The 115,343-nt window shown below is 52.5% G+C and carries 108 protein-coding genes and 3 pseudogenes (2 of these 111 running past the window's edge); 58 read left to right on the top strand and 53 right to left on the bottom strand.

All coding sequences use genetic code 11. The features are described from left to right. Window positions 1-2,858, bottom strand: partial view of an FAD-dependent oxidoreductase gene (locus tag NWAT_RS07620; RefSeq protein ID WP_013220537.1) — the 5' portion only. It extends 655 nt beyond the left edge of the window; the window shows 2,858 of its 3,513 coding nt (coding positions 1-2,858); the start codon lies at window positions 2,856-2,858; its stop codon lies beyond the left edge, outside the window. 604 nt (window positions 2,859-3,462) lie between these two features. On the opposite strand from NWAT_RS07620, the gene NWAT_RS07625 reads away from it, so the two are divergent. From NWAT_RS07625 to NWAT_RS07655, 7 genes and pseudogenes are all read left to right on the top strand, one after another. Further along, complete coding sequence (locus NWAT_RS07625) at window positions 3,463-4,410, top strand: hypothetical protein (RefSeq protein ID WP_013220538.1); 948 nt, start codon at window positions 3,463-3,465, stop codon at window positions 4,408-4,410. Window positions 4,411-4,498: 88 nt separating this feature from the next. After that, a complete protein-coding gene (locus NWAT_RS07630) occupies window positions 4,499-4,690 on the top strand; it encodes a type II toxin-antitoxin system HicB family antitoxin (RefSeq protein ID WP_013220539.1) in 192 nt (63 codons plus the stop codon). Next, entirely contained in the window at window positions 4,687-4,872 is a 186-nt protein-coding gene (locus NWAT_RS07635; protein ID WP_041350583.1) for a type II toxin-antitoxin system HicA family toxin, read from the top strand. The genes NWAT_RS07630 and NWAT_RS07635 overlap by 4 nt, the downstream gene beginning before the upstream one ends. Window positions 4,873-5,352: 480 nt before the next feature. Further along, window positions 5,353-6,063, top strand: coding sequence for a hypothetical protein (locus NWAT_RS07640; RefSeq protein ID WP_013220540.1), 711 nt, complete (start codon window positions 5,353-5,355; stop codon window positions 6,061-6,063). Window positions 6,064-6,129: 66 nt separating this feature from the next. Beyond that, window positions 6,130-6,372 carry a type II toxin-antitoxin system Phd/YefM family antitoxin gene (locus NWAT_RS07645; protein ID WP_013220541.1) on the top strand — a complete coding sequence of 81 codons (243 nt, stop codon included), beginning with the start codon at window positions 6,130-6,132 and terminating at the stop codon, window positions 6,370-6,372. Continuing rightward, window positions 6,369-6,631: pseudogene (locus tag NWAT_RS07650) on the top strand (Txe/YoeB family addiction module toxin). The gene NWAT_RS07645 and the pseudogene NWAT_RS07650 overlap by 4 nt, the downstream one beginning before the upstream one ends. 439 nt (window positions 6,632-7,070) lie before the next feature. Continuing rightward, window positions 7,071-9,422, top strand: coding sequence for an NADP-dependent malic enzyme (locus tag NWAT_RS07655; RefSeq protein WP_013220543.1), 2,352 nt, complete (start codon window positions 7,071-7,073; stop codon window positions 9,420-9,422). A gap of 53 nt (window positions 9,423-9,475) precedes the next feature. On the opposite strand, the gene NWAT_RS17015 is transcribed toward NWAT_RS07655, so the two are convergent. The 7 genes and pseudogenes from NWAT_RS17015 to NWAT_RS17755 form a co-directional block, all read right to left on the bottom strand. Then, window positions 9,476-9,613 carry a hypothetical protein gene (locus tag NWAT_RS17015; protein ID WP_013220544.1) on the bottom strand — a complete coding sequence of 46 codons (138 nt, stop codon included), beginning with the start codon at window positions 9,611-9,613 and terminating at the stop codon, window positions 9,476-9,478. 165 nt (window positions 9,614-9,778) lie between these two features. Next, a complete protein-coding gene (locus NWAT_RS07660; protein WP_013220545.1) occupies window positions 9,779-10,357 on the bottom strand; it encodes a hypothetical protein in 579 nt (192 codons plus the stop codon). Continuing rightward, window positions 10,354-11,073, bottom strand: coding sequence for a PDDEXK-like family protein (locus NWAT_RS07665; protein WP_013220546.1), 720 nt, complete (start codon window positions 11,071-11,073; stop codon window positions 10,354-10,356). Before NWAT_RS07665 ends, NWAT_RS07660 begins: the two co-directional genes overlap by 4 nt. A 500-nt stretch (window positions 11,074-11,573) precedes the next feature. Continuing rightward, window positions 11,574-12,704 carry an ISAs1 family transposase gene (locus NWAT_RS07670; RefSeq protein WP_013220547.1) on the bottom strand — a complete coding sequence of 377 codons (1,131 nt, stop codon included), beginning with the start codon at window positions 12,702-12,704 and terminating at the stop codon, window positions 11,574-11,576. A 415-nt stretch (window positions 12,705-13,119) separates the two neighbouring features. Next, complete coding sequence (locus NWAT_RS07675) at window positions 13,120-14,589, bottom strand: L-lactate permease (protein ID WP_013220548.1); 1,470 nt, start codon at window positions 14,587-14,589, stop codon at window positions 13,120-13,122. Between the two features lie 471 nt (window positions 14,590-15,060). Further along, window positions 15,061-15,603 (bottom strand): DUF488 domain-containing protein, encoded by a 543-nt coding sequence (locus NWAT_RS07680; RefSeq protein WP_013220549.1) that lies wholly within the window; start codon window positions 15,601-15,603, stop codon window positions 15,061-15,063. An 8-nt stretch (window positions 15,604-15,611) separates the two neighbouring features. Further along, window positions 15,612-15,749 (bottom strand): annotated as a pseudogene (locus tag NWAT_RS17755) (DUF2945 domain-containing protein); the annotation flags it as partial. Window positions 15,750-15,843: 94 nt separating this feature from the next. Here NWAT_RS17755 and NWAT_RS07685 point away from each other — a divergent pair. Together NWAT_RS07685 and NWAT_RS07690 are read left to right on the top strand one after the other, a co-directional pair. After that, on the top strand, window positions 15,844-17,133 hold the full coding sequence (locus NWAT_RS07685; RefSeq protein ID WP_013220550.1) for a hypothetical protein: 1,290 nt from the start codon (window positions 15,844-15,846) through the stop codon (window positions 17,131-17,133). Next, window positions 17,123-17,896: a hypothetical protein gene (locus tag NWAT_RS07690; RefSeq protein ID WP_013220551.1), complete on the top strand. Its 774-nt coding sequence runs from the start codon at window positions 17,123-17,125 to the stop codon at window positions 17,894-17,896. The genes NWAT_RS07685 and NWAT_RS07690 overlap by 11 nt, the downstream gene beginning before the upstream one ends. A gap of 416 nt (window positions 17,897-18,312) precedes the next feature. On the opposite strand, the gene NWAT_RS07695 is transcribed toward NWAT_RS07690, so the two are convergent. Beyond that, window positions 18,313-18,540, bottom strand: a complete 228-nt coding sequence (locus NWAT_RS07695) for a restriction endonuclease subunit S (RefSeq protein WP_157679838.1) — start codon at window positions 18,538-18,540, stop codon at window positions 18,313-18,315. Window positions 18,541-18,937: 397 nt separating this feature from the next. Here NWAT_RS07695 and putP point away from each other — a divergent pair, with 397 nt between their 5' ends. After that, a complete protein-coding gene (gene putP / locus NWAT_RS07700) occupies window positions 18,938-20,425 on the top strand; it encodes a sodium/proline symporter PutP (protein WP_013220552.1) in 1,488 nt (495 codons plus the stop codon). A 44-nt stretch (window positions 20,426-20,469) separates the two neighbouring features. Here putP and NWAT_RS18020 read toward each other — a convergent pair whose 3' ends face one another. From NWAT_RS18020 to NWAT_RS07710, 3 genes are all read right to left on the bottom strand, one after another. Next, a complete protein-coding gene (locus tag NWAT_RS18020; RefSeq protein WP_408634617.1) occupies window positions 20,470-20,619 on the bottom strand; it encodes a hypothetical protein in 150 nt (49 codons plus the stop codon). Then, on the bottom strand, window positions 20,579-20,791 hold the full coding sequence (locus NWAT_RS18025; protein WP_408634618.1) for a hypothetical protein: 213 nt from the start codon (window positions 20,789-20,791) through the stop codon (window positions 20,579-20,581). Before NWAT_RS18025 ends, NWAT_RS18020 begins: the two co-directional genes overlap by 41 nt. A gap of 105 nt (window positions 20,792-20,896) precedes the next feature. Beyond that, on the bottom strand, window positions 20,897-21,415 hold the full coding sequence (locus NWAT_RS07710; RefSeq protein WP_013220554.1) for an Hsp20/alpha crystallin family protein: 519 nt from the start codon (window positions 21,413-21,415) through the stop codon (window positions 20,897-20,899). 227 nt (window positions 21,416-21,642) lie between these two features. On the opposite strand from NWAT_RS07710, the gene NWAT_RS17355 reads away from it, so the two are divergent. From NWAT_RS17355 to NWAT_RS07755, 11 genes are all read left to right on the top strand, one after another. Next, window positions 21,643-22,095, top strand: coding sequence for a M48 family metalloprotease (locus NWAT_RS17355; RefSeq protein ID WP_157679840.1), 453 nt, complete (start codon window positions 21,643-21,645; stop codon window positions 22,093-22,095). Continuing rightward, the gene (locus tag NWAT_RS17360) at window positions 22,035-22,553 is read left to right on the top strand and encodes a zinc metalloprotease HtpX (protein ID WP_157679842.1); all 519 of its coding nucleotides are present in this window, start codon (window positions 22,035-22,037) and stop codon (window positions 22,551-22,553) included. Before NWAT_RS17355 ends, NWAT_RS17360 begins: the two co-directional genes overlap by 61 nt. Before the next feature lie 700 nt (window positions 22,554-23,253). Beyond that, window positions 23,254-23,745: a diaminobutyrate acetyltransferase gene (ectA, locus tag NWAT_RS07720; RefSeq protein WP_013220555.1), complete on the top strand. Its 492-nt coding sequence runs from the start codon at window positions 23,254-23,256 to the stop codon at window positions 23,743-23,745. Between the two features lie 95 nt (window positions 23,746-23,840). Beyond that, entirely contained in the window at window positions 23,841-25,142 is a 1,302-nt protein-coding gene (ectB, locus tag NWAT_RS07725) for a diaminobutyrate--2-oxoglutarate transaminase (RefSeq protein ID WP_013220556.1), read from the top strand. A 228-nt stretch (window positions 25,143-25,370) separates the two neighbouring features. Further along, a complete protein-coding gene (thpD, locus tag NWAT_RS07730; RefSeq protein ID WP_013220557.1) occupies window positions 25,371-26,279 on the top strand; it encodes an ectoine hydroxylase in 909 nt (302 codons plus the stop codon). A gap of 160 nt (window positions 26,280-26,439) precedes the next feature. Beyond that, on the top strand, window positions 26,440-27,810 hold the full coding sequence (locus NWAT_RS07735; RefSeq protein ID WP_013220558.1) for an MFS transporter: 1,371 nt from the start codon (window positions 26,440-26,442) through the stop codon (window positions 27,808-27,810). 239 nt (window positions 27,811-28,049) lie between these two features. After that, complete coding sequence (locus tag NWAT_RS07740; RefSeq protein WP_013220559.1) at window positions 28,050-28,448, top strand: TraR/DksA family transcriptional regulator; 399 nt, start codon at window positions 28,050-28,052, stop codon at window positions 28,446-28,448. Window positions 28,449-28,753: 305 nt separating this feature from the next. Beyond that, window positions 28,754-29,050, top strand: coding sequence for an MBL fold metallo-hydrolase (locus NWAT_RS17365; RefSeq protein ID WP_041350587.1), 297 nt, complete (start codon window positions 28,754-28,756; stop codon window positions 29,048-29,050). A 321-nt stretch (window positions 29,051-29,371) separates the two neighbouring features. Next, entirely contained in the window at window positions 29,372-29,590 is a 219-nt protein-coding gene (locus NWAT_RS17370) for an acyl-CoA dehydrogenase family protein (protein WP_408634628.1), read from the top strand. A gap of 383 nt (window positions 29,591-29,973) precedes the next feature. Then, a complete protein-coding gene (locus NWAT_RS07750; RefSeq protein ID WP_013220560.1) occupies window positions 29,974-31,023 on the top strand; it encodes a glycosyltransferase family 4 protein in 1,050 nt (349 codons plus the stop codon). 207 nt (window positions 31,024-31,230) lie between these two features. Next, complete coding sequence (locus tag NWAT_RS07755) at window positions 31,231-33,402, top strand: amylo-alpha-1,6-glucosidase (RefSeq protein WP_013220561.1); 2,172 nt, start codon at window positions 31,231-31,233, stop codon at window positions 33,400-33,402. Window positions 33,403-33,459: 57 nt separating this feature from the next. Here NWAT_RS07755 and NWAT_RS07760 read toward each other — a convergent pair whose 3' ends face one another. Further along, window positions 33,460-35,046, bottom strand: coding sequence for a glucan biosynthesis protein (locus tag NWAT_RS07760; RefSeq protein ID WP_013220562.1), 1,587 nt, complete (start codon window positions 35,044-35,046; stop codon window positions 33,460-33,462). A 331-nt stretch (window positions 35,047-35,377) separates the two neighbouring features. Beyond that, complete coding sequence (locus NWAT_RS07765) at window positions 35,378-36,958, bottom strand: hypothetical protein (RefSeq protein ID WP_013220563.1); 1,581 nt, start codon at window positions 36,956-36,958, stop codon at window positions 35,378-35,380. Between the two features lie 675 nt (window positions 36,959-37,633). Here NWAT_RS07765 and NWAT_RS07770 point away from each other — a divergent pair. Further along, a complete protein-coding gene (locus NWAT_RS07770; protein WP_013220564.1) occupies window positions 37,634-38,371 on the top strand; it encodes a hypothetical protein in 738 nt (245 codons plus the stop codon). A 71-nt stretch (window positions 38,372-38,442) separates the two neighbouring features. On the opposite strand, the gene ptsP is transcribed toward NWAT_RS07770, so the two are convergent. Next, window positions 38,443-40,767, bottom strand: a complete 2,325-nt coding sequence (ptsP, locus tag NWAT_RS07775; RefSeq protein ID WP_049773060.1) for a phosphoenolpyruvate--protein phosphotransferase — start codon at window positions 40,765-40,767, stop codon at window positions 38,443-38,445. Window positions 40,768-41,153: 386 nt separating this feature from the next. Here ptsP and NWAT_RS16095 point away from each other — a divergent pair, with 386 nt between their 5' ends. Further along, on the top strand, window positions 41,154-41,327 hold the full coding sequence (locus NWAT_RS16095; RefSeq protein WP_083781433.1) for a helix-turn-helix domain-containing protein: 174 nt from the start codon (window positions 41,154-41,156) through the stop codon (window positions 41,325-41,327). Here the strand turns inward: NWAT_RS16095 and NWAT_RS17025 are convergent. Beyond that, on the bottom strand, window positions 41,282-41,470 hold the full coding sequence (locus NWAT_RS17025) for a hypothetical protein (RefSeq protein WP_198342222.1): 189 nt from the start codon (window positions 41,468-41,470) through the stop codon (window positions 41,282-41,284). The genes NWAT_RS16095 and NWAT_RS17025 overlap by 46 nt on opposite strands. A 116-nt stretch (window positions 41,471-41,586) precedes the next feature. On the opposite strand from NWAT_RS17025, the gene NWAT_RS07790 reads away from it, so the two are divergent. The 3 genes from NWAT_RS07790 to NWAT_RS07800 are packed head-to-tail and all read left to right on the top strand — an operon-like array spanning window position 41,587 to window position 44,056. Beyond that, window positions 41,587-42,081, top strand: coding sequence for an ATP-dependent zinc protease family protein (locus NWAT_RS07790; RefSeq protein ID WP_013220566.1), 495 nt, complete (start codon window positions 41,587-41,589; stop codon window positions 42,079-42,081). Window positions 42,082-42,097: 16 nt separating this feature from the next. Then, complete coding sequence (gene rimK / locus NWAT_RS07795) at window positions 42,098-43,003, top strand: 30S ribosomal protein S6--L-glutamate ligase (RefSeq protein ID WP_013220567.1); 906 nt, start codon at window positions 42,098-42,100, stop codon at window positions 43,001-43,003. Between the two features lie 3 nt (window positions 43,004-43,006). Continuing rightward, window positions 43,007-44,056 carry a succinylglutamate desuccinylase/aspartoacylase family protein gene (locus tag NWAT_RS07800; RefSeq protein ID WP_013220568.1) on the top strand — a complete coding sequence of 350 codons (1,050 nt, stop codon included), beginning with the start codon at window positions 43,007-43,009 and terminating at the stop codon, window positions 44,054-44,056. A 37-nt stretch (window positions 44,057-44,093) separates the two neighbouring features. Here the strand turns inward: NWAT_RS07800 and NWAT_RS07805 are convergent, their stop codons facing one another. The 3 genes from NWAT_RS07805 to hemH all read right to left on the bottom strand — a co-directional run bounded on the left by NWAT_RS07805 (window position 44,094) and on the right by hemH (window position 47,466). Next, window positions 44,094-45,431: an MFS transporter gene (locus NWAT_RS07805; protein WP_013220569.1), complete on the bottom strand. Its 1,338-nt coding sequence runs from the start codon at window positions 45,429-45,431 to the stop codon at window positions 44,094-44,096. Window positions 45,432-45,499: 68 nt separating this feature from the next. Next, complete coding sequence (locus NWAT_RS07810) at window positions 45,500-46,159, bottom strand: protein-L-isoaspartate(D-aspartate) O-methyltransferase (protein WP_013220570.1); 660 nt, start codon at window positions 46,157-46,159, stop codon at window positions 45,500-45,502. Between the two features lie 197 nt (window positions 46,160-46,356). Then, window positions 46,357-47,466 carry a ferrochelatase gene (gene hemH / locus NWAT_RS07815; RefSeq protein WP_013220571.1) on the bottom strand — a complete coding sequence of 370 codons (1,110 nt, stop codon included), beginning with the start codon at window positions 47,464-47,466 and terminating at the stop codon, window positions 46,357-46,359. 257 nt (window positions 47,467-47,723) lie between these two features. Between hemH and NWAT_RS07820 the strand changes: the two genes are divergently transcribed. The 3 genes from NWAT_RS07820 (at window position 47,724) to NWAT_RS07830 (ending at window position 49,810) form a co-directional block, all read left to right on the top strand. Next, a complete protein-coding gene (locus NWAT_RS07820) occupies window positions 47,724-48,215 on the top strand; it encodes a hypothetical protein (protein ID WP_013220572.1) in 492 nt (163 codons plus the stop codon). Between the two features lie 108 nt (window positions 48,216-48,323). Continuing rightward, entirely contained in the window at window positions 48,324-49,103 is a 780-nt protein-coding gene (locus tag NWAT_RS07825) for a CAP domain-containing protein (RefSeq protein ID WP_013220573.1), read from the top strand. A 59-nt stretch (window positions 49,104-49,162) separates the two neighbouring features. After that, window positions 49,163-49,810, top strand: coding sequence for an IS607 family transposase (locus NWAT_RS07830; protein ID WP_339367422.1), 648 nt, complete (start codon window positions 49,163-49,165; stop codon window positions 49,808-49,810). Here the strand turns inward: NWAT_RS07830 and NWAT_RS17380 are convergent, their stop codons facing one another. Then, complete coding sequence (locus NWAT_RS17380; protein ID WP_157679844.1) at window positions 49,811-50,236, bottom strand: hypothetical protein; 426 nt, start codon at window positions 50,234-50,236, stop codon at window positions 49,811-49,813. It abuts the gene before it with no gap. A gap of 15 nt (window positions 50,237-50,251) precedes the next feature. On the opposite strand from NWAT_RS17380, the gene NWAT_RS17385 reads away from it, so the two are divergent. Next, window positions 50,252-50,683 (top strand): RNA-guided endonuclease InsQ/TnpB family protein, encoded by a 432-nt coding sequence (locus tag NWAT_RS17385; RefSeq protein ID WP_157679847.1) that lies wholly within the window; start codon window positions 50,252-50,254, stop codon window positions 50,681-50,683. Window positions 50,684-50,814: 131 nt separating this feature from the next. Here the strand turns inward: NWAT_RS17385 and NWAT_RS07840 are convergent, their stop codons facing one another. Beyond that, window positions 50,815-52,233: a multicopper oxidase domain-containing protein gene (locus tag NWAT_RS07840; protein WP_013220574.1), complete on the bottom strand. Its 1,419-nt coding sequence runs from the start codon at window positions 52,231-52,233 to the stop codon at window positions 50,815-50,817. Between the two features lie 53 nt (window positions 52,234-52,286). After that, a complete protein-coding gene (locus NWAT_RS07845; RefSeq protein ID WP_232420057.1) occupies window positions 52,287-53,681 on the bottom strand; it encodes a TolC family protein in 1,395 nt (464 codons plus the stop codon). A 147-nt stretch (window positions 53,682-53,828) separates the two neighbouring features. Between NWAT_RS07845 and NWAT_RS07850 the strand changes: the two genes are divergently transcribed. The 6 genes from NWAT_RS07850 to NWAT_RS07875 all read left to right on the top strand — a co-directional run bounded on the left by NWAT_RS07850 (window position 53,829) and on the right by NWAT_RS07875 (window position 61,505). Further along, window positions 53,829-54,038, top strand: coding sequence for a hypothetical protein (locus NWAT_RS07850; RefSeq protein ID WP_013220576.1), 210 nt, complete (start codon window positions 53,829-53,831; stop codon window positions 54,036-54,038). A 36-nt stretch (window positions 54,039-54,074) separates the two neighbouring features. Continuing rightward, window positions 54,075-54,455: a hypothetical protein gene (locus NWAT_RS07855; protein WP_013220577.1), complete on the top strand. Its 381-nt coding sequence runs from the start codon at window positions 54,075-54,077 to the stop codon at window positions 54,453-54,455. Between the two features lie 91 nt (window positions 54,456-54,546). Continuing rightward, window positions 54,547-54,990: a hypothetical protein gene (locus NWAT_RS07860; protein WP_013220578.1), complete on the top strand. Its 444-nt coding sequence runs from the start codon at window positions 54,547-54,549 to the stop codon at window positions 54,988-54,990. Between the two features lie 88 nt (window positions 54,991-55,078). Beyond that, window positions 55,079-56,416, top strand: coding sequence for a TolC family protein (locus NWAT_RS07865; RefSeq protein WP_013220579.1), 1,338 nt, complete (start codon window positions 55,079-55,081; stop codon window positions 56,414-56,416). Continuing rightward, a complete protein-coding gene (locus NWAT_RS07870) occupies window positions 56,413-58,290 on the top strand; it encodes an efflux RND transporter periplasmic adaptor subunit (protein WP_013220580.1) in 1,878 nt (625 codons plus the stop codon). The genes NWAT_RS07865 and NWAT_RS07870 overlap by 4 nt, the downstream gene beginning before the upstream one ends. Then, window positions 58,284-61,505, top strand: a complete 3,222-nt coding sequence (locus NWAT_RS07875) for an efflux RND transporter permease subunit (RefSeq protein WP_013220581.1) — start codon at window positions 58,284-58,286, stop codon at window positions 61,503-61,505. The genes NWAT_RS07870 and NWAT_RS07875 overlap by 7 nt, the downstream gene beginning before the upstream one ends. A 14-nt stretch (window positions 61,506-61,519) precedes the next feature. Here the strand turns inward: NWAT_RS07875 and NWAT_RS07880 are convergent, their stop codons facing one another. The 6 genes from NWAT_RS07880 to NWAT_RS07905 all read right to left on the bottom strand — a co-directional run bounded on the left by NWAT_RS07880 (window position 61,520) and on the right by NWAT_RS07905 (window position 68,165). Continuing rightward, complete coding sequence (locus NWAT_RS07880; protein ID WP_013220582.1) at window positions 61,520-62,173, bottom strand: ABC-type transport auxiliary lipoprotein family protein; 654 nt, start codon at window positions 62,171-62,173, stop codon at window positions 61,520-61,522. Then, window positions 62,170-63,057 carry an MlaD family protein gene (locus NWAT_RS07885; protein WP_013220583.1) on the bottom strand — a complete coding sequence of 296 codons (888 nt, stop codon included), beginning with the start codon at window positions 63,055-63,057 and terminating at the stop codon, window positions 62,170-62,172. The genes NWAT_RS07880 and NWAT_RS07885 overlap by 4 nt, the downstream gene beginning before the upstream one ends. 1 nt (window position 63,058) lies before the next feature. Further along, window positions 63,059-63,847, bottom strand: coding sequence for an ABC transporter ATP-binding protein (locus NWAT_RS07890; protein WP_013220584.1), 789 nt, complete (start codon window positions 63,845-63,847; stop codon window positions 63,059-63,061). Then, window positions 63,844-64,974: an ABC transporter permease gene (locus NWAT_RS07895; protein ID WP_013220585.1), complete on the bottom strand. Its 1,131-nt coding sequence runs from the start codon at window positions 64,972-64,974 to the stop codon at window positions 63,844-63,846. The genes NWAT_RS07890 and NWAT_RS07895 overlap by 4 nt, the downstream gene beginning before the upstream one ends. 238 nt (window positions 64,975-65,212) lie before the next feature. Then, window positions 65,213-65,884 carry a cation diffusion facilitator family transporter gene (locus tag NWAT_RS07900; protein ID WP_013220586.1) on the bottom strand — a complete coding sequence of 224 codons (672 nt, stop codon included), beginning with the start codon at window positions 65,882-65,884 and terminating at the stop codon, window positions 65,213-65,215. Window positions 65,885-65,990: 106 nt separating this feature from the next. After that, entirely contained in the window at window positions 65,991-68,165 is a 2,175-nt protein-coding gene (locus NWAT_RS07905; RefSeq protein ID WP_013220587.1) for a copper-transporting P-type ATPase, read from the bottom strand. Between the two features lie 160 nt (window positions 68,166-68,325). Between NWAT_RS07905 and NWAT_RS16115 the strand changes: the two genes are divergently transcribed. The 3 genes from NWAT_RS16115 (at window position 68,326) to NWAT_RS07920 (ending at window position 70,066) form a co-directional block, all read left to right on the top strand. After that, window positions 68,326-68,556, top strand: a complete 231-nt coding sequence (locus NWAT_RS16115) for a GDCCVxC domain-containing (seleno)protein (RefSeq protein WP_013220588.1) — start codon at window positions 68,326-68,328, stop codon at window positions 68,554-68,556. A gap of 148 nt (window positions 68,557-68,704) precedes the next feature. Beyond that, window positions 68,705-69,457 carry an MBL fold metallo-hydrolase gene (locus NWAT_RS07915; protein ID WP_013220589.1) on the top strand — a complete coding sequence of 251 codons (753 nt, stop codon included), beginning with the start codon at window positions 68,705-68,707 and terminating at the stop codon, window positions 69,455-69,457. A gap of 165 nt (window positions 69,458-69,622) precedes the next feature. Then, window positions 69,623-70,066, top strand: coding sequence for a beta-lactamase hydrolase domain-containing protein (locus NWAT_RS07920; protein ID WP_013220590.1), 444 nt, complete (start codon window positions 69,623-69,625; stop codon window positions 70,064-70,066). 31 nt (window positions 70,067-70,097) lie between these two features. Here the strand turns inward: NWAT_RS07920 and NWAT_RS07925 are convergent, their stop codons facing one another. The 10 genes from NWAT_RS07925 to NWAT_RS07960 all read right to left on the bottom strand — a co-directional run bounded on the left by NWAT_RS07925 (window position 70,098) and on the right by NWAT_RS07960 (window position 82,439). Then, window positions 70,098-73,301: an efflux RND transporter permease subunit gene (locus NWAT_RS07925; protein WP_013220591.1), complete on the bottom strand. Its 3,204-nt coding sequence runs from the start codon at window positions 73,299-73,301 to the stop codon at window positions 70,098-70,100. Then, window positions 73,294-74,724 carry an efflux RND transporter periplasmic adaptor subunit gene (locus NWAT_RS07930; protein WP_013220592.1) on the bottom strand — a complete coding sequence of 477 codons (1,431 nt, stop codon included), beginning with the start codon at window positions 74,722-74,724 and terminating at the stop codon, window positions 73,294-73,296. Before NWAT_RS07930 ends, NWAT_RS07925 begins: the two co-directional genes overlap by 8 nt. Further along, window positions 74,717-76,222: a TolC family protein gene (locus tag NWAT_RS07935; RefSeq protein WP_013220593.1), complete on the bottom strand. Its 1,506-nt coding sequence runs from the start codon at window positions 76,220-76,222 to the stop codon at window positions 74,717-74,719. Before NWAT_RS07935 ends, NWAT_RS07930 begins: the two co-directional genes overlap by 8 nt. 745 nt (window positions 76,223-76,967) lie before the next feature. Then, window positions 76,968-77,186 carry a hypothetical protein gene (locus NWAT_RS17390; protein WP_232420058.1) on the bottom strand — a complete coding sequence of 73 codons (219 nt, stop codon included), beginning with the start codon at window positions 77,184-77,186 and terminating at the stop codon, window positions 76,968-76,970. After that, window positions 77,165-77,464 carry a hypothetical protein gene (locus NWAT_RS17395; RefSeq protein WP_232420059.1) on the bottom strand — a complete coding sequence of 100 codons (300 nt, stop codon included), beginning with the start codon at window positions 77,462-77,464 and terminating at the stop codon, window positions 77,165-77,167. Before NWAT_RS17395 ends, NWAT_RS17390 begins: the two co-directional genes overlap by 22 nt. 91 nt (window positions 77,465-77,555) lie before the next feature. Continuing rightward, complete coding sequence (locus tag NWAT_RS07950) at window positions 77,556-78,797, bottom strand: glycosyltransferase WbuB (RefSeq protein ID WP_013220594.1); 1,242 nt, start codon at window positions 78,795-78,797, stop codon at window positions 77,556-77,558. Between the two features lie 26 nt (window positions 78,798-78,823). Then, entirely contained in the window at window positions 78,824-79,948 is a 1,125-nt protein-coding gene (gmd, locus tag NWAT_RS07955) for a GDP-mannose 4,6-dehydratase (protein ID WP_198342202.1), read from the bottom strand. Between the two features lie 63 nt (window positions 79,949-80,011). Then, complete coding sequence (locus tag NWAT_RS17400) at window positions 80,012-80,176, bottom strand: PIN domain-containing protein (protein WP_232420060.1); 165 nt, start codon at window positions 80,174-80,176, stop codon at window positions 80,012-80,014. A 241-nt stretch (window positions 80,177-80,417) separates the two neighbouring features. Next, on the bottom strand, window positions 80,418-80,594 hold the full coding sequence (locus NWAT_RS16125; protein ID WP_083781437.1) for a type II toxin-antitoxin system VapB family antitoxin: 177 nt from the start codon (window positions 80,592-80,594) through the stop codon (window positions 80,418-80,420). 39 nt (window positions 80,595-80,633) lie between these two features. Then, complete coding sequence (locus NWAT_RS07960) at window positions 80,634-82,439, bottom strand: M61 family metallopeptidase (RefSeq protein WP_013220596.1); 1,806 nt, start codon at window positions 82,437-82,439, stop codon at window positions 80,634-80,636. A 188-nt stretch (window positions 82,440-82,627) separates the two neighbouring features. On the opposite strand from NWAT_RS07960, the gene nhaD reads away from it, so the two are divergent. Together nhaD and NWAT_RS07970 are read left to right on the top strand one after the other, a co-directional pair. Further along, window positions 82,628-84,088, top strand: coding sequence for a sodium:proton antiporter NhaD (gene nhaD / locus NWAT_RS07965; protein ID WP_013220597.1), 1,461 nt, complete (start codon window positions 82,628-82,630; stop codon window positions 84,086-84,088). A gap of 83 nt (window positions 84,089-84,171) precedes the next feature. Continuing rightward, complete coding sequence (locus NWAT_RS07970) at window positions 84,172-85,275, top strand: 3-deoxy-7-phosphoheptulonate synthase (protein ID WP_013220598.1); 1,104 nt, start codon at window positions 84,172-84,174, stop codon at window positions 85,273-85,275. Here NWAT_RS07970 and NWAT_RS07975 read toward each other — a convergent pair. Beyond that, on the bottom strand, window positions 85,272-87,263 hold the full coding sequence (locus NWAT_RS07975; protein WP_232420062.1) for a TonB-dependent receptor: 1,992 nt from the start codon (window positions 87,261-87,263) through the stop codon (window positions 85,272-85,274). The two genes, NWAT_RS07970 and NWAT_RS07975, sit on opposite strands and share 4 nt — an antisense overlap. 258 nt (window positions 87,264-87,521) lie before the next feature. On the opposite strand from NWAT_RS07975, the gene NWAT_RS07980 reads away from it, so the two are divergent. Together NWAT_RS07980 and NWAT_RS07985 are read left to right on the top strand one after the other, a co-directional pair. Beyond that, entirely contained in the window at window positions 87,522-87,884 is a 363-nt protein-coding gene (locus NWAT_RS07980; protein WP_013220600.1) for a roadblock/LC7 domain-containing protein, read from the top strand. Window positions 87,885-87,962: 78 nt separating this feature from the next. Beyond that, entirely contained in the window at window positions 87,963-88,238 is a 276-nt protein-coding gene (locus NWAT_RS07985; protein ID WP_269724281.1) for a PhnD/SsuA/transferrin family substrate-binding protein, read from the top strand. Here NWAT_RS07985 and NWAT_RS07990 read toward each other — a convergent pair. Genes NWAT_RS07990 through NWAT_RS08000 form a run of 3 tightly spaced genes read right to left on the bottom strand, consistent with a single transcriptional unit; the run spans window position 88,189 to window position 89,928 of the window. After that, window positions 88,189-89,337: an NnrS family protein gene (locus NWAT_RS07990; protein WP_013220601.1), complete on the bottom strand. Its 1,149-nt coding sequence runs from the start codon at window positions 89,335-89,337 to the stop codon at window positions 88,189-88,191. The two genes, NWAT_RS07985 and NWAT_RS07990, sit on opposite strands and share 50 nt — an antisense overlap. Continuing rightward, window positions 89,334-89,567: a hypothetical protein gene (locus NWAT_RS07995; protein ID WP_013220602.1), complete on the bottom strand. Its 234-nt coding sequence runs from the start codon at window positions 89,565-89,567 to the stop codon at window positions 89,334-89,336. The genes NWAT_RS07990 and NWAT_RS07995 overlap by 4 nt, the downstream gene beginning before the upstream one ends. 40 nt (window positions 89,568-89,607) lie before the next feature. Beyond that, the gene (locus NWAT_RS08000; RefSeq protein ID WP_013220603.1) at window positions 89,608-89,928 is read right to left on the bottom strand and encodes a metal-sulfur cluster assembly factor; all 321 of its coding nucleotides are present in this window, start codon (window positions 89,926-89,928) and stop codon (window positions 89,608-89,610) included. 426 nt (window positions 89,929-90,354) lie between these two features. Between NWAT_RS08000 and NWAT_RS08005 the strand changes: the two genes are divergently transcribed. Continuing rightward, a complete protein-coding gene (locus NWAT_RS08005; protein ID WP_232420063.1) occupies window positions 90,355-90,789 on the top strand; it encodes a hypothetical protein in 435 nt (144 codons plus the stop codon). Beyond that, window positions 90,786-90,992 (top strand): hypothetical protein, encoded by a 207-nt coding sequence (locus tag NWAT_RS17405; RefSeq protein WP_232420064.1) that lies wholly within the window; start codon window positions 90,786-90,788, stop codon window positions 90,990-90,992. The genes NWAT_RS08005 and NWAT_RS17405 overlap by 4 nt, the downstream gene beginning before the upstream one ends. 176 nt (window positions 90,993-91,168) lie before the next feature. Here the strand turns inward: NWAT_RS17405 and NWAT_RS08010 are convergent, their stop codons facing one another. After that, window positions 91,169-91,630, bottom strand: coding sequence for a hypothetical protein (locus NWAT_RS08010; RefSeq protein WP_013220604.1), 462 nt, complete (start codon window positions 91,628-91,630; stop codon window positions 91,169-91,171). A gap of 46 nt (window positions 91,631-91,676) precedes the next feature. Here NWAT_RS08010 and NWAT_RS18030 point away from each other — a divergent pair, with 46 nt between their 5' ends. From NWAT_RS18030 to NWAT_RS08025, 4 genes are all read left to right on the top strand, one after another. Then, window positions 91,677-91,820 carry a transposase gene (locus NWAT_RS18030; protein WP_083781473.1) on the top strand — a complete coding sequence of 48 codons (144 nt, stop codon included), beginning with the start codon at window positions 91,677-91,679 and terminating at the stop codon, window positions 91,818-91,820. Between the two features lie 136 nt (window positions 91,821-91,956). Beyond that, the gene (locus tag NWAT_RS08015; RefSeq protein ID WP_013220605.1) at window positions 91,957-92,181 is read left to right on the top strand and encodes a hypothetical protein; all 225 of its coding nucleotides are present in this window, start codon (window positions 91,957-91,959) and stop codon (window positions 92,179-92,181) included. A gap of 151 nt (window positions 92,182-92,332) precedes the next feature. Beyond that, entirely contained in the window at window positions 92,333-92,536 is a 204-nt protein-coding gene (locus NWAT_RS08020; protein WP_013220606.1) for a hypothetical protein, read from the top strand. Between the two features lie 53 nt (window positions 92,537-92,589). Beyond that, on the top strand, window positions 92,590-93,780 hold the full coding sequence (locus NWAT_RS08025; RefSeq protein ID WP_013220607.1) for a YncE family protein: 1,191 nt from the start codon (window positions 92,590-92,592) through the stop codon (window positions 93,778-93,780). Between the two features lie 42 nt (window positions 93,781-93,822). On the opposite strand, the gene NWAT_RS08030 is transcribed toward NWAT_RS08025, so the two are convergent. The 5 genes from NWAT_RS08030 to NWAT_RS16680 all read right to left on the bottom strand — a co-directional run bounded on the left by NWAT_RS08030 (window position 93,823) and on the right by NWAT_RS16680 (window position 96,852). After that, window positions 93,823-94,512 carry a hypothetical protein gene (locus tag NWAT_RS08030; RefSeq protein WP_013220608.1) on the bottom strand — a complete coding sequence of 230 codons (690 nt, stop codon included), beginning with the start codon at window positions 94,510-94,512 and terminating at the stop codon, window positions 93,823-93,825. Then, on the bottom strand, window positions 94,509-95,417 hold the full coding sequence (locus NWAT_RS08035) for a polysaccharide deacetylase family protein (RefSeq protein WP_013220609.1): 909 nt from the start codon (window positions 95,415-95,417) through the stop codon (window positions 94,509-94,511). The genes NWAT_RS08030 and NWAT_RS08035 overlap by 4 nt, the downstream gene beginning before the upstream one ends. A gap of 6 nt (window positions 95,418-95,423) precedes the next feature. Then, complete coding sequence (locus tag NWAT_RS08040; protein ID WP_013220610.1) at window positions 95,424-95,873, bottom strand: hypothetical protein; 450 nt, start codon at window positions 95,871-95,873, stop codon at window positions 95,424-95,426. A 269-nt stretch (window positions 95,874-96,142) separates the two neighbouring features. Further along, window positions 96,143-96,550, bottom strand: a complete 408-nt coding sequence (locus tag NWAT_RS08045) for a hypothetical protein (protein ID WP_041350601.1) — start codon at window positions 96,548-96,550, stop codon at window positions 96,143-96,145. Between the two features lie 137 nt (window positions 96,551-96,687). Next, complete coding sequence (locus NWAT_RS16680) at window positions 96,688-96,852, bottom strand: hypothetical protein (protein WP_013220612.1); 165 nt, start codon at window positions 96,850-96,852, stop codon at window positions 96,688-96,690. A 234-nt stretch (window positions 96,853-97,086) separates the two neighbouring features. Between NWAT_RS16680 and NWAT_RS17410 the strand changes: the two genes are divergently transcribed. Next, window positions 97,087-97,257, top strand: a complete 171-nt coding sequence (locus NWAT_RS17410; protein WP_013220613.1) for a hypothetical protein — start codon at window positions 97,087-97,089, stop codon at window positions 97,255-97,257. Window positions 97,258-97,396: 139 nt separating this feature from the next. On the opposite strand, the gene NWAT_RS08050 is transcribed toward NWAT_RS17410, so the two are convergent. The 3 genes from NWAT_RS08050 to NWAT_RS08060 are packed head-to-tail and all read right to left on the bottom strand — an operon-like array spanning window position 97,397 to window position 100,322. Further along, complete coding sequence (locus NWAT_RS08050) at window positions 97,397-98,353, bottom strand: DUF5996 family protein (protein WP_013220614.1); 957 nt, start codon at window positions 98,351-98,353, stop codon at window positions 97,397-97,399. A 36-nt stretch (window positions 98,354-98,389) separates the two neighbouring features. Beyond that, a complete protein-coding gene (locus NWAT_RS08055) occupies window positions 98,390-99,394 on the bottom strand; it encodes a glutathione S-transferase family protein (RefSeq protein ID WP_013220615.1) in 1,005 nt (334 codons plus the stop codon). Between the two features lie 49 nt (window positions 99,395-99,443). Next, window positions 99,444-100,322: a pirin family protein gene (locus NWAT_RS08060; protein ID WP_013220616.1), complete on the bottom strand. Its 879-nt coding sequence runs from the start codon at window positions 100,320-100,322 to the stop codon at window positions 99,444-99,446. Window positions 100,323-100,439: 117 nt separating this feature from the next. On the opposite strand from NWAT_RS08060, the gene NWAT_RS08065 reads away from it, so the two are divergent. From NWAT_RS08065 to NWAT_RS08090, 7 genes and pseudogenes are all read left to right on the top strand, one after another. Further along, complete coding sequence (locus NWAT_RS08065; protein ID WP_013220617.1) at window positions 100,440-101,345, top strand: LysR family transcriptional regulator; 906 nt, start codon at window positions 100,440-100,442, stop codon at window positions 101,343-101,345. A 202-nt stretch (window positions 101,346-101,547) separates the two neighbouring features. Then, window positions 101,548-103,837, top strand: a pseudogene (locus tag NWAT_RS18035) (restriction endonuclease). Between the two features lie 30 nt (window positions 103,838-103,867). Then, on the top strand, window positions 103,868-104,092 hold the full coding sequence (locus tag NWAT_RS08075) for a hypothetical protein (RefSeq protein ID WP_013220618.1): 225 nt from the start codon (window positions 103,868-103,870) through the stop codon (window positions 104,090-104,092). A 27-nt stretch (window positions 104,093-104,119) separates the two neighbouring features. Next, entirely contained in the window at window positions 104,120-104,296 is a 177-nt protein-coding gene (locus NWAT_RS16135; protein WP_232420068.1) for a hypothetical protein, read from the top strand. Between the two features lie 47 nt (window positions 104,297-104,343). Next, window positions 104,344-107,385 (top strand): site-specific DNA-methyltransferase, encoded by a 3,042-nt coding sequence (locus NWAT_RS18195; protein ID WP_013220619.1) that lies wholly within the window; start codon window positions 104,344-104,346, stop codon window positions 107,383-107,385. 96 nt (window positions 107,386-107,481) lie between these two features. Next, complete coding sequence (locus NWAT_RS08085; protein ID WP_013220620.1) at window positions 107,482-110,796, top strand: M20/M25/M40 family metallo-hydrolase; 3,315 nt, start codon at window positions 107,482-107,484, stop codon at window positions 110,794-110,796. 17 nt (window positions 110,797-110,813) lie between these two features. Beyond that, complete coding sequence (locus NWAT_RS08090) at window positions 110,814-111,893, top strand: TolB family protein (RefSeq protein ID WP_232420069.1); 1,080 nt, start codon at window positions 110,814-110,816, stop codon at window positions 111,891-111,893. A 414-nt stretch (window positions 111,894-112,307) separates the two neighbouring features. On the opposite strand, the gene NWAT_RS08095 is transcribed toward NWAT_RS08090, so the two are convergent. Beyond that, on the bottom strand, window positions 112,308-113,462 hold the full coding sequence (locus tag NWAT_RS08095; RefSeq protein WP_013220622.1) for a YncE family protein: 1,155 nt from the start codon (window positions 113,460-113,462) through the stop codon (window positions 112,308-112,310). Window positions 113,463-113,934: 472 nt separating this feature from the next. On the opposite strand from NWAT_RS08095, the gene NWAT_RS08100 reads away from it, so the two are divergent. Beyond that, a complete protein-coding gene (locus NWAT_RS08100; RefSeq protein ID WP_013220623.1) occupies window positions 113,935-115,164 on the top strand; it encodes a CynX/NimT family MFS transporter in 1,230 nt (409 codons plus the stop codon). Window positions 115,165-115,206: 42 nt separating this feature from the next. Here the strand turns inward: NWAT_RS08100 and NWAT_RS08105 are convergent, their stop codons facing one another. Continuing rightward, a protein-coding gene (locus NWAT_RS08105) for a diacylglycerol/lipid kinase family protein (protein ID WP_013220624.1) crosses the window boundary here: on the bottom strand, window positions 115,207-115,343 show its end. 844 nt of this gene lie beyond the right edge of the window; only the last 137 of its 981 coding nucleotides appear in the window; its start codon lies beyond the right edge, outside the window — the gene reads right to left on this strand; its stop codon occupies window positions 115,207-115,209.

Genomic DNA, 115,343 nt, shown 5'->3' on the forward strand with positions numbered 1-115,343 from the left:
ACCACTAGCACTGTCTCTCCCTGGGGAATATCGGTAGGCGCGCCCGTTGGTCCCATGAGCACCAGGGGATCACCGGGCTGCAAGCGCCCTACTAGCCGGGGTCCAACACCCCATTGCAACACCATTAAGCGAATCTGATCATCCTTCACCCCCGTGCCGCTAACGGTCAGCAACGGTATTTGCAAGCGGGTGCCCGCCACCTCGGGGCTAGTGGCCTCAAAGCTTTGCAGGCGGAAGAATTGGCCAGGGCGAAAATTGCGAGCGGCAAGGGGCGCCCGCACCCAGACCTCTGTTACCGCCGGATTACTGGTATTGACGTGGCTTACTCGGGGCGTGAGCAAATCGGCCATCCGTTCCTGAAAGACGCTATAGTTGTCCTTGTTCGCGGGTGGACGCAGCGCCAGCGCAGCCATGACTTGAGGATAGCTACGCTTGCTTGAGGCGATCGCCTTGACCACACTACCTTGAAATACTGGATGGGTATCGCCGACAAAAGTGACCATCCGCTGATCCTGCTGATAAGAAGTAAAGGGACCAAATTCCTCTGCTTTACAGTGCTCAGCCACCTGCACCGGCTGCAAACCCTCGGCGTGCTCCACATGGGGCAGAAAATGATCGGCTTCTAATTCGAGACTGCCGGAATGCTCATGCTCATAAATGGTATTGGGCTTGGTACCGGCGGCAATAAACACGGCGCGGGCAGGCAAAGTGATTTCCTCCCGAGTTCCCAGCCAACGGCCCTCCTCCTGTTTCATGCGCCGGCACACCAGCGCCGCCACATGATCATACTTATCCAGCTCCGCCCGCAAGGGTTCCACGCCCTCGGCGTAATACAGCCCCTCTTCCATGGCTTGGATCACTTCCTCATGGTTGCGCTGATAAGCGGGCGAGGCATTGAGTCCTTTGCGGTAAGCTAAGGTAACACCGCCCCAGGCATGCAGGAGCGGGATGAAATTCGGCGCTTCCCCCGCCTGGGCGGCTCGCTGGCGCTCGGCCCTGACCAAACGGCCATGGACCAGGAATTCCTCTAGAATTGCCTCATCTTCCTCACCCAGGCCCACCCGTACCTGTTCCTCGCCCCGAGCTGCCACCAGCTTCTCATGGCGCATGAGGATCTTCTCCACCTGCTTAATATAATAGGCTTGCACCTCCGTCGCCGTATCAATGGCCGTTAAACCGCCGCCAATCACCACCGCGGGCAGCCGGACTTGCAAATTGGCTAGGCTATTTTCCTTACCAGCGCCGGTGAGCTGCAACGCCATCAAGAAATCACTCGCCTGGCGCATCCCCCGAGCCAAGCTATTGCCCATGGGAATGACTCGCGGCAGCCCAGCGCCAGTGGCGATACAAGCATGATCAAACCCCAGTTCCCAAGCATCCTCCAGGGTCAGGGTTCCCCCCAGGCGCACCCCCCCAAAAGCCTGGAACAGGGGACGCCGAAGCAAGCTGAGATAGATGAGTTTCAAAAAATTCTTATCCCAGCGCACGGTGATGCCATACTCGGCAACCCCGCCAAACCCCAGCAAAATACGTTCATCCAAGGATTCCCTGAGGGTAGACCAGTCCCGAATAGGCTGCTTCAAAAGCGCTTCGGGCAAAGGTTCCATCTTGAGCCCATCAATACCCACTACAGCGCATCCTTCCATAGTCAAATGGTGGGCCATGGTAAAACCCGCGGGCCCCATTCCCACCACCAATACTTTATGGCCGTTGTAAGGTTGGGGCAAGAACTGCCGCTGGCGCAGGGGATTCCAACGGGTGAGCAGATCGTAGATCTCCACCCCCCAGGGTAAATCCAAAACATCCGTCAGCACTCGGGTTTCGATTTGGGGGATATCGACCGGGTCCTGTTTCTGATAGATACAGGACTTCATGCAATCATTACAGATCCGGTGTCCCGTGGCCGGCACCATGGGGTTATCCACCATGGTAGCGGCCAAAGCAGCGATGGTGCGCCCCTCCCGCTTCAAGGTATGCATCTCAGAGATCTTTTCCTCAACCGGGCAACCGGTCAGAATGACCCCTAGCGGATCGGTCTTAAACCCTAATTCAGGTTGATCCTTCTTTTCCGGAAAACCCTTGGAGCAGAAATCCCCATCGTGCTCATGGCAATAGATACAATAGTGGACCTCTCCCTGCACCGCCCGCGCCGACATGCGTGGATCGGTGAGCTTAAACCCATCGCGGCGTCGAAAGGTAGCCGGATCGGCCTGAAGCCGATGAAGGGAATCCCCTTCCTGGTGCTCCAAAGGAACAAGGCGAGCATGGTCCACTTTTCGTGGCAAATGAAAACTGGTCCAACCGGCTACCGCCTGCCGTCCCTCCGGATCAGCCAACGCCAAAGCACACCATTGGGTTAAAGTCTCGATAGACTCCCCATGAATCCCCTGGTCCTGCAACAAACCCTGCGCCCATTGGGCAACCGCTCCCTCCCGATCAAACTCCGCCAACCCCGCTTTCTGAAGCTGCCCGCTCAACCACCGATCCAGGGCAGGGAAAGGCTGCTCGATAGATTTCCGGTAGCGGCGCCCCCGGCGCAGCACCCATTCCTTTTTAAAAGCCATCACCGGATCATGGCTCAAGGCGGCATTGCGGCTAACGGCTAATGACTCTTCAATACCAAAAAAATCCCCTAAAAAATCCTCCAGATGGGGAGCCAAGGCCAAAAGCAATGTGCTTTCCGCCACTGGCGGCAAGGGCTCCGGGGCCTGGCGATAATGGGTAAGGCGCTGATAAAGCTCAGAATCCTCGCGCTTTAACACATCCAAAAACCGTTTGTCCAGAACTTCCAATCCAGCGACGTGAAACAATTCGGAGAAGGCAGTACCTTCCAGGATCGGTGCATTGTCTGCTGCCATTCTTCCTCTCATCCTAGCAAAAAACGATAAAAAAATTACTTCGTCCAAACACGCTTGGTTACTCAATAATTACTTTAAAACGACTAGTTTACCCTGCTGAGATATAAAATACCCACCATGATTATAAACCTGCGGGAAAGGATATAATTACAGGATAAGGATTAATTAGGCTTACACCAATACCAAACTAAACAGCAACAGGGAGAAATTCAGACAGCAAAGATCTCCGTTCGATAATTCTAGTGCGAAAGCGCTACCGTCCCATAAATTTTCATGGGAACTGGAGTTGCAATGGAACGCCTCTGAGCAGTGATAGAAGATTACGATGCGCAAACAGATTGAGCGGTAGCAGGCGGATCACTGATTAAAGGCTACGGTCGATGCGGCTGCTGAACTTGCTCCAGATCAGCAACAATAGGCCATATGGCTACCCAAATCTGCGCCAGCGCGCTTTATAGATGCTGGCAATGGTTTTAGCCACCAAGTGGAAGTGGTTGGTCAGAAAGACGTAGTACTTGCCGATTTAGAGATGCCTGTTCCATGCGATTAAGGTTTTGAAATACTCATGCGTATTTATGTTAGGGTTTGTGAAAGGAGCCAAGGAGTGACGGCAAACGCAAAAGACACAAAAGCAATGAGCACCCATCTAAGGCAGTGGCAAAAAATGAGTGAGCGGATTCAAAAACACGTAGAGTCTATTCTCAAACGGCAGGAGGAGCTAGAAAAAACCGTCCAGCCGCTTTTGGAATCGCGGGCGGCTCTTCAGAAATCCCTCGAACCTATTCTTGCTGACCAGGAGAAGTGGCGTAAAGTTATTGCATCATCCGAGCTTCCACAGTACGCGCTGCCTGCTGATTTATGGGCAATTGCGGAGCAGGCCGAAAAACTCAGAAAATCCCTCGAAGGAATTATTAGTCCTGCCTTTGAAGAGATTCAGCGAAGCTTTAAAGAACACCCACCCAAAACACAGACAGCCCTAATACTCCTCGCGACGCACGGATGGTACTTCGATCCAGAGATGCCTATCCCCTCTCTCTGGAAACTGGGGAATGCCTTAGAAAAAGGGAGTGTGCAAGAGGTAGAGGAAGCCCTTACGCAATATTTTGAAGATCGCTTGGATAAGATAGAAGCGTCGATTACAGGAAGATTCCCAACCCGCGAAAAGGTGATTAAAGCAGCTTTCTCGGCCCATAGGCGGTGTGAATACGAACTCTCGATACCGGTTTTTCTGTCGCAGACCGATGGGATATGCAAGGAAGTTGTCAACAAGTACTTCTTTATGAAGCAGAACGGAAAGCCATGTACAGCGATCTATGTTGAACAGATCATCGCCCCAGACACCTTTCGAGCAGCACTTCTAAGCCCGCTAGCGCGTAGTCTACCAATCGGTGCATCAGAGAAAGAACGGGGCGCTGATTTCAACGAATTGAATCGGCATATGGTGCTTCATGGGGAATCACTGGACTACGGTACAAAAACAAAGAGTCTAAAAGCAATCTCCCTAATCAATTACGTATCACATGTACTCAAATCCGATAATAACGAACCCTAAGAGGGGCTCGCTACGTCAGCGCATCCGCGCCCCTTATATAAAATGTTAGTCTCTGTTTCCCTCGCTACAGTCGATGAGTGGTGTTTAAATGATGAGAAAGAAGTACATTTATTGGAAAGATGATGATATGTGGCTCGGATATCTTGAAGAATTTCCGGACCACTGGACACAAGGTGAAACAGAGGAAGAATTAAAGGAACATTTAATCGATATCTACAAGGAATTGACAAGCGGCAATATTCCTAACGTTCGCAGGATCGCTGAGATTGAGATATCGTGAAAAGGCGGGATCTGATCAAGAAACTTGAAGAAATGGGTTGCGTCTTTATTCGCCATGGCGGAAAGCATGATTGGCATCAAAATCCCAAGACAAAAATATCTCAACCTGTCCCAAGACATCGTGAGATCAAGGATCGCCTTGCTCAGCACATTATCAAGATGCTGAGTAATAACAATGCCTAACGTCGCCCCTCAGTGGCCGCGAGCGGTCCGACTGCAAGGGCCTTGTTAGGCATCAAAGGAGGAAGACATGGGAAATATCCTCGAATTAATAAAAGAGATATCGCCACCGATAGAGCGTTGAGTTATACGCGCATTTTTTCTTGGCGGAATGACCGGCGCCATCCCCTGTGCCTTTACCTGTTCGATAATGACCCCGCTATCTTATCCCCAATCGGGCAGCAAATATTCTGCACTTATTCCCGCCATAAGCTCGATAGCCTATGTGCACTCTGCTATGACACTTTGTGTAACAATAACTCGGACAGGCAAACCATGCGCCCTTGCGCCCAGGTAGATGGGGCTCCAGCAGTGTCTAAACTTCATCCGAGATATCGTGGCGGCGATGGGCAGAATTCATGGCTTAGTCCTTTCAGAAAGTCAACTCAATGCGCCTATTCATATCACAATTTATCTCGTGACAACACTACCTAGATACAAACTATGACGAGCCAACACAAGACATTATCTGCAAAGGTTGGGCGAACAGTAACTAGTACGCCAGCTGAACATGTTTTAAACCTCTTAAAATCCGGATTAGCTACTACTCCCTTTTGCGGGGGTATTGCTTCGTTAATGTCTGACTACATACCCTCCGCTAAGCAGAGACGATTAGAAGAATTCACTATTAAGCTTGCAGAAGACTTAAGCGAATTACAGGATCGAGTAAAGGAAAGTCAGATATTAACGGATGAGTTTGCATTTCTTTTCGAAAAAAGTTTTAGAGGAGCAGCTGAAAATTATCAGACTGAAAAACTGGAGGCATTCAGAGCTATTCTTGTAAACGCCGCTTTAGGTATAGATTTATCGGAAGAGGAGAAGGAGTATTTTCTAAATTTAGTTAACACTCTTTCCGCACTACATATCCGAATTCTCCGGTTCATGGCAGAGCCAAAATCCTATTTGGAAGCAAACAAAATTCCACCAAAAGATATTCGAGGGGGATTCACACAGTTCTTTCCGGTCGCTGTCCCAGGTATTGAGCTCGAAGTTATAAAATCTGCTTTTAGTGATCTTTATCAATACGACCTTATAAACACCGATAAAATTATTTTTTCTACTATGACTTCCGGGCAAGGACTAGATTTGCTCGGTGATCGAATATCGAATTTAGGCCGAAGATTTATAAATTTTTGCACAAAGCCAAAGCTATAACGCTGCGCTCAGCACATTGACGTAACGTACGTAATAAACGTACGCTTAGTGGTTTGGAGGTAATTTATGACTACACTCAATGTAACAGAGGCCCGTTCAAAGCTTTACGCACTAATCGACGAGACTTCTACGAGCCATCAACCTATTGTTATTACTGAGAAAAGTGGGAGCGCGGTTCTATTGGCTGAAGAAGATTGGAACGCTATCAATGAGACCCTACACCTGCTATCTGTGCCTGGTATGCGTGAATCTATCCGGGAAGGAATGGAAACAAAGCTGGAGGAATGTGACCAAGAGCTAGATTGGTGAGGAGGACTCTTTACTACACTAAGCAATCTCAAAAAGATGCGCGTAAGTTGACTTCATCCGGCCTCAAAGATAAAGCAAAAGAGTTGCTGAATATCATCCAAAAGAATCCATACCAGAATTCACCACCCTACGAGAAGCTAATAGGTGATTTATCTGGAGCTTATTCCCGCAGAATTAACTTCAGTACCGGCTTGTGTATCAAGTTTTGGACGAAAAAAAGGTTATCGAAATTTTACGACTTCGGACTCACTATGAGTAAGGGCTATCATAAATCAAAGCGCTCGGCCCTGGTAAAGACTTCATTTTATTGTTCCAAAAGAGGCGCCAACTTTTCACCAAGCTGGTATTTGAAGCGTTAGACGAGTAATGAATCCATAAGCGTCTAACCTACGATACAGCGAACCAGCTCCGCGTGTCACGCCGTAACGGGGCTCCAATGGATATAAGTTTTTGGGTGCGCCGGTTCAAGGTTATTAAGAATGATCCTGAACGCTAGCAGGGTACGCCAAGCATGGCACTTTAATTGTGTGAAAGTCCCGATCACCAGATGTTCACAGTGCCGAAGGTTAACCTTGTACTCAGGTGGCATAAGAATACCTATTCCAACCCTATTCAGATTAAAGTAGAAGTAACTAGCTCTAACCGGCTATGCTTTAGAAAAGCATCTAAATCACTCCTAACCTGCGGAGGAGGTATTCATGATTTTCCGCGACGAAGCACTGGAATACCACCGGCGGGGCCGGGCGGGCAAGCTAGAAGTCATCCCCAGCAAGCCTTGCCTCACCCAGCATGACCTGGCTTTGGCCTATTCCCCCGGGGTAGCCGAGCCTTGCCGGGAAATTCACCGCTCTCCCGATGATGTCTATCTTTATACTGGTAAAGGCAATTTGGTAGCCGTCGTCACCAATGGCACCGCAATACTTGGTTTGGGGTCTCTGGGACCCCTGGCCAGCAAGCCAGTAATGGAAGGCAAAGGGGTGTTATTCAAGCGCTTTGCCGATATCGATGTGTTTGACATCGAGCTCAATGCCCCCACCGCCGAAGAGGTCATTCAAGCCTGTCAGTTACTTGAACCCACTTTCGGCGGCATCAATCTAGAAGATATTGCCGCTCCCGACTGCTTCCATATCGAAGAACGGTTAAGAGAGACTCTGACTATCCCGGTCTTCCACGATGATCAACACGGCACCGCCATTATCTCGGGCGCGGCTCTGCTCAATGCCTGCGAACTGGCAGGTAAAAGATTAGAAGACATCAAGTTGGTCATGAATGGCGCCGGCGCGGCCAGTATTGCCTGCGCCAAATTTTATCTTACCCTGGGCGTGGACCCGGATAACTTGCTCCTCTGCGATAGCAAGGGGGTGCTCTATGAGGGACGCGAGGATCTGATGCCAGGCCGCCCCCGCTATAACGAATACAAAGCCCAATTTATTCGACCTACCCGGCTCCGTACCTTGCCAGAAGCCCTGACGGGAGCAGATGCCTTCTGCGGATTGTCCGTGGCCAATGTGGTCACACCCGCCATGGTGCGCTCCATGAATGATAATCCCATTATCTTTGCCTTGGCCAATCCCGATCCGGAAATCACCTACCCCGATGCTCTGGCCGCCCGCCCCGATGTGATTATGGCTACCGGCCGCAGCGACTACCCGAATCAAGTCAACAATGTGCTTGGTTTTCCTTTCATTTTCCGGGGTGCGCTGGATGTCCGGGCCCGGGCCATCAACGAAGCCATGAAAATCGCCGCGGCCCAGGCCCTAGCCGCCCTGGCCAAGGAAGGGGTGCCAGAAAGCGTCTGCCGCGCTTACGGCATGGAAAAAATCGAATTTGGCCGGGAATACCTCATTCCCAAGCCCTTTGATCCCCAGGTGTTACTGGAGGTCACCACCGCGGTGGCAAAAGCGGCTGGCGAGTCAGGGGTGGCCCGCACCCCTATCAGTGATTTTAAAGTCTACCGGGAACAATTGGAACGCCGTCTGGGACGCTCCAAAGAGGTCATGCGGCAGGTCATCAACAAAGCCAAGCGCCGCTCTCAACTGTCTACTCAACACATTGAATCTAAAACCTCTCCCATGGAAAAACCGGCTTCCCCCGGCCCTCTCCGGATTGCTTTTCCAGAGGGAGATGATAAGCGCATCATGCGTGCCGCTGCCCGGATTGTTAAAGAAGGTATCGGCAAGCCAGTACTATTCGGCAAATCTGACGAGATCCAAGCCTTGGCAAAGCAACTCTCCGTTAACTTGGAGGGAATCGATCTACTCGACTCCCAGACCCATCCCCAGCGGGAGGATTTGGCCCAGCAGTTCTTTGCCATGCGAGCCCGCAAGGGCGTGACCTTAGCCGAAGCCCGGCGCTATATGCTACGCCGCCATTACTATGCCCCCATGCTATTACTGCGAGGGGAAGTGGAAGCGGTGGTCTGTGGCGAAACCTACCATTACCCTGACTCCATCCGCCCTGCCCTGCAAATTCTCCCCCTGGCTAAAGGAATTTCCCATGCCTCTGGACTCTACATGCTCTTGTTCAAAAACCGGCTTATTTTTTGCGCCGATACCACCGTCAATATTACCCCCGATGCGGAAACCCTCGCCGAAATTGCCCTGTCGGCGGCGGACACAGCGCACCGCTTCGACATTGAACCACGAGTTGCCCTGCTCTCCTTTTCCAATTTCGGTTCGGTAAAACATTCCCTGGTGGATTTAGTTCAAGCAGCGGTAAAAATTCTCCATCGCCGCCGCCCGGATTTGGTGGTGGATGGGGAAATGCAGGCCGACACCGCCACTAATGAAGACATTCTCTCTTCCACCTACCCTTTCAGTCGACTTAAGGAGGACGCTAACGTATTGATATTTCCTGATCTGACCTCAGGGAATATCGCCTATAAGCTGCTAGTAGAACTAGGTGGCGCTGAGGCTATCGGGCCTATCCTAACGGGATTATCAAAACCCTACCATGTATTGCAGCGGGATGCCTCCGTGGACGCTATCGTAAACATTGCTGCTATTGCCGCGGTGCAGGCCCAGGAAATCGAGCTTTCCCAGCAAGCCTGATACTTGATAAGCCATCCTCTAGGCGCTGACCACCATCATCACCGGCGTAAAATCTAGAAACGTATCCCCGCCTGATGGCGCATCTCCCAGATTTTACGCTTATTCACCACGCGTTCCTTGGCGCTGTCGTTGATCATGTCATAAATCGCCTGGGTAGGACTTTGAACCTCAAGAGTCGTATCTGGCGCCATTCGATAGCAATTCCGATGTTTGAAGAGGCTTATAGTGCTTTTTCGTCCAATTGAGGTTCAAAGACCGTGGACATCCAAGCTTTGCTGAGCCAATGGCGGGATTGGTGGTGAAGCTTTAAGAAGTAGAGGGCTTTTGATAATCACTAAGCTGCGGGGAGATCAGTGTCATGGACTAGATGCGCGGAGAGTCTGGCTCACAATAGGAGCGAATAATTCCCATGCTTGCTCAAATTCCTTGTCAAGCTGCGCTCTATAGGCATCCAAGTCTTTCCAAAATTCCTCATCACTAGGCGGGATGGATTTAAAGGCTGGCCACCAACGCTCAGAGCCAAAGCCATAACCTTGAGCACAATGTTGGCAGCTTTCCTGGAGTCTATCGTGGAGTATCCTGCTCCCTTGCAGGTTGGGATCAATCCGAACGCCGACATAAGGTGAACCGGTAGGAGACAGAAGATCCACGGAGGGCTTATACCATTCCAAACCAATGCTTACCCGGGGCAAAGTCCCTTCAGATTCACCCCATTCCGGTAGAAACCGCAAAATCCTTGGCCAAGAGTCGTTAAAATTCCGGTAAATCTTCCAGGAATCCGGGGCTGAATTTTGTTGATCTTTGGCAAAATATCCAAGCGTTTGAAGGAATTCATTGATAACTTTCCGAGCTTCCGACTCAATCTCGGCCCACTGGCGAATCAGCTTATGGTGGCGGAGAAAAAATTGGATGCGTTCATCTTCGATTCGTTTCATAATACCTCTTTTTGAAGAGTGGCTAAGTAGCTACGCGCGGAAACTCTGCCTGGAGCGTCCGGATTACCTTGTGGACTGCTTTCTAGAGCTGCCATTAGCAATCGCTGTATTTGGCGGTAACTTATGGGTCTAAAATGCGCCTGAACACAAGCGGGCGCTGATGAGGGCGTCCTACCATTGGAGGTCAAGAAGATAAACCAGGCATTTTCACGCCCGAATGCTTCGAACAGACGCTGGCATTGGTTATCCCCTTCCGGGGCATCTATCTTGTTCTCTATGATGATTAAACCGCTAGCGGTCGAAATGACGATATCCGCCCTCGCTTCCACACGGGCCACTTCGGTCTCAATAGAGAGGATATCCTCAGGTGCCAATTTAGTTATGAGCGGGGAGAGCTTCGCTGCTTGAAGAAATCCCCGGAGAAATTTAATCCCAAGCCCATGAGGCGATAGGGGATCGAGCAACCAGCGTAAAATAGCCGAATGATAAAGCTCTCTCCGGGCCTTGCCGATGACAGAAAGGATGTCTGCAGGCCCTCTCACCCACCGCCCCAAGTTGATAAGCCTCTTCTGCTCATCTTTTAGCTCAGAAAGGTGCGTTTCCCACTGAATCACTCTGGCATGAATGCGTTTATGGCGAGCCGCTTTATGCAGATCAAGCACATGGGACCATTCATCCTGGAGTGCTTCAAAAGTTTTTTCATCAAGGGGGCTCATTGGGTAAAGAAAAAAATTAAGCGTGCAGTGAATGTTTTCTCTTTTTCGGCGTCAAACGGAATTCCTTCAGAATTTCTTTATTCAGCGCGGAATTCTTTCAACTGGGACCAGCGAGCACATTTGAACAGAAACCTATGGTTTTGAATTCCCAAGAAGCGCAGGGATAACGCAATGAAATTGGTTTAAAGAAGTTGGCGCATGTAATCGTTGTCCCAGGCTGCTTTTCTGCATCTGCCACCGCCAGCACCGTATGCAATCGCGGCCAGTCGTTCAACGTCTCCAATAAGGCGGTCTGCGGGCTGGCAAACACCCGCCCGCGCACTAGTCGTCTATGGCTCCCCAGGCATCAAACACGGGTTTGACGGTGGCGCCTCGCCCAAAGCAGTGCTGTTCAAAATAACTCTACACGGCCGCATAATCATGGCCATGATTAGCCTTGAGCACGAGCATATTATCGTCAACGGCATCTACGATTTTTCGAGCACACGGCGCACCCAGGGCTAACGCATGAAATTGGCTTGGAGAAGTTGGCGCATGTAGTCGTTGTCCCAGGCTGCCTTTTTGCGTTTGCCACGCAGACTGGTTTTGGTGGAGCGGTCTTGACCCACCAGGTTAATGGCGATCTTGCGCAGCAGGGCGAAGTTGCGCACCGCTGTGGGATCGCGAACGCGGCTGTGGTCCTCTCGGAAGGTGACATCCAGCACCCAATGCACGTTATTCTCAATCGACCAATGCCGACGGATGGTCTGAGCCAGCACCTGTGGGTCACCGATGAAGCTAGACAGAAAGTAGCGAACCTCAGTTTGTACTTTGCCACTGCCGTTAACCCCTCGGATTGCCTCAACCGCCAGCACGGTATGCAACGCTGGCCAGTCGCTTAGGGTCTTCAACGAGGCGGCTTGAGGGTCAGCAAACACGCGCCGGCGCACCAGTTGGCCATGGCTCTCATCAAAGGCATCGAAAACGGGTTTAGCTGTGGCACCTCGCCCAAAACAATGTTGTTCGAAATGCTTCTGCACGGCCGCATAGTCATGGCCATGGTTGGCCTTGAGTACCCATAGATAGTCCGCCTGGCGATCGACAATCCGCTGGGCAATGTCCTTCTGGCAGCCCATGGCATCCATCGTCACCAGGGTATTCTCTAGCGCCAGACTCTCCAGCAGTTCGGGAATGGCAGCGGTCTCGTTGGACTTTTCATCTACACAACGCTGACCAAGCACTACCCCCTGCTCGCTGGCCCAGGCACTTACCAGGTGCAGCGGGGACTGTTCCCGGCCCCGGTCGAAGGATCGGCGCACCGTCTTACCGTCGATGGCGACCACCTCCCGCTCGCCGGGCGTGGCAACGGTACCGACCCAGGCCGTCAAGCAGGCCTCAAAGGCCTGCGGGTCGATCAGCATAAACACCCGACGAAACGTATCGTGAGAAGGAATGCCATTGGGGAGGGCGAGAAACTGACGTAGCCAGGACAATTTGCTGCGCCCATACAGCGCAATGTCCTCCCAACTCTCGGCGCAGGCGATCACAGCACAGATCGCAAGGACTAGAATATCAATCAGTCGGTGCTCGATCTTCCCTGCGCAGCGCGGGTCCTCAAGATCAGAAAATTGCTCGATCAGTTGCTCGATCATGGTGAGACCTCTTCACAGAAAAGTAAAAAGGCAGCTTACCTCAGCGGCGATTAGGCTTCAGATCACGACTCTGTAATTTCATGCGTTAACCCTGGCGGCGCACCAAAGTCAGCAGATAAATTAGGCATATAATACCTTAACGATCCGTAGCTATCTGGCGTATACCCTGAGAGGTACGCCGATCCCCTGTGCTTCATGGGTTATTCTAGCTCACCAGGCGGGCTTCGGGCTAATATGAGTTGAGTATAATGGCCACCACTCGAACCGAGTTAACCCAGGAGAAAGCCGCCATTGAGGGGCAATTTAAATAATGGCAGGGGTCCTTGTGAACGAGGGCAAAATCCACAAGCTGTTGCAACCCTTGCCCATCGGCGAGACCGGGGTAGTAAAGTACCGGTCAATAACTCATTGGCCATCACATCAGCCCCATCGACAGAGCCGAGAGCACCACTAATATCAAACCATTGAGCGCCAAGACGATCGGCCAGACGTGGGATCGGGAGACGACCGCCTCGTCCGCCGTAACACCCGTCACAAATATCGTCTGTTGGGGTGGCGGTGCATCTTGTGCAATACGACAGGCCATCATTACGCGTGGTACTGCGGCCATAGTCGCCAACGACGCCGCAACGTTCTGAAACGCCACCAACGTCAGCACCGGGTAGCCAATCGCCTGCGCCGCTTGCGCCTGGCTAGCGGCAAACATGGCACTTGCCCCGGTGTTCGAGCCGGTCAGAAAGCCGCCGAGCGCGCCAATCCAGGGCGCAAGGGCCGGATAGGCGGGTCCTAGTCGTGCGCCAGCCTGGGCCAACACCGTGCTCATCCCGGTGCTGCTCAACAACGTGCCTAACGCTAGGAACAGCACCGTGGCCAGGGCGATCGGCCACCAGCCACCAAGCGTCTGGCGCAGCGCTCTCGGCTGGGCGTGCATGGATTGGCCAAGCAGTACGGGTGTCAACGCAGCGGTTACCAGCAACCAAGTCGCGGGACTGTGCAGCACCCTCAACCAGGCGGGTGCCTTGCCAGGCCACAGGGCTATCCATGCCGAGGTCACGAGCAGTCCCGCAATCAGCATCGCGTAAGGTACCAGATCGCGGCGAACCGACGGTGGGATGACCAGCGACTGCCGCTCACGCAAACGCACCCGAATCAATAAGGCGCTGATACTGGCCAAACTACCCAATACCCCGGCCAGCGGCGTTCCGAGAACGACGTTGACGCCCCAGACCGCAGCCCAGAGTACGCCAGCGGTCAGTACCACATCAGGCCAGGCGGCCGCGGCACGCCGCCCGCCGACACCCAGCATCAGAGCCCCCGCACCCATCAATATAAAGACTGGCCCCGACAGCAGCGCGGAGACAATGCCCAATGCCTGAAAATCAACACCAGTCAAGCGGGCCGCGACCAGCGTACCGGGTCCCAATGAGCCCCACGGGACGATGATCAGTCCCAACAGCCCGAGTATGGCGGCGTGAACCCGAGAGAAGCCGAATTGGATCAGCAGCGGAATACCGACCACAACGCCGATCCCGAAACCCGTCATCGACTCCGCGAATGGCACCACGCCGAGTACGACCAGCAAGACCGCCCGAGCCGGATCGCGACACATACCCGTCAGCCAACCGGCCAGGCGTTGCTGCGCACCGGTCGCCGTCAATATCTGGCTCAGCCAAAGGCCACCGAACAAGATGGCTGCAACCTCGACAAACAGCGACGCCATCGCAGCCTGGGCGGATAAGATTGGGCCGATCTCGGCGGCAAACACTCCCATCGCTACACCCACGCCACAGGCCAGCGCGGTCGCGGCCGTCCCGATCGGTCCGACGCGGAACACGAGCATCCCAAGCGCGATCCCGATGGGCAACGCAGCCCAGACCGCCATCATGGCAGGCCCGCGCGATCAACCGCGCCTGGTCGCCCGAACCAAAATGCGCTATGTGCTCTCATGTTCACTCTGAAATCGAATAATTAATAGTGCGTAGCGGGTTAGTCAAAGCCGGGATAGTCGGGCGCAACGACATGATAGCCGTCATTCAACGGAGCGGACATAGAACACCTCAACAACACTAAAGTCACAAGTTTATCGCATTATACCGTTGGTTCGATATAACGCGATATCGCAGCAATTTCCGATAGCTTCGACGACTAAAACCGTTATGTGGTCCACGAGCGACTTAGCGTACGATGTTTCCCGTTTCGTGAACCGATCCCTATACGTATTGAGAGGCATTAAGAGTTTTCCCGGTCTGACTTATATATGTTCATTGATCTACGGTCAGATGGTGCTGATTCTAGAGCAACCGGAGGACAAGCAACGGTGGTGACAGCATCTAATTTCTGTGATCGCGGTTCCTATTTAACCCTCGATATTTCCCGCTGGGTAGGTCACCCTCCCATTTTTATGAACGCACGCGCCTGCGGTCAGCTTCGCCGGTTCAGCCCTATCCCTGCCCATTAAATGAATAACGCTCTCACCACGGGCAATGAGATGATCCGCGACAATCCGCCGATGGCAACGCCACCATACGGCTTCCGAGCACATCATCACGCATCGTCGTGCATGCCCCAGCGCGATTAGCTGATCCAGGCCAGTGCGGAATGAGACACTGAGAGCATAATCGGCATAATTGTGAAAGCTTCGGTTTTCCCAGAAGTTATTAACAGTCGGCTCTACAGACTTGGCCTTGCCACGCAATCCACCCAGCTCGGCGATGTGTTCGTAGCCAATTTGAAAGGCGGTCAGCGTATTTGGCAGTATATCCTTATTGTATTGCGGATTAGTTCTCGATTTTGGCACCGAGCGGATGTCGGCCACAACCGTCACCTGGGCTGCTCCCAGCAGATCGAGAAAGGCATCGAGCGTCCGCGCGGAATGGCCGATCGTGTAGAATGGAAGCACCCTCTCATCTATTTGCGTGCCGACTTCGTAAGCGCACTGCCTTTATGTGCTGCGATATGATCAGTCTTATCGCTTTTAATTTCATATTGCGGCTCGTCGACGGAAGCGCGATGCGTGTGGCCCTTGTAGTCAAAGTCGCTGGTATGGACCTTCTGGGCAGTAGATGTTGGTGCTCACGGTGATAATGATACGCTTCCCTTTGATATTGATAATCGCTTCGTAGCCAATAACCAAGAATCCTTGGCAGAAATCGCATTTAACTTCTTTTGTGAGCTAGAGGGTGGGAAGGCAGGGAAAGCTGCATCAGAAATCAATTCACTACCAATTTTCTCCGAAAGGCTACTTACACCAACTGGCTCAGCCGGTTTCCGCATTACTACCAAAATCCACCCATTCTGGAATATTTACTTTAATGGTCTTGGCATTGCAATAGCAGAGGCCCATGCGCCTAAGCGCAGTGATCGTGCGCACTCGTATAGGTTTCTCGAAAAGGGAGAACAATTATTCGATCGGACTGCATCGTGGCGCGCCTACCAAGAAGCCACTATTGCAGATCAGGATTTGCAAAACGAAGGCGCTATAGTAGTGCAGACGGATATCTCGAGCTTCTATGAACACGTATATCATCATCGAATAGAAAACTGTGTTGCGGACTTGTTTCCTCCAGATTCCACAGTTCCGACCCAAGTTGATCGATTAACGTTAAACAGAACGAAAACAACCATTCTGACGGCTAAGCATTATATGGATTATGTGCGTGCACAGCTGGGAACGCCCGAAGATGAGACCAGCAAGCTCCGAGAAATCGATCTGCACTTTGACCCTTATTCTAATACAGCAGAGGCTGACTATGAGGAACTTAGGGAAACTGTGGAAAAGCTTGAAGTCCAAGCGTTACTGAATTTGGAGCTACAGAAAGGACAACCCGATACCTTTTTGGTTGCCCAAATAGGAAGAACTTTGAAACTCCACACACCACGAACTGCGATACAACTGTGTGAGACCCTTTTAAATCCAAATAATCTGCATGCTTTTCGAGCATCTTGGTCGACGATAATGCGAGGAATCACATCCGTGTGCGCCGATATAACCAAATCTGAGGTTTTTGATCGGCTTGACCGATTGCTCGATGCTGTTCCGAGACACTCGCCCCACCTCTTGCTTCCCGAAACCAATTGTCTTCATTTCCTAAAGGCCGTCCGTTTCCAACGTACCCAAGCACGGGCTAGCTTTGTTTCTAGCTTATATAATTCAACAGCATCCGAGACTGTGAAGCGTGCCTGCATCGACTGCCGGCGACACTGGAAGGATCGGCCAAGCTTTATCCAGCTACGAAACCGATGGAATTTACTTGGAACAGAGGAGCAACGAATGCTTTGGCTTGCGGCAGCAGAGTTCGGTGAAGAAGGGAAGCATTTTCGTAGTCAGGTTCGACGGAGCCTTGCTAATATGTGGCGGTTAAGTATAGAGCGAAAGGACAAAACCACTTTTGAATCCATTTACACAAAGTGGGTTGATAATGCCAATTGACCGACAACCAGCGAAGGACCCCCGGACGGTCGCAAGGGATATACCTGGTATCTTTGATACAATGTTTCCCCAATTAACCCCAAGCCTCGTTGCCCATTTCAACAGCAAAATCATATCATTCTCTGATTGTCAATCAGTTCCCGATGATTTAGTTCAGACCAGTGACCTGAACCGGGCCATGTTGTTTGAAGTTGCATTTGCTAGGGGGGAGCAGATTATTGCTGGCATTGAAAAAGCAGATTGGAATGCCTGCTTAAATACCGCACTGAAAAGGCAAAGAAAGTATTTCGATGCAAAGCTTCCGGAGACACTGCTAGAGGCCGATAAAAAAGTAGCTGAGTGGGTGGCTAGGAATTTAGCCATAATGCTTACATACATACAAGAAAGAGCAAAAACCCGCTCGTTAATTCGATCACCCAAGATACCTGGATATCAGTGGATTACATCGGGATATGGAGACTTCTCGCTTGGCACTAGAATTATCGAGGTAAAATGCACAAATAAAAAGTTTTCTGCCTCGGATTATCGTCAGATAGTAATGTACTGGTTACTAAGCTATGCATCGTCAATTGAGAGTGATACCCCTGAGTGGACAAACGGAATATTAATTAATCCTCGATTAAACTATATCTTTGAGTTTTTCTTCGATGATATGCTTGCCGTGATAGGAGCAGGAAGATCAAAATTAGAGTTATTGGAGTTGTTTTCCTCAATGGTCAGTGAACACTCTTTAAGAATGCTTGCATCCCTCAACCAGCAGTAAATTATGCAGAAGATAGATTGATTTCGACACCCCAGATGCCATGGGCTACCAAAAGGCTATTACCCAGAGCATTACCGATAGCAAGGCGGACTAACTACATTTTATGCTCGCTCATAACGGTAGGCATCGGGATAATCCTCAACATCGCCCCTTAAAGCATCCATGTTGATGTTAGTCGCCGGTTTATTGCGCTCAGCCTTGGTTTAACCCAACGTGCAACACTGGCAATCCCAACCAAAACCGAGACGCCACCTCGGCTATTGTAAGACCCTCCTTCTCACGAACAGACAGAACTTTACAGCAGAATAAGGCGAGGTTCCAGAGTGCTCACGGGGCGGGATAATGACCGATAGGCCCTTTCTCACCGCTTTCCATAGCAATCTGGTAAATCCCCTCGCCACGGGCTTCGGCTTCATTCATGCCACCGCCTCGTGCTTGAGGACGGTGTCAGATTTTACGGTCAGTTCTCCAGTGAAGGCATTGTGCAGAAAGGATTGCTTCAGTTCAGCAAGGGCGGTGAGGCTTTGTTGGTAAACTTCAGATAAATCCTCACACTCATCCGAAATAAAATCAATTTTTTCTACCAAGCGCTTTTGAGTTTCTAGTGATGGTAATGAAAGCGTGAGCGCCTTCGAATCAGGCACGCGCATATGCTGAACTGTGGTGCCTGAAGCCAAATTTCTTATTTGGCTCTGAAAATCATTTGATCGGAGGGCATAAAGCAAAAATCAGCTTAACATCTTTCAATTTGGGCGGCCAGAATGGCCTTAGCTTGCTCCACATCGGTGTTGGGATGCTCAAAGTCACAGAACACATGGCCACTACCGCACGCAATTCTGAAGCTTAGCCTGCAGAGGTGAGATGCTTTTTTGTTTTAACTAAACCGAGTAATTTTCTGACTCTTTAGATGTTCACTAGATGTTGCACTTCGTGTAGCCTTCTTCACCTAGGAGCAAACTCAAAAACATATTTTAGCGCCATGAATATCCCCTTTAATTCCGCCCCTATCTCTACCCCTTGAGGTTAACTTTCCAAGCCGTGATGATAGCCACTTTTATCATTTATCTCGCCGCCATGTTGCTCCTTGGTCTGCTGGCCTATGTCCGGACCCGGGACTTGTCTGACTATATCCTTGGGGGCCGCAAGCTCGGAAGCTGGACCACTGCCTTGAGCGCAGGAGCTTCTGACATGAGTGGCTGGCTCCTTTTGGGATTGCCTGGTTACGCTTATCTTCATGGCTTGGAAGCCGGCTGGATTGCCCTCGGTTTATGGTTGGGCACCTATGGTAACTGGCGCCTAGTGGCCGCCCGATTGCGGGCCTATTCCACAGCTGCAGGGGATTCACTCACCTTGCCGGAATTTTTGGCTCAGCGCTTTGATGACCATCGTCATCTGCTACGCTGCGTTGCGGCAGCTTTTATCCTGATTTTTTTCTTGTTTTATACCAGCGCGGGCTTGGTAGCAGGAGGGAAACTGTTCAATGCCGTCTTCGGCCTACCTTACACATGGGCCGTGGCCACCGGTACCCTAGCCATCATGAGCTATACTTTCATTGGGGGATTTCTCGCCGTCTCCTGGACTGATGTGGTACAGGGCCTGTTGATGCTGCTCGCCCTGCTCGCTGTTCCCATGGTTGCCATTCACCATGGGGGGGGCTGGCAGGCCACCTTGGCCGGCATCGATGCTGAACGGCTCCACCTGTTCGTAACGACGACCGGTGAACCCCTGGGGACTATCGCTATTCTCTCCCTACTGGGATGGGGGTTAGGGTATTTCGGCCAACCTCATATTCAGGCTCGTTTCATGGCCATTCATTCCCTTAAAGCCGTGCCCCAGGCGCGGCGAATCGCCATGGGTTGGGTGACCCTAACCTTAAGCGGCGCTCTGCTGGTAGGAATCACGGGAGCCTCCTTTCTAAGCCCACCCCTTTCCGTGGCTGACAGCGAAAAAGTATTCATTGAAATGGTCGGTGTCCTCTTTCATCCTTTGCCTGCCGGAATTTTATTAGCCGCTATCCTGGCGGCTATCATGAGTACCACCGATTCCCAGCTACTGGTTTGCTCGGCAGTCTTTACCGATGACTTTTACAAAGCCCTCCTGCGCCCTCAGGCAAGCGCTCGGGAACTAGTTTATGTGGGCCGAGCTACCGTCGTCGTCATTGCCTTCCTGGCATTATGGTTAGCCTTCGATCCGGACAGTCACGTTTTGGAGTTAGTAGCCTATGCCTGGGCCGGATTTGGCGCTGCCTTTGGACCTACCCTCCTGATAGCCCTTTACTGGAAACGAATGACGCGACAGGGCGCACTGGCCGGAATTATCGTAGGAGGCATAACGATTATAGTGTGGAAGCAACTGGAAGGGGGAATTTTTGACCTTTACGAACTGGTGCCCGGCTTTATTTTCTCAGCTATCGCCATTGTCGGCGTTAGTTGGCTAACTACCGCTCCTGGAATCAAGATCGAGCGGCAATTTAACGCGATTGCTAACAATACCACGCCTTTTAATACAAACAAAGATCGCCCAATCTAAGTTTAAGAAAAATAAATCAGCCCTCATCCAAAGACCCCCGTCGATCATCCCGCTCCTGTAACAGCCAATACACGCTCCCAAGAGCAAGGGAAGACGATGAGTAACGTCATGAGATTACCAAACACTGCTTGAAAAACGGCATGGTCCAAGGGATCACGGGATTGAATGACAAACAAAGACCAGCGTGAGCTCATCAGCCGCCACAAAGCAATCAAGATGATGACCGCAATCAGCCGTTAACACCAACGCAACAGCATGCTCAAACCGTTCATAAAAGCTCATGAGTGACCAATAGCGCCGGGTGTCGCCCATAATTTCATCCGGCTTTGCTACCATTTCTCTTGCCTCTCTTGCTGCCTTGGCCATGGTCCTTTCTTACCGCTATCCCAGCTATTCCGGTGATGTCTAAATTATATTTTCAAAACGGAGCCCAGCCTACGCCGGGCTCCCGCTATAAGCATAAAATGTTTATTATTCAACCTTGATTTTATGCCGCTTTGATCTTTCTACCTTAGGAAGAATGAGCTCTAGGGTGCCTTCCTTGAAGGAGACTTTCGCCTTTTCGCCATCTACTTCTCTCGGCAGCATCACCGTGCGCGAAAAAGCACCTCGGGAAATTTCCCGGCGATAGTAATCGCCCGCATCTTCCTCTTTCTCGGCAGATCTATGGCCGTTGATGGTCACCGTATTCTCGGTCACCGAGACATCCAGATCCTTTTTATCCACGCCGGGTATCTCGGCGCGCACCACTACTTCCTCATCTCGATCAATGACGTCCACACGGGGCATCTGCACTTCAAAGGGCGTTATCAAATCATTTCTCATGGGCCATTCACGGCGAAAGGGTTGCAGCCATCCTCGCGGGAAAAAGCGCTCAAAGAGCTGATCCATTTCCTCAAAGGGACTCAGCCCATGAGTGACGTTCCCAGGCCGCACTTCCTGCCGTGGTTCCGAATGGGCCACTTCCTTACTGCTTTTGTCTTTAGTCATCGTTGCTCTCCTCAAATCTATCTAATTTCTATCCAATAACTATTTCTCCTGTTATCAGGATATACACCAGGATTAACTTTTATATAGAATCGCAGGAATCGATTTTCAACCCATCAGCTTTTTTAAAATTAATGGGCGCCTCTAAAGCAAAAATATCGCTTGATTATCCTGCCCCAGTCCCCATTATCCAAAGATAAATCATAATCTTTTTATTTCAGGTCCTTTTCATGCAGACAAGCTTCCTGCTGAAGCATAAAATAGCGAATTGGCTCCAGTCCGCGTTGTTGTTGCTAGGCATGATTCTATTGCTTGCCATACTCAGATGGTTTTTAGGAGGGGCCGTGTTTATTATGTTAGGGACTGTGGCGGGCAGTATATTTCTGCTAACGGTTGGACCCAGAATTCCACCCCACTTGCTCCTTGGCATGTACGGGGCCCACCGTCTGGCGCCCTACGATGCCCCTCAGCTTTATACACTCACGCGGGAATTGGCAAAGCGGGCTGGCCTATTACAGGTGCCCATTCTCTATTATGTGCCTAGCCAAATGATAAACGCATTTACAGTGGGGAAGCGCACCGACGCCGTCATTGCCATTACCGACGACCTACGTTACGGGAATTGGCGGGGGTACTGGCCCATGAAATCAGCCATATTCGCAACAATGATATATGGGTCATGACACTCGCCGATCTAACCAGCCGCATGACCCCTACCCTCTCCCTCATTGGACAGCTGTTAGTCGTGATTAATCTACCTTTATTTCTGTTAGCCGAAACGAGTCTTTCGTGGTTGGCGATCCTGCTGCTCATTCTTGCCCCCGCTATCAGCGCATTGCTCCAACTCGCCCTCTCCAGAACTCGCGAATTCGACGCCGATTTAAGCGCCATTAACCTCACGGGAGAACCCCAAGGGCTTGCCTCGGCGCTAGTTAAATTAGAGCAGCAGCACAGGGGATTACTGGAACGCCTTCTGACACCAGATCGCCGCAGCCCGGAGCCTTCATTACTCCGCACCCACCCTCGAACTGAAGAGCGCATACAGCGGCTTTTATCATTAAGACCAAAACCTTCACCGAGTGCTTCCGCCATTCCTAGCCCAGAGGCTATCCTCCAACCCCCCCCCATTTTACTCGGGTAAGAAGAAAACCCCATTGGCACATTACGGGTCTTTGGCATTAGCCGGTACTTAATTAGCCTGGCAATTAAACTTAGACTATTTTTGCCAAGCTAGGTCAAGAATCAGAGATTATTAATCATCAACTTTATGCTAGCTTGGTGATCGTGATCGCCTTGACCACACTACTAGGCCCCCTCGCCCTGCAAAGGTTTTACGCCCGCCTAGGCAAACACTTGCCTTTAGGGAATAAAGATTAAAAAAGATTTATTGAGTAATAAGCGATACGGATTTTTATTTTAAGTAAAAGTTTAACACGCATAGACCAAGGCATTATTCATCTTTTAAATGACGATTACTTCAGTTGCTTGAATACCAACAGGCCCTTGCCAATAGGCTTAACCTTGCTATATTCCTTCCTATTCTATAAACTATACTGCTAATCACTTACGCTATAACAGCAAAATAGCTGATAGAGTAGTCATTTTGCAATTCAATCTCATTAACCTGATAGAGGTATTTTTTCGAAACTATTAAGATCGACGAGATTCCCAGGAATATCGCTACTAAAAAACTTCTTCACCCTATACCAACGAATGAAGAAGGTTGGTATGAAATCCAGCCTTGATCAAACTGCACTAACCGCCATGTCAAAATAGACACTGCACTATCTCATTTAGGTTAAGTTGATCACTCAGCCTTAACCTACATTAAGGAGCTATCCTTGTTTCGCCATCCAACCATTCAAGATGCACCCAAAATTTGGCAGTTAGTCAAAGATTCCGGCACGCTCGACTTAAATTCAACTTACTGCTACCTCATTTTATGTAAGCATTTTATGGATACCTGTTTAGTTGCCGGTAATAATGACGAAATACTTGCCTTCGTCACCGGTTACCGCCTGCCAGCAGCCCCGCATTCACTTTTTATATGGCAGATAGCGGTCTCTCCGCAGGCGCGCGGTCAAGGGCTTGCCTTATCCATGCTTAAGGAACTTTTGCGGCGCAATGCGGACTACAACAAGATAACATCTTTAGAAACCACGGTTAGCCCCTCCAACACTGCTTCGCGCGCCTTATTCGCCGCCTTGGCGCGGGAGCTAAACACGGAGTTGATTGAAACGCCAGGATTTGAGGAGCCATTATTTCCAGCGGGAAATCATGAAGCAGAACCCTTTCTCCGTCTTGGTCCCTTTGAAGTAGAAAAACTTCTCTAATTGCTAATACTCCCCCTTTGTTAATGGATACATGTTCTAAACTTATTCATTATGTCTATTTATTTAAAGCTAATGACCAATAAGGACTAAATATTATGAGAATTATTGAGCAACTAGAATCAGAGGTGCGCGGCTATGTGCGCTCTTTTCCGGTCGTCTTTGACACGGCGAAAGGCTCTTATCTCTATGATGAGCAAGGAAATGAATATATTGATTTCTTTTCTGGCGCGGGCACCCTGAATTATGGCCATAACAACCCTATTATTTCCAAAGCCCTATTAAAATATATAGAACGGGACGGAATTATTCACGGACTAGACAAAGCTACCGTGGCCAAGGTGGCGTTTTTACAAAAATTCTATGACACAATTTTATCCCCGCGTAATCTGGAATATAAAGTACAGTTTACCGGGCCCACTGGAACCAATGCGACAGAAACGGCGTTAAAACTAGCCCGCATGATCAAACGGCGCTCTAATGTTATCGCCTTCACCAATGGCTACCACGGCCTGACCATGGGTTCTCTGGCCGTTACTGGAAATACCTTTTATCGGGATGAATCCTACGGTGTCCGGAACAATTCAGCCTTCATGCCTTACGATGGTTATTTTGGGCCAGACGTGGATACCATTGAGTATTTTCGCCGTTTTCTGGAAGATTCCAGCAGCGGGGTGGATCTCCCCGCTGCGGTTATCCTGGAAACCGTTCAGGCCGAAGGTGGAATAAATGTAGCTAGCGATGAGTGGCTGCGTCGATTGGAACGGCTTTGCCGTGAGTTCGATATTCTCCTTATTGTGGATGATATCCAAGTGGGCAATGGCCGCACGGGCACTTTTTTCAGTTTTGAACGGGCTGGTATTACCCCTGATATGGTCACCCTGTCAAAATCCATCGGTGGCGGGCTCCCCTTATCGTTGTTATTAATGCGTCCAGAACTAGACCAATGGAAACCAGGGGAACACACAGGAACCTTCCGTGGTAATAACCTGGCTTTTGTAGCCGCAGTCGAATCCCTTTCCGCTTACTGGGAAAATGACGATTTAACGGAAGCAGTAAAATATAAAGGCGAGATTATAGAAACTGAGTTAAAAGCAATTGCCGAAAAATACCCCGAATTGAATGGAAAAGTCCGGGGTGTGGGGATGGTTTGGGGGTTAGAAATGCCCCGCAACGGATTTACCAGCCAAGTCTCTAAAGAAGCCTTTGAAAATGGAGTCATCATCGAAATTGCGGGAGCCGATGATCAGGTACTGAAATTTTTACCTTCCCTGACAATTGAAGAAACGATTTTACGAGAAGGACTGGGTATTATTGATAAGGCGATAGGCAATCTACTTGCCCGTAAACGGGAGATGCGCAGTGGTAATACCCAACCATTAGCTGCTGAGGCGGTTTAAGCCAGCAGAGCTGTTCAAAACTGTATGAGCATATACGGGCAGAAACCCGCAGGTGTTAGCCGAAGCGCTTAAACACATTTTACAGACGCTATACTGATAAACAAAATATGGCGAATGCGGTGGCTGTACAGCCACCGCATTCGCCATCATCTATTAATGTCCTATACTTTGATCTAAACCATCGCAATCCGCAAGGGAGAACCGATAAGGCAGAAGGAGGTTAACTGCATGGCCTACAATCAAAATTTGCTTGATTACCATGAGGATTTGTACCCATCCCGCATTGGTAATACGCCGCATCTCTTTGAGCGTCGCGATCCCGTTTTTTACGGACAATCGTCAGACCCAGGCCCGCTAAACCAAGAGCAGATAGAGTTTTATAAAAAAAAGGGATATCTTTTTTTTCAGGATCTGTTCTCCCAAGAAGAAATACAACGCTATCGTGATGAGTTAAAGATACTTTCCGATACAGCAAGCGTCAAAAAGGCGCCACAAACTATCCTGGAACCTGAACGCCAAGAGGTGCGATCCATTTTTGATATCCATCGCACCAATGAACTGTTCAACCAGCTCTCCCGAGATAAACGCGTTACCAACATTATCACTCAGTTGCTTAATAGCCGGGTCTATATTCATCAATCCCGAATTAATTACAAACCCGGCTTTCAGGGAAAGGAATTTTATTGGCATTCTGATTTTGAAACTTGGCACCAGGAAGATGGCATGCCCCGTATGCGGGCACTTAGTTGCTCTATTACCCTGACCGAAAATAATTTCTATAATGGCCCCTTGATGCTCATTCCCCAATCTCATTGGTATTTCCTTTGCTGTATTGGAAAAACGCCCAAGGATCACTATAAATCTTCCCTAAGAAAGCAAGAATACGGGGTGCCCGATAATGAAAGTCTCCGCAAGCTCGTCGATACCGGCGGAATAGTGGCCCCCCATGGCCCCGCAGGCTCAGTCATATTTTTCGAATGTAACCTTATGCACGGTTCTAATTCAAACATTTCTCCCTGGCCACGGAGCAACATATTTTTTGTCTATAACAGTATCGAAAACACCTTGGTGCAGCCCTATTGTGGACTAGAACCGCGTCCGGAATATATTGCCAGCCGCGACTTCACTCCTCTTTAAGCATAAAGCTGATATTCGGAAAACAGGAAAAAATAAGCGCCAGTGCATGTTAGTACAATTTTTTAGCGCTTTGGGGCAACAATTGCCGAGGTTACGTGCGCCCTCCTATCAAAGTTGCTAGGGTGAAAAAACAATTTTCTAAAAACACAGGGAAGATACCATGGATATTGAGGCTGCCGCAGACGAGACAGAAGCTCATATTGTTGACGAATCAGAGGTCAAACGCGCCGTCACCGCAGCCGCTATGGGTAATGCGTTGGAATGGTTTGATTTTAGCATCTACAGCTACACAGCGGCCACAATAGGGCATGTGTTTTTTCCCTCTCACAGCAATACCGCCTCTCTGTTGGCATCCTTCGGCGTGTTCGCCCTTGCCTTCGTGGTAAGACCCTTAGGGGGCTTTTTCTTCGGCCCTTTGGGAGACAAGGTAGGCCGCAACAAAGTGCTGGCGCTAACTATCATCTTGATGTCGGTTGCCACCTTCTGTATTGGGATCATTCCGAGTTACGCGTCGATCGGCATTTGGGCGCCCATTGGCCTAATCCTGGCAAGATTGGTACAGGGCTTCTCTACCGGCGGTGAATACGGCGGCGCCGCCACCTTTATTTGTGAATTCTCGCCTGATAACCGGCGTGGCTTTTTGGGAAGTTGGTTGGAGTTCGGTACGCTAGGCGGCTACATACTAGGCGCCGTTCTGGTCACTGGCATCTCGGTAGTGCTTACCAGTGAGCAATTTCTCACCTGGGGCTGGCGTATTCCCTTTTTGATAGCGGGTCCCTTGGGGCTGTTTGGGCTCTACCTACGCCTGAAGCTCAAGGAAAGCCCGGCATTTGAACAGATGAAGGAAGATGTGGAGCAAAAGGATTCCTCCTTTCGGGAAATTCTTATCGTCAATCTACGTCTACAGGCACTCTGCATTGGCTTGGTATTGATACTCAACATTGCCTACTATACGGTGCTCAGTTACCTGCCAAGCTACCTCACCGAGGTGCTACATATAGATGCCTCCCGCTCACTGGTATTTCTCGTGTTGACGATGCTAGCCATGATGTGCGTCATCAATATGGTGGGCAAACTATCAGACCATGTAGGGCGTAAACGCGTGCTGGTAGGCACCTGTATCGGCTTTATCATTTTGTCATACCCAGCATTTTGGTTACTATCGCAACACAGTATCGCCACCACCGTCATCGGCTTAGCCATTTTAGGCATGCTTGTAGTAGCACTTGCGGGTGTCATGCCCGCCACTTTACCCGCTATTTTCCCAACACACATCCGGTACGGCGGCTTTGCCATTTCCTATAACATTTCCACCGCTCTGTTTGGCGGCACTGCCCCCTTGGTTATTACCTGGTTGATCGCACTCACCGGTGATAACTTTGTGCCTGCCTACTATCTGATGCTGGCAGCAGCTATTGCCATAGTACCCATTCTTATTATTCCCGAAACCGCTGGTAAGCCGATGCCGGGATCGATGGTAGTACGCAGCAAGAGCCAGATGAACAGTTCAGACTCGAAAGCACGGGACTGACCAGAGTCAAGCCCTGCCCAAACGTAAAGAGAAGACTATCTGAGCGCGGGCGGGCCATTTGCCCGCAGCACTCCCCGGAGAATTTTATTGGTTTCCAAGGATCGCGGCAGTCTCTCCGGAAGACACATACAAAAAGAACCCAGGAATTTTTACGGACTATTCTCTAAACTAAATCGTAAGTAGTCAGCGAGAGCAACAGGATCACCCCTTAGAGTTAAACCCTTTATGGAGGTACAAGCATGAAACGGGAGCTTTCAGGCCAACAGCGCCGAGAACTTAAGCAAAAGCTGCAACAGCAATTTAATGAACTCTCGGAAAAGATACGCCAGGAACTCCGGGAGAGCGATAATCAATCCTATATCGAACTCGCGGGCAAGGTCCATGATCAAGAAGAAGCCTCCTTGGCCGATCTGCTAGTAGATATCAATCTTGCCATCGTGGACCTTCATATTGAGGAAATTCGGGAGATTGAACAGGCGCTGATGCGCTTTCCCAAGGGTAGTTATGGCATCTGTACCGATTGCGGCGTCGACATAGACTACCAGCGTCTACAAATTAATCCGGCAGTAAAACGCTGTTTTGATTGCCAAGCTAGATATGAACGCACCTATCAGGAAAAGGCCCATCCTACTCTATAAACGAAAACAGGCTCACCAATTCCAGGAACTAAGGGGCACCATGGGCACAGACAATAAGACCGCTGTTACCGCCGTTAGTTGTTAATGATCCTTTTATGGACCATTTTGCCGGTTTTGACTGGTTGCTGCGATTGGTGTTGGGGAGAGATAAGAAAATACGACTGTTTGGACCTCCTGGCTTGATTGACCGGCTAGAACACAAACTAACGGCCTATAGCCTGATGACACGCCCATCAAGATTTGGAAACAGGAAAACGGAAAAATTTTGAGAATTACCCCTGGGCTTCTTGTTAAGGCGACAGGTCGTGCGTGCCGCCCCAGGGCAAAAAATCAGTTACATCGTCAATATACGCTACTCAGATAGCAACTGCCAGAAGACGATAGAGTTGATTCAGGGCTCTCACCTCTTGTTCATCGAAACCACCTTTCTTCATGAGGATGTAAAAATAGCCGCGGAAAAATGCCATCTTACGGCCCGGCAGGCTGACTGGATTGCCCGGGAAGCCGGAGTCAAAAAGCTAGTGCCTATCCACTTTTCACCACGTTACTCAGATCGGCGACAGGCATTAATAACAGAGGCCCAAGAAGCTTTTAAAGGCTAACCAGTACCCTCGGGAGTAGCCAAACAAGCAGAAAGCCCTAAAGCTGACTCACTAGTAAAAACTTCAACGCCTACCTAGCAGGCTAGGAAGAGCATCATGGCCAAAACCCCTCTAGGAGAATTAGAACGCTTCTCGGAAGCCGATCGCCAACAAATTGAAGCGATCCAGGCAATACTTTCGTGAAAAGCCTATTTTGAGGTCGTTTTCGGGAGGCATTGCTCTTTCTCTTCCCGGCGGTAAGCGCAGAGAAATCCACCCGCTGCGATCAACTCCCTGCGGAATTAGATGCTTACCTGATAAACAAGCACCTCGGCTATCGCCATCGATCAACGACAAGAAATCCCAGCGTGGGTAATCAAGCGTCTCTTCAATAGGGGAATCATGGGGATGATCGTCCCTAGAGAATACGGTGGGGGCTTTGGAATTACCAGCTACAACCGGGTGCTATTCCGGATGGTCTCCGCCCACCAATCCATTGGTTGCGGCGCCATCATTCTATTTGGCACTGAAGCGCAAAAAAACGTTTTCTTCCCGCTATGACGCAGGATTATCTCAGCGCCTTTTGCCTCTCTGAACCCAACATGGACTCGGACGCTGGCGGTCAGGAAACCCGTTGCGAGGTCTCTGAAGACGCTCATTTATATTCTCAATGGGGAAAAAGGAAAGCTGGAAAACCACACCCAACAGCTCTTTAAGCGAGAAAGAATAGTGCCTTTTCTCTCCTAAGGTAAAACACTACAGCATCTGCAATTAATAGGTAGGTAAGGGAAAGTCCTGATATTTTCTTCCTACAACGTGGCTACAATCTGTTTAGTGTGGTCTCTTTTTTCTGGTAACGGCCAATCATCCTTAGATCAGGTTAGGCCACACCCATTACATTAAATTAACGTTAACTCAATCTAAAACACGACCCCGAGCTAGTCATGAAAATTGCACAGATTGCCCCTCTTTATGAAAGGGTTCCCCCCAGATATTATGGCGGAACAGAGCGAATTGTCTCCTATCTGACCGAAGAATTAGTAAACCAAGGCCATGACGTCACTCTCTTTGCCAGCGGCGATTCTCTTACTAAAGCCAAACTCCACCCCATTGGGGAATGTGCTTTACGGCTTAACTCCCATTATTTAGATCCTTTGGCGCACCACATTCGCCTGCTAGGCGAGGTGTCTAACTTAGCGCCTACCTTTGATATCCTCCACTTTCATATTGATTACCTGCACTTCCCCTTGAGCCGGATATTACGCGTTCCCCAACTTACCACCTTGCATGGACGGCTCGATCTTCCCGATTTAGCGCCTCTCTATCAGGCCTTCCCGGAAATGCCGGTAGTATCGATTTCCAATGCTCAACGGCATCCTTTACCGTTCGCCAATTGGCAAGCAACCATCTATCATGGCTTACCCGAGAACCTTTACGATTTTCATCCTCAGCCTGGGGATTACCTGGCCTTTCTCGGCCGCATCTCACCAGAAAAACGACTCGACCGCGCTATCGAAATCGCTCTTCGTGCCGGCATGGAAATCCGGATTGCGGCAAAAGTCGATCCCGTTGATGAAGCCTATTTTCAAAAGCGTATTAAACCCCTGCTCACCCATCCCCTGGTCAGCTATATTGGAGAGATCGGCGAAAGGGAAAAGAATGATTTTCTTGGCCAAGCCTATGCATTGTTGTTTCCTATCGATTGGCCTGAGCCTTTTGGACTGGTCATGATTGAAGCCATGGCCTGCGGCACGCCTGTTATCGCCTATCGGCAAGGCTCTGTCCCTGAAGTAATGCAAAACGGCAAAACGGGTTTTATCGTTGAAAGCCTAGAGCAGGCGGTAACAGCGGTAGAAAGAATAAGTCAGGTAAGCCGCCGGCATTGCCGTCAGGTATTTGAAGAGCAATTCTCCGCCAAATGCATGGCCAAAAATTACCTACGATTATATCAGGCCCTTACCCAACCCGCGATTAAGCCGCGGCTAGTAAGTTAACTATCCTCGGACAAAAATTAAGATTGTTTTCTGGCCCTTATCCCTGGGTCCAGAAAACACTCCCTTTACCAGATTTGATCACGATAGCCGCCCTGAATCTGTCACCCTCATGAGACTTAGGTATATAATTTAGATTAAAGAGAAAAAGGCATAATGGACGTTTTTGAGTAACTTCCTAAACCACAATTATTAGCAGGTTGACCCTCTATGGCGGTAGACGACGTTGTTCTCATTAATGATCAATGGTATGTACTGGCAACCTCCTCGCGCGCCGATGAGAGTACCCGCGTACTCAAACACAAGGATACCTTCGCGGTGTTCGACCGTTACGGCGATATCCAGCGCTTAGGCATGGGTGAACAAGGGATTTACCATCAAGGTACGCGCTTTCTTTCTTATTTTGAACTGAGCATCAACCACCGCCGGCCACTTTTACTCCATTCCACCGTCAAGGAAGATAACACCCTGTTGACTGCGGATATTACCACTCCAGATATCTACCAAGAAGGTCAGCTTGTTACTCGCAAGGGGATTGCGCATATCTTTCGCAGCAAGCTGCTCTGGGATGGCGTTCACTACGAGCATATCCGGCTTTTCAACTACGGAGATAAAGCGCTTAACCTTCACCTAGAGGTTCGGTTTGAGGCTGATTATGCAGATATCTTTGAAGTGCGAGGAGCTAAGCGCCGTAAGCGGGGTCAAGTTCTGCCAGTGCAGCACCAAGGTCGAGAGCTCGTGTTCAGCTACCGTGGTCTGGACAATAAGACGCGCCGTACTCGCATCCTTCTTAGCCAGCCACCCGATAACCAAAACGAGGGCCAGATCTATTTTGCTATCGAGCTTTTACCCCAAGAAAAAAAGCAATTTTATTTTACTATTGCCTGTGAAATAGAGACGAGCAAGCCTGCAATTTTAACCTATCAGCAAGCCCTTGCTAACTCCAACCAGGCAGTTATAACCGCTCGCAAGGGAATAGGCCAGGTGCGCACGAGTAATGAGCAATTCAATGGTTGGCTTAACCGATCAGCGGCAGACTTACAGATGCTGGCTACCCAGACCGAGCACGGCGACTACCCTTATGCGGGCGTCCCTTGGTTCAGTACCCCGTTCGGGCGCGATGGAATCATTACCGCGTTGCAGTATTTATGGCTTAATCCTCAATTGGCTCGAGGCGTATTAGGTTTTCTAGCAACCACTCAAGCCACGGAAGAAAATGCAGCCCAAGATGCCGAACCTGGCAAAATACTCCATGAGACCCGCCAAGGGGAGATGGCGGCCTTACATGAGGTGCCCTTTTGGCGCTATTATGGCAGCGTGGATGCCACGCCCTTATTTATTGTGCTTGCGGGAGCTTATTATCACCGCACCGCTGATCGGATCTTTTTAGAGACCATTTGGCCTAATATCAAAGCCGCCCTCCATTGGATCAATCATTACGGCGATTGCGATGGAGATGGTTTTGTGGAGTATGCTCGCCATAGCGCCGACGGCTTGATCCATCAAGGTTGGAAGGACTCTGACGATCCAATTTTTCATCACGGGGGAAAACCGGCGGAAGGACCCCTTGCCTTATGTGAAGTGCAGGGCTATGTGTATGAGGCCAAGAAAATAGCGGCTAAATTGGCCGCTCTCTTTGGCGAGACGAGTTGCGCTGCGGAATTGGAACATCAGGCAACACTTCTCAAGGAGAAATTTAATCAAGCATTTTGGTGCGAGGAAATCGCCACCTTTGCTCTGGCCCTGGACGGCCACAAACGCCCTTGCCGGATCATCTCCTCTAATGCGGGCCATGCCCTTTTCAGCGGAATTGCCCATCCAGAACACGCGCGCTGCGTAGCGGAGACGCTGCTTAGCGAGGCTTCCTTTAGCGGCTGGGGCATCCGAACGCTTGCTACGACCCAGTCCCGTTTTAATCCTATGTCCTATCACAACGGCTCCATCTGGCCCCATGACAATGCCCTTGTTGCCATGGGGCTAGCACGCTATGGGTTCAAAGACCAGGTGCAACAGATCCTCGGCGGCCTTTTTGATGCCAGCATCATGATGGATTTGCACCGCCTGCCCGAGCTATTTTGTGGCTTTGATCGCCTTCCTGGCCAAGGACCGACTCTTTATCCGGTCGCCTGCTCGCCCCAAGCGTGGGCGAGTGGCACGGTATTTTATCTCCTTCAGGCCTGCCTTGGCTTAACTTTCTCGGAGGAAAAACCGCAAGTACGGTTTCATCATCCCCGTTTACCTGAGTATCTCCAGCGCCTTGAAATCACAAACCTGCGCTTTGGCAATGCCGTGATTGACCTTACTCTCCGACGTCACTTACACGATGTCGGCGTCAACGTGCTGCGCAAAGAGGGCGATATAGAAGTTGCCGTCATCGTGTAAACGCCTACGCGCCTGCTTGAAAGAAGACTGTATTCATTATTGGGCTCCACCCCACCACTAAGGCTTCAATATTGGGTGATACTGGTAGAGCCAGGTTTCTGTTAGCACGGTATCGCCATCACGCAGATAGCAGCGCATTTCCACGGGCTCGTTACCGTCAACGGTCAGATCGAACTGCGCGCGCCAATGGCCCGGTATATTGTTAGGTACCGCTTCGGTGTACACATAGGAGAAGGTTCCCCGCGAGGTGCTCAAGGCCGGTTCCGGTAGGGTGCCGTAGGGGAGTTCGGCTAAGGGGCCGCCGAGGAACTCCACCATAAACTTGCGCACGCCCTCCGGCCTCGGCCGGCCCGGTTGACCGCCTTTGCCAAGCCGGGTGGCGACACAACGCGCAAGCCTGCTTGGATAGGGCGACCCGGCCAGCCAGTGGAGGCGGTAGGCCATCTCGATATGATTTCCAGCCCCGGGCGGGACTTCGGGAACCCACATGGCGCAGATGTTATCGTGGATCTCATCATGCGCCGGTATCTCAATTAGCTGCACCGCGCCACGTCCCCAGTCGCCTTGGGGCTCGACCCAAGCGGAGGGGCGCTTATGGTACCTAACGCCGTCCAGGTAATGGTCAAAGTTGCGGTCGCGCTGCATGAGACCAAAGCCGCGGGGATTGTTGTCCTGGAAACTCGAGATAGTAATTCGTGGTGGGTTGTTGAGTGGCCGCCAGATCCGCTCACCAGCTCCCGTCCACATCTCAAGGCCATCGGAATCATGCACCTCCGGGCGCCAGTCCACCATGGTGGGCTTAGCGGTCTCGGAGAACCAATACATGGAGGTCAAAGGAGCGATACCGAAACGCTCGATCGTACGGCGTGGATAGAAGTTAGCTTCAATATCCATGACAACGCCAGACGTCCGATGCAGCAGGAAGCGGTACGCTCCGGCTATCGAGGGTCCATCCAAAAGGGCGTAGACTGTGACTGGTGCCGCTTCATTCTCCGCCGGCTCGAACCAGTAGGCGGTGAAGTCAGGGAACTCCTCTGGGCCCGGAGCACCCGGTGCTAGCGCGATGCCCCGTGCCGACAGGCCAACCTGGCCGAGTTCACCGACACCCCGGAAATAGGACGCGCCAAGAAAGGTAGCCCAAGGCTCCACCTCATCAAGGCTGCCCCTGCGAACCGGCTCATGAACCCAGAAGCCGGCAAAGGCCGAGGGCTGCTCTTCCAGGCCCGTGGCAATGTGATTCTCGCCAATCGTGAAGTAGGATGGATCGTACAGGACTTCACGGGCCATCGTCCCGTCAACCGCATACATCCGCACAGTATGCGGAAAGAATTTGCCAACGTGCTGGAAAGAAATTGGGTAGGCGCTGTTCCTATAGAGCGAGAATTCCTTGCGATAACGCAATTTTCCATGCGCGTCGTAGTCGATCTTTGAAATGATTGAGGGGTCCGGTTGTGGTGGTGGCTGATACGGCTGCGCGGCACGTTCACGTACGTACTGCTTCAACCAACTATAAGAGAAAGGCTTAGGCGCGCTGAACTTAAGGCCCGTTGCCGCCAAGGCGGCCGGCGCAACCTTACCCATCAAGCGCGCGGCGCTTGTGGCAAAAAGAAGCCGCAAAAAGGCACGTCGATTAAAGGTTACCATCGTCCGTCGTTGAAGCAATACTTAGCCGCTTACAAAAGTTCATAAGATTCTCCAGACGCGGAGACTGCCCACTTTAGCTGGCAATCTCCAGAAGGGCTATCGTAACAAGTTTGCCTTAAAAGGGCATCGCTATGAACCAATAGTCATTGAGGATAGTTTAGCTACACCTCGCACCCATGCTCTCGTGCTTGGTCCGGAAGACGATTTCATTTTTGAAAAAACTGCTTAACCCATTGGGCCCATCAATGCTTTAATCGGATAAGTATGACGGCTTTCTGGAAGCGTAGGCCCCTCAATTTTTCATGCTTCTCTATCAAAAGTATAGGATACTTTATGAATCAACTGTCCGGCAAAGCTTTGTGGCTACTTGCTCCTGGTGTCCGGTTTTATTTGCCTGGCTAAAGCAGGATGAACGATAGGTAGTAGAAAGTTTGCCAACTGCCCAGTGAAACCGTAGCGGATCGTTGATCGCCGCTGACCAGTATGACGGCGAGAAAAAGGAATTACGCCTTTGCTCAAGCCTTTTTCTATATTTGTATAACAGTCGCCGTAAGTAAGCTACAGCCTGCATTTGTAAAGTCCCAAGCAGATAATTTTTTGACACTTCCTTAACAAAGTCGTGGTAATCCTGTACCGAGGCCGCGCCCATGCAGTTTGCACTGACCTTCTGAAGCCAGAAAGGTTGGGTAATGGCCCGTTTCTCCTTGGCAAAAGCCCATCGAGGGACCCCATATTCTTCCACTAGCCGCCTGGGAATGGGCCGGTCGTACTCACCTCCAATCCGCCAAGGGCGCATCTCATCGGAGGCCGAGATCTTTTGTATTTCTGCGTGACACGTGAAAGTAAGTAATGGGATCGGAATATGAACAAATCCTCTGTTTAACCGAAATTCTTGCAGACTACCGCCAGCGGGGAATCGAAACCGAAATTCCTTGCTTAATGCAGGATGCTGGCCATGCAGATTCCACAGTGTATCCCCCAACATTCCTGTGAAGAATAACGAACGTTGAAGGCGGCTACCAAGTACGTTCATCACGACATCATCTCCGCCATTTCCCGTGGCTAGAAACAACGCCTCCGGATAGTTTTCTTGCTTAAGATAATCATGCCGTGAGAAAATCTCAACCTCAAGATCAAGATAGCTAGCAATTTGCTCGCCACTGTCGTCTATACTTGCCATGCTTCGCGCAAAGTCGGTTCTTGCTTCCGCGAACGTTACTGCTTGACGGCAGCCGATATGCTTCGCAAGTACGGCGCAGGCCGGTGAATCGTACCCAGAAGATATCGTTGTGATGGGATCAGCAAATTTAATCCGGCGATTGCTTGCATTTGCGTTTCGATGTAGTTGCGCTAGAGTTTCAAGCAGATAATCGATATAGGTTTGGTAAGACTCGAAACCAGGCGGCTCCGGAGGGCTAATGGGTTTGATCGCTAACTTACCATCGACAATGAAAGAGTTATGGTAATGAAGCTTCACTATTCTTCCGTTCATAAGGCGTAGCTGCTTAACCGCTCTTTTATAGCCGCGCAGGAATGTCATCAACTCCGATTCGTAAGCCCAGTTACGCATATTTAACTTTGAGCCGGTTGCCTGGAGAAGATAAACCAGAGAGTTAGAGACAAACAGGGTATCAGGCAACTTAAGCGTGTAGAGTCGCTCCATCGTGTGCGTGGTCGGCGTAAAAACAACACCGCCATCCAGAAGGGCGCCACCGGAACCGAGCATTACCTCGGTTTTATTGAAACAGATCTCGCCAAAGTCCCCCTTCCAAGCACCTTCAACGAAGTAACCCCTACCCGTTTCTACCCACGCTCCATGTTCAACAGTGACCACGGCTGCAGCGTGAACAATTTTAGCGCACCACGCCAGAGGAGGTAAGCTCGGGTTCTCATGGAAATAAAATTGATGCATAAGTTAGTTTCCTAATAGGTATTCTGCTCTTGCTATGCCGGATGACAGGGGTAAACGAACGCGGTTAGGGCCTTTTCTATTGCGGCAGAATTTATAGGCTATGATAATTATTTAGTCTCTTTTAGAGACCTTTTTACCTGCTTCAATTATGCGGGAAATCCGGTTTTTGATACCCCTTGTCTGACCTGTTCTTAGGCTAATTTCATGCCATTATTAGTAAGGTACTGTAATTAATACGATTTACGCAAAAACCCTATCCTAAATGAAAAATAAAGGAAACTTTAACTAACTTCTTTTTGCCTCATTGCTGTAACATTTCCTCAGATAGCGATGGAAAATAACTATTATTTTCTAGTAAATACAAAAAATTATGCTACTTTTACTCCACTGTAAACTTTGCGCTCACCAGGCTGATGCCATAATAGGTCGGCGCGAAGCGCCGCCATAGGGACCGCGGGTTCAACTTTGACCTATTTAGTAGTTTGGGTTCTCAAGCGTCTATAACACAGCCCAGTTAGAGGAGTTTAAGGAAAAGAGAATTTAAAAAATGTAAAGTTCTAAATAGAGATGGACGGGTAACCTAAATGATAGAGGGGACAGCACACCAGTACCCTCAGAGTCCGTACTTCTCTATGCTTGAAATATGACTGGTACCCACTCTTTCAGGGGAGGATCATGACTACTCAATACATTCACATCGTTATTGTTCCAATGCGCGTGGCGGCCACGCTATCTATTATACTTCTGGCACTCCTTATAGCGCATGTTATTGGGCTGGTGCTGGCCTACGGGTTCGGGCACTCTTACGTTTTCGGTTTGGTGCCTCTGTTCAATATTGCTAGGGAAGGAAATATTCCAACCTTCTTTGCGAGCAGCCTCTTGCTCTTTAACGGATTATTGTTTCTCTTGCTGTGGCGCTTGAGCAACAGGGAAAAAAAAGAGAAAAAAATCTGGCTGCTCCTCTCACTAACATTTTCTTTTCTTGCCGTGGACGAATTTGCCATGATCCACGAGCTTCTGATCAGCCCCGTGCGGGAAACCTTAAATGTGGGAGGCTTATTATTTTTCGCCTGGGTAATACCTTACACGTTCATTGTGATAGCTCTCGGCTTTATCGTTGCTCCCTTTATATGGCGTTTAGGTGCTCGTTATCGGGTGCTCTTCGGAAGCTCCGCCGCAGCATATCTCTCTGGCGCCATTTTCGTCGAAATGCTCGGCGGCAAATATTACCAGTCCCTCAATGAGACGGTAAATTTAAACTACCGGCTATTCCAAACGGTAGAGGAATTACTGGAATTTACCGGTTTGATCCTATTGGTCTATACTTTGCTTGAGCTAATCCGGACACGGGCTCCAGTAACCCAAATAAAAATCAAGTGCCAGCCTCATGCTGGTAACCGTGCCTCAGAGTAAAATATTATAAAAAAGTAGTATTCATTTGCTTCTTCCCCCTCCTGCTACTTACTCTCAAAGCAGGCAGGAGCTTATTTTACCCCACGTATCAACCCCCCTAGCCCAAAGTTATCAAGCGCCTGACATAACATTCGATAGATGGGCTCGGGTTCCTCCTCCTGCAAAGCTCGAGCGAGCAAGTCCCTAGCATGCTGTTGGCTAAAATTTCTTATTATCCACTTAATCCGGGGTAAATCGCCAGCGGTCAAGCTGAGATTATCTATCCCCATACCGAGTAATAATATAGCTGCCGTGGCTTCTCCCGCCATCTCACCACACACGCTAACGGGCTTATGGTGTCGGCGAGCCGCCTTAACTACTGCGTGAATGGCCGCCAAAACAGCCGGATGGAGGGAATGATATAATTCCGCCACCCGCTCATTACTGCGATCAACCGCCAGTAGATATTGAACCAGATCGTTAGTACCAATGGAAAAAAAATCTACCCGCCGTGCCAGCGCTTCCGCCTGATAGACTGCGGCAGGCACCTCAATCATGACTCCCACTCGAGGCCAAGTAACTCGAACACCTTCCTCTACCAGCTCTTCATAGGCCCGCCGTACTATATGGATGGCTTCTTCCAACTCGGAAACCGCGCTAATCATGGGAAACAGCAAATTCAGGTTACTTAACCCTTCGGCAGCCCGAAGTGCCGCTCGCACTTGAGTCAAAAATATTTCTGGATGGTCTAAAATAACGCGAATTCCTCGCCATCCTAAAAACGGATTGGCCTCCTCAATCGAGAAATAGGGCAGAAATTTGTCGCCACCCACATCAAGCACGCGTAAAACAACAGGTAAAGGCGTAAAAGCCTGGAGGAGTTCTCGATACACGACATATTGTTCTTCTTCCGTGGGAAATTGGTCCCTCACCATAAAAAGCAACTCGGTCCGGTAAAGCCCCACGCCCTCAGTACCCGCAGCACGAGAAAGCTCGATATCCGCCAACAGGCCGATGTTGGCATATAAATGAACTCGAAAACCATCGGGTGTTTTGGCAGGCAAATCCCGCAAGCCCTTGAGTTCTTCCGTAAGCTGCTGCTCCTGCCGGGCAAGGCGGGCAAACTCTCGGCGTACTAGCCTGCCTGGCTCCAAATGCACCCGACCTTGATAACCATCCAGGATCAACTCCCGCTGGTCGAATTGTCCAAGATTTGCTTTACTAATTCCCATAATGGCAGGAATACTCATAGCATGGGCTAGAATCGCCACATGGGAGAAACCTGAACCATGGGCCGATATCACCCCTGCCAGGCGCCCTATGGGTACTTCGGCAAGATCCATGGCACTCAAATTTTCACCTATCAAGATGGTATTTTCTGGATATTCCAAGCTAATAGGCGCTATATTCTGAAGATAACCCAAAATACGCCGGCCAATCTCTCGCAGGTCATTTCCCCGTTCCCGCAAATAAGGATCTTCCTGGGCTTCAAGTCGCCGGGCTTGTTCCTTGATGACCGTACTTAAGGCGCTCGGTGCCCACTCACCGGCCCGGATACGTTCTACCGTGGCTTCCACCAGGCTTTGGCTTCCTGTAAGCATGGCATAAGCTTTAAACAGAGGCTGGTACTCATTCGCCAACGCTAGCTCTAGGTGATTACCTAGAGACTGAATTTCCTGGGAGACATGGTCTATGGCTAACCGGAAGATTCTCTCCTCCTCCTCGATATTGGCTACCTGGCGCTCAGGCACCGTCTCTAAACCAGTAGCGGAATAAACTACCACCCCCTTTCCTAGGGCTACCCCGGGAGCTCCGATAATACCGGTAAGATAGCGCTCGGGCCCATTCTCATTCTGGCTATCCATAGGCTTTTGCAGGACACCACTGGCCCTGGCATGGGCAATGACACCACCCAGCTGAGCGGCTAGCGTGAATAAAAAAGAAACGTCAACTTCATCGAATTGACGGGCTATTTTCTGTTGCACCACCAACACACCTAATAGTTTTCGCTGGTGGAGAACAGGTACGCCTAAAAATGCCTGGAAGGGTTCTTCGCCCGAGCCGGGAATAAACTTAAAATGAGGATGGGCGGCAGCATTTTCCAAATTGACCGGCTCAGCCCGTTCCGCTACCAAACCTACCAAGCCTTCTCTCGGAATAAGCCGTACCTTCCCCACCGCCTCCGGATGCAATCCTTGGGTCGCCATCAACACATGACTACCGTTACTCTCGGTGAGATAAACAGAGCATACATCCACCGCCATTGTTTTACGGGTCTGCACCACAATGACCTGCAACACCTCTTCGAGGCTAGTGGCAAGGCTAACTTCCCGAACAATCCGGCTCAGGGAGTCTAGACTGCGGGAACTGATAGGTCCGGCGGGCAAATCCGATAACTTGGTTTGAGTTCCTGTCATATTGTTACCCTGATCCTGCTTCATCCATTTTCGCACGTGAATTCTCACCATTCAGGGTAGGGAGGGAACGTTCGCGGTATAATGCGCTTGCACTTAGACACCCACCGAGTAAACCGTAAAATACTGGCATCTTTTAACATCTCCGGAAAACTAGACAGCATCGCAAAGTAACCTAGATGCTGCGTGAATACGATGAGGCTGATCCGCTTCCGCAGCCTCTTGGTTAGACGCGCCAACCAACCTAACAGGTACGCGGTTAAGCCAGGAAACCCGCCCTTGATACCCACTGTAGTGTGCGTTGATTTCATAGGGATTGAGAGAGTACAGCTACAAGCTTCTTCCTTCAGAGAGAAGTGGTTGGCATAATTTATTATATACTGTGACCTATGACAAAGCGCATCTATGGATACCTCTTTTATCCGACAACCGAGCAGGTACAGCTTCTGATACGGACGTTTGGATGTGTGCGTTTCGTCTATAATACCGTGCTGAGTTATCGCACAGATACGCTCTATCAGCGGCAAGAAAAATTAGCTACGTTGACGCAAATACCCGGCTGACTGCCATGAAGGAAGAAGCGGAAACCAAATTCCTCTACGAGGTAGCTTGTGTACCGTTGCAGCAATGCCTTCGCCACCAACGGGCAGCATTCAAAAATTTCCTTGAAAGCCGCGCCAATTACCCGCGTTTCAGGTCCAAACACAAACACCAATCGGCGGAGTTTACCCGCTTGGCATTATTACACTTGCGGATGGGGCATTGGCGTGTGAGTGTGGCCTCATAATAGATCATGATCTTAAATGCCACTATCAATTTAAAATGACCACAAGAGAAGAATTAGATAAAAAAGATTTTTTGCTCGGTTGGAGAGAATGGGTGAAACTGCCAGAACTTGGAGTCCCCGGCATTAAAGCCAAAATTGATACGGGCGCACGCACTTCAGTGTTACATGCTTTTTGGCTAGAACCCTTCCAGGAAAGATATCAAAATAAAATCCGCTTTGGCCTTCACCCCCTTCAGCGCCGAGTCGATGTAGAATTGATCTGTGTCGCTGACATTCTTGATGAACGGGTAGTGACGGATTCTGGAGGGCACCGGGAAAATCGCTATGTCATCGAAACTCCCGTGCAAATCGGAAATAAATGCTGGCCTATCGAAATCACCCTGACTAACCGTGATACCATGCGCTTTCGCATGCTCTTGGGGCGCACTGCCCTCACGGCGGGGAAGACAAGGATAGTTCCAGATGCTTCCTATCTTGCAGGTCCCTCACTGGCGCGCCGTTATACAAAAAAAATCAAGGATAAGTCATAAATAAGGAGTCCCCATCATGAAAATCGCGATCCTATCCCGCAATGCTAAACTATATTCGACTCGGCGGCTGGTGGAGGCAGCTAAAACGCGGGGACACGAGGTCCGCGTCCTGGATGTGCTGCGCTGTTATATGAATATTGCCTCCCATCGGCCTTCCATTCATTACAAGGGGGAAGATTTAACTGGCTTTGATGCGGTGATTCCCCGGATTGGAGCGTCAGTCACCTTCTATGGTACGGCCGTGCTACGGCAATTTGAAATGATTGGGGTATATCCACTCAGTGAATCCGTTGCCATCACCCGTTCCCGTGATAAATTACGTTCCTTACAACTGCTGGCGCGAAAAGGAATTGGCTTGCCAGTCACCGGGTTTGCCCACGCGCCTGATGAAATCGATGATCTCATCAAAATGGTAGGCGGCGCGCCAGTCGTTATCAAGCTCCTGGAAGGGACCCAGGGTATCGGGGTCGTGCTAGCCGAAAATAAAAAAGCAGCTCAAAGCGTTATCGAAGCCTTCATGGGGCTTAAAACACACATTTTAGTACAAGAGTTTATTAAAGAGACGGCAGGGTCTGATATCCGCTGTTTTATTATTGGCGATAAGGTAGTCGCCGCCATGAAACGGCAAGCCCCGGAGGGCGAATTTCGCTCCAACCTCCACCGGGGGGGCAGCGCCAGCCTGGTTCGCATTACCCCCGAAGAGCGCTCCACGGCTATCCGGGCCGCCCAAACCATGGGGTTAAACGTAGCGGGAGTGGATATTCTGCGCTCCAATCACGGCCCACTGGTCATGGAAGTGAATTCCTCCCCGGGCCTGGAAGGAATCGAATCCGCAACCGGCACGGATATAGCCACAAAAGTCATCGAGTTTATCGAAAAAAATGCGACCCGGGGCCGAACCCGGACCCGCGGTAAAGGTTGAGCCATGGGCGAGGCTTTTCAGATCGGCACTCACCAGATAGCTCCAGGAAAACGGATTACCCTAGATTTCACCGTCCCTCAACTTTATACCCATACCGCTGTCTCCATGCCGGTTCAGGTCATTAATGGAAAACGCTCGGGACCCAAACTGTTTATCAGCGCGGCTATTCATGGGGATGAGATTAATGGGATTGAAATCATCCGCCGTTTAGTGGGACTTCGCATTTTACAGCGACTTCGGGGAACCTTACTTGCCGTGCCCGTAGTCAATGTCTATGGCTTTGTCAACCAATCCCGCTATCTTCCCGATCGGCGGGATCTTAATCGCTCCTTTCCCGGTTCTAAAACCGGCTCCCTGGCCGCCCGCCTAGCCCATCTATTCATGGAAGAAATCGTTGCCCGCTGTACCCACGGAATCGATCTCCATACCGCCGCTATCCACCGGGACAATTTGCCCCAGATCCGCACCTTGGTGGATAATCCCGAGACCAAACGATTAGCTCATGCGTTTGGTTCCCCCGTCATTCTCAACTCTGATCTGCGAGACGGCTCGCTCCGCCACGCGGTGGCTGATTTTGGCATCCCCGTATTAGTATACGAAGCGGGCGAAGCGTTACGCTTTAACGAATTTGCTATCCGGGCCGGAGTCAGTGGGATTATCTCAGTGATGCGGGAGCTGGGGATGCTCCCCCCGCGTCAAAGGAAAACACCGCGGGCCGAGCCCGTGGTGGCCCGTTCTTCAAATTGGGTCCGGGCGCCCCAAAGCGGTATCTTGCGCTCGCTTACCGCCCTTGGCAATCATGTCAAAAAAGGTGACACCATGGCCATGCTAGCCGATCCTTTTGGAGAGAAGACCGAAGCAGTGATCGCTCCTTTCTCCGGCATTGTCGTGGGGCGCACTAATCTGCCCTTGGTACATGAAGGGGAAGCCCTCTATCACCTGGCTCGGTTTGGACAACTCAAAACGGTCGCTGAAGCATTAGAAGCCTTTCAACAGAAATATAGCCCCGACAACGGCATGGCAGTCCATCCCGAAGAACCTCCCATTATTTGAATTCCGGCCGCCAGTCCAAGGCAGGTTATTTTTTCCCTTACTCATAAGCCGGAGAGTTGGTTCCGCTCATTCCGGAAGAATCCGGCGGGGCTTCAATTTTTGCCTCTCCCGCAATATTTTCAGTACTCAACTCCAAGTCCAATTCTGGCTCCAGATCAGCCTCCGGGTACATTTCAAGAACAGCTTGAGAGGTTCGTACCATGGGAACGAATTCCGCCTGTTCTTCAGCCGGCACGGGAGCACTCCGCTGGGTGCGGTAAAGGCCAAACAGTCCAAGCAATGCCAAAATAACCGCCAAATACTCTAGTAAACTGGAGGGTCCCCAAACTGCCATGCAAACACCAGCCACCAGCGGCCCCAGGGCGGAACCAGCCCCATAAACTAATAAAATTCCCCGGGTCGCTTCCAATACTTCCCCAGGTTTAAGGTGATCGTTGAGGTGAGCTACAGCCAGCGCATAGACGGAAAAAGAAACACCTCCGTAAAGAAAAGCAAGCAACAACAACACCAGCGTTGAGGCATCTGAAACAAGGGCAGCGCCCAGCACGCTAGCTGCACTGATAAAGCTAACCATGATGAGCACTCTGCGCCGATCCCAACGATCTGACAAATAACCTACTGGCCATAACAGCAAGGCGCCGCCAAAGATAACGGTGCTCATAAACACCGAGGTGCTGGAGACCGAGAGACCCATATTCTGAGCAAATACCGCGCCCATCCCCCAAAAGGCGCCGCTAGCAAGGCCGGCCACCAAAGCACCCATAACCCCTAATGGCGAGGCCAAATAAAGTTCTTTAAGCTTCGAGCGCGGCGTGGGGATCGGTTTTGGTTCCACCATCTGGGTCAACGCAACTGGAATCAGAGCGAGGGAAAATAGCACGGCGGTCAAGGCGAAACGAATAAAGCCATTATTATCTTCTATTAAGAGCAGAAACTGACTGGCCCCCAAGGCCATCAATGTAATGCTCATATAAATGGCAAACACCCGGCCCCGCTTATGATGGGAAGCTTGCTCATTAAGCCAGCTTTCAACCACCATATAAAGCCCTACTACCGAGATTCCCAAAACCATCCGCAATAGAATCCACCAGAGAGGATGGACCCAGAGGGCAAAGCCCATTGCAGTGGCTGACCCTAACGCCGCCATGGTGGCAAAAACACGGATATGCCCTACACGCTTGATGAGCAGGGGACAAAGGAAGGTTCCGAGCACATAGCCTAGAAAAAAGGCAGATTGGATAAAGCCAATCATCGTGGGGCTGAAGTGCTCCTGGTTGGCTTGCACCCCCACCAAGGTGCCTAATAGGCCCGAACCCAATAGGACAATGGCAATGCCAAAAAGCAATGAAGAAATAGACTGTAGCTCATGCCTCATGGAGCTTTAAAATTCCTCAACAATAATTAATCTATGGCGATACTTCGATTCTCGAAGCCAGAAAAAATTCAACGGCTGGAATGCTCTCCCGTTAAAGGCACAAAAGACACCCCAAGCACACGCTGGGTGTCAATTTCATTGTTTTCCTTTTTTGTTACCACCCTAAGCTCTTGCTGAAAGCCAGCTCCCAGAGGAAGCACTAGTCGCGCTTCTGGCTTGAGCTGTTCGATCAACGGCTCGGGAATCGAAGGCGCTGCCGCCGTCACCATGATCCCATCAAATGGCGCTTGTTCCGGCCAACCAAAATAACCATCGGCAGTTTGAACCTCAACATTAGTGTAACCAAGCCGCTCCAACCGCGCCTCCGCTTGTTGCGCTAATTCCTCAATAACCTCAATGGTGTAAACTTTTTTTACCAATCTAGAAAGAATCGCTGCTTGGTATCCTGAACCTGTTCCCACCTCCAGGATGATATCCTCAGGTTTGGGATCCAACAGATCAGTCATCAAAGCAACGATATAAGGCTGGGAAATGGTCTGCCCACATCCGATAACCAGAGGAGCATTATCATACGCATAAGGGCGTTGTTCATCCGGCACAAATTCATGGCGCGGCACAGCCTTCACGGCTTCCATAACCCGCCCACTGAGCGATTCTTTACCAATCCAGCGTCGAGTAATGCCAACTTCCCGCTGGATATCCCGCAACATTTCCCGATGAGATTTCATAAATCCTCCGAAGGAAACCCGCGATATGAATCGCGGGGGAATTAGGCTATAACTTTTTTGCCTAAAGGCATCCTCCAGGGTAAACAGTTCAGGACGATTTTAGCAGTGCATAGAAGGATGATTCCAGCAGACAACACCCGCTGGGTAAAACCCTGAAGGTCTCCTATTAGTGTATCCCGCCCTAGTTAGTTACTCACTTACTGCTTAGCGCCAAGCGCCAAAGCCCGTTGACGGCTTCTTTCAGCAGCTTGAACCGCCGTCTCCCGATCCCTCTCTGAATTGGTTTCAGACCACCCTTGAACATGTTGCTCAACCAGATCAGCCAAAGCACGGATATGGGCAGGTTCATCGTTAAGCGCGGGAATATAACGATATTCTTCTCCTCCTGCTTGCAAAAATAGTTCCCTGTTACGCTGGGCCATCTCTTCTAGGGTTTCCAAACAATCGACAGCAAACCCAGGGCAAACCACATCCACCCGTTTTATTCCGGCTTCGGCCCACGCTTGCAAGAGATCATCAGCATAGGGCTTTAGCCATTCTTCACGGCCAAAACGGGACTGGAAGGCTATTTGCCATTCGTCTTCTTTTAATTCTAAACGCTCTGCCAAGAGGCGGGCGGTTTTTTGGCACTGGCAATGATAAGGATCGCCGGCCAGTAAATACCGTTTTGGCAAGCCATGGAAAGACATAAGCAAGCGCTCTCCCCGCTCCGCCTCCTTCCAGCTACGCTGAATCGTCTCCGCCAATGCCTCAAGGTAGCCTGAATGATCATGGTAGTGGGTAATCATCCGCAACTCCGGTATCCAGCGCCAACTGGAAAGCACTTGAGCTACCGCATCAAAGGTAGAACCGGTAGTACTACCCGAGTACTGGGGATAAAGAGGAAAAACCAATAACCGCTGGGCTCCTGCCTGACGCAGTTCCTCCAGCGCCGTTTCGATGGAAGGCGAACCATGCCGCATTCCCAACCTGACTTCAATAGCTCCTCTTCCCCGGCTATCCCATTCCGCTTGCAGGCTTTGTCCCACACGCCGGGCAAAACTCAGCAGTGGAGAGCCATCTTCCCGCCAGATACTTTGATAAAGACGAGCCACTGGGGACGGCCGAATACGCAAAATAATGCCGTGGAGAATAAGCCACCATAAAGGACGGGGCAACTCCACCACGCGCGGATCAGATAAGAAGCTAGCCAAAAAGCGCCGCACCGCAGATGCCGTAGGCGCTTCTGGTGTTCCTAAACTGGCCACCAAAACGCCGATACGGGCAACCGTATCATGGCGGTAATCCGAATAACCTTTAAAATTCACTGTAAGTTCCTAATCTCATCACCGCAAGGAAAAGCGACCTATAGACCTATATTATATAGTTAAGTGCTTTATTGTATCCTGCCATGAGTAGGGCTGTATAAAGCGAGGCAGGTGGACAGGCCGGAAAAAGTAAGGTTAGTAACTAAAGATAACATGGGGGTAAGTAACGATTCATCACCTATATCATCTAAAATATACAACAGAATTTTATTCTGTCCGTTCCACTGAAATCCTCTATAGAATACAGATTCCTCCTAATGCGCCGTTCTAACCCACTGCTTCCTTGCTCTTTCTCCTCTATCGATAGGGGTGCCGCAATTTGGGCCGGCATCATTGCAGGTGTGTTAGCAACCCTGGCCCAGGGAGTGATGTGGTGGATCTTCATCGACGACATTCTGAACTCCTTATTTCGAGACTCTCAATTAACGGCGGCCCTGGTGATGGGCGAAGCCGTTCTCCCCCCACCTATCCGCTTCAGTCCAGGAATTATGATCGTAGCGGCAGGTATTCATTTTGTGCTATCCATTTTTTACGGCATCCTGCTAGCATGGGCCATTCATCGGCAGTCCTGGGAGATGAGTCTGCTAACGGGCGTCGTTTTCGGACTAGCGATTTATGCCCTCAACTTATATGGTTTGACCATCCTCTTTCCTTGGTTTACCGAAGTACGAGGCGGAATTACCCTCGCCGCTCACCTTGTGTTTGGTATCACCGCTGCCGGCGCTTATCAGCGGCTAGCGCGGAAATAAAAAGAGTTTCATTGAGAGAGGCGACTAGGGAAGAGACTGATGTTTTATAATGGACGGGGACGACTAGAGTATCTTAATCTGCCAGCTAACTGAGAAACGCCCTTACGGATGTCCCGACAAAATCTTTTAATCTTCCTTTTTGCAGCATTTCTCCTTCCTGCCTTTACTTATGCAGAGGAAGAAGCGCCCAAATCCAGTAAGGCTCCTGTGGCTCAGCCTCGGCAAGAGAAAAGTTCTCCCCACCTAACCAAAGCAGCGAAAGGAATTATCAGCCGCACCAACACCTTCCGCCAAGAAAAAGGGCGCCAAAAGCTGGCAGTCAACCCAAAGCTTAGGGAAGCCTCCCAGTATTTCGCAGGATTTATGGCCCGTACGGGCCAATATGGCCACCATGCGGATGGCAATCAACCAGCGGGACGCGCGAGTAGATACGGCTATCAGTATTGCATCATTTCCGAAAATATCGCCTTTCAATTCAACTCAGCGGGCTTTACCACCGAGAAGTTGACCCAGGCGTTCTTCCAAGGATGGAAGTCCTCGCCAGGTCACCGCAAGAACATGCTCGATCCAGCGGTGACAGAAATTGGAGTGGCGGTAGCGCAAAGTAAACAGAGCGGCTATTACTATGCGGTGCAAATGTTTGGCCGCCCAAAGTCCCTGCGTATCGAATTTCAGGTCGCCAATAACACGGCTACCGCCATTCAGTACAAGCTCGGCAACCAGCTATTCCCCCTTCCGCCGCGGGCCATCCGAACCCACCAGCTGTGCCGCTCAGAAAATTTGCGCTTTCATTGGCCAGACCAGCAGGAAAATACCCTTGTACAGCCCAATAACGGGAATCGTTATACCATCAGACGGGAAGGGCAAAAATTCCGGGTATTTAACTGAGGGTTAAAATTTATACTAATCTCATCTAATCTATGAAAATGCACAAGAGATGAGTAAAAATCGGCGAAGCCGCCAAATTGTTAGGCACCACCCCGGATACCTTTAGAAAATGGGAAGTAACAGGAGAGCTGCTACCTGCTAGAAAAACCCAAGGCGGGACTCGCTATGACGCTGTAGCGGATCTGGTAGGTCTGACTAATGAAAGCAGTCCAACGGTGTGTTATGCCCGTGTCAGTAGCCATGACCAAAAGGAAGATTTAGAACGCCAGCATGGTATGTTGGAGGCTTACTGCGCAGCCAAAGGCTGGAAGTCTGAGGTGATCAAGGGTCTCGGCTCAGGAATGAACGACCGGAAAAAGGATTTAAACAGGCTGCTTGAACTTATTCTACGGCGAAAGATGCGGCGGCTAGTGATTACCCACAAAGACCGGCTTTTAAGGTTGGGCGTGGAGTTGATTTTTACCCTCTGCGAAATTCAAGGTATTGAAATGGTGATTCTCCATAAAGGAGAGCAACCCAGCTTTGAGGAAGAGCTAGCCCAAGATGTTTTAGAGATCATTACGATTTTCTCAGCTCGACTATACGGCAGCCGAAGCAGAAAGCACCAGCAAACCATAGAGGCTTTAAAAATTGAATTAAGACCCACCACCATCCAAGCCGAGTATCTAGACAAGGCGTGTGGGTCCAGGCGTCATTGCTATAACTAACTACTGGAGCACTTCTCTAAGCCTGACAATAAGTGGAGCAAGGCGGCGGCCTACCAGCACTCTATAAAAGTTATCCGGCCGGAGTTTCCCTGGTATGGCGAGGTATCCAGCCGGGTGACCCGCAACGCCATTGACGATTTGGACAGCGCCTTCAACCATCTCTTTCGGCGGGTGAAAAAGGGAGAGAAGCCGGGTTTTCCCTGCTTCAAGAAAAAGGATATCAACGATAGCTTTGCCTTGCGAGAAAAGACTAAGTTTGAAGTTAAAGGCCGCAAGCTGAGGATTGAAAAACTGAAAACAAATATCCCCATGCGGCAGCGGTTGCGGTTTGAAGGAATGCCCAAGTAAGTCACTATCAGTAAGCGAGCAGGAAAATATTTTGCCTCCATTCTGGTGGACACCGAAGACTACAAGGACTATAGCCACAACAGAGCGCCTTCTGTGGGCGTTGATTTTAAAGCCGTACTCCATGAGCTGAGCCATCAGCTCACGGCCAGCTATGACCGGATTGCTATAGAAGACCTCAACGTCAAGGGCATGGTAAAAAACCGAAAATTGGCCCGTTCCATCGCCGATGCGGGCTTCGGGATGCTGCGCCAGTTGATTGAGTACAAAGCCACTCTTCGTGGCTGCACGGTTGAGCTCGTGGATAGATTTTTCCCTTCTAGCCGGATGTGCTCGGGCTGCGGCCAACTCCACGACATCACGCTCGCGGATAGAGCATTGGCCTGTGATTGCGGGGTGACCATTAACCGCGATCTCAATGCCACGATTAATTTAAATCGGTACCGTCGAGACACGCTCAAGCCAGACCTTAAACGCACGCAAGAGCCGCGTAAGACCGCGCTAGCGGCATGGGTGTGGTCGGCGTGAATAAGTCTAGGTTTTCTACAGATTATCCTAGTCTTTTATGAGCGGTCAGAAAAGAATAATCTCCCTTGACGGGGGGTGGAGGGGATAACTTCCAGTCCCCAGGAAGCTATGAAAAATAGTCCACCCTTTACTCATTTACGCCGGGCCACAGCCTCAAAGATTTCACCTGGCTGGATAGCCTCCTCGCTATGCATCACCCGATCATAGAGATCCTCTGGAAGCACCCGCAGCACGGTCATCAGCCCTTTAACGCCCTCATGCCACTGCTTGCGCATCCCCCGGGTCTCCCGCCGTCCATTAAGCTTGCGCATCGCCTCAGCGTTCATCTCCATGCCCTGCATTTTTTGCGGGTAGCCCGGAACCTCGAAAGCCGGTCGCGCTAGGGAAGGTTCCACCGGCGGCCGGTTAGGTAAATCCGCCAGGTAACGGGACACATCCACTTTTTTGCGGATACGGGGTCCCACCTGTTGGGTCATATGATTCATCATGTGATGAGTCATATGGCAGTGAAAAATCCAATCCCCCGGATTAAAAGCGATAAACTCAAAATCCTGAGCCATGGCCACGCCTGTCAAGGTGGTATTTCTCGGGACCCAGGCGCTAACCGGGATACGCCCCGCCTCGGTGCCCGTCAACCAAAAAGTATGACCATGGAGATGAATAGGATGATGCTGCATGGGGCTAAAGTCCATCAGCCGTATCCGCACCCGCTCTCCGTGCTTGCACACCAATGGGGTCGTATAAGGACCGCTGCGCCCATTAATGGTGTGCCAATTCCAATCCATGGCCATGGAATCAGGGGTAGCGGTATTTGGGAAGATAAAAAAATTCTGAAAAATCAGGCCAAAATCCCGGTCTACTGGAGGATCGTAGGCTATCCGGGGGTGAATGATAAAAAAGCCCGCCATTCCAAACGATTCCTGCATGGTGACATGGGAGTGATAGAAAAAGGTACCTGCCTGATGGAGATCGTACTCATAAACATAGGTTTCTCCCGGCGGGATCAAATCTTGTGTCAGGCCAGGTACCCCGTCAAATTGCACGGGTAATTCCAACCCGTGCCAATGGACGGTGGTGGGCTCTGGCAATTCATTATGCACCACGAAACGGACCCGATCGCCTTGGAAAGCTTCGATGGTCGGTCCTGGCAGACTACCGTTATACCCCCAGACATTCATAAACTGCCCTGGCAAAAACTCCCGCTTCACCGGGGTACAGCGAATCTCAAATTCTTTGACTCCGCCCACCATTCGCCAGGGAATCTTGCCCAAATCAGGCGCTTCGAACGGCACCGGCGGAAGACCCGATTGTCGCAATCCGGGCACTAACTTTCCCAAATAGTGATCCGATTCCGGCGGACCGCCGAAACTCGGATGATAGCGCGAGTAACGGGAGAAAGAGGACTGAGCGGAGTCGGGACCGTTAGCCTGCTTCTGTCTCGATCCGGCTGTCGGCTCTTGCCCTTGGACATCTCTTCCGCCCAAAGCGCCCGCCGCTACCGCCGCGGTGCTGGTGGCCAGAAATCGCCTGCGGCTTAGGCCCTTTTTCATCAATGAACAACCTCCTTGAGAAATTATGGGGAGCATGATGCCATGGCTCGCCCTTAACGGGGTTTAGGTACCGAATCAATGTGACCGGGAGGCACCACACCCGCTGGCGGCTCCAGCCCCCCTACCAAGAGAAAGCCATCAATCGCCACCTGGGCTTGCCGCCAAGCTACCAACTGGTCAATATAAATCAGGCGACGATGAAAAAAGTCGTGCTGTGCCTCCAACACCCCAGACCAGGTCTCCCGATCCGCCCGATAGCTTTTAAGGCGCGTGACATAGCGCTGCTCCGATTGGGGCAAAATGACATTTTGATACTCCGTGACCTTTTGCAGCGCGGTGCGAAAACGGCGGAACCAGTCGGCCAAGGATTGGCGCAAGCTGAGTTCCGTCCGGCGCACCTCATTGCGCTGGCGTCGCCAATCCGCTTTAGCCTGCCGGATGGTGCCTTGATTCCAGTCAAAAAGGGGTACTTCCACAAAGGCCCTCACCCCATAGACGGTCTCGGAAGCCTCGAAGTTTCGGCCGGCAGAGCCTTCAATAAACAGGTTGGGAATAGGTTCCACTTTTTCCCGCTGCACCATAATTTCATCGGCTTTAAGATTGGCATGGGCTGCGGCCAACTCCGGGCTCTCCGCCAATAGCCGCTCCAGGGCCTCTTCCCACACCAGGGGCTGCAAAGGAGCTTCCAACTTCCCCGTCACCTCCCCCAGGGGTTGCAACAAACCAATAATCGCTCCCAGAGTCTCTCGCTCCATGGCCAAATCATTCTCCGCCTGCTGCACATTGAGTAGCTGTGCCTGGCGTAGAACCCGCGTCTGGTGAAGATCGGCCCGATTGGCCTGTCCCACGTTGAACATCTCCTGCACCGTCACCTGCCTATCTTCCGCCGTCTCTAGCAACTCTTGTTGAACCTCAAGCTTACGCTCGGCGCCCAAGGTTCGGTAAAACTGCATACGCACCCCGTTGATCACCCGGTACATCTGGGCCAGGGCAAGAAGCTCCGCGGCAGAAGCGCGGGCTTGGTATTTCTCACGGCTCAGGCGCAGCTTCCCCGCCGTGACAATTTCCTGGCGGATAAATCCCCCTTGAAATTCACCCGCGGTTCCCCGCACGTTGATTTGCTCACCGATATATCCTATGACCGGATTGGGATAAAGCCCCGCTTCCAGGGCCTTGGCATGTTCTGACTGGATCTGGGCTTTGGCCTGGGCCAAAGTAGGGTTGTGCTGCCGCGCGAGGGCCTCTAACTTGCTCAAGGAAAGCGCTTCTCCCCCCGTTAGCACAGGCTCGAGGGATGAGACGCCGCCAAATAATGGCTTCCTTTCCCCTGTCCGCTGAGGCGAAGCGGCGGTAGTCCCGTTTTCAGGTTCAAAGGGCGCGCTTTGCCCTGGCTGTCCCCCCAGGGAAGGGAGGTTATGGCTTGCGCAACTGGTGAATATGAATAGCAAAGCAAGGGCTATTACTCCTACAACCGGTAGGCGATTACACGCTCTGGGGGAATGGCTTATTTTCATTAAAAACACCGGAGGAGAGATTATTTTTTATATAGACGTGCCAAAACGCTTTTTCTAAATTTCTATTTCAAGGATAGACCATTGCAGTTTAAGATAAAGTTTTATGCCTTGTCCGAAATGCCGCGGTATCGAAGCTATAAAAAACGGTGTATAGAACTTTATCTTGAAGGGATTGGTTTTCGTGGTATTAAATGCTTGAGCGGCGTTTCTAATGTCACTGTTAGGCGTTGGGTTAAAAAACGGGGTGATGATATTGAACGCCTCCGCCCGCAAGCGGGGGAGATTGATTGAACAAGTCAAACAGGATCTTGCAATGGAGACAATACAATGAACAGAATCTATGGAGGACTCGTACCAAAAATGGTGCTGGCAATAGCCTTTATTCTTGCACCCATGTTTGCCCACAGCCAAGGTTCAGGGATAGAGGACATCGAACAGGCGGTCGTCAACGCCCAAACCAAAGCTGACCATGAGCGGTTAGCAGCCCACTATGAGGAAGAAGCCAAGCGCTTGGAAAAAAAATCGGAAGACAATCGAAAACTAGCCAAGGTATATGCAAAAGAGACTGACGTTTACCCCCTCAAGCGCAGTTATACGGTGCAACACTACCAAGACTTAGCTCGCCTTTATAAGGAAGCGGCAAAAATTAAGCAGGCGCTTGCAAAATTACAGCGCGAATTAGCAATGGAAGTAGAGCAAGAGGATTAATCCAGCAACGGGAGACACTCAGTTGTAGAACTTAGTGCTGGGAATTATCGGCGCTTGCCTAGGAAGTATAATTACCCATAAACTTTAGCGCATGAGGTTATTTCGTAATCTCCTGCTGCGGCAAATGATGACGGTGGGGCTTTTCCTGCTGACAAGCTTGGGCACCCCGTTCCAGGAAGTCTTTGCCTGCTCCCTTATGGATGATAAGCCCCGCTTCGTCTGTTGCTGCGGCCAGCAGGTGACGGATGGCTGCGAAATGGAAAGCGGATGCGGCGCCTCCGAGAGCCGCACCGGGACGGATTGCTGCCAGGTCAGCGTGGCCCAATTAGCGGGCCTCCACGCCCCCTCGCCCACCTCCCCCCAGCTACTCGCGATGCTGTTGGACGGCCCTCAACCTCCCCCTGCCATTCTTCCCCCCGCCACCTTTGTGGTGGCGTTACCTAGGCCACTTCTCACCGCGCCCCCTATCCCCCCTTTCTCTTCTGGGTTCCCTGGAACTCGCACTTACCTGTTTACCCACCGCTTGCGAAATTAAATAGACCTCCGGTCTTTGTACAGATTAAGCGCAGACTCATGCCAATGCAGGCTGTGCGCCGCTTTATTTCTTTTCCCGGAGGTCTTTCATGTTTTATAGCGCCCATTTGTCCTATGAACTCGGTTTGATCGCGGCACTGGTCATTGCAGGCACCCAGGTATTTGCGAGCGAACCGGACCCGATTGCGGGACAGCCACGGATTACGGTGACGCAATTGGTGGAATCGGTACTTAGCCACCATCCGGGCCTCAAAGCACGGCAGGCCGCGCTTGAGGCCGCAGAGTACCGCATCGCCCCGGCAGGCGCCCTGGACGATCCCACGCTGAGCTATTCCACCGCCCCCGACACACTCGACAGCTCCCGCAGGTTCAACCAACGGCTGGGACTCAGCCAAGCGTTACCTTGGCCGGGCAAGCTGGCGCTCCAGAAACAGGCGGCACAAGAGGAAGCCCGCGCTATCGCCGAGAATGAAGGCGCCTTACGCCTGCAAGTCGCGGCAGCCGCCAAAACCCTCTTTGCTGAATGGTTCTACGTCCACCGGGCGTTGACCATTAATCAGGACCACCAAGCACTGCTACAAGAACTTCGACGCATCGCCGAGATCCAGTATGCGACCGGGCGCGCGGGGCAGCAGGACGCCTTGCAGGCTGAAGTGGCCCAGGCCCGCCTTGAGGTTGAGGCGGTCACCCTCGATCGCCGTCGCCGCGAAGTCCAGGCTCGTATCAATGCCCTACTCAACCGCCCGCCTCAAACCCGAGTGCCGCTACCCGCCGGGCTTCCCCAATTGACCATCCCCCTCCCTCGGCTCGCCCAACTCCAAATGACCGCACTGGGCGCGCACCCTGAACTCGCGCGTATTCGCGCCCGTATTGCCGGAGCGAAGGCTCAGGTCGGGCTAGCCGAGAAGGACTTCTACCCAGATTTTCAAATCATGGCTGGTTACAACAGTTTCTGGGATGATCCGGCTAAGCGTTGGACTCTCGGCTTCTCCATCAATCTTCCCTTCGATTACAGCAACAAGCGGTCAGCGGCCCTAGACGCCGCTCGCGCCGATCTGCGCCAGGTCCGGTGGCGTTTCACCGACCGGGAGGCCCGACTCCTGGGGGAGCTGGAGGCCAGCCGCGCCGCGGTTGAAGAGAATGAAGCGGTGATCAAAGTCTATCTCCGCCGCCTGGCGCCCCTCGCCCAGGATAATCTGGAGGCCGCCCGGGCCGACTACCGGGCCGGCGCCGGTCCCTTTCTCAATGTTATTGATGCTGAGCGCCAGCAACTACGCACCGAGAACGGATTAGCGCGAGTACGGGCCGATTACTTGCGCCAGCTTGCCCAGCTAGAGCAGTGGATGGGCATCCCCCTAGACCAGCTGGCCGACTCTATTTCAGCGCCCCCGGCACCTCTCCCACCTGCCAAGGAGATCACGCCGTGACCCGATTCATCCTCCTCTTTATCGCTGGAGCGGCATTGCTAGCCCTAGGTATAGTCATCGGATGGCAACTCCCGCCTTCCGCATCGCCCGGCGTGACCGCACCCAAGCCCACGGGCCTTCATCCCACCTATCGCTCAGGCCCGTTCCGGGTGGGTGTGGCCCTACAACCGGCCACGCCACAGGTCGGAGAAAACCGGCTCCAAGTGGTACTCGAGGACCACAAAGGCAATCCTATCCGTGGTGCCCAAATCCATGCCGTGGCGGAGATGCCCGCCATGGGCTCCATGCCCGCCATGCAGGCCCCGGCGGAGATGCAAGCAATCAAACCAGGCTTGTACCAGGGTACCTTTGATCTCTCCATGGAAGGCAGTTGGCCATTAACGCTGCGCATTGCCAAGCCGCCGGCGGGTGAAACACGGCTAGTGTTCGATTTGGCAACCGGGCGCGAAGGGTTACAGCTGGCTTCCGGCGCACGGCCTCTAGAAACGGCACCCGAGGTGCCCACCGAGGCCGGCGCTCTGCCTTATGTGGCGGGTCCCTATCGATTCGATGTGGCGCTAGAACCCAAAAAACCCGTCGTGGGCAAAAATATCGTGGTGATTTACCTCCAAAACAAACAGGGGCAGCCACTCCAGAATGCCCAAATTGAGGCGATGGCTGCAATGCCAGCGATGGGTTCCATGCCGGCCATGGAGGTACCCGCCGAGATAAAGGAGCTCAAACCCGGCATCTATGGCGGATCACTCGAATTACCCATGGAAGGCAGTTGGCCGTTGACGCTGTGGTTCAATGGGGCCGGTACTCCGGAACACACGGTAATACTGGATATGACCACCGGCCGCAGGGGGTTGGAGGCAGCCTCCGGTGCTGTTCGTGCCGACGGCAGTGAGGAGTCCCTTGAAGCCGCGCCTACCGGCACGGTGACTGTGGATGCCCGCCGCCGGCAGCTCATCGGGGTGGAGACCGCACGGGCGCAAGTCACAGATCTGGAGCGCACAATTCGCGCTGTAGGGCAAGTAAGCTATGACGAGACGCGGCTTGAGGATATAAGCTTGAAATTCGATGCCTGGGTGGGCGAGTTGTATGCTGAGTATGTCGGCGCACCGGTGAAAAAAGACCAGCCCCTGTTTACGGTGTATGGCCCGGAACTGCTAGCAGCCCAGCAGGAATACCTTACGCTCAGACAGCGTAGCGCCTCATCCACTCTCCTTGATGCCGCCCGTAAACGTCTTGAACTGTGGGATATGACCAGCGGGGAGATCGCCGCCTTGGCGCGGCGGGGCGAGCCCCTCGATTACGTGCCCATCCACGCGCCGCTCAGCGGTACGGTAGTCATGAAGAACGTGGTCGAGGGCACGGCGCGCCAGGCCGGAGAAACGCTCATGCGCATCGCCGATCTGTCCCGGGTCTGGGTGGAAGCCGAGGTTTACGAGGCGGAGTTGCCGCTAATGCGCGCGGGTATGTCGGCCGAGGTGCGCCTGCCTTATCTGCCGAATCAGGTTTTTCAAGGCGACATCGATTACGTTTATCCTTACCTAGATGGGGATAGCCGCACGGGGCGCGTGCGCATTATCCTGGAGAATCCCGACGGCGTGCTCAAGCCCGAAATGTACGCCGAGGTGAAGCTCAAGGCCGATTTGGGTCAACGGCTTACCGTGCCCGAAGAGGCGGTGATCATCGCTGGCAAGACCCGCATCGTGTTCGAGGACTTGGGCCGTGGGCGACTGGCGCCGCACCGGGTCGAAACCGGTCAGCACGCGGGCGGGCGGATCGAGATATTAAGTGGCCTTAAGGCCGGAGATCAGGTGGTGACCTCCGGCAATTTTCTGATCGCCTCCGAAAGTCGGCTCAAGGCGGGGATAGAGCAATGGTAAGTGAACACCAGGGCAAGGGGCATCCCCCCGCGGAAGGCACCAATCTTAGCGCGCTACAGCGCCTCATCGGCTACTGCGCGCGCAACCGGCTGTTGACCTTGGTCGCCATTGCGGCACTGGCTTTCGGCGGCTATCGGGCGCTGATGCAAGCGCCGCTGGACGCCATTCCGGATCTCTCCGAGGTGCAAGTGATTCTCTTCACCGAGTGGCCGGGGCGCAGTCCAGACCTGGTGGAGGATCAAATTACCTATCCGCTGACAACGACCTTGCTGGCGGCGCCTGGCGTCAGCTACGTGCGCGGCCAAAGCTTCTTCGGCCTCTCCTTCGTCTACGTCATTTTCGAAGACGGGGTGGATATGTACTGGGCGCGCTCGCGGGTGCTGGAGTATTTGAACAGCGCCACGGCGGACCTACCTGAAAACGTCAATCCCACCCTGGGGCCGGACGCTACCGGGGTCGGCTGGGTGTACCAGTACGCGCTCAGGGATACCAGCGGTCGGCATAATCTGGCGGAGTTGCGCTCCTTGCAGGACTTCAACCTGCGTTATGCGCTGGAGGCCATCGAAGGCGTGGCCGAGGTAGCGTCCGTAGGCGGCTATAAGCGCGAATACCAGATCAGCCTCGATCCTAATAAGCTGGCTTCACTGGATATTCCGCTCAAGCGGGTAGTCGAGGCGGTGCGTGCTGCCAACAACGAGGTCGGCGGACGCCTCCTGGAGGTGGCCGGCTACGAGCACTTCATCCGCGGCCGAGGTTACGTGCAATCGGTTACTGCTCTGGAACAGGTCGTGCTGAAGACGACCACGGGCGGGGTCCCCGTCACCCTCAAGGAGGTCGGCACGGTAGCGCTCGGATCGGCCATGCAGCGCGGCCAGGCGGAATTGGATGGGGAGGGCGTCACCGTCGGCGGCATTGTGGTGATGCGCTATGGCGAAAACGCCCTATCGGTGATCAACCGCGTGAAGCAGCGGATGGCCGAGATCAAGCCGGGGCTACCCGAGGGTGTGGAGATCGTACCGGTTTATGACCGCTCCACCCTGATCAAGCAGGCTATTGATACCCTGCAAAAGACTCTGATCGAAGAGATGATCATCGTCTCACTGGTGATCCTGGCCTTTCTGCTGCACCTACGCTCCGCGCTGGTGGCGGTCATCACTTTACCGGTGGCGGTGCTTATCGCCTTCATTCCCATGGCTTATCAGGGACTGACCGCCAATATCATGTCGCTGGGCGGCATTGCGGTCGCCATCGGCGCCATGGTGGATGCGGCCATTGTCATCATCGACAACATCCACAAGCGGTTGCACCACTGGCAGGCTGGGGACACGCCGCCGGAGGAGAGGGCAAAATCGCGCATCGATGTGGTGATCGAGGCCATGCAGGAGGTGGGGCCGAGCATTTTCTTCTCCCTGTTGATTATCACCGTCTCCTTCCTGCCGGTGTTCGCCCTGGAGGGCTCCGAGGGACGGCTGTTCAAGCCGCTAGCCTACACCAAGACCTATTCCATGGCATTTGCCGCGCTGCTCTCCCTCACCTTGATTCCAGCCCTGGCCGTATGGCTCATCCGCGGGCGTATCCGCGCTGATCGCAGCAGGCTCAACCGCTGGCTGGTGGCGGCCTATCGGCCCCTGGTGCGGCTAGCCATCCAGCTGCGCTGGTGGGTGGTAGGGTTGGCCGTGATTGCCTTATTCGCCACAGTGATCCCGTTTCGATCACTTGGCACTGAGTTCATGCCGCCGCTCAACGAGGGATCAATTCTCTACATGCCTACCGCGCTGCCGGGCATGTCCATTACCGAGGCAACCCAAACCTTGCAGACCATGGATCGGATTATCGCCGGCATCCCGGAAGTGGAGCACGTATTCGGCAAGGTCGGCCGTGCCACTAGCGCCACCGATCCGGCCCCCCTATCCATGGTGGAAGCCGTAATCACCCTCAAGCCCAAGGAACAATGGCGTCAAGGGCTTGCCTGGGAGGATCTGATTCAGGAGCTGGACCAGAAGCTGCGTTTTCCCGGGATGCCCAACATTTTCTGGATGCCCATCCAGACCCGCACCGAGATGCTGGCTACCGGTATTCGCTCCGCCCTGGGGATTAAAGTCTTCGGGCCGGATCTGGCCACCATCGAAAAAACGGGGGTCGCCATTGAGAAAATCCTACAGAATGATCCCCGCACCAATCCCCATACCCGCAGTGCGTTCGCCGAACGCACCACCGGCGGCTATTTTCTCGATTTTACTATCCACCGGGTCAGCGCCGCCCGCTTCGGTCTCAACGTCGAAGACGTCCAGCGCGTCATCATGGCGGCTATCGGCGGGACCGTCGTATCCCAGACCGTGGAGGGGCGCGAGCGCTACAATATCCTGGTGCGCTATGGGCGTAGCTACCGCGATAATATCGCCGCCTTGGAACGGGTGCTGGTGGCAACGCCAACCGGCGCCCAAATTCCCATTACCCAGGTAGCCGATATTGCCTTTACCACCGGCCCGCCGGCGATCCGCAGCGAAGATGGCCAGCTCGTGGGTTTTGTGTTTGTAGATGTCAAGCCGAGCATTGGGATCGCTGACTATGTGGCGTTAGCCAAGCAGGCAGTTGCTGATCGCGCCGCGATTCCCGCGGGCTACCGGCTCGAGTGGGCAGGACAGTTTCAATATTTCGAGCGGGCCAAGGCCAAGCTCCAGGTGCTCCTGCCGGCAACCCTGTTCCTGATCTTCTTCATGCTGTTTATGCACCGGGGCTCGCTTACGGAAACATTCATTGTCATGGTCAGCGTGCCATTTTCCCTGGTCGGTGCCGTATGGCTGCTGTGGTTCCTGAACTACAAGCTAAGCGTGGCCGTGTGGGTCGGTATGATTGCGGTGGCCGGCCTTGCGGTTGAACTGGGTCTGCTGATGATGGTCTATCTGGATCTGGCATACCGGGCGCGCCGGGCAGAGGGGCGCCTAAGAACGCGTGGTGACCTGCGCGAGGTTATTCAGCATGGCGCTAGCATGCGCATCCGCCCCATGCTCATGACCGGTATGACCCTGTTCGTAGGCCTAATGCCTATCCTATGGAGCGCCGGCAGCGGCGCGGATGTGATGCAGCGTATCGCCGCTCCGATGATTGGCGGGGTGATCTCAGCGCTCCCTATGGTGCTGATTGTTTTCCCGGCGATCTTTGCTATCTGGAAGGGACGGCCCCAGCGCGTAAACGGCGGTACGCCGATAACGTAAAAAGCAACTATGAATCAGCTTGCTGGGTGATTGGCGATGTTGATAAGACTCCACTCAACGAGTTGGCGGCTGAGTTCATCCACGGCTTGGCCAAATGCCTCGACGACTGATTCCAGGCGCTCATCCTGACTTTCGACAGGCACCGAGAAACGCCGGCTGGCCAGCAAATCGCGACTAGTACTGTCAATCAACTGAACATCGAGACGAATGACCGCCCAGGGTTTCTTCCCCCGATATTCACTGTGAAAGGCGTGCAACTCGCTAAGCAATAAAAAATCGCTGTCGACTGGATTATTCTCGCCAATTACACCAGCTAGGCGGCCATTGCGCCGAAAAACATCCATGAGATGATCGCGTAACAGGCTGGGTGCGTCCAAGCTCCAACGCGCCCCTTGATAGACATTTAATTGGTTCGATGTTGGCATCACCAGAATGCGCCGACCCTTCAATATTTCGTTAGCCTGGGGAGTGGCAATCCGCAGGATAGCTTTAAGCGGTGCCGCATTTGAAGCATCGACGGGCTTGGAGGGAGGAAGGATAAATGTCTGGAGAGGTGCCGAACTAGGCAGTAGCGTACAGGCCGGGAGCGTCATCGACAGACTCGCGAACGCCAGGAACATCATCCGCGAAATTACCCGCTGCCTAGTGATCCCGCAGACCGTTTTCATGGGGTAAATCCCTCGATGGTGTCTCTATTAAACAGGTACTCGGAAGGATTTTCTTCGAGACGGCGGGTGAAGCGATTCAAATTGTTCAGTACACTGTTCAATTCACTCAAGGCAGGTCCCAGTTGGCCCAGCCCTCGGTTGACGGAAGCCGCGTTGGCCGCGAGCAGCGACTCGATCTGGCTGCTCGAGCGTTCCAGCGCCGCCATCGCGTGTTGTGCGCTATTAAAAGCCTTACTCCCTTGTTGCTCCAACAGGACGTTAGCCTGCTGGCCGGCCCGGTTGAAGTTCGTCATCGCTTGAGCAAGTTCATCCCGTTGCGCAGCTAGGGTCGTAGTGATCTGTTCAATATCCACTAAAATCCGCTCAATACGCCCGAGGTTTTCTGGCGAGAGTAACCGATTGGTGCTGTTCAGCAACCGATCAAGGCTAACCATCAAGGTTTCCCCACCCGCCAGAAAAGAACGCAATGGTGAGGGTTCGGCGACGATCACCGCCGGCTGGTTAGGATCGCTGATAAGCCTTGGGCTTTGGAGCGTGCCGCCATGCAGCTGAATACTCATGCCACCGGTGATATTAGCCAGCATCAGACTGGCGCGGGTGTCCTGTTTCACCGGTACGTCGCTGTAAACTCGAATCAGCGCCCGAACTTGGCTGGGATCTTCAGGGTCCAGGTACAAATCCATCACGTCTCCCACCTTGATGCCGTTGTATAGCACCGCATTGCCAACGGCCAAGCCACTGACCGCCTGATCGAAGCGTATCTCATAATAGTCATAGTCGCGCTCGGCGCTGGACTTGCCCAACCACAGGGAAAAGAGCAAGATACCGCCAAGGGTAAGGAGGGCGAATAAGCCGATCAGCACATGATGGGCGCGAGGTTCCATGTCAATCCTCCTTCCATAAGCGATGGCGATTTCGCGCGGCGCGGGCGCGGGGGCCATGAAAATAGTCGCGCACCCAAGAATCATCAACGTTTTCGACCACCTCCAGGCGATCCGCCACCAGCACCCGTCGCTTTGCCAATACGGCAATCCGATCACAGGTGCTGTACAGAGTATCCAAATCATGGGTAACTAGGAAAACACTAAGCCCCAAGGCGTTTCTCAAGGTCAGCAGCAGTTGGTCGAAGCTCGCCGCGCCAATGGGGTCCAGGCCCGCGGTAGGCTCATCGAGAAACAGCACCTCCGGGTCCAGCGCCAGGGCACGAGCCAGGGCGGCGCGCTTGATCATCCCTCCAGAGAGCTCCGCAGGATACTGCAAGGCTGCACTCACTGGTAGCCCCACCAACGCCAACTTGATCCTGGCTAGAAACTCCGCCGCGCGCCGCTTGAGCCTAGCGTGCTCAATCATCGGCAAGGCCACGTTCTCTTGCAGGTTCAGGGAAGAGAACAAGGCGCCGCGCTGGAACAGCACGCCGAAGCGCCGCTCCAGCTGGGAACGACGCTGGCCCGACAACCGCCGCAGATCCTCGCCAAATATCTCGATACTGCCCGCATCGGGTCGGCGCAGGCCGATGATAGTACGCAGTAATACAGATTTGCCACTACCCGAACCACCCACAACGCCGAGAATTTCACCAGGATACAGATCCAGATCGAGATGTTCATGGACGCTGTGATGGCCAAAACGATTGGCCAGGTCGCGTATCCGAATCAGGGCTTGTCCACCGTTCACCAGCCCATCTCCATGAAGAATAAGGCGGCAATCGCATCCAGCAGAATCACCATGAAGATGGACTGCACCACGCTGGAGGTGGTGTGCTCCCCCACGGACTGGGCGCTGCCACTGACCTTAAAACCTTCCAGGCAACCGATAGCCGCGATGAAAAAGGCGAAGATCGGCGCCTTGGACAGGCCGACGAGAAAATGTTTGAGGGATATCCCCTGCAAAATGGTAACAAACTGCAATGCCGAAATATCCAGCACCACAAGGCACACCAACCCGCCACCAAGCATGCCACTGAGCATGCCGATGAAGGTCAGGATCGGCAAACTTAGCAGAAGCGCCAACACTCGGGGAAGCACCAGTAGCTCCGCAGTGCTCAACCCCAAAGTACGCAAGGCGTCGATTTCCTCGTTGGCCTTCATCGAGCCGATTTGAGCGGTGAAGGCACTGGCGGTGCGTCCCGCGAGCAAGATGGCCGCCAGTAGCACGCCGAACTCCCGCAGGAATGAAAAGGCGATGAGATCAACCGTGTAGATCGTAGCGCCAAAATTCTGTAGCACCGTGGCGCCAAGAAAGGCCACGACTGCGCCGACCAGGAAAGTTAGCAGGGCGACAATGCCAATGGCGTTCAAGCCAGTTTGCTGAATCTGCGCGACCAGGGCAGTCAGGCGCCAGCGGTTGGGGCGCCAGAAGGTGGCAGTTAGTGAACCTAGAATCAAGCCGATAAAGCCAAGCAACAGGAGCTGTTGCCGCCAGAACAACTCGATACGCTCACCGGTACCAGCCAACAAAGCGACAAGCGGTGACCTCGCTTGGCGTTGCGGTGCCAGCGGCATCGACATGGTCCGGACCACAGCGTCCAGTAACGCCCGACGGGCTGGCGTCAGGCCCGATCCCTCCTTCACAAACGCTGCCAGACGCTCGGCACCTAGCAACTCGACCAGCAGGACGGCACCCGCGGTATCCAGCCTGTTTAATCCACTCAGTTCAACGGTTGCATTCAGAGTATTGTTTTTCTCAGCTTGCGCCTTGAAAACGTCAATCCGCGACTGGAGTTCAGCGTAGTACTCCAAGGTCCAGTCACCAATGACATGTAAGCCGTTAGATCGCTCGTCGAGACGGCCGGCTTGAGCCATGCCCGGGTTCATATACTTTTCGGCGATTTGCTTGGAGGCTATTCGAGGCGCCTCCCACGTTTTTTAGGGCGCAAGCCATTCCCCGTGCGCCAGCGATAGAGCTTATAGCGAGAAATTTTGAAAATGCGCATCGCCTCTCTCTGGCTTCTGTCTCATTCCGAGGAAAGTTATAATAACGCATTCAGAAATCGATACAAAGCAACCATGAATGGCTATATAGAACAGGAAAAATCGTACGCTAAGCATTGTGCGATGTGTCGAATGGACGAATAGCTACCGATCCCGCGATTTCAGAATGGGGCGCGCGCAGCGATTGAATGGACTGCCGCAAAACGCTGAATGCAGATCTGAGAAATAGAGTCGCAATGAGACTTCCAACAAGAATATCCGGCCAGCGTGAAGCAAGTAAATAGCTACCCGCAGCAGCCAGTAAGATACCGACGTTCGCTATTAAGTCATTTCTGGAACACAGCCATGTGGAACGCATGTTGAGATTGTCGCTCCGGTGGCGGTAGAGCAGGAAAAAACAAACAAGATTTGCCGCAAGCGCCACCCCTCCGATAAGGCCCATCATCTCCACGCCCGGCATAATAGGATAGAACACTTTGTAGGCGGCTTCCCCCAGTACACCAAGGCCGAAGACAAGCATAAATCCCCCCTTTGCGAGAGCCGCCCCCGCCTGCCAGCGCACCGAACGGGCAAGCACAAAAAGGCTGAATCCATAGACCAAGGCATCGCCCAACATGTCGAGGGCATCCGCAAGAAGCGAGGTGGAGTGAGCCAACAGACCCGCCCAGCCCTCTACGAAAAACATCACGAGATTGATAATCAGCACAATCCACAATACGCGTCCATGACGTTCCCGGAGGGCGGTAACCTCGCAGCTTTTGTCCTCACAACAATTTGCCATTCCTCATACTCCCATGCTCCACTGATTTTTTAACATATCGTCCTATTTTGATATTGGCGAGGCAGAGATTTTCTTTCAGCGATTGAGTGAATGTCCGCTTTGCTATTTATACTTTCACCCAATTCAAACGCAGCGCATTCCCTACCACGCTGACGGAACTCAGTGACATGGCGGCGGCGGCAAAAATGGGAGACAGCAAAATGCCAAAAAAGGGAAATAGAACGCCCGCGGCTACCGGCACCCCCGCCGCATTGTAGATAAAGGCAAAGAAAAGGTTTTGGCGAATATTGCTCATAGTGGCTCTGGACAGGTGGATAGCTTTGGTAATACCGTTCAAATCGCCTTGCAGCAATGTCACACCGGCGCTTTCCATAGCCACGTCGGCGCCGGTCCCCATGGCAATCCCCACCTGGGCTGCCGCCAGCGCCGGGGCATCATTGACCCCATCACCGGCCATGGCAACCACAGCACCTTTATCCCGCAATTCACCCACGATCCGGTTTTTATCCTGAGGCAGAACGTCGGCATACACTTCATCAATGCCGAGTTTTTCTGAAACTGCCCGAGCGGTAGTTTCATTGTCTCCCGTGAGCATGACAATTTTTAAACCCGCCTCATGCAGATCTTGAATAGCCCCATGGGTCGTTTCCTTGATGGGATCAGAGACCGCGATGACCCCCGCCGATTTGCCATCAATGGCTACCAACATGGCGGTAGCGCCCTGGGCCCGCAACTCTTCGGCGCCTTTCTGAAGCGGCGCGGTATCAACCCCTAGATCGGCCATCAGCTTGCTGTTTCCCAGGGCGATTTCCCTGCCTTCTACCCGGCCTTTTACGCCTTTTCCAGTCACCGCCTCAAAACCCTCTGTCTGGGGCAACTTCAACTCCTTGTCATGGGCAGCCCGAACAATGGCCTCCGCTAGGGGGTGTTCGCTTCCCTGTTCCAGGGCGGCGGCCAGTCTGAGCAGTTCATCTTCTCTCCATCCCTCCGCGGTGATCATCGCCGTTAAGGCGGGACGGCCCTCGGTCAGGGTACCGGTTTTATCCACCACCAGGGTATCCACTTTTTCCATGATCTCCAGAGCTTCAGCATTTTTAATCAGCACCCCAGCCTTGGCCCCCCGCCCTACCCCCACCATGATGGACATGGGGGTAGCGAGTCCCAAGGCGCAAGGGCAGGCAATAATCAAAACGCTGACCGAGACTACCAAAGCATGGCTCAGCGCGGGCGCTGGGCCCCACAGGGACCAGCAAACAAAGGCGATCACCGCAACCAAAATGACCGCCGGCACAAACCAGCCAGCTACTTTATCAACCATTCTTTGAATGGGGGCCCGGCTTCTTTGGGCATCAGCCACCATTTTGACGATTTGAGCCAACATCGTTTCCCGGCCCACTTTTTCAGCGCGGATAATGAGAGAGCCATTGGCGTTCACGGTAGCGCCAATGACTTTTGAGCCCACTGTTTTTTCAACCGGCATGGACTCTCCGGTAATCATGGACTCATCAAGATGGCTGCTACCCTCCGTCACTACCCCGTCTACCGGTATTTTCTCACCGGGGCGAATCCGTAAATGATCGCCAACTTGAATCTCTTCAATGGGGATCTCAGTGGCCTGGCCCTTGTCATCGACCCGGTGGGCGGTTTTGGGCGCCAAGCCGAGCAGGGCTTTGATCGCGCCGCCGGTCCGCTCCCGCGCCCGTAGTTCCAGCATTTGCCCTAACAGCACCAGTACGATAATGACTGCGGCGGCTTCAAAATAAACCGGAACAATGCCGCTTTCGCCGCGAAAGGCCGCCGGGAAAATACCAGGGGCGATAGTGGCGACCACGCTATATATCCAGGCAACGCCCGTACCCATGGCAATCAAGGTAAACATATTTAAAGAACGCTTAACCAGAGAATAAGCGCCGCGCACGAAAAAAGGCCAACCCGCCCAGAGCACAACGGGCGTGGCCAGCACCAATTGAACCCAGTTTGAAATATTTTCGTCAATGAAATGGATATCGGTAAAATGCCCCCCCATGTCCAGTACCAGCAGGGGGAGACTCAACACCAAGCCAATCCAAAACCTGCGCTTGAAATCGGTCAGCTCTGGATTTTCCCCTTCCTCGCCAGTGATGGTTTCCGGCTCCAGGGCCATGCCGCAAATAGGGCAATTGCCGGGTCCTTGCTGGCGTATTTCCGGATGCATGGGGCAGGTGAAAACAGCACTAGATTCGCCATTCTGAACAGAAGCAGCCATGGTTTTATGGGTATGTTGGCGACTCTCCGTACGCATGGGTTTAATCCTCGTTGGGTTTAAAAACAGGGCTTACAATCTTAAGCTTGGGAATACTTAACTCTAGCAGAGGAGGCGAAATTTTTCTTTCCACAAAAATTATTGATGAGATGCTTACAATCATTTACCGCTCTACATTGGCATTACATAGGAGAAAGCCATGGTTATTAAGTCCTGCTCAATTCTCACCTGTCCCCAGTGTGGCTATCAGAAGAAGGAAACCATGCCCAGGGACGCCTGCCAGTTTTTCTATGATTGCAAAGGCTGTGGCGCGGTGTTGCGCCCCAAACCAGGGGATTGCTGCGTATTCTGTAGTTATGGAGATATCCCCTGCCCGCCTATTCAGCAAGCCCATACCCATGGCGGCACAGCTAAAAATTGCTGCCCTTAAAGGGCCTGCATGTAGAGAGGACCAGCACGGATTTTCCCGACAGTAATAAGCCAGAAACTCCCCATTCCAAGGCTAGTAATGATTTCGAGGCTGCGCTATCCTTCCCGATGGGAGTTATTTAAATACACCCATCAGAGGCAAAGGCATCATGTTATTTAAACAACTTTTCGAATCTGACTCATCCACCTACACTTATTTACTGGCCTGCCCCGAAACCGGCCAGTGCGCCCTGATTGACCCAGTTATCGATACCGCTGAACGAGATTTGGAAATACTACAAGCGTTGGACTTGAAGCTAACCTATACCATTGATACCCATGTCCATGCGGATCATCTAACAGGCGCTCTTAAGCTCAAGCAGCTTGCCGGCAGCCAGATCTGCTATCCGGCCATGGATCAGATTTCCTGCGTCGACATTGGCTTGCGAGAGGGTGAAGCTTTTTCCATTGGCAACATCGAACTGCATCCCCTGTTTACCCCTGGCCATACCGATACTCATCATTGCTATATTGTGAACGACCAAACCCACACCCTACTCTTCTCTGGCGATGCGCTTTTAATCGATGCCTGCGGGCGCACAGACTTTCAGCAAGGCGATACGACCCGTTTATACCATAGCATTCGCGACAAGCTCTTTATCCTACCCGACGAAACCCTGGTCTATCCGGCCCACAATTATGAAGGACGATTCATCTCAACCATTGCCCAGGAGAAAAAGCGCAATCCCCGGATAAAGGAATCCACATCGCTAGAAGACTTCACAACCATCATGAACAATCTTGACCTGCCCTATCCCCAAAAAATCGATTTTGCCGTCCCCGGCAACCACATGTGCGGCCAATGCCCGCCTGAGGTGCCCGAAGAATTCCGGGCACCCTGTAGCCCCTATGATCAAGGCTAAGAAGGGGAGCGAAGTTACAGGCTGAGATCCACGAGGAATATCCCCTTGATGGGGAGTACAGCTAGAATTGAATAATCGAGCTATTGGCATAGTACCCCCTATTGCCGTAGGCTTGAGATATATATTAATGAGGAATTAACCCAATATTTACTGGGAGAAAAAAGCATGATGAATCTGAGCAAATTCAATGAAACAACTGCGGTGGGCGGCCAGCCTTTCAAGGAAGATTTGCAACAGCTGAAACAAGAGGGTTTCCAAACTGTCATTAACCTGCGTGCGACTGGCGAGAAGGATCAACCCTTGAGCCCGTCCGATGAAGGAGCGATTGTCAGCGAACTCGGTATGGAATATGCGCATCTTCCGGTATCCATGGATGCCTTAAATGAAACCCTGGTGGACCAGTTCCGGGAGCGGCTAGAGGCTGCCCCCAAACCAGTGTTTGTGCATTGCGCCAGTGGCAAGCGCGCTGGCGCTTTCGCCATGATGGCCACGGCGGTCGAGCAGGGAATGAATGGGGAAACCGCCCTGCAAAAAGCCCGGGAAATGGGATTCGAATGTGACGTCCCCCAGCTTGAACAATTCGTGAAAACCTATATTGATAAAGCATAGGCAAAATCCAATAACAGGGAACGAAAAAAATTCAGAGCCCATCTTTGAACTGTCCGCGAAACCTTTCCCGAACTTGCAAAATCATCCCATAAAACACGGGCAATACCAGTAAGTTGAGAATCATGACACTCACCAATCCCCCTACCATGGGGGCGGCGATTCGCTGCATAGTCTCAGCTCCCGTGCCCGAGCTCCACATAATAGGCAACAGGCCCGCAATGGTGGAAAAATCAGCCATGAAGACAGGACGTACCCGGCCCATCGTCCCCGCATAGGCCGCCGACATGATCTCCTTGGACGACAAGCGCAGAACCTTGGAGGAAGGAGGCGTATTTTCTCCCTCCTGGCGCTTTTTTAGCTTGGCTTGACGGCGCTGGGCCAGCTCCTGGTCGATAAAGGTCAATTTTAGCACCGCCGTTTCAGCCCCCATACCCGCCAAGGCAATGAATCCCACCGCTACTGCCACAGACAGATTGAAATCTAGCCAATACAGCAACCAGAAACCACCGATGAGGTTGAAGGGAATAAAGGCCATCACGAGCAGCGGTTCGGTAATACTGCGGAAGTTAAGGTACAGCAGCAAAAAAATTATCAACAGGGTCAACGGCACCACAATCTGCAACCGCTCGGCCGCCCGGGCCATGTACTCATACTGGCCCGACCAAGTCAAAGTATATCCTGGCGGAATCTCCACTTCCCGTTGCACCACCTCCTTGGCCTTGGCCACATAGCCCCCCACATCCGAGGATTTGATATCCACATACACCCAGGCATTGGGCCGGGAGTTCTCGCTCTTGATCACAGGCGGACCTCGATGTAACCGGAGATCAGCCACTTGAGACAAAGGGATTTGGGTGCCGGTGGGGGTGGGAATCAAAGTCCGTTTCAGTTGGGTCAGATTGTCGCGCAGCTCCCGGGGATAGCGCAGATTCACGGGATAGCGCTCTAGCCCTTCCACAGTTTCAGTCACCTTCATCCCACCAATGGCGGTCTGGATGACATCTTGTACATCTCCCACCGTTAGCCCATAGCGGGCCGCCTCCTCGCGAGAAATCTCGAAATCCAAGTAGTAGCCCCCGGCGGCCTTATCCCCGAAAGCTGATAAAGTCTCTGGAAGCGCCTTCAGCGTCCGTTCAATGTCGCCGGCCACCTGTTCCAACACCGCCAGATCCGGTCCGTTCACCTTGATCCCAATCGGCGTCTTGATACCGGTAGAGAGCATATCTATCCGTGTCTTGATGGGCATGGTCCAGGCGTTGGTAATCCCTGGAAACCGGATGGCGGCATCCATTTCATCCATCAATTCTTTGGTCGTTTTGCTAGGATCCGGCCATTCCTCCTTGGGCTTGAGCTGCACTGTGGTCTCAAACATGGACAGGGGCGCCGGATCGGTGGCGGTCTCCGCCCGCCCCGCTTTACCAAAAACATGGTGGACCTCAGGAAAAGTGCGCAAGATCTTGTCGGTCTGCTGCAGCACCTCCTTGGCTTTGGTGATGGAGATGCCCGGATAGGCGCTAGGCATGTAAAGAATATCCCCTTCATCCAGGGGCGGCATAAACTCGCTGCCGGTTTTAGCTACTGGATAAAGGGTCGCTCCCAGCAAAGTAAAAGCGATAACCAATGTGGTTTTGCGAAAACGCAAAGCCTGACGGACCGCCGGCGCAAACAGGAAATGCAGGAGACGATTGGCGGGGTTCTTTTTCTCCGGCAGGATCTTGCCTCGGATAAAATACCCCATCAGCAAGGGAACCAGGGTAATGGCAAGCACCGCCCCGGCCGCCATGGTATAAGTTGCGGTGAAAGCCAGAGGCTTGAATAGCCTGCCTTCCTGGGCTTCCAGGGTGAAGATGGCCAAATAGGACACGGTCATGATGGCCAGGGAGAAAAATAGCGCCGGTCCCACCTCTTTGGCAGCGACTCCCACCGTCGCCCAGCGCTCATGGTGGGTCAGGGGACTGCCTTTCTCCCGGGCGGCGCGCTCCAGATGCTTGTGGGCATTCTCAATCATCACCACGGCGGCATCCACCATGGCCCCGATGGTAATGGCAATGCCCCCCAAGGACATGATGTTAGCGTTGAGTCCCTGCCCTTTCATGATGATAAAGGCGATGAGGACCGCCATGGGCAAAGCCAAAATGGCCACCAAGGAGGAACGGAGATGGAATAGAAAGAGCCCAAGGACGAGGCTGACGATGATCATCTCTTGAAGAAGGGTTTCCTGGAGACTGTCCACCGCCCGCTCGATGAGCGCACCCCGGTCGTAGACCGGCACGATTTCCACCCCTTCCGGCAAGGACTGCTTTAGTTCCTCCAGCTTGGCCCGCACCCGCTGAATGGTGGCCAGGGCGTTCTCGTCATAGCGCATAACCACCACGCCGCCAGCCACTTCTCCTTCCCCATTGAGTTCGGCTAGGCCGCGGCGCAACTCAGGCCCCAAATGGACATGGGCCACATCCGCGATACGGATGGGCGTGCCTTGCCTATCCACCCCCACCGGGATATTGTTGATATCTTCAATGGACTGGATATAGCCGAGACCGCGAACCATATATTCGGTCTCGGCCATTTCCACCAGACGCCCGCCCACATCCTTATTGGAACGCTGGATGGCCTGCTTGACCTTGGAGAGGGGAATATGGTAAGCCAGCAAGGCGTTAGGGTCCACTTCCACCTGATATTGCTTGACAAATCCCCCGATGGAGGCCACTTCAGCCACGCCAGGGACCGTCTGCAGCGGATAGCGCAGGTACCAATCCTGGATGGTGCGCAATTGGGCTAGATCGTGTTTTCCGCTCCGATCCACCAAGGCATACTCGTAGACCCAGCCCACCCCCGTGGCATCGGGCCCTAACGAAGGATTGATTCCCGCCGGGAGCCTGCCGCCGACATAGTTGAGGTATTCCAGCACCCGGGAACGGGCCCAGTACATGTCGGTGCCGTCTTCGAAGATGATGTAGACGAAAGAGAAACCAAAGAAGGAATAACCCCGTACCACCTTGGCATAGGGCACCGCCAGCATGGCCGTGGTCAGGGGATACGTGACCTGATCTTCCACCACCTGGGGCGCCTGGCCCGGATATTCGGTAAAGACGATGACTTGAACATCTGAAAGGTCTGGAATCGCATCCAGGGGGGTATGTTTGAGGGTCCAGAGACCCACGGCCACCAGCAGCAGCGTAGCCGTCAGCACCAGAAACTTATTCCGGAGGGAAGCGTCGACAATGAACTTAATCACCCTTTACCCCCTCTTGCTCAGAATTCACTGACGAGCTGTGCCCGTGCCGAGCAGAAGGCGGATTTTCCGCTTCAGTCTCTTTATCCTCCACCTGCTTACCCAATCCCTTCCCGTGCTTTTGGTGATCGGTAGGAGCGGTCGATGCTTCCTCTTGGGGCTCTCTCATCTTGGCGGTGGCCTCCCGCAGCTTGGACTCGGAATCGATGAGAAATTGGCTGGAGGTCACTACCTTCTCGCCGGGTTTTACTCCCTCCAAAATTTCGGTGAAACCCTCGGCAGAGACTCCAACCTTCACCTCCCGGGGTTCAAATTTGCCGGGCCCACGGACGACAAACACCTGTTCGCGGGCGCCGGAGCGGACAATGGCCGCCTCCGGCACCACCACCGCATCCACCTGCTTGCTGGCATGAATGGTCACATTGGCGAACATCTCCGGCTTCAGCAAGAGATCAGAATTATCAAATTCCAGACGCAATTGGACAGTGCGGGTTTGTTTCTCTAGGTAGGGATAAATATAAGTAACCGTACCGTGAAAAATTCGACCAGGAACGGCAGCGACGCGCATCTCGGCTTCATCGCCGACCTTGACCCAAGGCAATTCATATTCATAGACATCCACATAAACCCACACCTGGCAAAGATCGGCCAGTACATAGATCTCCGTTTGAGGCGTCACATATTGACCTTCACGGACGCCAATGTTGAGAACGACTCCATGGAAAGGGGAATGGATGTGCAGATTCTTTTGGATCTTTTCCGTCTGCTCCAGCTCACGGATCTGATGTTCCGGCACATCCAATAATTGGAGCCGTTCCCGAGTGCTCTGGACCAGTTCCTCCGCCCCTTGACGGATATCCGGGTAAGGGCTGGTTTTAAGGGTCTCCAGATTACGCAGGGCGAGAAGATATTCTTGCTGGGTGGCTACCAGTTGCGGCGAATAGAGGCTGAGCAACCGCTCATCTTTTTGCACCTTTGCGCCCGTTTCGTCGACAAACAGTTTCTCGATCCAGCCCTCGGTTTTGGGATGGGGCCGTGCCAACAGTTCTTCATCGTAATCGACCCGGCCCACCGCCCGTATCGTACGGGTTAGGGTGCGGCGCTCCGCCGCGGCGGTCCGCACTCCGATATCTTGTACTATGACCGGATCGATCTTTACCGTACCCGCAGGCCCTTTGCCGCTCTTTTCCTCGTCTGCGTAAACGGGAACGTAATCCATCCCCATGGCATCCTTGGCGGGAACCGGTGAGGTAATTTCCGGATTCATGGGAGAACGGTAAAAAAGGGGCTTTTTAGCAGGAGTTTCAGGTATCGACGCCGCCTCCTTCGGCGCCCAATAGGTCGCATACCAATAGCCGCCGCCCGCCCCCATCGCCAGGGCGATTAAGAAGGCCAGAACAATAACCATAGTCGTTTGTTTACTCATCTATCTGTTCCTCACCAATGGCGGCGCTCAAAGCCGCCCGGGCCTGGTAGGCTTCAGCGAGCACCTTCCAATACTCGGTTTCGAAGTTGTAAAGGGTGATCTGGGCATTGACCAAATTCAAAAAATCCACCTTGTTCACTTGGTAGCCGGCCACCATGGAAGCCACCGTTTGCCGGGCCTGGGGGATGATCCCCGTTTTGAACAGGAGAAATTGCTCCCGGGACTCCCGGTAGTCGGCCAGGGCGGTAGAGATTTCCCGCCGCACCTGCTGTCGCCTATCCTGAAAGGTAAAGATTTGTTGGAGCACCTCGCTAGAACGCTGGTCCACCGCCTTGGCTTGCTTGCGGCCGGCATAAAGGGGCACCCTCATACTGAGCATGAAGGTGGCAAAATCGGCGCGGGATCCCCCGCGCAAGGGATCATCGCCGCTGCGAAAGCCATAGGCTGCCCCTAGCTTAAAGTCGGGGAAATACTCCTTTTTGGCCAAATCCAAACGTTCACGGGCGGCTTCAATCCGACGTTCCTCAGCCGCGAGCAAAGGCCGATTTTTCTCCGCCTGCTGCTGCCAGCTTTCCTCTGGCGCTAGGGGTTGAAGATCGATTTCTACTTCACGAGGAAGACGCAATGTGCGCTCTGTGGGCCAGTTCAAGAGGGCATTCAGACGAGCCTCTCCAGTGCGGCGCAAGGCCGTGATCTGAACCTCCAGATCCAAGAGTTTGGACAACTCCACCTGGGCCAGCAGGACATCCTGTTGCAGACCCTGCCCGACCCGATACTTGGTTTGAGCGATTTCCACGAACTGGCGCATCAATGCTTGATTACGCTTCACCGTTTCCAAGGCTTGGTCCAAATAGAACAAATTCCACCAGGTCTGCTTCACATCACGCGTAAGCAGCAACCGCATCTCATGGACATCATGGCGGGCCGCCGCAGCCTCATATTCCGCCGCGCTCTGCCGCAACCCGAGCTTACCGGGGAAGGGAAATTCCTGGCTGATCCCCACTTGCAACTGGGTCATAGCCTCCTGACTGCGGTCGAAGGTATCGACCGGGAGATTCAAGGCATTGAAACTGATGACCGGATCAGGCAGCGTGCCCACCTGGGAGGGAATGGCGGCCATGGCTTTGGCGCGGGCCCCCATCTCTGCAAGGCCTGGATTATCCTGGAGCGCCGTCTCTATGGCGACTTGCAAACTCAACCGCTTCTCTAGCGATTCCTCCCCAGGGCTGGCAGCATATTCTTTACCACTTTGCTGGGAGGGAGTCGAAACAGCCGGGGAATAACCTTGGGATGCGCCTCCATCCATCCCCCTCTTATCTAGGCGGCTTTCCGAAAACCGAGCCTCTGGCGCCTCTAGAAAAGGCGGTTTGACTTCCGCCAAAGCTGCTATTGAAAAGATAAATAATCCACCGGTCACTACACCCTGAAAAAAAAACCGCGGACTATTTCTCTTCTTTCTCGCTCCAATTAAAAGAGCCAAAAAGATAAGTTTAAACATCTCCTTAATTCCTTGAAGGTAATCGTTTCTAGGCAAACCACGGAGCTAAAGCACATCCGGCTTAGTCCTATGGCTATAACGCCCAGCGATCTAACAGGCACGACTAACGAGCTGTAAGGACAGTATAAAAATTCCGGCCTTACGCACAAACCCGGGTCGCGATACTGCTTAGCTTTTCAAGCAGAAATAGGAGGTTTAAAAAGAGAAAGGGGTTGAAATTCGGGTGGCCCTGCCCCCGGCAGGAAAACCCACTGAATGGCGGCTACATAGAGGGGTGAAATTAAGCACTCGGGCAAAAAGCACAGGTGGGAATTACACTGGAGGTGGTAACCGGCACATCCAGATTTTTTATTGCAGTTCCCATTCCCGAAAGAAAATCCATCCTGGAAGGACGACGCAACGCAGGTAGGCGCCCCTATCTGAACCTCTGCCATGGGGTAATGGATTTCCGTCTGGAAGGGGGGGGTGTCAGGGCCAGCAGCAACTAATATTGCTAACAGACTAAAAGTCCCCCAAAAGGCAGCCAAAATAAAAAATTTGATGATACTATATTGCACTCCGTGGATTTTATCACAATTCCTAGATTTAAGGAAATTATTCTCCATCCCCTGGAGCGAGGAATATCCTCCCAAGCTGTGAGCAGCGCAGAAGTTTTTAACTAAGATACGGCTCTAATAAAAATTATTTTTAGGAAAAAAACAGATATACTTCGATTGATGTCCCGTAGCAATAAAAAATTGTCTCTTTAGAAAAATATAAACGGGTTCGCAAAAAAGCGGATATAATTAGAAAGTTCGTCGAAAAACACCTTAGTGCCCGACTCCTCGACCACGATGATATCATCCGCGTAAATTTTCGGGTCCGGCACGACCCCTTCTCGAATAGCCTCGATATTGTAATATAAAATTTGTTTAGTGTTATTGCCCGTAGGACGGAACAGCTTTACCCCGTCCAGATCGGCCACCTTGTTGACTCCCTGAGCGGAGGCAAGCGCTTGCAATAAGGACCAATGCGATAACCACTATTTTCCTCCACCGCCTGTGACGATAAACTGGCATGCGTGCTCATCGTGGATTCCGGGAGCGGACTTGCTGCTTCCCGGGAAGGAGTGCTAGCACCGCAAGCCGCTAAAAGTCCGATCATCAAAAAGCAAAGAATACGCCCCCATCCTTTGCTTAATCTCTCCCGACTGGAGATTCTTAAACCGGTATCCACAAAACGGTTCCTGTTAGTTGTCATCATGGCACTCTCTTGAATTGATGATAAACTGACCCCTCCCCTCACCCAGCAGGAAGGAGGATAGGAAGTTGTCTTCCCATCCACCCCTTCCCCTTTAGGGGGAAGGCAATAAACTTCCCAGGTTTTTTTCAAAATCCAACATCACGCGCTCATAATCACAGTGCTCCACGGCATAACGCCGTGCCTGTTGCCCGAGCTTAAGCCGCCGACCGGGGTTCCGCGCCAGTTGATAAATGGCTTCCGCCAATCCATCCACATCCCCCGGCGCCACTAACTGTCCACAGCCCGCGACCACTTGCCCGATTTGAGTCTCCAGCCGCGCCGTGGCCACCACAGGCCGGCCACTGGCCAGCATCCCCGTCAATTTGGAAGGCATCACCAGATCAGCCGCATCGGCGCGCTGGGGCAATAAGTGAATATTCGCTAAATTGAGCCATTCGTTCAACCGCTCGGCGGGTTGCAATGGCCACCATCGAAGATTGGGTAAGTCCTTTCCCTGGGCTTCCAGCCGGGCGCGGGCAACCCCCGTACCGGCCAGCACAAATACGATTTCTGGCCGGCTCCGCAACCGCCGGGCCGCCTCCACCAAAAGCTCCAGCCCTTGCTTCTCCCCCATATTGCCCGAGTAAAGGGCCACGACCGTCTCCGGGACGATTCCCAGCTCAGCCCGGTAGGCACTCACTCCCGGTAGAGGATAAAGCGCTTGAGTATCCACCCAATTAGGAAAAAGCACGCATCGCGTTTCAACCACCCCTTTGTCCCCCAGATGGGACAGCATCCGAGGGGAAATACTGGAAACCCGATCAAAAGCCAACAGCCACTGCCACTCAAAAATCCTGGCGGCGCCACGCAACCAGCCATGACGCAATAGATTAAGCCCCACCGCAGCGTCCAATTCAAAATCCTGCAGATGCAACCAGACCGCCCCTCCCCCAAGCCGCGCCACGATCCAGGCCACGGGAGCGCAAAAAAGCGTGGGCGCAACCAGCAAAACCACATGGGGACGCCATAGGAGATAGCGCAACATAATGGGCGTACTGGTTAACATGAAAGTGGCTAGATGCAATAACCGGGTTAAGCCGGAAGGAGCATGGGGCACCCAAAGGGGGCAACGCCAGCCGCTAAAACCCTCGCCTACTGGAAGGGCGAAGCTTTCACGGCGATAACGCCAACTGGAGTAACCCTCCTTAACGCGCCATTCCGGATAATAGGGAGGAGCCGTCACTACCCGGACTTCATGCCCGCGACCTGCCAGCCACGCCGCCATCTCCCCACTATACTTGCCGGTACCAGTCAATTCCGGGGTAAAGTTAATACCGTAAATTAAGATACGCATCTTATTCCGCTATGGCATAGAAGCGCTCACTCATAATAATCAAAGGTCCGGTATCCCTCCTGGCGGCAAAGCACATCTCGCTTGGCGTATTTCAAGTCCTCCATGACCATCTCCCGCACCAGCCCATCAAAGGCGATTTGCGGCGCCCACCCCAACTCCCGGCGGGCCTTGCTGGCATCGCCTAGCAGCGTTTCCACCTCGGTAGGACGGAAATAACGGCCATCAATACGAATGATCACATCGCCAGATTGGATATGGCCGTATTCCATGGCCTGCCCGGCAACCGCCCTCACCACGGCGATTTCTTCTTCCCCTTGGCCTTGCCAATCCAAGGAAAGCCCGAGCACCTGGGCCGCCTGTTCGATAAATTCCCGCACTGAGTGTTGCTCGCCAGTGGCAATCACATAATCATCCGGCCATGATTGTTGCAGCATCAGCCACTGGGCTTTCACATAGTCCCGGGCATGGCCCCAGTCCCGCCGCGCTTCCAGATTCCCCACATGCAAGCAGCTCTGTAAGCCCAAAGCGATCCGCACCAACCCCCGGGTAATCTTGCGGGTGATAAAAGTCTCGCCCCGAACCGGCGATTCATGATTAAAGAGGATTCCATTGCAGGCATACATGCCATAGGCTTCCCGGTAATTCACCGTGATCCAATAAGCATAGAGCTTGGCCGCGGCATAAGGGGAACGGGGATAAAAAGGCGTCTGTTCATTCTGCGGCACGGACTGCACCTTGCCATAGAGTTCGGAAGTAGACGCTTGATAAAAACGCACCTTCTCCTCCAACCCTAAAATGCGAATCGCCTCCAGCAACCGCAGCGTCCCCAGAGCATCGGCATTCGCCGTGTATTCAGGCGTTTCAAAGGAAACCGCCACGTGGCTTTGAGCCGCCAAATTATAAATTTCATCCGGCTGCACTTCCTGGATGACCCGGATAAGATTGGTGGCGTCCGTTAAATCCCCATAGTGCAAAATAAAACGCCGCTCGGATTCATGGGGATCTTGATAGAGATGATCAATCCGGTCGGTATTAAACAGGGAAGCCCGACGCTTAATGCCATGAACTTCATAGCCTTTTTTCAGTAAAAACTCAACCAGATACACCCCATCCTGGCCGGTGACGCCGGTAATCAATGCTTTTTTCATGATCCCCCAAAACTCTTCCGGTTTATGCACTCCATTACCTAACCCCTACCTTTCCTGTCCCTGGAATTAATTATTCGACCATTCCCGTAATTCAGGGATGCAGCCTTTCATCAATTGAAAATCCCGATCGCTATGCAACAGAAATAAATTATGCTCCAGGGCAATTTGCGCGATCAGGCAATTAACCGTACTACGTATCGTCACTCCATGGCGCCGACAGTGCCTATACATCTCTGCGGCACACCTATTACGTATCAATGCTTGTCCAATGGATAATAAAACCGCTGCGTTGCGAAATAATTCACCAACACACGCAAGCTTTTCGGCGAATCCGCCCCCTGGAATATCCCCCTGGCAAATAATGCCCGTGATGCCGAAGGAATAATCGTGATCCAGAATCCTATTTAGGACCTAGACCCCAGGCTGTCGCGGTCACGCAGAAAATCGATCCAGACCGACGTATCCACCAATATCACGTGTTATGCCTGTATTCACGCAACGCCTTGTGGTCATAATCCGATCGGATACCAGCCCGCCCTGGCAACTCCCGCAGGTCTTTGCGCTGGTGATGATCGACAAATTCCTTCAACGCCAGATGCACCAGTTCTTTCTTGCTCTTTACAGAGGTACAACGAAAGGCCGCTTCCAGATTTGACTTGAGCCAGTCCCAACGACACCTACTTTACACCTACTTTACCGCTAACCAAGCCTCCCGGGCGGCCACAGCGGGCGGATGAGCGTTTTCATCCATAGTCAGCACGCAGGTATCCTTGGGAGGCAGTTGCAAAGTGACCTCAAACTCCCGCAATTCATCCCGCCGAAAAGCATGGATAAGAACTCTCGCTCCTCCTGGATAAGAGCCAATGACTTTCTCCAGATTGCTGGCGGTCACCCTAATGCCATCCACGGCAATGAGGCTATCCCCAGCTGAGAGTCCGGCCCATTGAGCCGCACTCTCATCGAAGACTTGGCTGATCCTAGCCTCTTTTTCATTCGGAACCAGGCGAATACCTAGCCTAGCGCGAGGCTCGCCCCCGTTGCTAGGTTTACCGCCTTTATCATCATTGGATTCTGAGGTACGCAGCTCATAGCGAATCCCAACCTGGGCCAACAACGCTTGCAGGGGAAGATCCTCCGCCCGCCGCAGCGCTACTTCAAAGAAATCCGTTAGCTCCACGCCTGAAACTTCAGCAACCTGCCGTTCTACCCCATCCTCAGGTACGCCTGCCCCCGTTTTGCCATAAGCCTCCCACAACGCCCGCATCACCTCATCCAAGGAACACTTGCCGTGGGTTTCGCGCCGCAGAGTTAGATCCAGCGTCAGGGCTACCCATGCACCCTTGGTATAGTAACTCACGATAGCATTGGGAGCGTTTTCATCCTGCTGGTAAAACTTCGTCCAGGCATCAAAGCTGGATTCGGCTAGATTTTGCTTAAGCCGGCCCGAGCCTCGCAACACCCGGGTGATGGTCTGTCCCAGCAACTCTAAATAACTCTCTTGGCTAATCAGCCCCGAACGCACCAGCCCCAGATCGTCATAATAGGAGGTAATGCCTTCAAAAGCCCAAAGCAGGTGGGTGTAATTCTCTTGCTGAAGATCGTAGGGAACAAAAGCGGCAGGCTTGATACGCTTGATATTCCAGGTATGGAAATATTCATGGCTGCATAAGCCAAGAAAATTCCGATATCCTTCCCGCACCTCGGTTTCTCCTACTTGAGGCAAATCGTTTCGACTGCATAGCAAAGCACTCGAAGCCCGATGTTCCAACCCCCCATACCCTTCGCCCACGGCAGTCACTAAAAAGACATAACGGTCCATGGGTGCGGGTTCGCCAAAGAAACGGATATGATGTTCGCATAAAACTGTCAGATCCCGACTCAGACGCTCCATATCAGCCCGATGGCGGCCCGTAATAACGATATCGTGGGGAACACCACAAGCCTCGAAGGTGGCCAGGCTAAACTCGCCCATTTCCACCGGATGATCAATCAGTTCCTCATAATCCCCCGCCTGATAGTCACCAAAGCCATAGGGTTCGGCACCAGCCCGAGGCAAAGCGGTAGCTACTCGCCAGCGGCGGTACACCTCCCCTTCTGGCGGCACAAGGGTAACGGTGCAGGGCTGATCCGCTTGCCCCTCCACCCTAAGAAACATGCTGGTGCCATTAAAGAAGCCATGGAAAGTATCAAGATGCGCTGCCCGTACCGAACTATCCCAAGCATAAATCTCGTAACTAAGCGTTAGCGGCTCCGTGCTTGGCGCGCATTGCCAGACAGATTTGCTTATTTTTTCAACGGTAAGCGGTTGCCCCTGGGATTCGGCGCTAAGCCGTACTATGTGCTTGGCAAAATCGCGAATCAAATAACTCCCTGGAATCCAGGCCGGTAGCGACAAACGCTGGCCTTTAGGAGCAGGTTCTAAAATAGTAAGTGTCACCTGGAACAGGTGGGCCTGGGGATTTTTAGGAATAATGCGATAATGAATAAACGACATCGCTAAACTAGCTTGCTCAAAAACAAGATATATAAATAACTTATCACCATCATACTCTTTAAAGAAACCGGCAATTTACCGAATCTCCTTTAGGAAGTCACCCTTCGTGCCGATTTTTAAACGGCGCGTACCACTGTTTTGACTTAAGGTATCATTGGCCACTATTTTTTATTAATCAAGGATAAGTAATGCACCGAGATTTTTCTCAAATTGCCTTGCCGGGGAGAATCCAAGCACTTTGGATGCTGTTGGCCTTCTCTATCGCGCCGGAATTGAGCTTCGCTGCCGAAACCTCTGAATCCCTCGATCTCACCCAGCATTGGGCGGGCTATAGTGCCCTGTTCATTTTTGTGCTGGCCTATACATTAGTGATCCTGGAGGAGCGGCTACACTTACGAAAATCCAAACCGGTGATTGTCGCTGCGGGCATTATCTGGGCGCTCGTTGCGGCCGCGGAGGTCCAGATCGGAACGCCTGGGATAGCTGGAGAAGCCCTCCGTCATAACTTACTAGAGTTTGCGGAACTCTTTCTATTTTTGCTAGCGGCCATGACCTATATTAATACCATGGGCGAGCGAAAGGTATTCGAGGTTCTGCGCGCCTGGCTGGTTTCACAAGGCTTCTCCCTGCGTACTATCTTCTGGCTGACAGGCTTGCTTGCTTTTTTTATCTCCCCCATCGCCGATAACCTTACCACGGCCCTATTGATGGCGACGGTAGTCATGGCGGTTGGAGGAAGCAATCGCCAGTTTGTGGTAGTCGCCTGCATTAACGTGGTAGTGGCCGCCAATGCGGGAGGCGCTTTTAGTCCTTTCGGCGATATCACAACCCTTATGGTGTGGCAAAAAGGCATGGTGGAATTTCAAGAATTTTTTGTCTTGTTTTTTCCATCCTTGATCAATTGGCTGGTACCCGCAGTGTTTATGGCGTTTGCCATTCCCAAAGCCCACCCGCCAGCTTTGGATGAATATGTAGCACTGAAAAATGGTGCCTGGATCGTCATCGGCCTGTTTATCGTCACGATTACCATGGCAGTTAGCTTCCATAATTTCCTCCACTTGCCGCCCGTGTTGGGCATGATGACCGGGCTGGGATTACTCAAATTCTTTGGCTACTATCTCAAGCGCCGCGATGAAGCCGTGCTCAGCTTTCTCAACCAGCAAAGTAGTGAAAAAAGTGGCGGACATCCCCAACCCCTTGCCAGGCCATTTAACATATTTGAGCAATTAGAACGGGCGGAATGGGATACTCTGATGTTCTTTTATGGCATTATTCTTTGTGTCGGTGGATTGGGCGCCATTGGCTATCTGGCGCTAGGCTCCCAATTCATGTACGTGGATCTAGGACCGACTACTGCCAATATTCTAGTAGGCATACTTTCTGCTATCGTAGATAATATCCCGGTCATGTTTGCGGTACTCTCCATGGAACCGGACATGGGACACGGCCAATGGCTGTTAGTGACCCTGACCGCTGGGGTTGGGGGCTCACTGCTTTCCATCGGTTCAGCAGCGGGAGTAGCAGTAATGGGCCAGGCCCGGGGAGTTTATACTTTTTTTGCCCATTTGAAATGGATTTGGGCCATTGCCTTAGGCTATGGCGCTAGCATCTGGGCCCATCTTATCCTCAACGCTGAGCTGTTTCAGTAGCACTTCGTATATTTATATAATGATCGTGTCCGAATTAAACACCCAGTAAAATAGAGCGTTAGTGTAACGGAAATAATTAACCTATGAGCTTTCCTACTGAAGATCTTCGCATTAAGAACATTCAAGAAGTTATTCCTCCGGCCCAACTCCATGAGGGTTTGCCCATTACCGGTGAAGCTTCGGAAACAGTCTATCGAGCCCGGCAAGCCATTCAGGAAGTGCTCGGCGGGAAAGATGACCGCCTGCTGGTGATCGCCGGCCCCTGCTCCATCCATGATCCCCAGGCTGCGCGGGATTATGGAAAAAGACTCAAGCTACTGATTGACGAGCTTGCCGATGAATTGCTCATCGTCATGCGGGTATATTTTGAGAAACCTCGCTCTACGGTAGGCTGGAAAGGGCTTATTAACGATCCCCATTTGGACGGTAGTTTTCAGATTAATGAAGGCTTGCGCCTGGCCCGTAAACTGCTGTTGGATCTGGCCGAAACAGGCGTGCCGGCAGGTACTGAATACCTGGATCTCATCAGCCCGCAATATGTCGCTGATCTCATTGCCTGGGGCGCAATCGGCGCTCGTACAACCGAAAGTCAGGTGCATCGGGAACTCGCTTCGGGACTCTCATGTCCGGTTGGCTTTAAGAATGCGACCAACGGCAGTCTAGGTGCCGCCATGTCCGCTATCGTCTCGGCCTCAAAGCCCCATCATTTTCTCTCCCTCACCCTGGCTGGCCGTTCAGCTATTTTTTCAACGGCCGGAAATCCATATTGCCATCTCATTTTACGGGGTGGACAGAAACCTAATTACGATGCGGAAAGCGTTAACAAAACAGCCCAGAATCTTATTCAAACGGGCCTTCGGCCTCAAGTCATGATTGATTGCAGCCATGGCAACAGTAGCAAGAGCCCCAAAAAGCAAGCGCTAGTGGCTAGGGATATTGCGGGGCAAATTGCTGCGGGCGATGAGCGGATCATGGGGGTTATGCTGGAAAGCCATCTCATAGCAGGACGCCAGGATGTTATTCCAAACACTCCTCTTACTTATGGTCAAAGCATCACCGATGCCTGTATGGGCTGGGAAGAAAGCGAGCAGTTGCTTCGTGAACTTGCCCGCGCTATCCAGAAGCGGCGGCAGCAAACATCAGCAAAACACATTATCTCTGAGAAAAAGCAGGCCAACAGAGGTTAGAAAGTCGCGTTTACGCCGACCATGGCTGAACGGCCTGGTAAAGGAGCCTGGTTTTTTAAAAAGGAAGTATGGCGCCGGGCTTCCTCATCTAAGAGATTTGTCCCCCGCAGGAAAACAGCATACTGCACCGGCCCCAGCGCAAAGCGATATCCCATATAAGCCTTTAATAGGGTATAGCCTCCAGTCTCTGTCTCTAGTGCTGCCGTCTCCCCTTGGGCTTGAACCCGCATTAGATTAATACCCGCATACCCCGGTCCTCGCTCATAGTCCAATTCACTCCCAAAACGCAAAGGCGTTATTCGAGGTAAATTAGCGCCATTTTTCAATTTACCCCTGACATAGTCGGTCCATAAACGAAGATCTAGCTTACCGCGATGATCCTCAAATAGACCTATTACCGTTTCAAATTCTACGCCAAAAAACTCAGCATCCGCTTGTTTTTCGTTTACCAATAAAAGCGCATCCGGGTCCATGGCTAATTCCCCTTCCAAATTAACCCGATCAGCCATCCCATCACCATTTTTATCCTGCTCTTGTAAGAAAATGAAATCGCTGATGAAATTAGCAAAAAGATTCAACTTCCAATGCCAATGTGAACGAGTCTTACGCAAGGATAGATCCAAATTATTGGAGATTTCCTTGTTCAGGAAAGGATTGCCAATTTCAAACGTATTGGTAGCCAGGTGGGGACCTTCTGAAAATAGCTCTTCCAACGCGGGGGCCCGCTCGGAATGGGAAACATTGAAGCCGACAGCATAGTCTTTCCAGAAATCCCACATGGCTCCGCCAGAGATACTGAATAGATCATGGCTCGCGTGCGGGCCACCCTCTGATTTCTTAGCTACCTGATGCTCAAATCGCCCCCCCATCTCGAAATGCCAGCGCCGCCAAGCACGCCCTTCTAAAATAAAGACGCTCATAGAATCCATCCGCGAGGAGGGAGGCATGAAAGCCTCCTCCCCTCTAGCGGAAAGGTCCCGGTTGCGGTATTGCAATCCAGCGACCCCCTCCCACTCTCCAAAAGGAGTATGAAGAAATTCAACCCGACCCTCCCACTCTTTGTTATTTAAAATCGTGCTAGCCAGCCCAGAGGGCTCAAATTCCTGATGGGTATGATCATTATGGCCCCATCGGGTTTTAATGGTTTGGATTCCCGCTAAAGGTAAGTATAAGGCCCCTTTAATATCAAGACGGGTCTGGGCTTGATCAATACGGACTCCGCCCTCTTCGTGCGCCTGCCCTGCTTCATCTTCATGCCCATGCTCACCAGGGACACCATATTCATTGGTGAGGCGACTCACGGCAAGCCCTAAAAATCCCTCATCACGAACGAGAGATAAACCACCGGTAAAATTCTTGGTGTGGACATCGCTGTTTGCAAGTGTTCCACTTTTCGCGGCCGGCTCAGGATTAACCTGGGCAAATCCCGGAATACCATAATCCTCCGTATCCCGCAAAAGGCCAGCCAGGTGAAATGCAAAATCACCTGCACCGGCATTAAAGCGAAAAACGCCGGTAGCGTCATCAGCAACCGAATCATAATGGCCGTACACATCCCCCTCAATGGCTTCGGGGACATAATCGAGAATTCGGTGGTCGACAATATTAACCACTCCCCCAATAGCACCACTGCCGTATAGTAAAGTAGCCGGCCCCTTGAAAATTTCAATCTGATCCGCAAAGAAAGGTTGGACAGCCACCGCATGGTCCGGACTGATAGCGGAAACATCCATGGCCCCAATGCCGTCTTCTAATACGCGAACGCGGGTTCCGCCCAAACCCCGGATAATTGGACGGCCTACCGCAGGGCCAAAGTCGCTGGAAGTCACCCCGAGTTCCCCAGCCACAGCCTCCCCAATATTGCGTTTATCCTTAATCGATAACGCCTTACCCATCAGTACCGAAGTAGGCTGCAATATATCCTCCTCGCTTCTGCCCAAGGGATCAGCCGTCACCACTAACGCTTCCAATGCTACGGCGTCGTCCATTGCTTGTGCCTTAAAAAAAGGCAACAAAAACAGCATCCCCCAGCAGAGGCTTGCCCATCTCAATATAACCACTTGCATTCACTCTCTAAATTTATACATAAATGTTATAACATAACATTTATGTCAATAATAATTAGGACATTAGGTTGAGCGAAAGAACCCCGTTCTGTGAACCCCGTCTAGATCTCCAATCCCTATTTCACTACATACTTACTGCAATAATCTTTCTCTTAAATGGCTTGGTAATAGGAGCATGAAATGCGCGCAGATATGCTGACTGCAGTCCTCAATGATCTCAATAGCACCTCCGCTGATATCGAGGCATCTGGAGTCATTTCAATCGATGGACTAATGATAGCCTCGGTTTTGCCTACTACTCTCGATAAAGACAGGATAGGCGCCATGAGCGCCGCCATGTTGGCTTTGGGTGATAGAAGCGCCAAAGAATTAGAGCGTGGGGCCTTGGAGCAAGTTCTGATAAAAGGGGATCACGGCTATGTGCTAATGACCTATGCGGGCGATGAAGCGGTGCTCACAGTCATGGCAAAACCCCGCGCAAAACTTGGGTTGATTTTTCTTGATGTCAAAAGAGCGGCTGAAAGTATCGCTTCAATGATATGAAAGAGTATGTGAACTCCTTGCTAAAAAATATTTTTGAAAATTTATTACAAATTCAGACAAGTATTTTTTTAATACGCAATTCTATCTAATGATTTTCAAACCCAGCGTGATGCCATTGATGCCGGAAAAGTGGATTTAATTTATGCTAATCCCTACGATACTTCAATGCTGGTCAGGGAAAAGGGGTTCACCGCTTTAGTTAAACCAAAAGATGAAGCGGACGAGGCCACCGTCGCTGTTCATAGCCGTAGTCCCGCAAAAACCGTGGAAGATTTGGAAGCCGGAGTGAAAGTCGCTCTTACTCTTAATATTCCCGTCTTTTTCTTGCTCCTTCCGGCCCTTTGCGATGAATAAGAATTAAACGGCGCAACAGCAAGCTAAAGGCAACCGACCAAGCGATGGCAGAACCCCATAAAAGCAAGAACATATACTCTCCATCCGCCAACGGTGCACCTAAGCGTAGTATGGCAGCGAGGCTCACCCCTAATGCCGCGGCACCTATATCCCTAAAATCCTCAAGCCCTTGACGGCTCCGTTGCAAGCGGGTACGGGCCATCACAACAAGGGTCAGTGTTCCAAGAGCGCCAACGGTAACGCCGTGGAGCGCCCAGTCTAAACTAAGACTCCCCGTAAGCTGTGCCCACCCCTTGAGACCGAGACCTGGAACAAGCCAAAGATAGCCCAAGCCTAAAGCCCACAGATGGGGGGTATCCAATACCCGCCACAACCGCCAGCGCCAGGCCCGGATCGCGGTCACAGCACTGGCGCCTAGAGCGAATATTCCCCCAGCCGGGGCCGCGCCTGGAATCATATCCAGGATAATCATGCCCAGCATACATAAAATGGCCATCCGCTCCAAGCGAGGCTGGACTCGGGCGGCTAGAACCTCCCCACGCCGATGAAAATGACCTGCTACCGCCGGCGCAATCACGCGCCCTCCCATGAGCAATAAGAGCAACGCAAATAAATCCACAGCCACCAGCAAGGCAAATGGTTCCGCGCCAGGCACTACCTTGCTCGCCCCTAACTGGTAAATAAGCTCGCAAATGCCAATCCCGATAAACAAGGGTCCAAAAACCCGGTTTTCAAATTTCTTTGCTGCCCGCAGGAAAGGGGATGCGGTGAAATAGGCCACCAGCCCAGCAAAAATCAGACCCGGTAAAGCTGCTGGCAAACCTTCCCCCATAAAACCAAAAGCTGCCAGGCGCGCAACAAGCCAACTGAAGAAAAGGAGCCCTACTGTCACCGCCGATACTCGGGTAATAAGATACCCAGAGACCACGGCAAAAGCATAACCCAGCAACATCTCATGCCCGTGCCAATAAGGCCCAGGGGGAGATATCCAACCCTGTAACATTGCCATCCAAACCGGCATGGCAACCACCGCCAAAGCAGCTGCAACGGGAAAGAAGAAAAGATCAACCGATAAGGGCTTACTCTTTCCCTGGCTCAAACAACTGCCGCCTTTGCTTGCCAATGCTGCCCACGAGTGAGGAATACGCCTCTTAATGCCTTATAGATCAGACATTCATAAGCCCGCCGGCGGAGGCCCAGGGCAACACTCCGCTCAAGGCTGATGAGCGCGCCAAACAAGCTTGGTACCATGGGCAGGCCATACAGCGCTAAAAAAGCAACAGGTAGACATAAAAACCCTAGCACGAATAAAAGCACGCGATAGATCATCTAAGCACCGTCAATTCCCCGCCAAAAATAATATTTTTTCCTACCGGCCAAACCAACCTAGCTGACGTTTAGCCCTTTCAGACATCCTATCCGGGTGCCAGGGAGGATCCCATACCAATTCCACGGACACTTCACTAATCTCCGGCAAACAACGCCCAATCGCCGCTTTAATCTCAGCGCGAATGGACTCGTGCAAAGGACAGGCCGGAGTGGTCATCGTCATCCGGATATCAATGCGGCGCTCATACAGCTGAATATGATAGATAAGACCCAGGTCGACTATGCTGACGCCGGCCTCGGGATCAATCACTTCATGCAGGGCGAAAATGATTTTGTCTTGGTTTAAAGTTGATTGGCTCATAGAAAAAGCGCATTTGTTATACTTTTTTTAGCACAGCATGGAAAGATAATCAATAATTACCGAAAGAAGGTAAGCACCTGCCATAATATTCACGACTACTTTCTGACCAATCACTTTTATCTTACCGCTGGCAGTTCTTATGAAGGTTTGTATAACATTCATTTACTATATATGTATTAACGATTACGATACGGAGCTTGGCGCAATACCTCACAACGGCATACCTATGGGTGAGCAGCAGACCAGCTACCTTTTCGACGTTCTGAATGCACTTACTCCCGGCGAGCGCACCTGCATCAGCAATGATTATGGCCCACTGCCACTACTTATTAGATTAAACGTTTTTTCGGCAGGGGGATCAACGTTACACCGCTGACGTGAGCCGTCCGAACTCGAAAAAAGTGACTAATCCCAGGGAGCAATGACATGAGTTTTCCAGATTTCTTCGATGAAGCGCCAGTGGTGCGCGTACGCGACCCGCTGGCTCAACTGCTTGGCGCAAGCGCTGACGGTATCATAGATTATCGTTATGCGGACGCAGTGCGCTTGGCGGGCCACTCCTGCCCCACGGTAGTAGGAGCGTTTCTCATCGGTCGTGCTGCGTTGGCTGCGCTTTACCCAGACACGCTACCCGAACGCGGCGGCGTCACGGTGCAAATGCCGACGCCGGAGTATGATGGCACCAGCGGTGTGATCGCCCAGGTTCTAACGTTACTTACCGGTGCGGCCGGAGGCGGCGGATTCAAGGGTCTCGGCGGACAGTTTGCCCGCAACAGTCTGCTCGACTTTGCCTCAGACCCCGGGACTAATGGCGATGAGTACATTTCGAGCGGCTGGATACGGGAGCTGCTGTTGCCGTGAGCTTCAATGCGGGTACTGTGCCGATGAATGGCGCGCAACAAAAACGTATCATGGCGGTCCTGCAAGGGTATGCCGATACCGAGATGCTCGCTGCTTTTGCCGAAGCGTGGCAGGAGCGTGTCCGCCGCCTTCTGCTAGAGCACGCCGATGATCCAGAGACTATTCATGTCACTCAGCTTGCTGCAGGCGGTAACACGGCGTAGCGAACCACAACGGTGATCCGTTGCTGACGATCAGAGCATGGGTAGAATCTCTCGCTCCATAAATTAGTCATCAGCATTGAGCACCGGCGCACCTCACTATTCGCGAGTTGGCGGGCGTGGAGCGAGGAAAACGAAGCGGTAATAATGCAACGGCACTTGTGAGTTATGTAGCAGCCTCAGCCATGATTGCCAGCCACAGCACCTGCAATGATAACGAGCGCCGCAATCAGCAGCACAGCATGCAGCAAGTGCATGCGCGCCAACCGGCGTGCCAGGTCGGCATTTAGCGGACCTGACATAATGCGGCGCAGCACGCCGGTTGGCCCGAGAATGAATAACATGAGAAAGAACAGTGTCCACAGCGCCATCATTGCTGGCAACCACCAAAAAGCCAGCTCGCCGAGAACATGGTAGAGTTGTAGCCGATAAAGTAGCCAACCACCAGAAGCGCCTACAATCAGTACCGCTATACGGACCTGCGGCGCAAACCGGCGTTCAATGGTGTGAAAGCGCTCCAACGCGTTGACCGGATCGCTGCGCAGTTGCGGCAGCACGACCGTCGTTACCAGTGCCAAGCCGCCGATCCACCAGACGACTCCTAATACATGTAATGCGATGGCTACCGAGATATCAGTCACGGATAATGTTTTCCGTCAGAAGAATATATTTGAAAGAGTATACTAAATATTAGTTTTCAATGAGTATCTACTCAACTTCTACTGGAAACCTGTTCTATGGACTAGAGCTTATTGCCTGATAACTGCTGGAGGAGCGCCGCTCGAAGTATTGAGGGAATACATCAAAAAACAGGAAAGACCGAAAGATTAGCGAGCAATGCTCGCTTCGCTATTTATCTCCACCCAAACACCAAAGCTACGCAATGGTGCTATGGATGGAGAATGCCGCTGGCACTGTAATTCTCGTGAAAATTTATGGAACAACCTTAATAAATTGGAGTTTCGCCATGACTGATGTCAGCTTTGTTCCTACCTGTCTGCGTGCGGACACGCGCAGGCAGACAAAACCTCATCAGCCTGGAGAATTCGCGCTTCAACGAGTGCCTCGGGCTGGCCACGACTTAGCGCGCAAGGCCCTCGGTGGGGTATCACCCTCCACGCGCATCACTTCTCCTCCTCCCGAGGATAGGTTGCGCTTGTGGCAACGGGAAAATCATAGCGCGAATTCATAGCAAAACGCAAGTAACCTGGCCCCCTATCTACTGCAGGCAGGTCGCGCTCGCAGCAAAGTTTCACTTCGCACTCTCGCTAGGGGGTCGTTCACCATCCATGGAGAATTTCAAGGTATAAAAAATCGGATACAATGAGTAAACTAAGTCAATTATGAATAATACTAAAGTCGCGGAAACGATTCGGCTCGCCTGTTTAGAGGCCGCGCTTGAAGCTTACGAAAATGCTGGAATAAGCGGACTATGCGCTGAAGGCCGGTGGGAATGCGCTGTACAGGCTATTCGGGATTTAAATTTGGAATCTATTTTATCTACCCCTGACTCAGCCCATAAAGACAAATCCGATATTTCAAACTAAAAATGGGTTAAAAAGTAAAGCACTTTACATACAGCCTAAGAAGGTTTGTTGCTATGAAACAAAGATACCCTCTTCCCGTTTTTTACACTGTTGTCCTTACGCTTAGTTTAATAATTCCGATGTTATTTTCTCCCCGTGCTCAGGGAGAAATTCTTGCCATGCTCAATTACGAGGCGAAGCCAGAGCAGATGATTCAGAAAGAAGGGCTCGCCATCATCGATGTCGATCCCAATTCACCCCGTTTTGGCAAAATGCTAATGGATATTCCCCTGCCCCCCGGCTTAGTGGCCCATCATCTTTACTACAACCAGGACCATAGCAAAATCTACGTAACCGCTCTAGGAAAAAGCATTTTGCACGTCCTAGATGTAACCCGGTTTCCCTACCGGATAAAGGCGGTAGAGATTCCCCAATGCGAGGTTCTGGAGGACATGACCTTCTCCAAGGATAAACAAACATGGTATCTCACCTGCATGGGGTCCAGTAACATTATCGTGGGCAACGCCGCCACGGATAAGCCTATCAAATCCATCAAGGCTGCGCTTTCAAACTCAGCTTTTATTCGTTATCCCCATGGAATCGCCCTCCACGACGGCCTTGACCGCTTATTGGTCACAAGCACGGTTCGGCACTCGGATTTAGGCGATGCGGGAGAAACCATTACGGTCATTGAACCCAGCACGGGGAAGGTGCTGTCCACCCACAAGGTCTCTGAGAAACCCTCTCCTTCAGGGGCAGCCCCCGTGGAAGTTCGCTTTCTGCCCGATGCTGAACCTCCGCTGGTCTATATCAATAACATGTACGAAGGGAACCTCTGGACAGCAGTTTGGGATTCGGATAAAAAAGCGTTCGATTTCCAGCAAGTGGCGGACTTTGCGCCCCAGGGGCGGGGCGTTCCCCTTGTCATAGAGTTCAACCGCAAGGGTGATCGGCTTTTTGTTACCACAGCCAAACCGGGCCATTTGAATATTTTTGATATCAGCGATCCCCAATCCCCCGAGCTGCTGAAGGCTATTCCCACGGCTCCTGGCGCTCACCATATGGTATTATCGCCTGATGAACGCTACGTTTTTGTCCAGAATAGCTTCCTCAATCTACCGGCAATGAGCGATGGCTCGATTACCGTGGTTGATCTCGCGAAAGGCGAAGCGATAGCGCAAATCGACACCCTCAAAAACCAAGGATTCAATCCCAATTGCATCGTGCTTTTACCGGAGTGGGCGTCGGGCAGGCAGAACCACTGACAAGTGCCTTTGCGGAAAAGCGCGTCATCGCAACTGGAACGGCTAGAAGGGATCAAGTTGGGAGGCGCGCTTTATCCACTCGGTTTTTTGCCCATCGGTTAGCCGTGCATCTCGCCACACCACCATTAAAAAATCAGACTCCGTTCGGACAAAGCCCACCCGCAGGCAAACCTTTGCGGATTGCTTATCGCCGACAAGACCCCAGATAGCCGTTAAATCGTCTGGAAGCAAGTCAAAGCTAGCGCGCAGCAATATCTCCGCAACGCCGCCTGCCTTGCGGATCGCCTTGCGACTTGCCTCACCGATGCGCCGATAATGACGATCATCTATGACTAAACCGCCACACAATGCACACCCCTCCCACATCGTGTAGTGCACGTATCCCAGCGTCAGCAAACTGCCGTCGCTTAGCTTCGAAAAGGCAACGAAATGGCGGGGCTCTCTTGGAAAAGTGGGGGTATTGAAGCGTCGGCGAAATAAGTGTCCTACCAATGATTCCGCTTGATCAACCTCAATAACGAAGATGGCGTCCGAAACGGTTGCTAGCGCCGCATCTGCTTCAGCATGAAGGTTAACCAGGGTAGCACTGGTTACAGGTAGATCGATAGCACTACCCGTCTGAGCGTAAATCCGACCCATCATAGCGCGTAAGAAAATAGGTGGAAGCCAGTCGCGCAAAATCGCCCGTACACTAGGTGGAATGCTACTCGCCATGGTGGCTAGCAATTTCATCGCTCGCCTCGTTCGACCGCATCAAGCAGGGCCGAGAATTCCTCGGGCGACTGCCAGTGCCAGCCACAAACAAAACGGGGAATATCCCAAACATTGGTATCGGATCGTACCGAGGCTCCTGCCGTGCTAAAAGCCGCTTCAATGCCGAGGCGGACGCCATGGTTAGGGAAATAATCGTCACGTAAGTAAGGTGAAACGTGCCCGTAAGGATAACAGAATAGCGGTAGCGCCTTCCCCTTCCTTTTATCCGCGAGATACCGTTGCGCATCCGCGATCTGCCCTTCCGCATCGTCAAATGTGGCGATCTCGAAGAAGGAACCCTTTTTATTATGTCGCTGACGGACTAGGGGAAGCCTATCGTGTACGTGATCCCAACTATGGTTTGCAATACCCAAAACATTTTTTGCCGCGCTTTCAGCCCACCAAGAATCGCGCCATTCACCACGTCCGTTGAAACAGGTGCGATCGAGAATGTCCCCTGCCTCCCGGGAAGCAATCACAAACGAAACAGCCCTGGGGCCATCGCCGAACCGAGGAAGCCATTGCTCGCTGCGCTCCAGTATGGAATGAAGGCTAGAGACTGTACCGTTCTCATCTTCCTTGTAATCATAATAGTCGAAATCCGTGCCATCATCACAGGTGAGTCCAACCAGCTTGCGATCAGCGAGAAATGCTAAGGGCTTTTTGCCGCGCAATACACCAACCAAGGTAGGCAGCGGGATCACGCGATACTGACGACGGCCCAGCTCCTTCAGATCGCTTTCGAGTGCAAGGTGGTCGTTCCCCTGATAGGCATCTCCCTTCGCACCCCAGCTGTGGTAGCACAAGATAGGTATAGAAAATGCCTGCGGGGTTTTGTCCCCGTGAAACCAGGGAATATTTTGCAACCGCTTAATCCAATTCATTGCGTTTTACGCCTGGTGCTGACGCCCAAGGGTAATGGACCACGATGAGATCTTACCCCCCTTTGCCAGCACCGTCCCCCGCCCCAGATAACACCTATCATCCTGCTTAACCAATACCTCCATTCCCCTATGTTCTCCCTTTTTGCTTTCAAACAGAGACAGGATCATCTCCCCTACCAGCACAAACCGGCCAGAGAGTTTTCCCAACACCGGGTTCACTGATATCCATGAGGTAGTATCGCGCCCTGGGGCAAAGGGAATAATATCGTAGTGATTCTCAATGACTAATGGCGGCTCGCTTAGCACCCGCATGCGCCCCTCGCTATGCCAGCCTCGGGTCGCGTGGGTCACCTGCATTTCCCCCTCCAGCCGCAGAGCATGGCCCGCCGCATCAAAGAAGGTTCCCTCCGCTTTCCATACCGCGGGCTCGAATAAAAATGTATGGCGTATGCCCATTGGAATCCTATCATTGGGTAAAAGGTAAAAGCCGCCTCTAATAGGGCAACAAAACGACACCCCACAACAGCAAAATAAGCAGCAACGTTTCTGCGCTGGACCCAATATTGTATGACTGTTCCTAGCCCCGCTGTAAAGTCTCGCCTTGATTCTTAGAACCGCGCCAAGCAATTTCCTCAATGAGAAGGGCGGGCGACCGTCTCATTATCTGAGATGGCCACCCGCCCTTTTCGTAGAATAGACGGAACTAGCATCTTTATTACTTTTGCCTACCGTAAAACCGGCGCTTGAAACTCAGCCCCATCCTTGGAATTCAATAGAATTTCCCTTTCCCCGTCGCCGCTATCCCATTGTCCGCCATACGGTTCGGGAAAAAGATTTAGATCAGGCAGTTTCTTAAATTGCCCTACGCGGACCATGGGACCAAAGGCGGTAGTCTCCGTCTTGCATAACTCGCATACTGCGGTAATAACAAGCTGATAAAATCCCGGGGCCAAACCTGGTGGGACCGGTACCGAGGCGGTCCAGCCCATTTCCGCTTGAATTTCAGAGAGGTGTTTAACCAAGATTTCCTTCATGATCCCCCCTTCAGGGTGCAGATAACCCACATAGAGATCAACCTCTCCAGAGAAAGTGCTGGAAACCACCAAGCTTCCAATCTTCCGAGTGGTGGTCAACCATGAGCTTTACTTCATAAGTGACATCCATTTTCGTTGAATGGAAGCGATAGGTACGAGTCTGACTCTGACCGGCTTTTGTCTCGAATACACGCTGGCCCAGCAGGAATTTATTATCTTTTTCGTGGGGCGTTACTTCAATAAATACCTAAGCTCCTTAGAAACGCAAGTCCTTCCGGAGCTTCTTGCGCCTCAAGGGTGGCCGTGGCCATACTGCCTATCAGCAGTAAGATGATAAGCATCGCGCAATACTTATCCCCAGATACCTTGAATAACCGATAGTGCTCAATGAATGTTGTCATGGGATGTTCCTCCTTATCAGCTTCACGCTATTCACTCATGAATAGGTACGTGATAAGCGCGCCGTTCGGATCACAAAAATTTCCCATTTTTTCTCAGCCGTCCTAGCAACGTCTTTTCCCTGTGATAGCATTGGAATTTAATTGCTTAGCGGTCGATCAACCCATCAAAATTGGTTCTGCTAATCTTAAAGACATAACTTTTAGATCCGTCACGGAAAAGGCCATGGCTGAGATATGGACGATACCGATCTCATCGACGGAGTAGCCCGAGCTAATTCTGAAGCCCTCGGCCAACTGTATGATCGCTATGCTCCAAGTTTCCAAGCGGTGTCCGAGCAGGCCGTCATCACCGCCGTGGTGTGTTTTGGAATTGCCTTTATTAAGCCGCCAGAGCGGGAACGGTAAACCTATTAGGGCTAACCCAAAAGACAAAAACATCCTCTACCGGGCGGATTCCCCGGCGGGTGCCGCCTCCAACCATTCCCACGCGTCCTGCTCCTTGTCCTTCGAAAGCGCTATTTCTCTTTACTTACCGACTACGATTTTAAATAGGCCGTGGGATGAGAGGTTTACCGGTTGGGCACTCAAGGCTTGATCGGTCCCAACCACCAAGCTCTGCCGCAGCTGTGTAAGTGCTTTCAAGAAAAGACAGGAGCGCTTTCTCGGGATCAGGCGCCGCTCTTACAGCCTCGTAAGGCAAAATGAATTCACCTGCATTTTTGTCATAGTAGGCATCAGCGGGCATCACCGTGGCGGCATCAAACCCCGCCGGCGTCGGATACGCATAAGAGTAAAAAGCGGCCGCCTCTATCGGCCCGCCGCCGGGCCAGAAGCCTGCCGAAGACACTTCATGGCTGTAGGCCTCGCGGGTGATCTCATCCGGCATCGCGGGGAATCCACCTGGATGTTCTGGCGCTGGACGCCCGGAAAAACGGGTAACGGCAAGGTCGAAACTACCCCAGAAGAGATGCACCGGGCTGACCTTGCCGATAAACCCGGTACGGAATTGTTGAAACACCTGGCTGATAAACACCAAGGCTTGGTGAAATCTTTGCACTGCATCGGCATCGTAGGGGCGTGAGCGGGTGTCCTCTTCAAACGGCATTGGGTTGGGAATTTCATTAGGCCGGCCGTGGAATTGTGGATTGCCGCCAACGGTATTAATCAGCTCCACAAATCGCTGATGAAACTCCGCCACGGACATCGGCTCAAGGGCGAAGCTTACCGACCCGTGGCCCGGCGTTTCGGCAACGACCCGATGGTCAAGGAAATCGAACAAGACCTCGACTCCGCCCGGCCCGTCTGGAATGAGCGCTGTGGTCAAACCACGCCCATTGGCATACAGGGTTGCGTGCCATGAATGGTTAACCCAGGGGGTATGGGCAAGCCGGTACTTGCCAACGATTTGGGTGAACAAGTGTAAAGCGCCACAGGTTTCCGCCCAGGCGGCATAAGGTATTTCTGGCCAGCTAGCAGCTCTCTTGGATGTTGTAGGTGTCATCTTCCCGTTCCTCTTCTTCGTATTTTTCGTAAACGATTAAGCACCGCGCACCATCCGCTCGCCCAGACGATCCCGGCCGTGGGGCGCGGACAAATCCAGTTCTGGGCCGATGGAGACAATGCCGTTGGGGTTCACCGTCGGATGGCTGCGGAAGTAATGATTGCGGATATGGTCCATGTGGACCGTCTCGGCCACGCCGGGTAGCTGATAAATCTCCCGCAGCAACCCGTCCAGATTGGGATAGTCCCGGATGCGCTTGCGATCGCACTTGAAGTGGGTTACGTAAACGGGATCGAAGCGCAGCAGGGTGGTCCACAGGCGCAGATCCGCTTCGGTCAGGGTGTTGCCCACCAGATAGCGGCTCTCGCCAAGGCGCTGCTCCAAGCTCTCCAGGGTGTCGAACAGCACTGTCACTGCTTCATCATAGGCTTCCTGGCTGGTGGCGAAACCGGCCTTGTACACCCCATTATTGATGTTGTCATAAACGGTCTCGTTGATCGCCTCGATGGATTCGCGCAGATCCTCGGGGTAGTAGTCCCCTGGCCTGGCGCCGCGATCATCGAAGGCGCGGTTGAGCATGCGAATAATATCCGCCGACTCATTGCTGACGATGGTCTCCCGCTGCTTGTCCCACAACACGGGCACGGTTACCCGGCCGCTGTAGCGATTGTCCGCCTTCAAATAGAGTTCATAGAGTTTATCCAGCCCGTAGAGCGTATCGCCGGTAGCGCCGTCAAAATCTTCCCGCAGCTCCCAACCGTTCTCCAGCATCAGCGGATGCACCACGGACAGGCCAATGTGCTTCTCTAGCCCTTTCCAGGCACGCATGACCAGGGTCCGGTGTACCCAAGGGCAGGCATACGATCCATACAAATGGTAGCGCCCGGATTGGGCTTCAAAACCACCCGTACCGCTGGGTCCAGGCGCACCATCGGCGGTCACCCAGTTGCGGAATTGGCTCTCGGAACGTTGGAAGCGACCGCCAGTGCTTTTAGTGTCATACCACTGATCCTGCCATTGCCCGTCTATCAATAATCCCATGATGATCTCCTTTCAATTTATATAATAAGAGGATAGCGCAAGCACTCGCTCAAACAACCGCCACCGACGCTAGACGGCCAAAACGACCACGCTTGAAATCTTCCATCGCCTGTTGAATTTCGGCCTCACTGTTCATCACGAAGGGCCCGTGGCCCACCAGCGGTTCGTTGATGGGCTCACCGCTCAGCAGCAGCAATGTGGCCTCGGTATCCGCCTCCAGAGAAACGGTACGATGTGCTCGCTCCAGCAATACCCACTGCGCCTCACGGACGGTCTCACTGGCGTTGACCCGCACATTGCCGTGCAAGACAACCAGCGCCAGGGTATGGCCTTCCGGCGCGGCGAAGTCAACGGAGCGGCCGGGATTCAGCCGCACGTCCCATACATTCATGGGCGTAAAGGTCGCCGCCGGACCCCGATGGCCGCCGTACTCGCCGGCAATCACTCGCACCTGGCCTCCCTGATCCGGTAATTCCACCGCCGGAATGTCCTGGTCCAATAAAGTCTGGTATTTCGGTGGCGACATTTTGTCCTTGGCCGGCAAATTCACCCATAACTGGACCATTTCCAAGGTGCCACCAGCGTGGGTGAACGCGGGCGAGTGGAATTCTTCGTGGAGTATGCCAGAGGCAGCGGTCATCCATTGCACATCGCCGGGTCCGATCTTGCCGCCGGCTCCCGTGGAGTCACGGTGAGCAACCTCGCCCTGGTAGACAATGGTGACGGTCTCAAAGCCCCGGTGCGGATGCTCGCCCACGCCTCGCGGGCGCTCCGCCGGCTCGAATTCCATGGGGCCAGCGTAATCGAGAAGCAAAAACGGACTCAGTTGCTCCCCCTGATTGCGGTAGGAAAATAATGAACGGACAGGGAATCCATCGCCTACCCAGTGCTGTTGCGGCGCGTTATAAACGCCTTGAATTTTTTTCACGGCCAGCTCCTATCTTGCATATTCTAATATCTAGGATTGATTATAATATCGGAACAATAATCCTAGTAGGCTAGTAAATAGCTACTGTGTGTCTTATTTATAGAACGATGGCAGACTATGCAAGATCTCAATGATCTCTACTATTTCGTCCAGGTTGTAGATCACGGCGGCTTTGCGCCAGCCGGCCGCGCGCTTGGCGAGCCCAAATCAAAACTGAGCCGGCGGATTGGGAAATTGGAGGAACGCCTGGGCGTGCAATTGTTGCAGCGCTCGACACGGCATTTTTCAGTGACCGAGATTGGCCAAACTTACTACGCCCATTGCAAAGCCATGCTGGTTGAAGCCGATGCCGCGCAAGAAGCTATTGAACTAACCCGTGCGGAGCCCTGTGGCATTGTGCGAATGAGCTGCCCGGTCGCCTTATTGGAAGCAAGGGTCGGCACCATGCTAGCGGCATTTATGGCCCAGCACCCCCGCGTTAATATCCATCTGGAGGCTACCAATCGCCGGGTCGATCTCATTAGCGAAGGCATAGATCTGGCTATTCGGGTGCGTCCCCCGCCCTTCGAAGATAGCGATCTGGTGATGCGTATCCTGGGCAACCGCCGCCAATCTCTCATAGCCAGTCCTCGCTTACTTCAGCAAGTTCCCACACCCAGGTTGCCCACCGATCTGGCCCACTTACCCAGCCTTGGTCTGGGGCAACCCCATCATGAGTTCCAATGGAATCTGCTCGGACCTAACAAGGCACAAGCCACCGTCAAGCACTGGCCTCGCTTTATCACTCGTGACATGACCGCCCTGCGTACCGCCGCGATAGCCGGCGTGGGCATCGTTCAACTGCCCAATATGATGATACGCGCTGAACTCGCGGGGGGAGAACTTCTACCACTGCTGCCGGACTGGGCACCGCGGCCCGAAACCATCCATGCGGTGTTTGTGTCGCGCCGTGGCCTGTTGCCCTCGGTGCGAACCTTGATCGACTTTCTCGTAGCCCAGTTCAAGGCGCTGGACGAAGACTGATAAAACTTGCCTATAGGGCAGGTGAGCTCTCTTGCGTTAAAAAGACCTCCACCCCCGGGGTGGCTCTAAACTGGCAGGCCCAGTACACTATTTCTTTATTGAAACTTGGACTTCTGGGCAAGAAGTCGATTCACAAGGAAAAAGGTGAAAGAGCACTCGTCGGCAATGCATACATAGGGAATTAAAGCGGTTGGGCTAAAATATGAGTGACGAATTTTTCAAAAAGCCGATACTCAATTCACCCTATGAATACCCTTCCTTTCATTGGGAGATAGTGGATGGGCTGCCGACCCACAATATCGTTAACTCCCGCCGAAGAGCGGAATTCATCACGCCCATTCCCAAGCCCAGGAAGCGCAAGGGTTCAAAGTCGCAAGACTTATTCGACGAAAGCCTGGGTCTAGGTGGCGGTAGCCAGAAGTACGACCCGATCTCCATTATCAACGAACTTCGCGGCCACGTGGATGCTTGGCGGAAATTGCCAAGCGAGCGGGACTGGCGGGTAACACCCGAGACCGCCCGGTTATTGCGGCACTGGCGCCATTATGAATTCAAGGGTATTCGCCCCTTCTTCTGCCAAGTGGAAGCCGTGGAAGTGGCTATTTGGCTCACGGAGGTGGCCCCTAAATTTGGCCAAACAGGCAAGCAATTTCTCGATTACTTAAAGAATGCGAACGCCGACGCCAACCCCGGTTTGCTGCGGCTTGCGCTGAAACTGGCCACGGGCGCGGGCAAGACCACGGTCATGTCCATGCTGATTGCATGGCAAACGATTAACGCAGTGCGTCAGCCGGCAAGATCGTGATTACCAACTACCACGCCTTCAAGCCGCGCGAACGCATGGCTATCTCCAAAGGCGGGCGGGCGCTTCTCAAGGGCAAACGAGGCGAAGAACTCAATACCCTGGAAACTGAAGGCCAGATGTTGCAACGGGTCATGCCGGAGCTAATGGGCATGAAGAACGTCATGGTATTGAACGATGAAGCTCACCACTGTTACCGGGAAAAGCCCGGCGAGGACGAAGAAGGGGCGCTGAAGGGGGATGACAAGAAAGAAGCCGAGAGCAACCGGGAAGCGGCGCGGCTTTGGATTTTCGGGCTGGAAATCGTCGCCAGGAAAATTGGCCTTAACCGGGTCATCGATCTATCGGCAACGCCTTTTTTTCTCAGCGGTTCCGGGTATGCCGAGGGGACCTTATTCCCCTGGACTATGAGCGATTTTTCCCTCATGGATGCCATTGAATGCGGCATCGTCAAATTGCCCCGGGTGCCGGTGGCGGACAACATCCCCGGCGCTGAGATGCCCAAATTCCGGGAATTGTGGAAACACATCGGCGCTAGGATGCCCAAAAAAGGCCGGAGCAAAGGGGCGAAACTCGACCCGCTTAGCCTTCCCGTCGAACTGCAAACGGCCCTGGAAGCATTGTACGGCCACTACGAAAAGACCTTTTCACGGCCAAGCCCGTGGTCGCGCCCCCTCAGCCGCCACGGGAAACCATCCATGTCAAAGCGGTGCGCCCGGAGCGGGACGCTCTAGAAATTCGTTTCCCCCGGGTCAGCGGCTATCGGGTCGAGCTGCCGGAAGAAAAACTGACGGCAGAATTCAACGAAGACTCCGTGCTTGAGTTGACCCCGGATTTGGTGGGTCCATCCGTTACCCGCAATGCGGGCATTATTGGCGAGGCGGTTGATTTGAACTTGATCCATACGGGTAATGTGCGTCCTTCAACGCTGCTCTTCCATTTAACTCAACGGTTGCTCTATACGAAATGGCGTGACCCCGGCGAAGCGCCGAAACTCCACCTGTTCGGTCAGCTCAAGCGGATTACCAAACAATGGCTGGAGGGATATCTCGTCTGCAAGGGGGGGACTTATCCGGCGCAACTCCTGTACCAGGAACTGGCCGACATGGCCTGCTCCAGAATCACCGCCGCCATTACCCAGGCGGAACAAAGCAGGGACCGACCCATCAAGGTTTTGCTCGATCCCTACAATCCGACGGGTTCAACCCTCCATGTCAATTTCAATACCTCGAAAACCGAACGGTGGGAAACCCATCCGCTGAAATCCCATATTAATTGGGTCATTCTGGATAGCGACTGGGAAGCCGAGTTTTGCCGGGTGGCGGAAGCCCACGAACAGGTGATTGCTTACGTCAAGAATCACAGTCTGGGTTTGGAAGTGCCCTATCGCTATGGTTCCGAAACGCGGAAATACCGCCCGGACTTCCTTGTCCAGATCGATGATGGCCAGGATGATCCCTTGAATCTGATTGTGGAAATCAAAGGTTATCGCCGGGAAGATGCCAAGGAAAAAAAGCTCACCATGGATACTTACTGGATTCCGGGCGTGAACAATCTAAAAAGCTACGGGCGATGGGCCTTCGCGGAATTCGGGGATGTCTTTGAAATGCAGCATGCCTTTGCAAGGAAAGTCGAACAAACGTTTAACGAGATGATCAAAACTGTGAGCGTACCCAAAAACACACTATGATGGTGTACACGAACAAAATGAGAGATGGCCATGAAAAACATTACCCTAAGCGCCGATGAGCACCTGATTGAAGCTGCCCGTCAGCGAGCTGCCGCTGAGCACACGACCTTGAATGCCAAATTTCGGGAATGGCTGGAAGACTATGTACAACGTCAGCGGCAGGCGGATGAAGCGATAGCCTTCATCAGGGAGTTGAGAAAACACGTGCGTACCGGTGGCCGTAAATTCACACGGGATGAGATGAATGAGCGTTAATTTTTTTGAAAGTGAATAAGATGAGCCATGAAGAACATCACTTTGAGCGCCGATGAACACCTGATTGAAGTCGCCCGTCAGCGGGCTGCCGCTGAACACACGACATTAAATGAACAATATACGCACGCAAACAACAGCAGCTACGTTTTTATGACGACGCCATTAAGGAACTGCAAGGCCAACTTAAGGTTGGGCGTAAATTAAGCCGGGAAGAAATGAATGAGCGTTGAACGCTTTTTTAAAATAAAAATATGGCGCGCAAGAAAATAACAAAAAAACGGATAGAAACCCTAACCCATGACGATGCTGCTCGGGTAAATATCCCCACCGCGGAATATGAAGCCATGCTCCATCAAAAAGACAAAAGCCCGATTCCCGTGCCCTACAAGCGGCGCAACCGGGATCTTGATCCGCAATTAGTCTGGCGGGGCAAGGATGAGCAGGACTGGTCCGATCTCGTTGTCCATGCGCCGCCCCTTTATATTCAGGAAAAAGTCCATCCCAAGGCGTTGATTGACGACTTGCGCCGGCAGTCAGTGGCGAGTGGCGAGCGGTCAGTGGATAGGGAGCAACAGCTTGATCTGTTCGCCGACTTTAATGGCCTGCCGGACGAAGCAGCAAAAACCGAGTTTTATCAGCATGAAGCTCACTGGTCCAACCGGATGATTTTGGGCGACAGCCTTCAGGTGATGGCGTCGTTAGCGGAGCGGGAAGGCTTGCGGGGCAAAGTGCAATGTATTTATTTCGATCCCCCTTACGGCATCAAATTTAATTCCAATTTCCAATGGTCCACCACCAGTCGCGATGTCAAGGACGGCAATGTACAGCACATCACGCGAGAGCCGGAGCAGGTCAAGGCGTTTCGGGATACCTGGCGGGATGGAATTCATTCCTACCTAACTTACTTGCGGGATCGGTTAACGGTGGCACGGGATTTGTTGACAGATTCGGGTTCGATTTTCGTGCAGATTGGGGATGAGAATGTGCATCGGGTACGGGCTTTGATGGATGAAGTTTTTGGAGATGTGAATTTTGTTAGTGAAATAGTTTTCCAAAAAACGGGAAGTCAGCCCGGATCAATTATTGGTAATATTTCGGACTATATCCTTTGGTTCGCTAAAAGAAAGCAAAATGCAAAAGTAAGAAATATTTTTTTACCCAAAGATGGAGGAGAAGGGGATTTTTCACCTGATCCGTTAACTTCAGATGGTGCATCTGAAAAAGGAACCGCTAATTTCTATTTCCAAGGACAAATTTTTCATCCAGGCAAAAAGGCGCATTGGAAGACTACTCTTGGTGGCATGGAAATATTAGCGCGTGCCGGCAGGATTATAAAACAAAGAAAGCAGATTCGTTTAAGAAAATATTGGGTTGATAATCCAGTCAAGACCTTAACAAATATATGGACTGATAGCGGAGGCGCATCAAATGTCATATATGTTGTTCAAACTAATGAAAAGATTCCTCAGCGCTGCCTTCTAATGTCCACCGACCCCGGCGATCTCGTCCTCGATCCCACCTGCGGCTCCGGCACTACCGCCTACGTCGCCGAGCAATGGGGACGGCGCTGGATAACCATTGATACCTCCCGCGTCGCGCTGGCGCTTGCCCGGTCCCGAATCATGGGCGCCCGCTATCCTTATTATCTCTTGGTGGATTCCAAGGAGGGCGTTCTTAAGGAAGCGGAAATTACCCGCACCGCGCCATCAACCAAGCCCACCACTGAAAATATCCGTTACGGGTTTGTTTATGAGCGCGTGCCCCATATTACCCTGAAGTCCATCGCCAATAACGCCGAGATTGACGTGATTTGGGATAACTACCACGAAAAGCTGGAGCCATTGTTGCGCGACTTGTCACGCATGATTGGTGAGAAGTGGATAGTAACCAGCAGGAAAGCTAGCCACGCATCACTTTCCACTGATCACTCCCTCGCCGAGTGGGAAGTGCCGCGCGAATTTCCCGCCGACTGGCCGGAAGAAGCCAAAACGCTGCACCAAGACTTCTGGCGGGCGAGGGTCGCGCGCCAGCGCGAAATCGACGCCTCCATTGCCGCCAAGGCGGATTTTGAATATCTCTACGACAAACCCTACGAAGATAAAAATAAAGTTCGCGTTGCCGGTCCCTTCACCGTTGAAAGTATTTCTCCCCATCGGGCGCTGACGGTCGGCGCAGATGATGAACTGATCGACCCCGCGCACCAGAAGAAAGTCTTCGACGATGAACAGGACTTTGCCCAAATTATTTTGGAAAACCTGAAAACCGCGGGCGTCCAGCAAGCCCACAAGGACGACAAAATTAACTTTATCTCCCTGACTCCTTGGCCGGGCGAGCTGGTTTGCGCCGAAGGCGTGTTTGAAGCGGCCAACGGCCAACCCACGCTAGCCACTCATCACCAACCACCCACCACTCAACAGCGCGCGGCGATTTTCATCGGCCCGGAATTCGGCACGGTTTCCCGCCCGGATCTGGTCCGGGCGGCGAGAGAAGCCGCCGATGGGGGTTTTGATGTCCTGATTGCCTGCGCCTTTAACTATGACGCCCACTCCACCGAATTTGAAAAGCTTGGCCGGGTCCCGGTTTTGAAAGCCCGCATGAATGCCGATCTGCACATGGCCGATGATCTGAAAAATACCGGCAAAGGGAATCTATTTGTTATTTTCGGTGAGCCGGATGTGGAAGTGGTGAGTGGCCAGTGGCTAGTGGCAAGTGATGGCGGAATAGTGGTGAATTATGCGCAGTGTCAAAAACTATCGGGACTTGGAAGTTTGGAAAAAATCAATGAACTTGGCCGAACGGATTTACAATATTTCAAAGTCCTTTCCGCCGGTGATAGCAATGGAGGCGCTCAATCGAATAGAACAGCAAACAACGGAGATCAGCTGTATGCTCGCTGGCCTCAAGCGGTCGCTGCAATCGAGGCGCTGACCGAAGTTGATTTTCCGCTGTCACTTACCACGGATCACTACGCACAAGTCACGCTCCATGGCGTGGATGTTTTTCATCCCAACACCGGAGAGGTCAGAAGCGATGACGCGGACGGGATAGCCTGCTGGTTTATCGACACCGACTATAACGAGGAAAGTTTTTTTGTTCGCCAGGCTTATTTTCTCAGCGCCAACGATCCCTACAAATCGCTGAAGACCACCCTCAAGGCGGAGATTAATCAGGAAGCATGGGAAACGCTGAACAGCGATATCTCCCGCCCCTTTAAAAAGCCTAGGAGCGGCCGGATTGCCGTAAAAGTGATTAACCACTTGGGCGATGAAGTGATGAAGGTCTACAAAATATAAAAAATGAAATTCCGGATATCGGATTCATTCCCAGCAGGCTTATTTTTAACTAGATAATTATTTATACCTTCAAAAATCCATAAAAACCCTAACCCTATGTACCGGCAAAAAATAAGACTACCTTTTCTCATTGTTGGGCTGATGGTGCTGGCCTCCGGGACGGTGAGCGCCCAAATCCACCATCAACTGCATATTAACTTGGACCCGGATAGCCATCGTCTCACGGCGGTAGATACCCTGACCCTGCCGAAGGAAATATCCTCTCCGGTAACTTTCCGCCTTCATTCGGGCCTCCAGCCTCAAGCCAACAACCCAGAGGTACGGCTTCGGCGAGTGAGAAAAACCCAATTTACCGAAGACTATGCAGTCGATCTTCCCCCGGGAGTCCGCCAGTTCACCTTGGAATATAGCGGTGAAATCTTTCATCCCATTGCCCCCATCAGCGAGGAATATGCCCGCAGCTTTAGCGCCTCGCCGGGACTGATTGCTCCAGAAGGAGTTTTCCTGGCCGGTCCCAGTTACTGGTATCCCCACTTTGGCGACGGCATGGTGACTTTTTCCTTAACTACCCAGCTTCCGGCAGAATGGCGCTCGGTCAGTCAGGGGAAGCGCTCCTCCCTCTCTGAACAGGCGGGAAGCACCGAGGAAACCTGGACCATGGATCACCCCCAGGAAGAAATCTATCTGATAGCGGCCCCCTTTACCGAATACCAGGAGCAGGCCGGTCAGGTGGAAACCCTGGCGTTTTTGCGTCAACCCGATCCCGCCCTGGCCCGCAAGTATCTCGACGCCACGGCCCAATATATTGAGATGTACCGGCAACTGATCGGCCCTTATCCTTACCAGAAATTTGCCCTGGTGGAGAACTTCTGGGAGACCGGCTACGGGATGCCCTCCTTTACCCTGCTGGGGCCCCAGGTCATCCGCTTTCCCTTTATTCTCCGCTCCTCCTATCCCCATGAAATTCTCCATAACTGGTGGGGTAACGGAGTTTATGTGGATTACGCTTCCGGCAACTGGGCCGAAGGGCTAACCAGCTATCTGGCGGACCACCTGCTCAAGGAACAGCAAGGCCAGGGAGCGCAATACCGGCGGGAAACGCTGCAAAAATACGCCGATTATGTGCGGGAAGGACAGGATTTTCCCCTGACCGAATTCCGCAGCCGCCATAGCGCCGCCACCCAGGCCGTGGGCTACGGTAAAACCCTGATGCTGTTTCATATGCTGCGCCAGCAGCTAGGCGATTCGGATTTTATCCAAGCCCTGCAACGCCTGTACCGCCAGCACCGGTTCCAGGTCACCGATTTCCAGGAAGTCGCGGAAACTTTCAGCCAGGTCAGCGAGCAACCCTTGCAAGCCTTCTTTAAACAATGGGTCGAGGGTACGGGCGCGCCCTCTCTGGGCATCCGGGAAGCACACGTCAAATCCCTCGACAAAGGCTATCTGCTGACCGCTACTATTGAGCAGCTTCAGCCCGGCAAGCCGTATCAACTAGACGTGCCGGTAGCCATTTACCTGGAAGATACCAAGGAAGTTTACCAAACCCACCTTTCCATGGTGGAAAAAACCTATTCCCTAAAGCTCCAGCTACCGGCCCGTCCCCTGCGGCTGGAGATAGATCCCCAATTTGATGTCTTCCGGCGGCTCCACCACAATGAAATCCCCCCGGCCCTTAGCCAAGCCTTTGGCGCTGATCGGGCTCTGGCCGTCCTGCCCTCCCAGGCCCCCCAAGCGCTACGGGAAGGCTACGCCGCCATAGCCCGAGACTGGCAGCGGGGGCGGGAGAATTTGGCAATCACCACCGATGCAGAGCTGGATGCGCTACCCACGGATCGGGCTGTCTGGCTGTTCGGGTGGGAAAACCGCTTCCGTTCCCAATTTAATGAGGCGCTGAGCGATTACGCTTACCAGGCAGGCAAAAACAGTCTTACCCTAGATGAGAACAAACTCCAGCGGCAACAACACTCGGTTGTGGTAGTAACCCGCCCGCGGGATAATCCCGATCAGGCTCTGGCCTGGATAGCCACTGATAACGTGGCTGCCATGCCGGGGCTGGCCCGCAAGCTCCCCCACTACGGCAAATACAGCTATTTGGGTTTCACTGGCGCCGAGCCCGAGAATAGTCTAAAAGGCCAATGGCCGGTAGTGAACTCCCCCATGTCGGTGTCGCTAACTGAAAATCCCTCTCCCCTCCAGGCGAAACTGCCCCCGCGCAAGCCCCTGGCGGAACTTCCTCCCCTCTTTAAAGCCCAGCGGATGATGCAGGATATCGCTTATCTGGCTGATCCCAATCTGGCAGGCCGGGGGCTGGGCACCCCAGAGTTGGACCAAGCCGCCCAGTATATTGCGGATAAGTTCCAGGCGGCGGGACTCAAGCCCGACGGCGACGAGGGAAACTACTATCAGACCTGGGCCGCAACGGCCGGCGAACCGGAACGAACCATCACCCTCCGCAACGTGGTGGGTTTAACCCCCGGCGCCCAGCCGGAACTCCCCCCGGTAGTCGTGGGCGCCCACTATGACCATTTGGGACGGGGCTGGCCCGATGTGCATCGGGGGGATGAAGGCAAAATTCATCCGGGAGCCGATGACAACGCCAGCGGCATTGCTGTCATGCTGGAGCTAGCCCGGGTTTTGGGTCCCCAATGGCAACCCGAGCGCACGGTAGCGTGGGTCGCCTTTACTGGGGAAGAAGCTGGCAAGCTGGGCTCGGCCCACTATGTCCAGCATTTGGGCAACTCGCCTGCAAAAACCACCATGGCCATGATCAACCTGGATGCGGTGGGCCGCCTTCATGACGGCGAACTCATGGTGCTTGCCGCTGATTCAGCGCGGGAGTGGGCGCATATTTTTCGGGGAGCGGGCTTTGTCACCGGCGTCCCTATTCAAACCGTGGCCCAGGATATCGGCTCCAGTGATCAAACCTCTTTCCTCAACGCCGGTATTCCCGCCGTGCAGCTTTTCACGGGACCCCATGGTGATTTCCATCGCCCCACGGACACCCCTGATAAGATTGATTCTGCGGGCTTGACCAAAATCGCTGCCGTGCTAAAAGAGGCGGTAGCGTATCTAACCTCCCGCCCTGACCCTTTACACGGCCAATCAGTAGCCCCAGGAGAAGAGGCTCAGGATTCATCCCGTCAGGGCCGTCGCGTCGGCTTGGGCACGATACCGGATTTCGGCTGGACCGGCACGGGCGTGCGGATCTCCGGCGTTACGCCGAATACACCAGCAGAGGCAGCGGGTCTGCAAAAAGATGATATTATTATACGGCTCAATGATACAGCTACTGACACGCTAGCGGACTTCGCTGGCGTCCTGCGCGCCCTCAAGCCGGGCGATTCCTTAACCATCGAATTTCTGCGCGATCAGCAGTCCCGGACGGTGACGACTCAGGTGGTCGCGCGATGACTCTTGGAGGTAAATACATGCGAGCAATCAATACTGTCGCTTCCTGTTGGCTCTTAGCGACGGCGCTCGGCGCGGGCACTGGAGCTATCGCGGCGGAACCCACTAACAGCCCCGCTTCCCAGACGGAGGAGCTTCGCTATCCCGGCGAACAACATCTGACTCATCTGCGCCAGCTTACCTTTGGCGGTCAGAATGCCGAAGCTTATTTTTCTTTCGACGGCAAGGAGCTGATCTTTCAATCTACCCGTGACGATTTGAAATGCGACGCTATCTTCCGCATGGATGCGGATGGCAAGAACGTCCGCCAGGTTTCCTCCGGCAAAGGGGTAACCACCTGCTCATTTATTGCCCCGGATGACCAAGCCATTATCTATGCCTCCACCCATCTGGCCGGCGATCAGTGCCCCCCCAAACCCGACTACTCCCAAGGCTATGTCTGGCCCTTGTACGAAGGCTATGACATTTTCCGAGCCGATCCGGAAGGCGGGAATCGGGTGCGCCTGACCGACACCCCTGGCTATGATGCCGAGGGAGTTTACTCTCCCCAGGGGGACAAAATCATATTTACGTCAGCCCGCACGGGAGATCTGGAACTGTTTATGATGAGCCCGGACGGCAGCGAGATGGAACAGCTCACAGACCAACCCGGCTATGATGGCGGGGCCTTTTTCTCCCGCGATGGTCAGTGGATTGTCTGGCGCGCCTCCCGTCCCGAAGGTAAAGCCCTGGCCGATTATCAAAGCTTGCTTAAACAAGGACTCATCCGTCCTGGCCGGCTGGAAATTTTCATCATGAACCTGGAGGAACGCAAACCTATCCAGCTGACCGACAATGGCGCCGCCAACTTCGGCCCCTATTGGCATCCGGATGGCAAGCACATCATCTTCTCCTCCAACATGCACAATCCCAAGGGCCGCAACTTTGATCTGTTCCTGATTAATGTGGATACCCGGAAAATCGAACAAATCACCTACCACCCTGATTTCGATGGCTTTCCCATGTTCTCCCACGACGGCAAAAAACTGGTGTTTGCCTCCAACCGCAACGGCAAGGTGGAAGGGGAAACCAATGTCTTCATGGCGGATTGGCGCTGGTAACTACTTTTAGCAGGGTTTGGGATAGCTACTAGCAAAAAAAACCCCGGGGTAAAACCCCGGGGGTAAAGGAGAGGCATATAGGTACAATAATGAAGCTGTAACACGAACATGGGATGCCCTTGAAAAAGCTGGCATCCCATGTTTACTGCTGTGTTGGGCATAAGATACTATTGTTTGTTGGACTCAATAAAGTGCCACGATAAGTGTTTTTGATAGTACCAAAAAAATCCATAGGCATATTTTCCATGGAACCAGCCGTCAGAGGCCACTATTAGCCTGCTGACCACCTGCTCAGTGCCTGAAAAATACCCACAAGCGAGTTGCACAAGTTCAATCCTCGAATCTGCTGGCAAGGAGATTATCTTGCCAGCGTACCGCTCCACCCGATTCTAGCGTGCGTAGAGATCAACCACCTTACTGGGCCAAATTACACCACGCCAGACCATCCGAGGTGGGCAGATCCGCGATGGTGTGCTTGCGGGCCCCTTCCGTCCCATCGGTGAGTTCCTTCATGGAAAAAAAGGCAAGGCTGTCCGTGCCGTTGGTGGAGATATAAGCTGTCTGTCCATCCGGCGAAATCAACGCTCCCCAGGGCGCGCTACCTTCACCCGTGCTGACCGTCTCGATGATTTTATGGGTTTTCAGATTAATTACCGTTATGGAGTCAAGGTCATGGTTAACGGCAATGAGCGTATTACCGTCGGGGCTGATGCCCAGATCCGTGGGAAAGCCGGGGTTAAGAGGCGTTCCGTCAGGGTTAGGATCAGGGATTTTGACTAGCCGTTTTGCCTGGTTGCCGTCCACATTGATTTTCCATACTTCATGGCTTGCCTCGGCGGCAACATACACCGCCGATCCATCTGGCGCCGATACAATCCCATGGGGGCCATTGGCCGTGTCCGCCGCCAGGGTCACATATTTCACGGTAGGTACAGCCGCCGTTGGATCAAACACAGCAATATCTTCACTGCGGGCCGCATTCGCCGTACCCTTGGTAATGCTCCCATTGAGCGTGACGTAAACGACATCGTTGCTTGGAGCGGCCACCGCCCAAGGTCCGTTTTTAGGGGCAGCCACTGCCCAGGGACCGCTTGTCACCGAAACTTTGGTCGCTAAATGATTATCAGCGGTAGCAATAATCGCCACCGCTGATTGATCCTGGAGGGCGGCAAAGACTTGCGAACCATCCGGGGAAATTTCCACATGCCAGGGGGTCGTTCCCTGACCAAATTCCACGGTTTTTTTGACCTTATCCGTGACTGTATCCACAACGCTCAGGTTGTGAGTTTCTGGATTGGTGACATAGGCCGTCGCTCCATCCGGGGCGCAAGTCACATCATGGGGCTTCCCACCGACAGTAATTTCCCCGAGCCGTTTCTGGGACTTTGGATCGACCGCCCCCAGCGCATCCGGCTCCTCCAGGGTGACATACAGTTTCGCCTTAAGCTCTTGGCCATCCTGCCCCGAACCGCCGCTTTCCGCGGCTAAAACATTGTCCATGGTGCTTAGTATCAGCCCTACTCCCCCCAGGGATAAAGCAGCGATCAGAAAACCATAGTTTTTTTTCATTACTCCCCTCCTCGTAGTGAATTTCTGCCCCGTTGCGGGGTTGCGATCAAAGCCATTATCAATAAGTGTGGTCTAAGATGGAGCTGAATTAAAGTTATTCTCTAGCTCTAAAAGGTTAGATTTTTCCTATCAGATTTCCAACTCAGCGTAAATCTTCAACAGCCAGAGGGAAATCTCGGCCGTCTGATTGAAGTTTGGTGAGAAAGCTCACGGGATAAGCCCACGAAGAAGTAAGGCTAGTTCAGGGCGGCAGCCTCGGTCAGGTGGAAGACCACACTCTCCAGCGGAAAATACGTGCTCAGGTTGCCCTTGCCGTTCTAGCGCAAGTAGAATCAGTGAGATTACTTCCCCGCCGATATAGCCCCCTGGTAGAGAGTAAAACCGTCCCTGCTCCTGATGGTAGTAGCTTCGGATATGGCCATAGGCAATTCCCTGATAGAAAAATTATTCTGAGGTTAAAAAATCAAACCAGATGTTTCCTTTTCGATCATTGAAAAAAACGCCAAAACCGTGGGTAAACACCTACTCCGCACCTTGGCTTATTAGCGCGATTTTCCTGGTTGGCATTAACCTGCGTCCAGCCCTGACTAGTCTTGGCCCGGTACTGCCGGAAGTGCGTTCCGAAACGGGCCTGAATGCCTGGGGCGCCAGCCTGCTCACGACCCTGCCCGTCCTTTGCCTCGGATTATTGGCGCCTCCCGCATCCCGGTGGGGACAACACTGGGGCGTTGAGCGCCTGCTGGTAGGAGCTTTGCTCCTCCTGGCTGTCGGCACCGCGCTGAGGGGAATGGGCGGACTTTATGGCCTGTTTGTGGGCACGCTAATGGCTGGGTGCGCCATCGGTATTGCCGGAACCCTGCTCCCAGGAATCGTAAAACGGGATTTTCCTCGCCATGCTGGCCCTATGACGGGCCTTTACACCATGGCCCTGTGCCTCGGGGGGGCGCTGGCTGCGGGCCTGACCGTCCCCCTCGCCCAAGGGTCGGGGCAAAGCTGGGAAAGGGCATTAAGCGCTTGGGGATTGCCAGCCTTAGCCGCAGCATTGCTATGGCTGCCCCTGTCCCGCAGGACCGACAGACAACAAACAGGCACCGCGCGGCATCGCGGACTCTGGCGTCATCCCTTGGCATGGCAAGTCACGCTCTATATGGGACTCCAGTCTTCGGTCGCCTATATGATCTTTGGCTGGCTGCCGACTATTTTACAAAGCAGGGGAATTCCACCGTTGCATGCTGGTTTTCTGCTCTCGGCTTCCGTCATGATCCAGACTCTCACCGCCCTGGCTGGACCCTCCCTCGCTATCAGGGGCCGGGATCAGCGGGCCACGATTATGATAATGCTCGCCCTCACCACCATGGGGCTGGCAGGCGTACTTTATGGGTCCATGATGTGGGCCTGGCTCTGGATAACCCTGCTTGGTCTGGGAATGGGCGGGGCATTCAGTATTGCCTTGGTACTCATCGTATTACGCGCACCCAATGCCGAGGTTGCCGGTGATCTCTCCGGCATGGTCCAGGGAATAGGCTATGTGCTGGCAGCCCTGGGTCCGCTGATATTGGGACTCATTCCCGCATACTTCGGAAGCTGGCAATGGGCTGGCGTGCCCTTCGGGGCGGCCTTGATGGGGGCCGCCTGGGCAGCACTAGGAGCAGGACGCAACCGCCACATTCACCTTGACGGGCCACCAGCGACCAACTCCTAAGCCTTCGGAATGCTCCATGCTTTCCGGCAGTTTCATGTGGACTCAGGAGGCTATTTCTTCAGGCATGGGAGCGGGAACGATGATCGGAACGGCCCTTGGGATAATCTCTATTTCCACGCTAGAGCGGCCAATAATTTCCCCATCACCCCGCACCGGCAAATTCTTTTTTGCCCTTACCT

Source organism: Nitrosococcus watsonii C-113 (assembly GCF_000143085.1).
GTDB classification, from domain to species: Bacteria; Pseudomonadota; Gammaproteobacteria; order Nitrosococcales; family Nitrosococcaceae; genus Nitrosococcus; species Nitrosococcus watsonii.

Excerpts from the sequence above, each read along its gene's own strand:
- NWAT_RS07970 (WP_013220598.1), top strand. The coding sequence starts at position 84,172 with ATGAGCTTTCCTACTGAAGATCTTCGCATTAAGAACATTCAAGAAGTT.
- putP (WP_013220552.1), top strand. The coding sequence starts at position 18,938 with ATGATAGCCACTTTTATCATTTATCTCGCCGCCATGTTGCTCCTTGGT.
- NWAT_RS08035 (WP_013220609.1), bottom strand. The coding sequence starts at position 95,417 with ATGAATTGGATTAAGCGGTTGCAAAATATTCCCTGGTTTCACGGGGAC.
- NWAT_RS07710 (WP_013220554.1), bottom strand. The coding sequence starts at position 21,415 with ATGACTAAAGACAAAAGCAGTAAGGAAGTGGCCCATTCGGAACCACGG.
- NWAT_RS07690 (WP_013220551.1), top strand. The coding sequence starts at position 17,123 with ATGCCAATTGACCGACAACCAGCGAAGGACCCCCGGACGGTCGCAAGG.
- NWAT_RS07740 (WP_013220559.1), top strand. The coding sequence starts at position 28,050 with ATGAAACGGGAGCTTTCAGGCCAACAGCGCCGAGAACTTAAGCAAAAG.
- NWAT_RS08030 (WP_013220608.1), bottom strand. The coding sequence starts at position 94,512 with ATGAAATTGCTAGCCACCATGGCGAGTAGCATTCCACCTAGTGTACGG.
- NWAT_RS07760 (WP_013220562.1), bottom strand. The coding sequence starts at position 35,046 with ATGGTAACCTTTAATCGACGTGCCTTTTTGCGGCTTCTTTTTGCCACA.
- NWAT_RS08075 (WP_013220618.1), top strand. The coding sequence starts at position 103,868 with ATGAAAAACATTACCCTAAGCGCCGATGAGCACCTGATTGAAGCTGCC.
- NWAT_RS08005 (WP_232420063.1), top strand. The coding sequence starts at position 90,355 with ATGAGTTTTCCAGATTTCTTCGATGAAGCGCCAGTGGTGCGCGTACGC.
- nhaD (WP_013220597.1), top strand. The coding sequence starts at position 82,628 with ATGCACCGAGATTTTTCTCAAATTGCCTTGCCGGGGAGAATCCAAGCA.
- NWAT_RS18020 (WP_408634617.1), bottom strand. The coding sequence starts at position 20,619 with ATGAGCTCACGCTGGTCTTTGTTTGTCATTCAATCCCGTGATCCCTTG.
- thpD (WP_013220557.1), top strand. The coding sequence starts at position 25,371 with ATGGCCTACAATCAAAATTTGCTTGATTACCATGAGGATTTGTACCCA.
- NWAT_RS07810 (WP_013220570.1), bottom strand. The coding sequence starts at position 46,159 with ATGAAATCTCATCGGGAAATGTTGCGGGATATCCAGCGGGAAGTTGGC.
- NWAT_RS07860 (WP_013220578.1), top strand. The coding sequence starts at position 54,547 with ATGAGGTTATTTCGTAATCTCCTGCTGCGGCAAATGATGACGGTGGGG.
- NWAT_RS16095 (WP_083781433.1), top strand. The coding sequence starts at position 41,154 with ATGACAAAGCGCATCTATGGATACCTCTTTTATCCGACAACCGAGCAG.
- NWAT_RS17355 (WP_157679840.1), top strand. The coding sequence starts at position 21,643 with ATGCAGACAAGCTTCCTGCTGAAGCATAAAATAGCGAATTGGCTCCAG.
- NWAT_RS16115 (WP_013220588.1), top strand. The coding sequence starts at position 68,326 with ATGGTTATTAAGTCCTGCTCAATTCTCACCTGTCCCCAGTGTGGCTAT.
- NWAT_RS07670 (WP_013220547.1), bottom strand. The coding sequence starts at position 12,704 with ATGATCGAGCAACTGATCGAGCAATTTTCTGATCTTGAGGACCCGCGC.
- NWAT_RS07665 (WP_013220546.1), bottom strand. The coding sequence starts at position 11,073 with ATGAGCCCCCTTGATGAAAAAACTTTTGAAGCACTCCAGGATGAATGG.
- rimK (WP_013220567.1), top strand. The coding sequence starts at position 42,098 with ATGAAAATCGCGATCCTATCCCGCAATGCTAAACTATATTCGACTCGG.
- NWAT_RS07905 (WP_013220587.1), bottom strand. The coding sequence starts at position 68,165 with ATGCGTACGGAGAGTCGCCAACATACCCATAAAACCATGGCTGCTTCT.
- NWAT_RS07880 (WP_013220582.1), bottom strand. The coding sequence starts at position 62,173 with ATGAAAACGGTCTGCGGGATCACTAGGCAGCGGGTAATTTCGCGGATG.
- NWAT_RS07825 (WP_013220573.1), top strand. The coding sequence starts at position 48,324 with ATGTCCCGACAAAATCTTTTAATCTTCCTTTTTGCAGCATTTCTCCTT.
- NWAT_RS07765 (WP_013220563.1), bottom strand. The coding sequence starts at position 36,958 with ATGCATCAATTTTATTTCCATGAGAACCCGAGCTTACCTCCTCTGGCG.
- NWAT_RS07855 (WP_013220577.1), top strand. The coding sequence starts at position 54,075 with ATGAACAGAATCTATGGAGGACTCGTACCAAAAATGGTGCTGGCAATA.
- NWAT_RS17395 (WP_232420059.1), bottom strand. The coding sequence starts at position 77,464 with ATGATGACAACTAACAGGAACCGTTTTGTGGATACCGGTTTAAGAATC.
- NWAT_RS07840 (WP_013220574.1), bottom strand. The coding sequence starts at position 52,233 with ATGAAAAAGGGCCTAAGCCGCAGGCGATTTCTGGCCACCAGCACCGCG.
- NWAT_RS07935 (WP_013220593.1), bottom strand. The coding sequence starts at position 76,222 with ATGTTTAAACTTATCTTTTTGGCTCTTTTAATTGGAGCGAGAAAGAAG.
- NWAT_RS08020 (WP_013220606.1), top strand. The coding sequence starts at position 92,333 with ATGAATAATACTAAAGTCGCGGAAACGATTCGGCTCGCCTGTTTAGAG.
- NWAT_RS16135 (WP_232420068.1), top strand. The coding sequence starts at position 104,120 with ATGAAGAACATCACTTTGAGCGCCGATGAACACCTGATTGAAGTCGCC.
- NWAT_RS07980 (WP_013220600.1), top strand. The coding sequence starts at position 87,522 with ATGCGCGCAGATATGCTGACTGCAGTCCTCAATGATCTCAATAGCACC.
- NWAT_RS08095 (WP_013220622.1), bottom strand. The coding sequence starts at position 113,462 with ATGAAAAAAAACTATGGTTTTCTGATCGCTGCTTTATCCCTGGGGGGA.
- NWAT_RS07640 (WP_013220540.1), top strand. The coding sequence starts at position 5,353 with ATGACGAGCCAACACAAGACATTATCTGCAAAGGTTGGGCGAACAGTA.
- NWAT_RS08015 (WP_013220605.1), top strand. The coding sequence starts at position 91,957 with ATGACTGATGTCAGCTTTGTTCCTACCTGTCTGCGTGCGGACACGCGC.
- NWAT_RS07960 (WP_013220596.1), bottom strand. The coding sequence starts at position 82,439 with ATGTCGTTTATTCATTATCGCATTATTCCTAAAAATCCCCAGGCCCAC.
- NWAT_RS07820 (WP_013220572.1), top strand. The coding sequence starts at position 47,724 with ATGCGCCGTTCTAACCCACTGCTTCCTTGCTCTTTCTCCTCTATCGAT.
- NWAT_RS08065 (WP_013220617.1), top strand. The coding sequence starts at position 100,440 with ATGCAAGATCTCAATGATCTCTACTATTTCGTCCAGGTTGTAGATCAC.
- NWAT_RS08050 (WP_013220614.1), bottom strand. The coding sequence starts at position 98,353 with ATGACACCTACAACATCCAAGAGAGCTGCTAGCTGGCCAGAAATACCT.
- NWAT_RS07975 (WP_232420062.1), bottom strand. The coding sequence starts at position 87,263 with ATGGACGACGCCGTAGCATTGGAAGCGTTAGTGGTGACGGCTGATCCC.
- NWAT_RS08040 (WP_013220610.1), bottom strand. The coding sequence starts at position 95,873 with ATGGGCATACGCCATACATTTTTATTCGAGCCCGCGGTATGGAAAGCG.
- NWAT_RS08100 (WP_013220623.1), top strand. The coding sequence starts at position 113,935 with ATGTTTCCTTTTCGATCATTGAAAAAAACGCCAAAACCGTGGGTAAAC.
- NWAT_RS16680 (WP_013220612.1), bottom strand. The coding sequence starts at position 96,852 with ATGACAACATTCATTGAGCACTATCGGTTATTCAAGGTATCTGGGGAT.
- NWAT_RS07885 (WP_013220583.1), bottom strand. The coding sequence starts at position 63,057 with ATGGAACCTCGCGCCCATCATGTGCTGATCGGCTTATTCGCCCTCCTT.
- NWAT_RS07630 (WP_013220539.1), top strand. The coding sequence starts at position 4,499 with ATGATGAGAAAGAAGTACATTTATTGGAAAGATGATGATATGTGGCTC.
- NWAT_RS07770 (WP_013220564.1), top strand. The coding sequence starts at position 37,634 with ATGACTACTCAATACATTCACATCGTTATTGTTCCAATGCGCGTGGCG.
- NWAT_RS17410 (WP_013220613.1), top strand. The coding sequence starts at position 97,087 with ATGGACGATACCGATCTCATCGACGGAGTAGCCCGAGCTAATTCTGAA.
- NWAT_RS17015 (WP_013220544.1), bottom strand. The coding sequence starts at position 9,613 with ATGGCGCCAGATACGACTCTTGAGGTTCAAAGTCCTACCCAGGCGATT.
- NWAT_RS07645 (WP_013220541.1), top strand. The coding sequence starts at position 6,130 with ATGACTACACTCAATGTAACAGAGGCCCGTTCAAAGCTTTACGCACTA.
- NWAT_RS07755 (WP_013220561.1), top strand. The coding sequence starts at position 31,231 with ATGGCGGTAGACGACGTTGTTCTCATTAATGATCAATGGTATGTACTG.
- NWAT_RS08090 (WP_232420069.1), top strand. The coding sequence starts at position 110,814 with ATGCGAGCAATCAATACTGTCGCTTCCTGTTGGCTCTTAGCGACGGCG.
- NWAT_RS07920 (WP_013220590.1), top strand. The coding sequence starts at position 69,623 with ATGATGAATCTGAGCAAATTCAATGAAACAACTGCGGTGGGCGGCCAG.
- NWAT_RS07915 (WP_013220589.1), top strand. The coding sequence starts at position 68,705 with ATGTTATTTAAACAACTTTTCGAATCTGACTCATCCACCTACACTTAT.
- NWAT_RS07675 (WP_013220548.1), bottom strand. The coding sequence starts at position 14,589 with ATGATGGCGGTCTGGGCTGCGTTGCCCATCGGGATCGCGCTTGGGATG.
- NWAT_RS07900 (WP_013220586.1), bottom strand. The coding sequence starts at position 65,884 with ATGGCAAATTGTTGTGAGGACAAAAGCTGCGAGGTTACCGCCCTCCGG.
- NWAT_RS07950 (WP_013220594.1), bottom strand. The coding sequence starts at position 78,797 with ATGCGTATCTTAATTTACGGTATTAACTTTACCCCGGAATTGACTGGT.
- NWAT_RS18195 (WP_013220619.1), top strand. The coding sequence starts at position 104,344 with ATGGCGCGCAAGAAAATAACAAAAAAACGGATAGAAACCCTAACCCAT.
- NWAT_RS07930 (WP_013220592.1), bottom strand. The coding sequence starts at position 74,724 with ATGAGTAAACAAACGACTATGGTTATTGTTCTGGCCTTCTTAATCGCC.
- ectB (WP_013220556.1), top strand. The coding sequence starts at position 23,841 with ATGAGAATTATTGAGCAACTAGAATCAGAGGTGCGCGGCTATGTGCGC.
- NWAT_RS07865 (WP_013220579.1), top strand. The coding sequence starts at position 55,079 with ATGTTTTATAGCGCCCATTTGTCCTATGAACTCGGTTTGATCGCGGCA.
- NWAT_RS08085 (WP_013220620.1), top strand. The coding sequence starts at position 107,482 with ATGTACCGGCAAAAAATAAGACTACCTTTTCTCATTGTTGGGCTGATG.
- NWAT_RS07750 (WP_013220560.1), top strand. The coding sequence starts at position 29,974 with ATGAAAATTGCACAGATTGCCCCTCTTTATGAAAGGGTTCCCCCCAGA.
- NWAT_RS08000 (WP_013220603.1), bottom strand. The coding sequence starts at position 89,928 with ATGAGCCAATCAACTTTAAACCAAGACAAAATCATTTTCGCCCTGCAT.
- NWAT_RS07655 (WP_013220543.1), top strand. The coding sequence starts at position 7,071 with ATGATTTTCCGCGACGAAGCACTGGAATACCACCGGCGGGGCCGGGCG.
- ptsP (WP_049773060.1), bottom strand. The coding sequence starts at position 40,767 with ATGACAGGAACTCAAACCAAGTTATCGGATTTGCCCGCCGGACCTATC.
- NWAT_RS18025 (WP_408634618.1), bottom strand. The coding sequence starts at position 20,791 with ATGGCCAAGGCAGCAAGAGAGGCAAGAGAAATGGTAGCAAAGCCGGAT.
- NWAT_RS07790 (WP_013220566.1), top strand. The coding sequence starts at position 41,587 with ATGACCACAAGAGAAGAATTAGATAAAAAAGATTTTTTGCTCGGTTGG.
- NWAT_RS07805 (WP_013220569.1), bottom strand. The coding sequence starts at position 45,431 with ATGAGGCATGAGCTACAGTCTATTTCTTCATTGCTTTTTGGCATTGCC.
- NWAT_RS07875 (WP_013220581.1), top strand. The coding sequence starts at position 58,284 with ATGGTAAGTGAACACCAGGGCAAGGGGCATCCCCCCGCGGAAGGCACC.
- NWAT_RS08025 (WP_013220607.1), top strand. The coding sequence starts at position 92,590 with ATGAAACAAAGATACCCTCTTCCCGTTTTTTACACTGTTGTCCTTACG.
- NWAT_RS07660 (WP_013220545.1), bottom strand. The coding sequence starts at position 10,357 with ATGAAACGAATCGAAGATGAACGCATCCAATTTTTTCTCCGCCACCAT.
- NWAT_RS07895 (WP_013220585.1), bottom strand. The coding sequence starts at position 64,974 with ATGGCTCAAGCCGGCCGTCTCGACGAGCGATCTAACGGCTTACATGTC.
- NWAT_RS17400 (WP_232420060.1), bottom strand. The coding sequence starts at position 80,176 with ATGTATAGGCACTGTCGGCGCCATGGAGTGACGATACGTAGTACGGTT.
- NWAT_RS07800 (WP_013220568.1), top strand. The coding sequence starts at position 43,007 with ATGGGCGAGGCTTTTCAGATCGGCACTCACCAGATAGCTCCAGGAAAA.
- NWAT_RS07735 (WP_013220558.1), top strand. The coding sequence starts at position 26,440 with ATGGATATTGAGGCTGCCGCAGACGAGACAGAAGCTCATATTGTTGAC.
- NWAT_RS08055 (WP_013220615.1), bottom strand. The coding sequence starts at position 99,394 with ATGGGATTATTGATAGACGGGCAATGGCAGGATCAGTGGTATGACACT.
- NWAT_RS07995 (WP_013220602.1), bottom strand. The coding sequence starts at position 89,567 with ATGATCTATCGCGTGCTTTTATTCGTGCTAGGGTTTTTATGTCTACCT.